The sequence below is a fragment of the Klebsiella sp. RCJ4 genome, from assembly GCF_009025755.1.
In the GTDB taxonomy this organism is placed as follows: Bacteria; Pseudomonadota; Gammaproteobacteria; order Enterobacterales; family Enterobacteriaceae; genus Klebsiella; species Klebsiella michiganensis.
In genome coordinates this window covers 1-115,343 of the sequence record NZ_WCIN01000023.1, presented here as the reverse complement: position 1 = coordinate 115,343, position 115,343 = coordinate 1, and the positions used below count along the sequence as shown (strand labels likewise).

Below are 115,343 nucleotides of genomic sequence, written 5' to 3'. Positions count from 1 at the left end.
GCGCTATGCGCTGCCCGGAATCGGCAACAACTGGCAGGTTATCCTCAAAGCGACCGCGTTGGTCTCACTGCTGGGACTGGAAGATGTGGTCAAGGCAACCCAGCTGGCGGGTAAAAGCACCTGGGAGCCGTTCTACTTTGCCATCGTCTGTGGCCTGATTTATCTGGTATTTACAACGGTTTCCAATGGTGTGCTGCTGATGCTCGAACGCCGTTATTCTGTGGGCGTGAAGAGGGCCGACCTGTGATTGATATTATTCAGGAGTACTGGAAATCCCTGCTGTGGACCGACGGCTATCGTTTTACCGGCGTGGCGATTACGCTCTGGCTGCTGATCTCTTCCGTGGTGATGGGCGGCATCCTGGCGGTTTTCCTCGCCATTGGCCGAGTGTCGAGCAATAAATTTATCCAGTTCCCCATCTGGCTGTTCACCTATATCTTTCGCGGCACGCCGCTGTACGTCCAGCTGCTGGTGTTCTATTCCGGAATGTACACGCTGGAGGTCGTCAAAGGCACAGAACTGCTGAACGCCTTCTTTCGCAGCGGCCTGAACTGTACGGTGCTGGCGCTGACGCTGAATACCTGCGCCTACACCACGGAGATTTTCGCCGGGGCGATTCGTTCAGTGCCGGCAGGCGAGATAGAAGCCGCCCGGGCGTACGGTTTTTCGTCGGTCAAAATGTATCGCTGCATTATTTTGCCTTCCGCGCTGCGTATTGCGCTGCCTGCATACAGCAACGAAGTGATTCTGATGCTGCATTCCACCGCGCTGGCTTTTACCGCCACGGTGCCGGATCTGCTGAAAATTGCCCGCGATATTAACTCGGCAACCTACCAGCCGTTTACCGCCTTCGGTATTGCCGCAGTACTGTATTTAATTATCTCGTATGTGTTGATTAGCCTGTTCCGCAGGGCGGAAAAGCGCTGGCTCCAGCATATCAAACCTTCTTCGACGCACTGAGAACGCCATGTCCGACAATAAATTAAATGTAATCGATCTGCATAAACGTTACGGAGAGCATGAAGTACTGAAGGGCGTCTCACTGCGGGCGAAAGCCGGAGACGTGATCAGTATTATTGGCTCATCCGGTTCCGGGAAAAGTACCTTTTTGCGCTGTATTAACTTTCTTGAGAAGCCCAGCGAAGGGACGATCGTTGTTAACGGGCAAAACATTGGCCTGGTTCGCGATAAAGACGGTCAGTTAAAGGTTTCTGATAAAAATCAGCTACGTTTGCTACGTACTCGCCTGACGATGGTATTCCAGCATTTTAACCTGTGGAGCCATATGACGGTGCTGGAAAACGTGATGGAGGCGCCGATTCAGGTGCTGGGCCTGAGTAAACAGGAAGCGCGCGATCGGGCGGTAAAATACCTGGCGAAAGTTGGTATTGATGAACGCCAGCAGATTAAATATCCGGTTCATCTCTCCGGCGGCCAGCAGCAGCGCGTTTCCATTGCCCGCGCGCTGGCGATGGAGCCTGACGTACTGCTGTTTGATGAACCGACGTCGGCGCTTGACCCTGAACTGGTGGGCGAAGTGCTGCGGATCATGCAGCAGCTGGCGGAAGAGGGGAAAACCATGGTCGTGGTCACCCATGAAATGGGCTTTGCACGCCACGTCTCCTCGCACGTGATCTTCCTGCATCAGGGCAAAATTGAAGAAGAAGGGCATCCTGACGAGGTTTTCGGCAATCCGAAAAGCCAGCGTCTGCAGCAGTTCCTGAAGGGCTCTTTGAAGTAAACACAGTCCAGCCCCCGGCGGAACACTCTCCGTCGGGGCGGCTAACGCTCCAGCCGATACACCCAGTCGTCATAGTCAATGCCGTTCAGATGATACGCTTTTTCGAGCACCTGAATGCGGATAAAGCCGTGTTTTTCCAGCAGACGGGAAGAGCCAGCGTTACTGCCCAGCACCCAGGCATTTATTGCGTGAACGCCGAGCTGCTGAAATCCGTAGTCGCAAATCGCTTTTAGCGCTTCACTGGCGTAACCCTTCCCCTGAGCCTCAGGCAGGAGAGCGTATCCGACATCCGCTTCGTGCGGATTTTTACCGCTGATGCGCAGGCCAATATCGCCAACCGCCGCGCCGCTGGCGTCGCGCAGTACGAATACGCCCGGGTCAGCGCAGCGTGATGCAAACAGCGTCCGCAGCGCCGGCTCCTCAAGAATCTCGCCCATATAGCGCATCACTTCCGGGTCTCGTCGTAAGCGCAGGAAAAAAGGCCAGTCGGATGAGTGAAACGGAGAGAGGCGCAGGCGCGGAGTGGTGAGTATTCTCATAAAGCGGTCCATAGCGGTGGATTATTCCGCCACCTTAACATCATAAAGCGCCGGAAGGGCAATGCGTCTAAGCAACCGTCGGACAAGCCCGGGGCTGATTTCCGAAGCCGTGAAGATAGCGCAGCACGGTGGTGCTCTCCGACGTCGCCCTCAGTTGTAGCGCCAGGTTGAGGTTATCCAGAACTGTCGCGTGGGCGACCAGCGGTGAATCTTCGGCAAGCCGTCCTTCCATCACCAGCCAGCCCACGACGGTTTTCCAGCGCCACAGCGGGGAATTGCCTTTAACCCGCTGTACCGGCCCGGGAAACTGACCTGAGCCTCGTGCGCCATCTTTTAATAAGGCGACGGCCTGTCGCGTCAGGCCGGTAAGTTCGGCAATATCGCTTAAACCGACCAGCGCGGAATCGACGGATTCAACCCGCGCGTTCAGAGCCGATGCGGATTCGATATCGGCAATCGCTGACAGAATAGCCTGCTCAAGAGAGTCTCTTTCGCGATCGAACTCCAGATAGACCGCCGTTCCGTAAAAACAGACCAGGGCGTCAGCGCAGCCTGCGGCATGCAGCGCATCTTCCAGACCCACGGTACGAGCAGTTACGCCGGAGAGGGTGAGCGTAAAATTATACAGCGCCATGGTTTAATCCTTCTTGTGGTTAATCTGACCCGAGGCAGGCGGCTGGCAGCGGTCGACCATTCTGATAATTTGCCTGGCGTGGTTAATGGGTACCGCAGGCGTTGACCAGATGCCCATCATATGTTCCCGGTGCCGGGCTGTCCCACACATCAACCTGCCAAAACAGTGAGCGCTTTTGCCGCCAGTGATAAAAATCCAGTCTCGTGCCAGCGCGTAGTCAATAGCTGCTCTGATATGTTTATCCGGATGTTCCTTCATCAATTCGTCCTGGTAATGCTGAATAAGTTGTTGACGAATGTCAACGGTGTGATGGTGTTAAATTACACACAGGGGTTATGGCAGAGTGATAGGCATATCACTGGAATGAGATTCACAGTTAAGGCGACACAGGACTGGTGATTTTTGCGCGCTGCGAGGCGGGTTCCATAAATTAATTAATCAGGGAGAGCGATACTCTCCCTGATGGACCTGGGCTACCGCAGCACATCGGCGAGGGCTTCTTCCAGATCGTACCAACGAAAGCCAAATCCGGCGGCTTCCAGGCGTTTAGGCAGCGCGCGCTGGCCGCCGAGTACCAGAACGGAAGATTCTCCCATCAGCAGGCGAATAGCCGCCGCCGGGACGCGGAAAATGGCAGGGCGATTTAGCGCATGCCCCAGCGCGTGGGCGAACTGCTCGTTGCGCACAGGGTAAGGGGAAACCATATTAAACGGCCCCCGCAGGTCGTTATCCAGCAGCCAGAGAATACCGTTGACCATGTCGTCGATGTGGATCCACGCCAGATATTGCCTTCCGCTACCGATAGGGCCGCCGAGGCCAAGCTTAAAGGCCGGCGTCATTTTGGCCAGAATGCCGCCTCGCGGCGCCAGCACCACGCCGGTACGCAGCAGGCAGACGCGGGTGCGATCGCTCTGCGCTTCGCAGGCGATTTGCTCCCAGCGGGCGCAAAGCTTGTGGGTAAACTCGTTGTGCGGTGGCTCCTCTTCGGTTACCACGACTTCACCGAGGTCGCCATAATAACCGGCGGCGGAGCCGCTAATCAGCACCGAGGGCGGCGTATCGCTGGCGTTGAACAGCGTGACCAGCTTTTGCGTGGTATCCCAGCGGCTGTGGCAGAGACGCTGTTTCTGCTCCGCCGTCCAGCGCTTATCGGCGATCGGCTCACCGGCCAGATTAATGACGGCATCAATGCCGTTGAGGTTCGCCTGATGCTCGAAATCGCGCCACAGGGTGACGCGCGAATCGAGGCGGCTTTTGGCCTTTTCAGGGCTGCGCGTTGAAACCGTTACGTGATGTCCAAGCTCCAGTAGCCGGGGGATCAGATGGCGGCCAATCAGGCCGGTACCGCCAGTAAGCAGAACGTTCATAGCGCCTCCCTAAGATGCGTCTAGCGCCGCCAGCTCATCGTCATGGATACCGAATCGGCGTAGCGCAGCGCATGCAGTTTATCGATCTCTACTTCAGCATATGTGACCCAGTGATGTTCGCGTGCGATGTCGAGCACATCCTGAGTTAATTTTTCCAGCAGAGAGAAGCGGTTATTCTCAATATGGCTAATAATGCGCTTGGTGATGGTGCGGTAGTTCAGCGCATCGTTAATATCTTCGCTGTTGCGCGATTTTTCCGCCGGGTAGTGGATCGCGACGTTAACCACCACGTCCTGGCGGTTGGCGATCTCTTCCTCTTTAATTCCGATAAAAGTACGCAGGCGCAGGTTCTTAATTCGAATAATGGCGTCTGGTTGAGACATGGCAGGCTTCCTCCGTGTAGTAATTTCCGCAATCATACATCAAAGCTTCCCGGGCGAGCAGGGGGTTAATGGGCTTCTGTTTTCAGAAGCGCTTCAACGGTGGCCGGGCGCTGGCGAATGCGTTCAAACCAGTTATGCACCGCCGGGTAATTGGCAAGGTCGATACGCTGGCGCTGATGGGCATTCACCCACGGCCAGCAGGCGATATCGGCGATGCTGTAGTGATTGCCGCCAAGCCAGGGACTCTCGCCAAGGCGCCGATTGAGCACGCCATACAGGCGCTGCGTTTCCACCTGATAGCGCTCAATGGCGTAAGGCACCGCCTGCGGAGCAAAGTGGTTGAAGTGATGATTTTGTCCGAGCATCGGCCCCAACCCGCCGACCTGCCAGAATAACCACTGTAGGGTGACGTGGCGCTCGCGGAGCTCGCCGCTCAGTAATTTTCCAGTTTTTTCAGCAAGATAGAGCAGGATGGCGCCGGATTCGAACAGGCTTAATGGGCCACCACCGTCGGCGGGAGCGTGGTCAACGATCGCCGGGATCTTGTTGTTGGGTGAGATCGCGAGAAACTGCGGATGAAACTGTTCCCCCTTGCCGATATCCACCCGGATGAGGCGATACGCCAGCTGCGCTTCTTCGAGGAATAACGTGATTTTGTGGCCATTAGGAGTGGGTGCGTAGTAAAAATCGATCATGAAAATTCCTCGCCGTCACAGGTCGCAAACTTTTCGAGTATAGGTGAACTGGCATCATCCGACAGGTTTGCCTCATCCTGGATGACTTTCGCCGATCGCGTTCACCCCCTGAGAAGTATGTAAGATCCTCAGCGTGGCGGTCAGTGACATCCTCTGAAAGACAGGATATGTTGGCGTATTGCCCCATTACATTAGCCATTGAGGATGCTATGAGCCAGCCCGCGATTACCCTGTGGTCCGACGCCGATTTTTTCTCGCCATATGTGATGTCCGTATACGTTGCCCTGCAGGAAAAGAGCCTGCCTTTTACCCTGAAAACCGTTAACCTCGACAGCGGCGAACATTTGCAAAGCGGCTGGAAAGGCTACAGCGCGACGCGTCGCGTACCGCTGCTGGAGATCGGGGAATTCTTCCTGAGCGAATCCTCCGCGATTACCGAATATCTGGATGAGCGCTTTGCGCCCCCGGAATGGGAGCGGCTTTACCCGCATGACCTGCAAAAGCGCGCGCGGGCGCGTCAGGTGCAGGCCTGGCTGCGTAGCGATTTAATGCCGATTCGCGAAGAGCGCTCCACGGACGTGGTCTTTGCCGCAGCAAAGAAACCTCCGCTCAGCGAAGCCGGGAAAAAAAGCGCCGACAAGCTGTTTGCAACGGCTGGCGTTCTGCTGTCCCATGGCGGGCAGAATCTATTTGGCGAATGGTCCATTGCCGATACCGACCTGGCGCTGATGCTCAATCGCCTGGTCCTGAACGGCGATGAGGTTCCCGCAGCGCTGGTGGATTACGCCACCTTCCAGTGGCAGCGGGCGTCGGTTCAGCGCTACGTCGCACTCTCAGCCAAACGCGCGGGCTGATAAGCGCCAGCGGTTCCGTTATCATAGCGGCATCGTAATGCGTGGAGATGAAATGTATGAAGCTGATGTTTGCCTCGGATATCCACGGCTCTCTGCCTGCCGCTGAACGCGTGCTTGCGCTGTTCGCGCGCAGTGGGGCGCAGTGGCTGGTTATCCTCGGCGATGTGCTCAATCACGGGCCGCGTAACGCCCTTCCCGAAGGCTATGCTCCGGCCCAGGTCGCGGAGGCGCTAAATAGCGTGGCGGAGCGGGTGATTGCCGTACGCGGCAACTGCGACAGCGAAGTCGATCAAATGCTGCTGCGGTTCCCCATTACCGCCCCCTGGCAGCAGGTTTTGAGCGCGCGAACCCGTCTGTTTCTGACCCACGGGCATCTGTATAGCCCCGAAAATTTGCCTCCTCTCGCCGCTGGCGATGTGCTGGCTTATGGCCATACTCATATTCCGGTTGCCGAGAAACGCGGCGAGATTTTTCTCTTCAATCCCGGCTCGGTCAGCATCCCTAAAGGGGGATTTACCGCCAGCTACGGTCTTCTGAACGAGGGGCAATTGCAGGTTTTAGCACTCGATGATAATCAGGTTATTGCAGAGGTCGCAATTTACCCGTAATTTACCCCTCAACCGTATAGACGCGCCGCAAGAGCGCTTTAAAAAGTAAGGTTTCCTGATGGCGGAACAGAATCATTTGGCAAGCACAGAATGGGTCGATATTGTTAATGAAAACAATGAGGTGATAGCACAGTCCAGCCGCGAACAAATGCGTGCGGAGTGCCTGCGTCATCGAGCGACCTACATTGTTGTTCATGATGGGATGGGCAAAATCCTGGTGCAGCGTCGTACCGAAACAAAAGATTTCCAGCCGGGCATGCTGGACGCCACCGCCGGCGGCGTGGTGCAGGCTGACGAGCAAATGCTGGAATCCGCGCGCCGTGAGGCGGAAGAAGAGCTCGGTATTGCCGGCGTGCCTTTTGCTGACCACGGGCAGTTCTACTACGAAGATAAACACTGCCGCGTCTGGGGCGGCCTGTTTAGCTGCGTATCGCACGGCCCGTTCGCGCTGCAGGAAGAAGAAGTGAGCGAAGTGTGCTGGCTGACGCCGGAAGAGATCACCGCCCGCTGCGATGAGTTCACTCCGGACTCATTAAAAGCGCTGGCGCTGTGGATGACCCGCAATGCGAATAATGAGTCAGCAAAAAGCGAAAAGCAGGAAGAGGCTGAGTAGTTTTCTAACAGCTGTCCCTCATGCATAAACTGGACGCGATGGGCTTTCTGTCGCTCCAGTTTCCCTCCGTAAGACGCTCCAGAAGGGCGCGCCCGGCTTCTATACCAATCTTATGGTGCGGTACCGCCATGGTCGTTAACGGCGGCTGGCAGACCCGGCTCACGTCGCTGTCGCCAAAACCGACGACGGCTAAATCATCCGGTACCTTTATGCGCCGACGCTGACATTCATACAGCGCTCCGCATGCCAGCTCATCGGAAACGCAAACCAGCGCATCCAGCTCCGGCCATGCCAGCAAAAACTCCGGCAGCTGTGAAGCGCCGGTGGAAAAGTTGGCGGGCAGCGCGGCGTTAATTACCCGGTTAGGCGACATATGATGGCGCAGCATGGCTTTATACCACCCCTGCAAATGCTGCTGAAAAATCCACTGTTCCTGATTGGCGCACAGCAGACCGATATTCTGATAGCCGCGGTGGATAAGCATCTCCGTCAGCTCGAACATCGCCGCTACGTTATCAATGCCAATATTCATGTCGATCGGATCGGCGCGCATTGCGCCCATCTCCACCACCGGAATCGAGGCGTTCTTCAGCCAGTGGCGTACGGTATCGCTGTGTTCAACGCTAAGCAGAATGGCGGCGGCGATGTTAGAGGCCAGCAGCGTTTCCAGCAGCTTTTCTTCCTGCTCCAGACGGTGCTGCGATTCTGCCAGCATGATTTGATACCCTGCCGGCTGTAATATCTGCTGAAGCCCGGCAAACATCGCCGAACAGCCCGCCTCGGCAAGATTTGGTACCACCATCGCGATGGTTCTTGAGGAGGCAGACGCCAGCGCGCTGGCGGCGAGATTAGGCATGTACCCTAGCTCTTGCACCGCCGCTTCGATTTTTTCACGTAGCTTATCGGAAACCTGTTCCGGCGTGCGAAGGGCGCGGGACACGGTCATCGTTCCCACACCAGCCAGCTGAGCAACATCGGCGATCGTGACTTTACCGGTACTACGCCGTTTTCGGGTTAGAGACATACATATTCCTGCTAAACAGACGTTTTTATTATCATCCATTACTTCACGTGTCAGGGAGTATACGCCTTAAACGGGCCTTTTTGCTGCGTTTTGATGGGATGATTACGAATTGATAGCGCTATCACAAATCTGAATGTTCAGCATTGGTAGCGCTATCTTTGTGATCGTTCTCGCAGATAACTATTGGCTGCTTGCATAAAGTTTGCCCATCTTTTGCTAAAAGAGGCGGGACAAAATGCTCAAGACTTGGCTCTCTGATGCCACCATCGCGCTGCGGCAAAGCGTAGAGACCTGGCCACAGGCGCTGGACATCTGCGCCCGGCCGCTGCTGAAGGCCGACGTTATCGAACCTGCCTACGTGACGGCCATCGTGGAGCAGCACCAGCGGCTCGGGCCGTACTACGTGCTGGCCCCGGGACTGGCGATGCCGCATGCGCGGCCTGAGGAGGGCGCGAAGGGGCTGGGGCTGTCGCTGTTGAAACTGCAACAAGGGGTATCGTTTGGCGCTGAGGAGTTCGACCCGGTTGATATTATCATTATGCTTGCGGCGCCGGATAAACATAGCCATATCGAAATGATTTCTGCCCTGGCGGAATTATTTTCCAGCGAGGAAGATATGAATAAATTACATCAGGCAACCAATATTGAGGAGATAAAAACGATCGTCGCGCGCTACTGATTCAATTTTATTATCCGGCTTATAACCCATTACGCGCCTGCGTGATGTGGACGTACTCTACCCAAAAAAGGTGATAACAATGAAAATTATGGCAATTTGCGGCTCTGGCCTGGGCAGTAGTTTTATGGTTGAGATGAATATAAAAAAAGTGCTTAAAAAACTCGATATCGAGGCCGAGGTAGAGCACTCCGATCTGTCGTCAGCAACGCCGGGCGCGGCGGATTTATTCGTGATGGCAAAAGACATTGCCGCCAGCGCCAGCGTGCCGGAAAGTCAGCTGGTGGTGATTACCAACATCATCGATATTAACGAACTCGAAGCGCAGCTGCGCGCGTGGTTCGCCAGACAATAATTATTGATAGCGAGGTGGATATGTTTATCCTTGAAACGCTGAATTTTGTTGTTGATATTCTAAAAGTACCCTCGGTGCTGGTCGGTTTAATTGCGTTAATTGGTCTGGTAGCGCAAAAGAAATCTTTCTCCGATGTCGTCAAGGGAACCATTAAAACAATTCTGGGTTTTATTGTTCTTGGCGGCGGCGCGACGGTATTAGTCGGTTCGCTGAATCCGCTGGGGGGCATGTTTGAACATGCTTTTAATATCCAGGGCATTATTCCTAATAACGAGGCGATTGTTTCTATTGCCCTGGAAAAATACGGTGCTTCAACCGCGCTGATTATGGCGTTCGGGATGGTAGCGAATATTGTGGTCGCCCGGTTTACGCGTCTGAAGTATATCTTCCTGACCGGTCACCACACTTTCTATATGGCCTGTATGATCGGCGTGATTCTTACCGTGGCGGGTTTCGAAGGCGTCGGGCTGGTCTTTACCGGCTCTCTGATCCTCGGGCTGGTGATGGCGTTCTTCCCGGCGCTGACCCAGCGCTATATGAAGCGTATTACCGGCACGGATGATATCGCTTTCGGCCATTTCGGCACCCTGGGCTATGTGCTGTCGGGTTGGATCGGTAGCGTCTGCGGTAAAGGATCTCGTTCAACTGAAGAGATGAACCTGCCGAAAAACCTGAGCTTCCTGCGCGACAGCTCCATCTCCATTTCGCTGACCATGATGATTATTTATCTGATTATGGCGGTGAGCGCGGGGCGCGAGTACGTGGAAAGCACCTTTAGCGGAGGCCAGAACTACCTGGTTTACGCCATCATTATGGCGATTACCTTCGCCGCCGGGGTGTTCATCATCCTGCAAGGGGTACGTCTGATCCTCGCGGAAATCGTGCCGGCCTTTACCGGATTTTCAGAAAAGCTGGTGCCCAACGCCCGTCCGGCGCTGGACTGCCCGGTCGTTTACCCCTACGCGCCCAACGCGGTGCTGATTGGCTTCCTGTTTAGTTTCCTCGGCGGTCTGGTCGGGCTGTTCCTCTGCGGGCAGTTTAAATGGGTGCTGATCCTGCCCGGCGTGGTGCCGCATTTCTTTACCGGCGCGACCGCGGGGGTCTTTGGCAACGCCACCGGCGGGCGGCGCGGGGCGATGATTGGCGCGTTTGCCAACGGCCTGCTGATCACCTTCCTGCCGGTGCTGCTGCTGCCGGTACTGGGGGCGATTGGCTTTGCCAACACCACTTTCTCGGATGCGGATTTCGGCGCCGTGGGTATCGTGCTGGGTAACCTGGCCCGCTACCTGTCGCCGTTTGCGATTACCGGCCTTGTTGTGGCGTTGTTTGTGCTGCTGGTGGCGTACAACGTTTTTGTGAAAAAGAAACCTGTGGGCGGCGGCGCGCAGGAGAACAGCGGAGCGAAATCATGAATGTGCAAGAAGTGACTAACCTGGCGCGGGACATTCGCGTCGCTACCCTGAAATCGCTGACGGACCTCGGTTTCGGCCACTATGGCGGCAGTATGTCGGTCGTGGAGACGCTGGCGGTACTGTACGGCGCGGTGATGAAAATTGATCCCGCGGACCCGGACTGGCCAGAGCGCGACTACTTTGTGTTATCAAAAGGTCATGCCGGCCCCGCGCTGTACAGTACGTTAGCGATTAAGGGGTATTTCCCGATGGAGGAGCTGAGCACGCTAAACCAGAACGGTACGCGGCTGCCAAGCCATCCGGACCGGCTGAAAACGCGTGGGGTGGACGCCACTACGGGCTCGCTGGGGCAGGGGATTTCCATCGCCGGCGGCATGGCGCTGTCGCATAAGCTGGCGGGGCGGGCGAATCGCGTGTTCTGTATCGTTGGCGACGGCGAGCTGAATGAAGGCCAGTGCTGGGAGGCCTTTCAGTTTATTGCCCATCACCGTCTGAATAATCTGACCGTGTTTGTTGACTGGAACAAGCTACAGCTTGACGGCAGGCTGGATGAAATCATTCGCGCTTTCAACCTGGAGGATAAATTCCGCGCCTTTGGTTTTGATGTTGTCACCGTCAAAGGCGATGACATCCCCGGGCTGCTGGCCGCGGTTCAACCCGTATCTCCCGTCGATGCGCGCCCGCGCGTGGTTATTCTCGATAGCGTGAAAGGCCAGGGCGTGCCGTATCTCGAGAATCTCAGTAATAACCACCATTTACGCCTGACGGCGGAGATGAAAGAGACGCTAAACGAGACGATTCGCCAACTGGAGGCTGAACATGATTAAGGTTGCACCCGCAGGGCAAAAAGATGCCGTAGAGATGCGTAAAGTCTATGCCGGATTCGTCGCGCAGCAAATTGAAGCCAGGAGCCCGATTATCGCGCTGGAAGCGGATCTGATGAGCTCCATGGCGATGGATGGCGTCGCCATGGAGCATCCGCAGCACGTCATCAACTGCGGCATTATGGAAGCCAACGTGATCGGCACCGCCGCCGGGCTATCGTTGACCGGACGCAAGCCGTTTGTCCATACCTTTACCGCTTTCGCCAGCCGCCGCTGCTTCGACCAGCTGTTTATGTCGCTCGATTATCAGCGGAATAACGTCAAGGTGATCGCTTCGGATGCCGGGGTGACCGCCTGCCATAACGGCGGAACCCATATGTCGTTTGAAGATATGGGGATCGTGCGCGGTCTGGCCCATTCGGTGGTGCTGGAAGTGACCGATGCGGTGATGTTTGAGGATATTCTGCGGCAGCTTATCGATCTCGACGGTTTTTACTGGGTACGCACGATCCGCAAACAGGCGCCGAGCGTGTACGCGCCGGGCTCAACGTTTACCATTGGCAAAGGGAATGTGCTGCGCGAAGGCGACGACATCACCCTGATTGCCAACGGGATCATGGTGGCGGAAGCCCTTGAGGCGGCGCGTCAGCTTGAGCAGGAAGGGGTCAGCGCGGCGGTGATTGATATGTTTACCCTGAAGCCCATCGACCGCATGCTGGTGAAAAATTATGCCGAGAAAACCGGGCGTATCGTGACCTGTGAAAACCACAGTATTCATAACGGGCTGGGATCGGCGGTGGCGGAAGTGCTGGTGGAGACCTGCCCGGTTCCGATGCGTCGCGTGGGGGTGAAGGAGCGCTACGGCCAGGTGGGAACGCAGGAGTTCTTGCAGAAGGAGTATGGCCTGACGGCGCATGATATTGTCTCGGCGGCGCGAGAGCTGCTGTAAATAAAAAAGGCGACCATCCGGTCGCCTTTTTGCATGCAGCGGGCAGATTATGCTTGCTGCTGGGAAGACTGAATCGCGGTCAGGGCGATGGTATAGACGATATCGTCAACCAGCGCGCCACGGGACAGGTCGTTCACCGGCTTACGCATCCCTTGCAGCATCGGCCCGATGGAGATCAGGTCGGCAGAACGCTGTACGGCTTTGTAAGTGGTGTTACCGGTGTTCAGATCCGGGAAGATGAACACGGTAGCGCGGCCGGCAACCGGGGAGTTCGGCGCTTTGGATTTCGCTACGTCAGCCATGACCGCCGCATCGTACTGCAGCGGGCCGTCGATCATCAGGTCAGGACGTTTTTCCTGCGCCAGACGGGTCGCTTCGCGTACTTTCTCTACATCGCTGCCGGCGCCGGAGGTGCCGGTGGAGTAGGAGAGCATGGCCACGCGCGGTTCGATGCCGAAGGCAATCGCGGAGTCTGCGGACTGGATGGCGATTTCAGCCAGCTGTTCAGCGGTCGGATCCGGGTTGATCGCGCAGTCGCCGTAAACGTAAACCTGTTCCGGCAGCAGCATGAAGAATACGGAGGAGACCAGAGAGCTGCCCGGCGCAGTTTTGATCAGCTGCAGCGGCGGACGGATGGTGTTGGCGGTGGTGTGAACCGCGCCGGATACCAGGCCGTCGACTTCGTCCTGCTCGAGCATCAGGGTGCCGAGAACCACGTTGTCTTCCAGCTGCTCGCGGGCAACCGCTTCGGTCATCCCCTTGCTCTTACGCAGCTCGACCAGGCGAGCAACGTAGCTTTCGCGAACCACTTCCGGGTCAACGATTTCAATACCGGCGCCCAGCTCTACGCCCTGAGATGCGGCCACGCGGGTGATTTCATCCGGGTTACCCAGCAGTACGCAGGTGGCGATACCGCGCTCGGCGCAGATAGCCGCGGCTTTAACGGTACGCGGCTCGTTGCCTTCCGGCAGCACGACGCGCTTGCCTGCTTTACGCGCCAGCTCGGTAAGCTGATAGCGGAAGGCTGGCGGAGAGAGGCGACGGCTGCGCTCGGAAGTTGCGGTCAGCGATTCAATCCAGTCGGCGTTGATATAGTTAGCCACGTATTCCTGAACTTTCTCGATGCGCTCGTGATCGTCAACCGGAACTTCCAGGTTGAAGCTCTGCAGGCTCAGAGAGGTCTGCCAGGTGTTGGTGTTAACCATGAATACCGGCAGGCCGGTTGCAAACGCGCGTTCGCACAGTTTGCTGATGCGGGCGTCCATTTCGTAGCCGCCGGTCAGCAGGATAGCGCCGATTTCCACGCCGTTCATCGCGGCCAGGCAGGCGGCGACCAGAACGTCAGGACGGTCTGCGGAAGTGACCAGCAGGGAGCCTGCGCGGAAGTGTTCCAGCATGTGCGGAATGCTACGCGCACAGAAGGTGACGGACTTCACGCGACGGGTATTGATGTCGCCTTCATTGATGATGGTGGCGTTCAGGTGATGCGCCATATCAATCGCGCGGGTGGCGATCAGATCGAAGCTCCACGGCACCGCGCCCAGAACCGGTAATGGGCTACCGCTCTGCAGCTGAGCCGGATCGATCTTCACGACTTTTGCTTTGGAAGAGTCGTCGAAGATTTCCGACAGGTCAGGGCGAGTACGGCCCTGTTCGTCAACCGGCGCATTCAGCTTGTTGACGATCACGCCGGTGACGCTGGTGTTTTTCGCGCCGCCGAAGCTGCTGCGAGTCAGCTCAATGCGCTCTTTCAGCTGTTCAGGAGTATCGGTACCCTGGGACATCACAAAAACGATTTCAGCGTTCAGCGTTTTCGCGATTTCGTAGTTCAGAGACTGGGCAAACTGATGTTTGCGGGTCGGGACCAGACCTTCAACCAGCACCACTTCCGCATCCTGAGCGTTGGCGTGGTAGTTGGCGATGATCTCTTCCATCAGCACGTCTTTCTGGTTGCTGGAGAGCAGCGACTCAACGTGGCTCATCTTCAGCGGTTCTGCGGCCGGAAGGTCGGAGTTCGCGCGAATAATAGTGGTAGTCTGGTCTGGCGCATCGCCACCGGCACGCGGTTGAGCGATAGGTTTAAAGACGCTCAGACGAACGCCTTTACGTTCCATAGCACGGATAACACCGAGGCTGACGCTGGTCAGGCCTACGCTGGTTCCGGTAGGGATCAGCATGATTGTACGGGACACGATATATCCTCTTTCGTTACCGCCAGTATCAGGCGGGATACAAAACTGCACCACCAGCTTCCCGTCATACTTCAAGTTGCATGTGCGTTGGCTTTACTCGTTCACCCCAGTTACGTACTACTCGTACGCTCCTGGGGGATTCTCTGCGTCGCCGCCTTCCTGCAACTCGAATTATTTAGGGTTATGGCTGGCGGTGTGGAATCAGGCGGTCAGACGGTTGGCGTCTTGCGCGATGACCAGCTCTTCGTTGGTCGGAATGACGATAGCCGGGCGAGTGCCTTCTTTGTTGATGAAGCCAGACTTGCCGAAACGGGCAGCCAGGTTGCGCTCGTGATCAACTTCAAAGCCCAGTACGCCCAGTTTGCCCAGAGACAGTTCGCGAACCATCGCGGCGTTCTCACCGATACCACCGGTGAATACGACGGCGTCCAGACGACCGTCCATCAGCGCGGTGTAGGAGCCGATATATTTCGCCAGGCGGTGGCAGTAAACGTCCATGGCACGTTTAGCGTCAGCTTTTTCCTGGTAGTTGTCTTCAACGTAGCGGCAGTCGCTGGTCACTTCGGTCAGACCGAGCAGACCGGACTCTTTGGTCAGCATTTTGTTGATGGCGTCTACGCTCATGCCCAGCGCATCGTGCAGATGGAAAATGATTGCCGGGTCGATATCGCCAGAACGCGTACCCATAACCAGACCTTCCAGCGGAGTCAGACCCATGGAAGTGTCAACGCACTTACCGTTGCGGATAGCGGAAACGGAACCACCGTTGCCCAGATGGCAGGTGATGATGTTCAGCTCTTCAACCGGTTTGTTCAGAACTTTCGCGGCTTCCTGAGTCACATAGAAGTGGCTGGTGCCGTGCGCGCCGTAGCGACGTACGCCGTGTTCTTTGTACAGGCTGTACGGCAGGGCATAGAGGTAAGATTCTTCCGGCATGGTCTGATGGAACGCGGTGTCGAACACGGCAACGTTCTTGTCTTTCAGATTAGGGAAAGATTTCAGCGCCTCAGCGATACCGATTAGGTGCGCCGGGTTGTGCAGCGGAGCGAAAGAGGCGGAGTCTTTGATTCCCTGAATCACGGAGTCATCGATAACGACGGAGCTGGTGTATTTTTCACCACCGTGAACGATGCGGTGGCCGATTGCGGTCAGCTGAGCAGACAGTTCTGGTTTTTGTGCCAGAATAGTGTTAACGATAAAGTTCAGCGCTTCACTGTGAGCAGCGCCAGCGCCTAATTCGGCTTCTTGCTTGCTGCCGTCCATTTTCCATTTGATACGGGCTTCAGGAAGATGGAAACATTCTGCTAAACCGGACAGGTATTCGTCGCCGTTGACGGCATCAAGGATAGCGAATTTCAGAGAGGAGCTACCGCAGTTCAGAACCAGTACTAACTTACTCGACATGGAAGTACCTTTTATGATACGTGGCTAAAAAAACGTCAGTGTGTCACAAAGCGTAGCGCAGGATGACATCGACATTTATGATTAACATCATGCCTTGTACTGTTTTCGGGCACGATGAGAGAAGTACATTTGATTTTATGTCATTTTGCATAATTTTCAGCCGGTGGCAGAATATGCGATAATTTGACTAACCTGGTAAAAGGGTCTAACCGCCCCTCAGGTGCGCACAGAATACCTGATTGAGGCCGCCATTGCCAAAATCTTTTGAACGTTGTCATGCACAGTTGGTGTTTTGCACATATTTTTTAAGTTTTATATGTAAAGTTGAGGTAAGCCATGTCCGGTCCCGAGAATCGCCCTGTGAGTTTTTTTGGCTTGTTTCGCCACGGGCAGCACTATGCAAAGACCTGGCCTCTGGATAAGCGCCTTGCCCCGGTGTTTATTGAAAACCGTATTATTCGCGCCACGCGCTATGCGATTCGCATCATGCCGCCGGTGGCGATTTTCACGCTGTGCTGGCAAATCGCCCTCGGCGGCCAGCTGGGCCCTGCCGTGGCTACCGCGCTGTTCGCGCTGAGTCTGCCGATGCAAGGCTTATGGTGGCTGGGTAAGCGTTCGGTAACGCCGCTGCCGCCGTCGATACTGAACTGGTTTTATGAAGTACGGGGTAAACTGCAGGAGGCGGGACAAGCGCTGACGCCGGTTGACGGCAAGCCGGATTATCAGGCTTTAGCTGACACGCTTAAGCGCGCCTTCAAACAACTGGATAAAACTTTCCTTGATGATTTGTAATTGCATCGGGAAAACGCATATAAAAGAAGGCGCATGAATTATGCGCCTTCTTTTTTCACGTCGTAAAAGTGCCACAGGAGTCAAAAATGGAAATGACCAATGCGCAGCGTCTGATTCTGTCGAATCAATACAAAATGATGACGATGCTCGATCCGGACAACGCTGAACGCTACCGCCGCCTGCAGACCATCATTGAGCGTGGATACGGGCTGCAGATGCGCGAGCTGGACCGCGAGTTTGGCCAGCTTACCGAGGAAACGTGTCGTACCATCATTGATATCATGGAGATGTATCATGCGCTGCATGTCTCCTGGACGAACCTGAAGGATGCCAGCGGAATTGACGAGCGTCGGGTCACCTTCCTCGGCTTCGACGTGGCGACCGAAGCCCGCTATCTCGGCTATGTCCGCTTTATGGTTAACGTTGAAGGGCGCTACAGCCACTTTGACGCCGGCACTCACGGTTTTAACTCCCAGACCCCGATGTGGGAAAAATACCAGCGCATGCTGAGCACCTGGCACTCCTGCCCGCGTCAGTACCATTTAAGCAGTAACGAAATTAACCAAATTATCAACGCCTGATGGAGGTTCCCGTGCAGTGTAAAGGTTTCCTGTTTGATCTTGACGGGACATTGGTCGATTCGCTGCCGGTTGTGGAGCGTTCGTGGTGCAAATGGGCGGATCGGTTCAGTATCCCTCATGATGAAGTGCTGAACTTCATTCATGGCAAACAGGCGATAACCTCGTTGCGTCATTTTCTCCCCGGCCGCAGCGAAGAGGAGATTCAGGCAGAGTTCACCCTGCTGGAAACGGTAGAAGCAACGGATACGGATGGCGTAACGGCGCTGCCGGGCGCGGTGGCGTTGCTCAGGACGCTCGATCGCGCGGGGATTCCGTGGGCGATCGTGACGTCGGGGTCGATACCCGTCGCCCACGCTCGTCATCGTGCCGCGGGGCTGCCTGAGGCGAAGGTTTTTGTTACCGCCGAGCGCGTAAAGCACGGGAAACCCGCACCGGACGCCTACCTGCTGGGGGCCGAACTGTTGGGACTGGCGCCGGGGGATTGCGCCGTCGTGGAGGATGCGCCTGCCGGTCTGCTCGCCGGGCTGAATGCCGGCTGTCGCACCATCGCGGTCAATGTGCCCGCCGATGCGCCGCGTCTTGATGAAGCGGATTTAGTATTAACGACGCTGGAGAGCCTGCAGGTTGAACGCCTGCCTGACGGCAACGTGAATATTATCCTTAAAGATTAATCTCATGATTTAGCCCCGCGCCGGCGGGGCTTTTTTATGCCAGACTTCCAACTCCATCTTCTGACAAGGATAAGTTGTGAACGGTGAATTGATTTGGGTGTTATCCCTTCTTGCCGTAGCCGTCGTGCTCTTTGCCACCGGAAAAGTGCGCATGGACGCTATCGCATTGCTGGTGATTGTCGCTTTCGTTCTCAGCGACACTTTAACGCTCAGCGAGGCCTTCTCCGGCTTTAGCGATCCTAACGTTATTCTTATTGCCGCGCTTTTTATTATTGGCGATGGGCTGGTGCGCACCGGGGTCGCCACCAAAATGGGCTCCTGGCTGGTGAAGGTTGCCGGGAACAGCGAAACCAAAATGCTGGTCTATTTGATGTTAACCGTTGCCGGATTAGGGGCGTTTATGAGCTCGACCGGCGTGGTGGCCATTTTTATCCCCGTGGTGCTCAGCGTGTCGATGCGCATGAACACCTCCCCTTCGCGGTTGATGATGCCGCTCAGTTTTGCCGGACTTATCAGCGGGATGATGACCCTGGTGGCCACACCGCCTAACCTGGTCGTTAACAGCGAACTTTTACGCGAAGGGCTGCAAGGCTTCAGCTTTTTTAGCGTTACGCCGATAGGTCTGGTGGTGCTGGTTCTGGGCATTTTCTATATGCTGGTGATGCGTTTTATGCTCAAAGGAGAAGAGGGCGAGCAAGCGCGAGATGGCCGAAAAAGAAGCACCTTCCGCGATCTCATTAAAGATTATCATCTCACGGGGCGCGCGCGCCGCCTGGCCATACGCCCCGGCTCGCCGATGATTGGCCAGCGCCTGGACGACCTGAAGCTACGCGAGCGCTACGGGGCGAACGTTATCGGCGTTGAGCGCTGGCGGCGCTTTCGACGGGTTATCGTTAACGTTAACGGCGTATCGGAATTCCGCGCCCGCGACGTCTTGCTGATCGATATGTCGGCCTCAGACGTGGATTTACGCCAGTTCTGCGGCGAGCAGATGCTCGAACCGATGGTGCTGCGCGGCGAATATTTTTCCGATCAGGCGCTGGACGTGGGGATGGCGGAAGTCTCTCTGATCCCGGATTCAGAACTGATTGGCAAGTCGGTGCGCGAAATCGCCTTTCGTACCCGTTTTGATTTGAACATCGTGGGGCTGAAACGCGATGGCAAAGCCCTTGACGGCGCGGTGACCGATGAAGCCTTGCAGCTTGGCGATATCATGCTGGTGGTGGGCAACTGGCGGCAGATAGCGCTGCTGGCTAAGCGGGGCCGTGACTTTGTGGTGCTGAATATGCCCATCGAGGTCAACGACGCCTCGCCGGCGCACAGCCAGGCGCCGCACGCGATTTTCTGTCTGGTGCTGATGGTCGCGCTGATGCTGACTGACGAAATTCCTAACCCTATAGCGGCCATCATTGCCTGCCTGCTGATGGGTAAATTCCGCTGTATTAACGCCGAGAGCGCCTATAAAGCTATCCACTGGCCGAGCATTATCTTGATTGTCGGAATGATGCCTTTTGCTCTGGCGCTGCAGAAAACCGGCGGCGTGGATCTGGTGGTTCAGGGACTCATGGATGTGGCGGGGAGCAAAGGACCGTACCTGATGCTTGGCTGCCTGTTCGTAATGTGCGCGGCTATCGGCCTGTTTATTTCCAATACCGCCACCGCGGTGCTGATGGCGCCCATTGCGCTGGCCGCGGCAAAGTCGATGGGCGTTTCGCCTTATCCCTTTGCGATGGTGGTCGCCATGGCGGCCTCGGCGGCGTTTATGACCCCGGTATCGTCGCCGGTGAACACCCTGGTGCTGGGGCCGGGGAAATATTCATTCAGCGATTTTGTCAAAATCGGCGTGCCGTTCACCCTCCTGGTGATGGTGGTGTGCGTCCTGCTGATCCCGGTGCTGTTTCCGTTCTGATTCAGCGGCATCCTTCCCCGGTCAGGCTGACGCTGGCCGGGGAAGTGTGGGGTTATAAAGGCGAATCCTGGCTGATTTCATCGAGGGAAAGATGGAAGCTCGGGACAAACACCTGCATAAAGTAGTCCATCTCTGCGCTGCGGCGCGATTCCAGCGTTTTCTCAAGGCGGCCTTTGGCCAGCAGAAATTCATTGTTCCCCGCCGATAGCTCTTCCAGACACTTCAGGTAGGCGCAAAGCGCATCCGCCTGCTTGACAAGGGATTTTTCCTCTTCGCTGTAGTGATGTTCATCGATCAGCGGTTCAAAAATGTCGCGCAGTTCATCAGGAACCATATCGACCAGCTTCTGCTGGGCGATTTTTTCGATGGCTTTGTACTCTTGCGCGATCTGAGAATTGAAATATTTTACCGGCGTCGGCAGGTCGCCGGTCAGGACTTCCGAGGCATCGTGATACATCGCCAGCAGCGCGATGCGTTCGGCGTTAACCCGCCCGCCGAATTTACGATTTTTGATCGCCGCCAGCGCATGGGCCACCATCGCGACCTGTAAGCTGTGTTCGGAGACGTTTTCGGTGCGCACATTACGCATCAGCGGCCAGCGGTTGATCAGTTTCAGGCGGGAGAGGTGGGCAAAGAAATGACTCTGACTCATAGGAACCCTTAATCAGTTACGACGTCGGGTGCCATTGTGCGCAGGGATTGCCGCCGGATGCAAATCCCGGCGGCTGGACAGATAAAATCAGAGCTGGTGGTAGCCGGAAAGGAAACGCCCGAAACGGGTAATTGCCATTTCAAGATCGTCTTCGCGCGGAAGGGTCACAATACGCACGTGGTCCGGCCACGGCCAGTTAAAGGCGGTACCCTGAACCAGCAGGACTTTCTCCTGCAGCAGAAAATCGAGCACCATCTTCTGGTCATCGTGAATATTAAAGCGTTTAGCGTCGATTTTCGGGAACATATACAGCGCGCCTTTCGGCTTAGTGCACGAGACGCCCGGAATGTCGTTAATCAGCTCCCAGGCGCGATTACGCTGTTCATACAAGCGTCCGCCGGGAACAATAAATTCGCTGATGCTCTGATAGCCGCCGAGAGCGGTTTGGATCGCATGCTGGGCCGGGACGTTGGCGCACAGGCGCATAGAGGCCAGCATCTCCAGGCCTTCGATATAGCCTTTTGCGTGTTTCTTCGGCCCGTTCAGTACCATCCAACCCTGGCGGAAGCCGGCAACGCGGTAGGTTTTTGACAGGCCGTTAAAGGTAACGGTGAGCAGATCCGGGGCCAGCGGCGCAATTGAGTGGTGCTGCGCTTCATCGTAGAGGATCTTATCGTAGATCTCATCGGCGAAAATAATCAGGTTATGCTGGCGGGCGATCTCGACGATCTCCATCAGCAGCTCTTTTGAGTACACCGCGCCGGTTGGGTTATTCGGGTTGATAATCACGATGCCGCGGGTACGCGGGGTGATTTTCGCGCGGATATCGTCGAGGTCCGGGAACCAGTCGGAAGACTCATCGCAAAGATAGTGCACCGCTTTACCGCTGGAAAGCGCGACCGCGGCGGTCCACAGCGGATAATCCGGCGCCGGGACCAGCATTTCATCGCCGCTGTTCAGCAGCGCCTGCATGGCCTGGACGATAAGCTCCGAAACGCCGTTACCAATATAGATATCTTCGACCGTCACATCACGCATACCGCGGGCCTGGTAATGCTGCATGATGGCCTTACGGGCGGAATAGAGGCCTTTTGAATCGCTGTAGCCCTGCGAGGTAGGGAGGTTGCGGATAACGTCAACGAGGATCTCGTCAGGCGCGTCAAAGCCAAACGGCGCTGGGTTGCCGATGTTCAGCTTCAGGACTTTATTGCCTTCTTCTTCAAGGCGTTTCGCCTCTTTCAGAACCGGGCCGCGGATGTCGTAACAGACGTTATCTAACTTGCTGGATTTTTCGATGGGGGACATGAACCTTGACCTTTTAGCTGTTATCGCCACTCCCTGCCGTGGAAGTCAGCACGGAATAATGTACTCCGCCTCCCCGCTGTTTTGAAGGGTTAACAGGAGAAGATTTTGCTATTCATCGCTTTTTGGTGTAATCAATTTATCTGGTGAACTGCGCTTTTGTTTATACATTACACCTTTAATAATTTTATTGATGGTCTTATATTGTGCCTGGTGGTGTTTTGGTGAACGTTTATCTGGTTTGTTGATTTAAAGAGGACCGGCGCTTGTTTTTTACGCGTAAAACGAATCATCGTCTGGTGAACGTTTAATTCACAATACGCTGAAGGTTGTAACAACTTTGCTAGATATTTTTAATGAAAGTATTTAATAGCTAAATGAGTTTTATTTTATGCAAGGAATATTCTTAGATCTGTTAATTTAATTAAAGCGCCAACCAGCATTTAAAGTGGCCTGAGATAATACTGATTAACGCTTATAAATATTGTGGTTTTCGGTTAGAATATCGCCGTTAATACCGACATATGGCTATGCCAGGTAGCTTATTTCTTTATTAATACATTGTTATTGCAGGTTTTTGTTCTGCCTGAGCCCGATGGCAAGGTTTGTCGCTGGTGAGGATGCAGACAATGGTCATTGACGGCTATTTTTTGCGTCACATCACAAAAACAAATGCGTCGTAATTAAAAGCGCTTAGGCGTACGAGCAAAATATTACTCTGAAATTCCGCGCATTTGCTGCGGATGAGTGCTTTCTAATGCAATAACGTTCGTCCAGTTGTTCATCCGTCCGTCTCTGGCGGGTAACGCGAAGCTTAAGGATTAGCCGGAAGCCTGGAGCACAGCATCAACAAGGCAGGTAAGCATTAGCCGCCTGAATGTGAAGCAAATATGATAAATGAAAATCGTTCGATACTAAATTTAGACCTCGATCTCTTGAGAACCTTTGTTGCCGTCGCCGATCTCAGTACCTTTGCCGCTGCCGCCGTCGCGGTGCGCCGGACCCAGTCAGCGGTGAGCCAGCAGATGCAGCGGCTGGAGCAGCTGGTTGGCAAAGAACTTTTTGCTCGCCACGGGCGCAATAAGCTTCTGACCGAGCAGGGCATTCAGCTGCTGGGCTATGCGCGGAAAATTCTGCGCTTTAATGATGAAGCCTGTATGTCGCTCATGTTTGGCAGCCTGCAGGGAACGCTGACCGTGGGAGCCTCTGATGAGACGGCGGATACCATTTTACCGTGCCTGTTAAACCGGATTGGTAGTTTTTATCCCAGGCTGACGCTGGAAATCAAAGTCCTCAAACACCTTGATATCGTCGATATGCTGAAGAGCGGGGCAATCGATCTTGCGCTGACGACCCGACAAACCAAGGGTTCCGACATGCTGACGCTGCGCACGTCGCCAACGCTGTGGTACTGCGCAGCGGATTATGTCCTCCCTCAGGGCGAGTCTGTCCCGCTTGTTTTGCTGGATGCCCCGGATCCGTTTCGGGAAGAGATCGTTGAGGTACTCAACGCCGCCGGCGTTGCGTGGCATCTTTCCCATGCGGCAAGCTCAATGGCGGGGGTGAAGGCGGCGGTGAAAGCCGGGCTTGGCGTGACCGCGCAGCCGGTAGAGATGATGAGCCCCGAATTTCGCGTACCGGGCCGGAGTGACGGTTTACCCGTGCTGCCTGATACCCGCTACATGCTGAACTGCAATCCGCAGAAGGCAAGCGAGCTGACGCAGGCCATTTTTCAGTCGCTGAGCGCAGAGTACCAGCCGTGGTCCACGCAACGCGTTTATACTCCTGAAGGGGGAGATAATTCCCTTATTTCCTGAGCGGGAAAAGCTAACAAACATCACAAAAACTGGTAACAAAATGTAAGTGTAAAAACGAACCCCAGACGTGTGAAATTGCCGCTGCGGTTCGTTTTTTTCAAATTTTATTGATTAATAGAAACTTTTGTTGATTTCTTTTGAGCTAAATCAGTAGGTTAGATCCGCTCCTCCTCTCATTTCTCGACTTTTCTCTGCACTTTCAATACTTCCTGCTAATGTTAAAAAACCATCTGGTTTGTTGCTGTTTTCTTGGTTGAATTAACAAAAGCGTGTCGCAGATCAAGAAAATACCCCTCCTTAGGGGGAGGAATCGTGTCTGAATCCTGTCAAAATAGGCGGGCCATTTTGATTTACGGCGGAAACGGACACGATTCAACAACACTAAAGCCGAGCAGTATGCAAGGTTATTCCGCATGAAAGGGCATTTAATGTTAATGAAAAAAATCCAATGTAAATTAATGTTGTGAAAACTTTTGTTAAAGTTGACAAAAGGTTAATGAAAGGAGTAAAAAGCCACCGCAACTGGCCTTCCACATCACCCAGGGACGCTTTTTTGCACGGCTATTTTTTTATTCCTCCCCGTGAAACGCTGTGGCGTTCATCTGCCAGTAAGAGCAGAGGGTTTTAGCGCTACACTTTTTTGGTTAAGCAATGCGTATGTCAACATCCACTGAAGTCATCGCTCATCATTGGGCATTCGCTATATTTCTCATCATCGCTATCGGCCTGTGCTGCCTGATGCTCGTCGGCGGCTGGTACCTTGGCGGACGCGCGCGCGCGCGAAGCAAGAACACGCCGTTTGAATCCGGGATCGACTCCGTCGGTTCGGCTCGCTTACGTCTTTCTGCGAAGTTTTATCTGGTTGCCATGTTCTTCGTTATCTTCGACGTGGAAGCCCTGTATCTCTACGCATGGTCGACTTCTATCCGTGAAAGCGGCTGGGTCGGCTTTGTGGAAGCCGCAATTTTCATTTTAGTGCTACTGGCTGGTCTGGTTTACCTCGTTCGTATCGGCGCACTGGACTGGACGCCTGCGCGCTCCCGTCGCACGCTGGTTAACCCGGAAACAGACAGTCCCACTAACCGTCATACGCAGTAAAAGCGAGGCAATAAGATGGATTATACGCTCACCCGCATCGATCCTAACGGTGAGAACGACCGTTACCCCCTGCAAAAACAGGAGATCGTAACCGACCCCCTGGAGCAAGAAGTCAATAAAAGCGTGTATATGGGGAAACTCGAACACGCCTTGCATGACATGGTGAACTGGGGCCGTAAGAACTCAATCTGGCCTTACAACTTCGGCCTTTCTTGCTGCTACGTGGAAATGGTGACGTCATTCACCGCGGTGCATGACGTTGCGCGCTTTGGTGCAGAAGTATTACGTGCCTCCCCGCGTCAGGCTGACCTGATGGTGGTCGCCGGCACCTGCTTTACTAAAATGGCGCCGGTCATTCAGCGTCTTTATGACCAGATGCTGGAGCCGAAGTGGGTTATCTCGATGGGCGCATGCGCCAACTCCGGCGGAATGTACGATATTTACTCTGTCGTCCAGGGCGTGGATAAGTTTATTCCGGTCGATGTTTACATCCCGGGCTGCCCGCCGCGTCCGGAAGCTTATATGCAGGCGCTGATGCTGCTGCAGGAATCCATTGGTAAAGAACGCCGTCCGCTCTCGTGGGTGGTTGGCGATCAGGGCGTGTACCGCGCCAATATGCAGTCGGAACGCGAGCGTAAACGCGGCGAACGTATTGCAGTGACCAATCTGCGGACTCCGGACGAGATTTAACTTGCGCCTGCGGGCGGGATAAAAACTTCGCAAATCAATCTACTACAGCGCGAAGCCTCGCCGGCAGTCACCACGGACCTTTTGCAATGGTGAACAATATGACCGATTTAACCGCGCATGACGCCGCACCAGCCTGGCAAACCCGCGATCACCTTGATGACCCGGTGATCGGCGAACTGCGCAACCGTTTTGGGCCGGATGCCTTTACCGTTCAGCCAACCCGCACCGGCGTTCCGGTGGTTTGGGTGAAGCGTGAACAGCTGCTTGAGGTGGGTGATTTCCTGAAGAAATTGCCGAAGCCTTACGTGATGCTGTTTGACCTGCACGGCATGGACGAACGTCTGCGCACGCACCGCGACGGTTTACCCGCCGCGGATTTTTCCGTTTTCTATCATCTGATTTCAATAGACCGCAACCGCGACATCATGCTCAAGGTTGCCTTGTCTGAAAACGATCTGCATCTGCCGACCTTCACCAAACTGTTCCCTAACGCCAACTGGTATGAGCGTGAAACCTGGGAGATGTTTGGCGTGACCTTCGATGGTCACCCGAATCTGCGCCGCATCATGATGCCGCCGACCTGGGAAGGTCACCCGCTGCGTAAAGACTACCCGGCGCGCGCCACCGAATTTGACCCGTTTGAGCTGACCAAAGCCAAACAGGATCTGGAAATGGAAGCGCTGACCTTTAAACCGGAAGAGTGGGGCATGAAGCGCGGGACCGAAAACGAGGACTTCATGTTCCTTAACCTCGGCCCGAACCACCCCTCCGCTCACGGTGCGTTCCGTATTATTCTGCAGCTTGATGGCGAAGAGATCGTCGACTGCGTGCCAGATATCGGCTACCACCACCGCGGCGCCGAGAAAATGGGCGAGCGCCAGTCCTGGCACAGCTACATTCCGTATACCGACCGTATTGAATATCTCGGCGGCTGCGTTAACGAAATGCCTTACGTGCTGGCGGTTGAGAAACTGGCGGGGATAACCGTGCCGGATCGCGTCAACGTGATCCGCGTGATGCTCTCCGAGCTGTTCCGTATCAACAGCCATCTGCTGTACATCTCCACCTTTATTCAGGACGTCGGGGCGATGACGCCGGTGTTCTTTGCCTTTACCGACCGTCAAAAGATCTACGATCTGGTGGAAGCGATTACCGGTTTCCGTATGCACCCGGCCTGGTTCCGTATCGGCGGCGTCGCGCACGACCTGCCCCGCGGCTGGGATCGCCTGCTGCGCGAATTCCTCGAGTGGATGCCGAAGCGTCTGGATTCCTATGAGAAAGCCGCGCTGCGCAACACCATCCTCATCGGTCGTTCGAAAGGGGTTGCCGCCTACAACGCGAAAGAGGCGCTGGAGTGGGGCACCACCGGCGCGGGCCTGCGCGCGACCGGCATCGGCTTCGACGTACGTAAATGGCGTCCCTATTCTGGCTATGAAAACTTCGACTTTGAGATCCCGACCGGCGGTGGCGTCTCCGACTGCTACACCCGCGTGATGCTGAAAGTGGAAGAGCTGCGCCAGAGCCTGCGCATTCTTCAGCAGTGCCTCGATAACATGCCGGAAGGCCCGTTCAAGGCGGATCATCCGCTGACGACGCCACCGCCAAAAGAGCGCACGCTGCAGCATATCGAAACCCTGATTACGCACTTCCTGCAGGTTTCCTGGGGCCCGGTCATGCCGGCGCAAGAATCCTTCCAGATGATTGAAGCGACCAAGGGTATTAACAGTTACTACCTGACCAGCGACGGCAGCACCATGAGCTACCGTACCCGCGTGCGCACGCCAAGCTTCGCGCACCTGCAGCAGATCCCGGCCGCTATTCGCGGCAGTCTGGTCTCCGACCTGATTGTCTATCTGGGTAGTATCGATTTTGTTATGTCAGACGTGGACCGCTAATTATGCACGAGAATCAACAACCACAAACCGAGGCTTTTGAGCTGAGTGCGGCAGAGCGTGAGGCGATTGAGCACGAGAAGCACCACTACGAAGACCCGCGTGCGGCGTCCATTGAAGCGCTGAAGATCGTTCAGAAGCAGCGCGGCTGGGTGCCGGACGGCGCAATCTACGCTATCGCCGATGTGCTGGGGATCCCGGCCAGCGACGTAGAAGGCGTTGCGACCTTCTACAGCCAGATTTTCCGCCAGCCGGTGGGTCGTCACGTGATTCGCTACTGCGACAGCGTGGTGTGCCACATCACCGGGTTCCAGGGCATTCAGTCGGCGATTGAGAAGAAGCTGGATATCAAACCGGGTCAAACCACCTTTGATGGCCGCTTCACTCTGCTGCCGACCTGCTGCCTGGGCAACTGCGACAAGGGGCCGACCATGATGATTGATGAGGACACTCACAGTTATCTGACGCCGGAAGCGATTCCTGACCTCCTGGAGCGGTATAAATGAAAACCATTATTCGTACTGCCGAAACCCATCCGTTAACCTGGCGTCTGCGCGACGACAAACAGCCGGTATGGCTGGATGAATACCAGAGTAAAAACGGCTACGCCGGGGCGCGTAAAGCGCTCTCCGGCATGGCACCGGATGAAATCGTCACTGCGGTAAAAGACGCCGGCCTGAAGGGGCGCGGCGGCGCGGGCTTTTCCACCGGTCTGAAGTGGAGCCTGATGCCGAAAGACGAGTCCATGAACATCCGTTACCTGCTGTGTAACGCCGATGAAATGGAGCCGGGCACCTATAAAGACCGCCTGCTGATGGAACAGCTGCCGCACCTGCTGGTGGAAGGCATGCTGATCTCCGCTTTTGCGCTGAAAGCTTACCGCGGCTACATCTTCCTGCGCGGAGAATATGTTGAAGCGGCTCAGCATCTGCGCCGGGCCATTGCCGAAGCGACCGAAGCGGGCCTGCTCGGCAAAAACATACTCGGCACCGGTTTTGACTTCGAGCTGTTCGTCCATACCGGGGCAGGGCGCTATATCTGCGGCGAAGAAACCGCGCTGATTAACTCCCTCGAAGGCCGCCGCGCCAACCCACGTTCGAAGCCGCCGTTCCCGGCCAGCTCCGGCGTCTGGGGCAAACCGACCTGCGTAAACAACGTTGAAACCCTGTGCAACGTCCCGGCGATTCTGGCCAATGGCGTCGAGTGGTATCAGAACATTTCGACCAGTAAAGACGCCGGCACCAAGCTGATGGGTTTCTCCGGCCGCGTGAAGAATCCGGGCGTCTGGGAGCTGCCGTTCGGCACCACCGCGCGCGAGATCCTCGAAGAGTACGCGGGCGGCATGCGCGATGGCCTGAAGTTCAAAGCCTGGCAGCCGGGCGGCGCGGGCACCGACTTCCTGACCGAAGCGCATCTCGACCTGCCGATGGAGTTCGAAAGCATTGGTAAAGCGGGCAGCCGTCTGGGCACCGCGCTGGCGATGGCGGTTGACCATGAGATTGGCATGGTGCCGCTGGTACGCAACCTGGAAGAGTTCTTTGCCCGTGAGTCCTGCGGCTGGTGTACGCCTTGCCGTGACGGTCTGCCGTGGAGCGTGAAAATTCTGCGCGCTCTCGAGCGCGGCGAAGGCCAGCCGGGGGATATCGAGACGCTTGAGCAACTGTGTCGATTCCTCGGTCCGGGTAAAACCTTCTGCGCGCACGCGCCGGGTGCGGTTGAGCCGCTACAGAGCGCGATTAAATATTTCCGCGAAGAATTCGAAGCTGGCATTAAACAGCAGTTCAGCAATACCCATGCAATCAACGGGATTCAGCCGAACCTGCTTAAGACGCGCTGGTAATCTAAAGGTTTTTTTATTTTGGAAGCACGCTAATGGCTACGATTCATGTAGACGGCAAAGAGTACGAGGTCAACGGAGCGGACAACCTGTTAGAAGCTTGTCTCTCTCTGGGCCTTGATATTCCTTACTTTTGCTGGCATCCGGCGCTGGGAAGCGTTGGTGCTTGCCGCCAGTGTGCGGTGAAGCAATATCAGAACGCGGAAGACACGCGTGGCCGCCTGGTGATGTCCTGTATGACACCGGCATCCGACGGCACTTTTATTTCCATCGACGACGCAGAAGCGAAGCAGTTCCGCGAAAGCGTAGTTGAGTGGCTGATGACCAACCACCCGCACGACTGTCCGGTGTGCGAAGAGGGCGGCAACTGCCACTTACAGGATATGACCGTAATGACCGGTCATAGCTTCCGTCGCTACCGCTTTACCAAGCGTACCCACCGCAACCAGGATCTGGGGCCGTTCATCTCTCACGAAATGAACCGCTGCATCGCCTGCTACCGCTGCGTTCGCTACTACAAAGACTATGCCGACGGTACCGACCTGGGCGTCTACGGCGCTCACGACAACGTCTACTTTGGCCGTCCGGAAGACGGTACGCTGGAAAGCGAGTTCTCCGGTAACCTGGTGGAAGTCTGTCCGACCGGCGTCTTTACCGATAAAACGCACTCCGAGCGCTATAACCGTAAGTGGGACATGCAGTTTGCGCCAAGCATCTGCCAGCAGTGTTCCATCGGCTGTAACATCAGCCCCGGCGAGCGCTACGGCGAACTGCGTCGTATCGAAAACCGTTATAACGGTACCGTTAACCGCTACTTCCTCTGCGACCGCGGTCGTTTCGGCTATGGCTATGTCAATCTGAAAGATCGTCCGCGTCAGCCGGTTCAGCGCCGCGGCGACGATCTGATCGCCCTCAACGCCGAACAGGCGATGCAGGGGGCGGCAGATATTCTGCGCCAGTCGAAGAAGGTGATTGGTATCGGCTCCCCGCGCGCCAGCATTGAAAGCAACTTTGCGCTGCGCGAGCTGGTCGGCGCCGAAAACTTCTATACCGGTATCGCCAAGGGCGAACAGGCGCGCCTGCAGATGATGCTGAAAGTGCTGCGCGAAGGCGGTATTCATACCCCGGCGCTGCGCGAGATCGAATCCTACGATGCGGTGCTGATCCTCGGTGAGGACATCACCCAGACCGGCGCGCGTATCGCGCTGGCGGTGCGTCAGGCGGTGAAAGGCAAAGCGCGTGAAATGGCGGCGGCGCAGAAAGTCGCCGACTGGCAGATCGCCGCGATCCTTAACATCGGCCAGCGCGCGAAGCATCCGCTGTTCGTGACCAATATCGACGACACGCGTCTTGATGATATCGCCGCATGGACCTACCGCGCGCCGGTGGAAGATCAGGCGCGTCTTGGCTTCGCCATCGCCCACGCGCTGGACGATAGCGCGCCGGCGGTCGAAGGGCTGAGCAGCGAGCTGAAAGGCAAAATCGACGTGATCGTTCAGGCGTTAGCCGGAGCGAAAAAACCGCTGATTGTTTCCGGAACCAACGCCGGCAGCATCGAGGTAATTCAGGCCGCCGCCAACGTGGCGAAAGCCCTGAAAGGCCGCGGCGCTGACGTTGGCGTGACCATGGTCGCCCGGGCAGTGAACAGCGTAGGCCTCGGGATGATCGGCGGCGGCTCGCTTGAAGAGGCGCTGAGCGAACTGGAGACCGGTAACGCCGATGCGGTTATCGTGCTGGAAAACGACCTGCACCGCCACGCTTCAGCCGCCCGCGTTGACGCGGCGCTGGCGAAAGCGCCGCTGGTCATGGTGGTTGACCATCAGCGTACGGCGATTATGGAAAAAGCGCATCTGGTGCTCTCCGCGGCAAGCTTCGCGGAAAGCGACGGTACCGTGGTCAACAACGAAGGTCGCGCCCAGCGCTTCTTCCAGGTTTACGACCCGGCCTACTACGACGCGAAAACCGTGATGCTGGAAAGCTGGCGCTGGCTGCACTCATTGCACAGTACCGTTAACAACCGCCAGGTTGACTGGACGCAGCTGGACCACGTGATTGACGCCGCCATTGCCGCGCTACCGCAGCTGGCCGGTATCAAAGACGCCGCGCCGGATGCGACCTTCCGCATTCGCGGTCAGAAGCTGGCCCGTGAACCGCACCGCTATAGCGGTCGTACGGCGATGCGCGCCAACATCAGCGTGCATGAACCCCGTCAGCCGCAGGATAAAGACACCATGTTTGCCTTTTCCATGGAAGGGAACAACCAGCCGTCCGCGCCGCGTTCGCAAATTCCCTTTGCGTGGGCGCCGGGCTGGAACTCCCCGCAGGCGTGGAACAAGTTCCAGGATGAAGTGGGCGGTAAACTGCGCCACGGCGATCCGGGCGTGCGTCTGATTGAAGCCTCCGCCAGCGGTCTTGAGTACTTTACCGCGGTACCGGCAAGCTTCCAGGCTGAAGAAGGGAAATGGCGTATCGCGCCTTACTACCATCTGTTCGGCAGCGACGAGCTGTCGCAGCGTGCTCCGGTATTCCAGAGCCGCATGCCGCAGCCGTACGTTAAGCTGAACCCGGCAGATGCCGCGAAGCTTGGCGTGAACGAAGGGGCGATGGTTTCCTTCAGCGTTGATGGCCAGGCGCTTAGCCTGCCGCTGGTAATCTCGGCGGGGCTGACGGCAGGGCAGGTTGGCTTACCGATGGGCATGCCAGGGATTGCGCCGGTGCTGACCGGAGCGCGTATTGATACTCTGCAGGAGGCGAAAGCATGAGTTGGTTAACTCCCGATCTCATCGACATTCTGTTAGGCATCCTTAAGGCGGTAGTGATTCTGCTGGTGGTGGTGACCTGCGGCGCGTTTATGAGCTTTGGCGAACGTCGTCTGCTGGGCCTGTTCCAGAACCGTTACGGGCCTAACCGCGTGGGCTGGGGCGGTTCGCTGCAGCTCGTCGCCGACATGATCAAAATGTTCTTTAAAGAGGACTGGGTTCCGCGCTTCTCGGATCGCGTGATCTTTACTCTGGCGCCGGTGATCGCTTTTACTTCGCTGCTGCTGGCCTTCGCCATTGTGCCGGTCAGCCCGACGTGGGTGGTGGCCGATCTGAACATCGGGATCCTGTTCTTCCTGATGATGGCAGGTCTGGCGGTCTATGCGGTGCTGTTCGCCGGCTGGTCGAGCAACAACAAATACTCGCTGCTTGGCGCGATGCGTGCTTCTGCCCAGACCCTGAGCTACGAAGTGTTCCTCGGGCTTTCCCTGATGGGCGTGGTGGCGCAGGCCGGTTCATTCAACATGACCGATATCGTCAACAACCAGGCGCATCTGTGGAACGTCATCCCTCAGTTCTTCGGCTTCGTGACCTTTGCGATCGCGGGCGTAGCGGTATGTCACCGTCACCCGTTTGACCAACCGGAAGCGGAACAGGAGCTGGCTGACGGTTATCACATCGAATACTCCGGCATGAAGTTCGGTCTGTTCTTCGTCGGTGAATATATCGGGATTGTTACCGTATCGGCGCTGATTGTGACGCTGTTCTTCGGCGGCTGGAATGGCCCATGGTTACCTCCTTTCATCTGGTTCGCGCTGAAAACCGCGTTCTTTATGATGATGTTCATTTTGATCCGCGCATCATTACCGCGTCCGCGCTATGACCAGGTAATGTCCTTTGGCTGGAAGGTATGCCTGCCGTTAACGCTGATCAACTTGTTGGTAACGGCGGCTGTCATTCTCTGGCAGGCGCAATAAGGGGTGAATTGACCATGACCTTAAAAGAATTATTGGTAGGGTTTGGCACCCAGGTCCGCAGTATCTGCATGATCGGGATGCACGCCTTTGCCAAACGTGAAACTCGGATGTACCCGGAAGAGCCGGTATATCTGCCGCCGCGCTACCGTGGCCGCATCGTGCTGACGCGCGATCCGGACGGCGAAGAGCGCTGCGTTGCCTGTAACCTGTGTGCGGTAGCCTGTCCGGTAGGCTGTATCTCTCTGCAAAAAGCGGAGACCAAAGACGGCCGCTGGTACCCGGAGTTTTTCCGCATCAACTTCTCGCGCTGCATTTTCTGCGGCCTGTGCGAAGAAGCGTGCCCGACCACGGCGATTCAGTTGACCCCGGACTTTGAGCTGGGCGAATACAAACGTCAGGATCTGGTGTACGAAAAAGAGGATCTGCTGATTTCCGGTCCGGGTAAATACCCGGAATATAACTTCTACCGGATGGCGGGTATGGCAATCGACGGCAAAGATAAGGGCGAAGCAGAGAACGAAGCTAAGCCTATCGACGTCAAGAGCCTGTTACCGTAAGGAGAGGGCAATGGAATTCGCTTTTTATATCTGTGGCCTGATAGCCATCCTCGCAACCCTGCGGGTGATCACCCACACCAATCCGGTGCACGCGCTGCTGTACCTGATCATTTCGCTGTTGGCGATCGCCGGGGTGTTCTTCTCCTTAGGGGCTTATTTCGCCGGTGCGCTGGAAATTATCGTCTACGCCGGGGCCATCATGGTGCTGTTCGTGTTCGTGGTGATGATGCTCAACCTGGGTGGCAGCGAAATCGAGCAGGAGCGCCAGTGGCTGAAACCTGGGATCTGGATCGGTCCGGCCATTCTCGCAGCGGTACTGCTGGTGGTTATCGTTTACGCCATCCTTGGTATTAACGATCAGGGTATCGACGGCGCGGCGATTAACGCCAAAGAGGTCGGTATTGCGCTGTTTGGTCCGTACGTTCTGGCGGTGGAGCTGGCCTCCATGCTGCTGCTCGCGGGCCTGGTTGTTGCCTTCCATATCGGCCGTGAAGAGCGCGTCGGGGAAGTGCTGAGCAACCGTCCGAACGACAGCGATAAAAGAAAAACGGAGGAACACGCATGATCCCCTTAACACATGGACTGATCCTCGCCTCTGTCCTGTTTGTCCTCGGCCTGACGGGGCTGGTCATCCGCCGCAATCTGCTGTTTATGCTGATTAGCCTGGAGATCATGATCAATGCCGCGGCGCTGGCTTTCGTGGTTGCAGGGAGCTACTGGGGCCAGACCGATGGCCAGATAATGTATATCCTCGCCATCACCCTCGCCGCCGCGGAAGCGAGTATCGGCCTGGCGCTGCTGCTGCAGCTCCATCGTCGTCGCCAGAACCTGAACATCGATTCAGTAAGTGAGTTGCGCGGATGAATATGCTTGCCTTAACCATTCTTTTGCCATTGATTGGCTTTGTTTTGCTGGCCTTCTCTCGCGGCCGCTGGTCGGAAAACTTATCCGCCACCGTGGGGGTAGGCTCGGTAGGCCTGGCGGCGCTGGTCACGGCGTTTGTCGGCGTTGACTTCTTCGCCAACGGCAAACAGGCGGTCAGCGTGCCGCTGTGGACCTGGATGTCGGTGGGCGACTTCAACGTCGGCTTCAACCTGGTGCTGGACGGCCTCTCTCTGACCATGCTGTCCGTGGTGACCGGCGTCGGCTTCCTGATCCATATGTTCGCCTCCTGGTACATGCGCGGCGAAGAGGGCTACTCTCGCTTCTTCGCCTATACCAACCTGTTTATCGCCAGCATGGTGGTTCTGGTGCTCGCTGATAACCTGCTGCTGATGTATCTCGGCTGGGAAGGCGTGGGCCTGTGCTCCTATCTGCTGATCGGCTTCTATTACACCGATCCGAAGAACGGCGCGGCGGCGATGAAAGCCTTTGTGGTGACCCGCGTCGGCGACGTGTTCCTGGCGTTCGCGCTGTTCATTCTCTACAACGAGCTGGGCACCCTGAACTTCCGCGAAATGGTCGAACTGGCGCCTGCGCACTTCGAGGCCGGTAATAACATGCTGTGGTGGGCAACCCTGATGCTGCTGGGCGGCGCGGTGGGTAAATCTGCGCAGCTGCCGTTGCAGACCTGGCTTGCGGACGCGATGGCCGGTCCAACCCCGGTCTCCGCGCTGATCCACGCCGCCACCATGGTGACCGCCGGCGTCTACCTGATTGCGCGTACCCATGGCCTGTTCCTGATGACCCCGGAAATTCTGCATCTGGTGGGTATCGTCGGAGCGGTAACGCTGGTGCTGGCAGGCTTCGCCGCGCTGGTGCAGACCGATATCAAACGCGTGCTCGCGTATTCCACTATGAGCCAGATTGGCTACATGTTCCTCGCGCTCGGCGTGCAGGCGTGGGATGCGGCGATTTTCCATCTGATGACCCATGCGTTCTTTAAAGCGCTGCTGTTCCTGTCGTCCGGTTCGGTGATTCTGGCCTGCCACCACGAACAGAATATCTTCAAGATGGGCGGCCTGCGTAAGTCTATTCCGCTGGTATACGTCTGCTTCCTGGTGGGGGGCGCGGCGCTGTCCGCGCTGCCGCTGGTGACGGCAGGCTTCTTCAGTAAGGATGAGATTCTGGCGGGCGCGATGGCGAACGGTCATCTGAATCTGATGGTTGCCGGCCTGGTGGGGGCGTTTATGACCTCCCTGTACACCTTCCGTATGATTTTCATCGTGTTCCACGGCAAAGAACAAATTCACGCTCACGCAGGGAAGGGGATTACCCATCATCTGCCGCTGATTGTGCTGCTGGTGCTCTCGACCTTCGTTGGCGCGCTGATTGTGCCGCCGCTGGAAGGCGTACTGCCGCAGACCACCGAGCTTGAACACGGACGCGTTATGACGCTGGAAATTGCCTCCGGGGTGATTGCTATCGCCGGTATTCTGATTGCCGCCTGGCTGTGGCTGGGTAAACGCACGCTGGTGACGTCGATTGCCAACAGCGCGCCGGGTCGTCTGCTCGGTACCTGGTGGTACAACGCCTGGGGCTTTGACTGGCTGTATGACAAGGTGTTCGTTAAGCCGTTCCTCGGCGTGGCGTGGCTGCTGAAGAGCGATCCGCTGAATGCCCTGATGAACATTCCGGCGATCCTTTCCCGCTTCGCAGGCAAAGGCCTGGTGGTGAGCGAGAATGGCTATCTGCGCTGGTATGTGGCTTCTATGGGCATCGGCGCTGTCGTGGTGCTGGCGCTGCTGATGGTATTGCGTTGAGTTTGTTGGCTGGATGAACGATTGCCGGATGGCGCTGTGTTTATCCGGCCTGCAAACCCAAAATTATTTTTAGAATTCGTTTAAAATCTGTTCCTGAAGTACAGGCGTCATCGGCGAAGTCAGACCGGAAACCGCCAGCGCAGAGCAACCGGAGCGTACGTGAGTACGTGAGGATGATTCGCGAAGCTCACCCCTACGGGGCCGTCCTTACGGACGTTCAAAACGCGCTGCGTTTTGTGTGAGCACTGGCAGGATTCGGGCTGGCGAGCGAGATAGCCTGAGCAGGAGTAAAATATAAGGGACATACTTAGCTATGTTATTACCCTGGTTAATACTAATTCCCTTCATCGGCGGCTTCCTGTGCTGGCAGACTGAACGCTTTGGCGTGAAGATGCCGCGCTGGATCGCGCTGATCACTATGGGATTGACGTTTCTGCTTGGCCTGCAGTTGTGGATGCAGGGCGGCTATTCTCTCACGCAATCTACCGGTATTCCGCAGTGGCAGTCGGAATTCGTGATGCCGTGGATCCCGCGATTCGGGATTAGCATTCATCTGGCTATCGACGGTCTGTCGCTGCTGATGGTGGTGCTGACCGGGCTGCTGGGCGTGCTGGCGGTGCTCTGTTCATGGCGCGAAATCGAGAAATATCAGGGGTTTTTCCATCTTAACCTGATGTGGATCCTGGGCGGCGTGATCGGCGTATTCCTGGCTATCGACCTGTTCCTGTTCTTCTTCTTCTGGGAAATGATGCTGGTGCCGATGTACTTCCTGATCGCGCTGTGGGGCCATAAGGCTTCCGACGGTAAAACGCGTATCACGGCGGCAACCAAGTTCTTCATTTATACCCAGGCGAGCGGTCTGGTGATGCTGATATCCATCCTGGCGCTGGCGTTTGTGCACTTCAACGCTACCGGCGTATGGACCTTCAACTATGAAGAGCTGCTGAAGACGCCGATGTCCCACGGCGTGGAATACCTGCTGATGCTGGGCTTCTTTATCGCTTTCGCGGTAAAAATGCCGGTGGTTCCGCTGCACGGCTGGCTGCCGGATGCGCACTCTCAGGCGCCGACTGCGGGTTCCGTTGACCTCGCGGGGATCCTGTTGAAAACCGCGGCCTACGGCCTGCTGCGTTTTGCGCTGCCGCTGTTTCCGAACGCTTCCGCCGAATTTGCCCCCATCGCGATGTGGCTGGGCGTCATCGGTATCTTCTACGGCGCGTGGATGGCCTTTAGCCAGTACGATATCAAGCGTCTGATTGCATACACCTCCGTTTCCCACATGGGCTTCGTGCTGATTGCTATCTACACCGGCAGCCAGCTGGCTTATCAGGGCGCGGTGATTCAGATGATTGCTCACGGTCTGTCCGCTGCCGGCCTGTTTATTCTTTGCGGTCAGCTTTACGAGAGACTGCATACGCGCGATATGCGTCAGATGGGCGGTCTGTGGAGCAAGATCAAGTGGCTGCCCGCGCTGTCGATGTTTTTTGCGGTCGCGACCCTCGGGATGCCGGGTACCGGTAACTTCGTCGGTGAATTTATGATTCTGTTCGGCAGCTATAAAACCGTGCCGGTGATTACCGTTATTTCGACCTTTGGTCTGGTGTTCGCTTCCGTGTACTCGCTGTCGATGCTGCATCGCGCGTACTTTGGTAAAGCAAAAAGCGAAATCGCCGCGAAAGCGTTGCCGGGAATGTCCCTGCGTGAACTGTCGATCATCCTGCTGCTGGTCGTTCTGCTGGTGCTGCTGGGCTTCTTCCCGCAGCCGATTCTGGACACCTCGCACTCTGCGATGAGCAACATTCAGCAGTGGTTTGTTAATTCTGTTTCTACTACAAGGCCGTAATTCGCCATGACAATAACTCCACAACAACTGATCGCACTGCTACCGCTGCTGATCGTCGGCTTGACGGTGGTGGTTGTGATGCTCTCCATTGCGTGGCGACGCAATCATTTCCTCAATGCCACGCTGTCGGTTCTCGGCCTGAACGCCGCGCTGATATCACTCTGGTTCGTGGGTCAGAACGGAGCGATGGACGTCACGCCGCTGATTCGCGTTGACGGTTACGCGATGCTCTATACCGGGCTGGTGCTGCTGGCGAGCCTCGCCACCTGTACTTTCGCCTACCCGTGGCTTGAGGGTTACAAGGACAACAAAGAAGAGTTCTATCTTCTGGTGCTGATCGCCGCGCTGGGCGGCATTCTGCTGGCGGGCGCTAACCATCTGGCGGCGCTGTTCCTCGGCATCGAACTGATTTCGCTGCCGCTGTTCGGCCTGGTGGGCTACGCCTTCCGCCAGAAACGTTCGCTGGAGGCCAGTATCAAATACACGATTCTGTCCGCCGTTGCCTCTTCGTTTCTGCTGTTCGGTATGGCGCTGGTGTATGCCAACTCCGGTAACCTCTCCTTCCTGGCGCTCGGTAAGAGCCTGACGGATGGCATGCTGCACGAGCCGCTGCTGCTGGCTGGTCTCGGTCTGATGATTGTCGGTCTCGGCTTTAAGCTGTCGCTGGTGCCGTTCCATCTGTGGACGCCGGACGTATACCAGGGCGCGCCTGCTCCGGTTTCCACCTTCCTGGCGACCGCCAGTAAAATCGCCATCTTTGGCGTGGTCATGCGCCTGTTCCTCTATATGCCGGTGGGCGACAGCGAGGCGGTACGCGTGGTGCTGGGCCTGATCGCCTTTGCTTCGATTATCTTCGGGAACCTGATGGCCCTGAGCCAGACCAATATTAAACGTCTGCTCGGCTACTCTTCCATTTCTCATCTTGGCTATCTGCTGGTGGCGCTGATTGCTCTGCAGAGCGGTGAGATGTCGATGGAAGCGGTGGGCGTTTATCTGGCAGGGTACCTGTTCAGCAGCCTCGGCGCGTTCGGCGTGGTGAGCCTGATGTCCAGCCCGTACCGCGGCCCGGATGCCGATTCGCTCTACTCCTACCGCGGCCTGTTCTGGCATCGTCCGATTCTGTCGGCGGTAATGACGGTGATGATGCTGTCTCTTGCCGGTATTCCGATGACGCTGGGCTTTATCGGTAAGTTCTACGTGCTGGCGGTGGGCGTGCATGCGCACCTGTGGTGGCTGGTCGGCGCGGTAGTGGTGGGTTCAGCGATTGGCCTCTACTACTACCTGCGCGTGGCGGTGAGCCTCTATCTGAGCGCGCCGGAGAAACTGAATCGCGATGCGCCGTCTAACTGGCAGTACAGCGCCGGAGGCATCGTGGTGCTCATCTCCGCGCTGCTGGTGCTGGTGCTGGGCGTTTGGCCGCAGCCGCTCATCAGCATCGTACAATTGGCTACGCCGCTGATGTAATGCTATCTTTAGCCAGAGAAAAGGATCGCTTCGGCGGTCCTTTTTTTATCTACGCAAAGGCGCCAGGCGCTTTCTTTACTCTTTTTCGTATTATTCATGCTTTTTATCATATTAATCTCACTTTACGTTTCCACTCATCCTCTTATTTTCCGTACTATTATTACTACGCACGCTATTGTGTTTTGTAGATGGAGAAAGTGAATGAAAACAAGACGTAAGCATTTGACTGTCGGGGAGGTTCAGCGTTTGGTTGAAGCGGCCAGGCGGGGAGCAAACCCGGAGCGCGATGTCTGTTTACTGTGGATGTGTTTTAATCATGGTTGTCGAGTGAGCGAAATTCGTCACTGGAAGCTCTCTGATATCGATATTCAAAGCGGGGTCATTTATATTCGTCGACTGAAGAACGGCTTTTCAACCACTCATCCTATTTATAAACAAGAGGTAAAAGTACTCAACGAATGGCTGCGCGTGCGTAATAATTATCCCGGAAATAATTCTGGCTGGCTCTTTCTGTCACGAAATGGCCAGCCTTTATCCCGGCAGAGAATATACCAGATGATGAAGAACCTGAGCCTCGTCGCCCAGCTGGAAATTAACGCGCATCCGCATATGCTGCGCCACGCATGCGGTTTCGCGCTGGCTAATAAGGGGGTGGATACGCGATTAATTCAGGACTTTCTGGGACATCGGAATATTCAGCACACGGTTATCTATACAGCCAGTAATGATGCGAGGTTTAGAGAAGTTTGGTAAACGGAATAGTCATTTTGTATCAAACTGACTCCTATGCTATCCACAGGTAGTAACAATGTCAATTTATGATTAACAATATTTTTTACTATTATTTTCATATAGTTATATTAAGTATAGGTGTCATTTATTTTTTAATTTTTTTAATTGGCTTTATGTATGGTTTGTTCCGCCTCTCATTCTTTAGCTTTTTATCGTGTTTATTGGGATTTTTCCTGATAAATATGAAATCAAAAACGCCTTCCCTGGCAATTTATATTCTAATTAATTGAAGTGGTCATATTGATACATAATGACCACTTCAAAATATTATATCCATTTCATGAGTCAATGTTTTGTTGCGTTATTAATATCAAACGTAAATAAAAGGATGCGCAGGGTATTGCGCTTATAAGTTAATGCATTGACTGCATTGAAAAGGATAAATCATGAAAAAAACATTACTTGCTGCTGTTGTCGCCGGTTGCGCGGCGTTCTCTGGTGCTGCGCTGGCGGATGACGGTCAGGTGAAGTTTATCGGCGATATCATCGATGCGGGCTGCGACGTGGTGAACGACCTGTCCAACCCGCTGGAAGTTCAGATGGGGCAGATTGCCAAGACCGCGTTTAGCGGTACGGGGTCTACTGCGGCTGAACAGAATTTCGCGATTAAACTGGAAAACTGCCCGACTACCGTCACCAAAGCATCGGTACTGTTCTCCGGCGCTAACGTCAACGGTGATAATGATAAACTGCAGCTGACCGGAGCGGGTACAGATCCTGACGTTGCCGAAGGCGTGGCCCTGCAGCTGGTTGACGCCAGCAGCAACGCGACGCTGCCGCTCTATTCGCGTTCTGCCAGCCTGACCATCCCCGCTACCGGCAATATCGATCTGCCGTTCCGCGTCCGTTATATCCAGACTGAAAGCACTATCGTTGCGGGTAAAGCTGACGGTACAGCCAACTTTACCATCAGCTATAACTAATTTTCCGTCTATATGACAGTGTTAGCGAGCCCTGTGTGGCTCGCTTTTCCAGGGAGCTGGAGATGCAAAAATACCTGAAAGTGCTAATAGCTGGATGGCTGTTGGTTGGCGCTGCGGCGCATGCGGGCGTGGTGACCGGCGGAACTCGTCTGATTTATCCCGGCGGTAAAAAAGAGTCCTCACTGAGCGTAACCAATAATGATGCTACGCCTTATCTCATTCAAAGCTGGGTTGAAAGTAATAAGGGCGCAGCCCCTTTTCTGTTAACGCCGCCTTTATTTCGCCTTGAGGGCGAGCAGCAAACCCGACTGCGGGTAATTTACAGCGGCGGCTTACCGGAAAATAAAGAAAGTATGTTCTGGATGAACATTAAAGCGATTCCCTCCTCGCAGGCTAAAGCCGGCGCCAATACTCTACAGATCGCTATCAAAACGCGCATCAAATTAATTTATCGACCTAAATCCGTTGAGGGAACGCCGGAGATGGTGACGGAGCAGCTTCGCTGGACGCGCAGCGGCAATACGCTACAGGTCATGAATCCCACCGCCTTTTATATGAATTTTGCCGAGGTCAAAGTGGGGGGCGCCGAAGTTAAAGAGGCCAATTGGGTGGGGCCGGGGGAAACGGCGCGCTTTCAACTGCCGGGCGTCAGCGCGGGCGCTTTGCAGTGGAAACTGATTAACGATTATGGCGGTACCGGCGCGCTGCACCACGCGAATTTGTAAAGGCTTTCAGGCCAGGGAGTTCCAGGGAAAATGAAAAATAATCATAATAAATGGCGGCTTAACCGGATAGCCGGCGCTCTGGCCGTTGCGCTGCTACCGCTGTGTGAAGATGTCCTGGCGCGGGAGGTTTTTAACCCGGCCCTGTTGGAAATGGACGGCCCTCATACGGGCGTCAGGGATTTATCCGCTTACGAGCAGGCTGGCGGACAGCTGCCGGGGACCTACCGGGTAGATATTTATCTTAATAACGTTTTTATGGACACCCGCGATGTGGTTTTTCAGCAGAGCAAAGGACCAGGAATAACGGAATTACAGCCTTGCCTGACGGTAGACGATCTGGCCGAATGGGGCGTGCGCGTCTCCCAATTTCCAGAGCTGGGCCGCAGAACGCCCGGCTGCGCGGATATCAGCGTGATACCGCAGGCAAAATCCGATTTTCGCTTCAGCCAGCAGCGCCTGCTATTGAGCTTCCCGCAGGCGGCGGTAGCCAGCGCCGCCCGCGGCTGGGTGGATCCGAAACAGTGGGATGAGGGGGTGCCGGCGATCCTGCTGAATTACTCCTTTAGCGGGGCAAATAACTGGTCACGTCAGAACGATGCGCCGGACAGCGATAACCAATACGTTAACCTGCGCCCCGGTATCAACGTCGGGCCGTGGCGTTTACGTAACTACACGACCTGGTCGCGCAGCAGCAGCGGGGGAGAGTCCAGTAATAGTTGGGACACGGTTTATACCTATGCGCAGCGCAACATCAAATCGATACAGGGGGTGATGACGCTGGGCGATAGCAGCACGGACGCCGACGTTTTTGAGGGCGTTCCCTTCCGTGGGGCGATGCTGGCTTCCGATGACGATATGCTGCCGGAAAGCCTGCGCGGCTACGCGCCCGTCGTTCGCGGGATTGCGCGCACTAATGCTCAGGTCATTATTCGCCAGAACGGCTATGAGATTTACCAGACCTACGTCGCGCCTGGCGCTTTTGAAATTACCGATATGTACCCGACCGGCGGCTCGGGTGATTTAGCCGTCACCATCAAAGAGGCGGACGGCAGCGAGCAGAACCTGATCGTACCTTACGCTTCTCTCCCTGTCCTGCAGCGCGAAGGGCGTCTGAAATATAGCGTGACCTCCGGCGTGTATCGCGCCTATGACAACAGCATTGACGAAACGCCCCTCACGCAGGCGACGGCAATTTACGGCTTGCCCTGGGGGTTAACCCTGTACGGCGGCGGCCAGTTTAGCAGTAAATATCAGTCGGTGGCGCTGGGAATGGGGAAAAACCTCGGTGAACTGGGCGCCGTATCGACCGATATCATCCAGGCCTGGTCGACCCGACAGGATAAAGATAAAGAGAGCGGGCAGTCGGTACGTCTCCGTTACAGCAAAGATCTCCCGGGTCTGGGAACTAACGTAAGCCTGGCAGGCTATCGCTATGCGACCAGCGGTTACTGGGATATGCAGGAAGTGCTGGATACCTATCGGGATGACAACTACACGCCTTCTATTGAACGGCGGCGCAACCGCGGGGAGGTAACGATCAGCCAAAGCCTTGGCGAAGAAATGGGATCGCTGTCGCTGAGCTATATCCGCGAGGACTACTGGAATACCAGCCGCACCATGGAGTCAGTGGGCGTCGGATACAACAACAGCTGGCGCGGCATCAGCTATAGCATGAACTACAGCTATAACCGCAATACTACCGACCAGAACACCGGTAAGCGTAATGACGAAGATCACCTCTTTGCACTGAGCATCAGCGTGCCTTTGGGGGAATGGCTACCGAAGCCGGTTTATGCCAACTACTCCCTGAACAGCAGCAAAAATGGCTCCACCAGCAACAATCTGGGCCTCTCCGGCACCTTGCTGGAGCGTAATAACCTGAGCTGGAGCGTGCAGGAAGGCTACACCAGCCAGGGAAGAGGGGAGAGCGGCAGCGTCAATGCGGACTGGCGTGCAACCTATGCTGAACTTACCGGCGGCTACAGCCATGATAAATACAGCCATCGGCTGAACTACGCCCTGCGCGGCGGAGCGCTGGTACATGAAAACGGCCTGACGCTGGGCCAGCCTTTCGGCGAAACCGTCGCTCTCATCAAGGCGCCCGGCGCCGCCGGCGTCGGCGTGAATAGCCAGACAGGGGTCAGAACCGACTGGCGAGGCTATACCGTAGTGCCTTACGCCTCGCCGTATCGTAAGAATATCCTGACGCTCGATACCACGACGATGCCGGACGATGTCGACCTTGAGTTGGCGACGCAGACGGTCGTACCAACCCGTGGGGCGGTGGTTCGCGCAAATTATGCCACCAGCGTGGGTAACCGGGTACTGATGACGGTACGCCAGGAGAACGGGCAACCCCTGCCTTTCGGAGCCATGGTCAGCGTCCCCGGGGCGGCATCCTCTGAGCAGGCGTTTATCGTTGGCGATGGCGGGCAGGTCTACCTGACCGGACTGGAATCTAACGGCGTACTCAACGTGAAGTGGGGCTCCGGGGCGCAAGAACGCTGCCAGATCCACTATGCGCTGCCGTCAGCAAAAGAACTTACCGGCATTATTGTGGCCCAGGCGCAATGCCGATAATCGAAAGGATGCAGAGACAATGAAACGATTTTCATGGGGAATATTAGCGGGCCTGGCGATCGCGCCGCAGGCGATGGCGGCAACCGGGTGGTGTCAGAATACCGGTAATGGCGGGGCGCCTTTTCAGGATAGCTTTTCATTTATTGAAAGCTTTACTAATCCCTCACAAAATCAGGCCGGAATGGAGTTTCCCCGTTTGTACCGCTGGAGTACCGGGGGAACCTACAAGGCAAAGTGTGATTGTGATAGCGCCAGCGGGGTGACGTATTTTAAAGCCACGGTGCCAGGCCTTACCGCGACGCAAAGCCGCAATGGATTAAATTATTACCAGCTAAATAAATACCTGGAAATTGCCACCGAGTTATTTATTGCCGGGGGTGTTAATAAATATATTCCTACGCCGATTGAGGATAAGAGTAATCAGAATAATCAAGGTTTTGCCTGTAATCCCGGCGGCGCCATTTTTGATACAGGGTCACTGGGATATATTTCGCTTTATTTTACCCGGCCTTTTGTAGGCCAGGTGACGATCCCTCCGACAGTTATCCTGAGTGTCTACGGGACGCGAAAAACCGGCAGCTACAGCGGTATCCCCCTGACGCAAATTTCAATGAGCGGGTCGGTAACGGTTCCACAGTCCTGTGAGATTAATACCGGTAAAGCGATTAATATTGATTTTGAGGATATTGCCGCCAACCATTTTAAAACCGCGGGCCAGATGCCGAAGGACTTCGTTCCGCATGTTGTTAATATGACGGTGGCCTGTACCAATATTTCCGCCGGGGTAAAAATCGCGCTGTCGTTCCAGGGGATGGCGGATACTAACGATAGCACTGCGCTGGCGACCACCAATCGCGACATTGCGGTGCGTATTGAAAATATTACCGGCGTCAAAATACCGGTCATTTCAGGTCTGCTGCCGGTCAATTTTAATTACCCGAGTCAGACCGGGGACACCACTATGAAAATTTATCCGATTAATACCACCGGGAATTTACCCAGCGGCGGAGGCTTTACCGCTACGGCAACCATTCAGGCAGAAATTGAATAGCAGGAGTAGATAATGAAAAAGGCGCTATGGCTGGCATTATTGCTGCCTGTTTTTTCATCCTCGGGTGGGATCCCTTTGAATATTAAAGGTAATATTTATTATCTCCCCTGTGACGTCAGTACCGACACGAAGTATCAAGAGGTAAATTTTGGCCCACTCCTGAATATTGACTTTCAAACGCCCGGCAACGCTTCAGAGTGGAAATCCTTTTACCTGAATGTCGAAAATTGCCCGGCGGGGACAACAAAAGCAACGGTGAAATTTGACGGCGTTATCGACGTTGATGATGCCAGACATTTCGCCAATATGGCCGCCAGCGATGCGGCGCAGAATATCGCACTGCAAATCACCAGTAGCGATCACTCTACTCTCTATAAAAATCAGGACCAGATGAGTATTGCTATCGACGGCAGTACCGGGAAAGGCGTATTCCCGCTGGCTGCCCGTTTATATTCAACCCGGGGTGGAGCAACGGTGGGTAAATTTGAGTCTATTGTACAGCTGACATTTACCTATCAGTAATTTTATTGTCAAATGGATGAAAAGGAATAACGTATGCTGGTAGATACGGAATATCTTAGCGTCAAGGACGTTGAGCGTCTGGTACTTGCTGCACATTATTGTGCGCACCCGGAAAGAAATAGCTGCATGATCCAGATGTGTTTTTTGCACGGTTGTCGGATTAACGAAATTACCGCCTTGACCTTGCGGGATGTCGACCTGTCGCGAAAACGGGTTTATATTCGCCGGGCGCGTCACGGTATCTCTGGGTATCATCCCTTACAACCCAAAGAGATTATCTCATTACAGCGCTGGCTGCTGGCCAGAGAGTGTTACCCGGCTCATAATGATTTGCTGTTTATCTCTTCCCGGGGCAATCAGATGACGCGCCAGCGTTTTTATCAAATTATTCGCGAGTGCTGCGAGCTGGCGAAGCTGAAGCAGAATATTCATCCCAGGATGCTGCGCCACGCGTGCGGCTATGAGCTGGGAAAAAAAGGAATTGATGACGACTCGATCCAGGATTATCTGGGCTATCGCAATTTAAAATCTATTCTGCGTTATAACAGCTATGCTGAAGAGTAATGGCTGGCGTATTCGCGGCGTCTCTCTGCCGCGGTACGCCGCTTTTTTATTCTACTCTATACGCCATGAAATCTTCCGCCAGCACGGTAGACGGAAATATCTCTCTGCACTCTGCCAGCAGACGCTGGCAGCCTTCTGCGTCATAGCGAGAGCTAAAGTGGGTGGCGATAAGCGTGCCGACGCCCGCGTCGTGCGCCAGCGACGCCGTTTGCTGGCTGGTTGAATGCCCGCGGCTGTTCGCTTTTTCCGCCATCGCCTGTTCGAGCGTCACCTCGTGAACCATGACATCCACGCCGCAGGCCAGTTCCCGCGCCGTCTCGCAGGGGGCGGTATCGCCGAAAATAGCCAGCTTCTTACCCGGCGTTGCCGGGCCGAGGTAGCGGCTGCCGTCAATCCGCCGTCCATCTTCCAGCTCAACCGTTAATCCCTGTTTTAAGCGCTGAAATAACGGACCGGGAGGCACGCCTTCGGCGATAAGCTGCGCGGCGTCAAGGGTGCCCGGCTTATCATGCTGTTCGATACGATAGCCGTAGCATTCGACCGGGTGGTTGAGCGGCCAGGCGGTGACCCGGAAGCCGGCTTCATCGAGCACCAGCCCCGGCCCGACTTCGATAATCGTCAGCGGGTAATCGGTCCAGGAACCGCTGAGGCGCAGCGCGGTTTCCACGAACGCTTTAAGCCCTTTCGGTCCGTACAGCGTCAGCGGCAGAGAATTACCCTGCATCGAGCGGCTGCACAGCAGGCCGGGGAGACCGAAGAGATGATCGCCATGTAAATGCGTAATAAAAATCTTATTCAACTTGCCGGGATGATAAGGGGTGCGCAGAAACTGATGCTGAGTTCCCTCCCCGCAGTCGAACAGCCACATCTCAGCCATTGTTGGCTGTTGCAAATTCAGCACTATCGACGTCATATTACGCGTACGGGTAGGCACGCCAGCGGATGTCCCCAAAAAGAGTAATTCCATCGTCCAGTGTCCTTAGGGCGTGAGTCAAAAAACAAAGTATACCCGTCATACTTCAAGTTGCATGTGTGTTGGCTGCACTCGTTCACCCCAGTCACTTACTCATGTAAGCTCCAGGGGATTCGCTCGCTGGCCGCCTTCATGCCACTTGAATTATTTAGGGTTAAAATCAATTAAGGAAGCGCAGATGATTACATGGCAGGATCTTCACCACGGTGAACTGACCGTCCCACAGCTCTACGCCGTGCTGAAATTACGCTGTGCGGTGTTCGTTGTCGAACAAACCTGCGCCTATCAGGACGTCGACGGCGACGATCTGGTGGGGGAGAATCGCCATCTTCTCGGCTGGCGCGGCGATGAGCTGGTAGCCTACGCGCGCATTCTCAAGAGCGATGATGAGTTTGAACCGGTGGTGATTGGCCGGGTGATTGTCAGCCAGGCGGTGCGCGGCGAGAAGCTGGGCTATCAGCTGATGGAACAGGCGCTGGCCAGCTGCCGGCAACACTGGCCGCAAAAGGCTATCTATCTTGGCGCCCAGGCGCACCTGCAAAAATTCTACGCCAGCTTCGGTTTTGTTCCGGTGACCGAGGTTTACGACGAGGACGGCATCGACCATATCGGCATGGCCTTCGAAATCGCCACCCACTAACCGCCGCGCTCATTAAAAGCCGCTCCCTCATCGTGGGTACTGCTATTCCTCAGTAGTACCTCGTATAATGTGGGGTTTTTACTCCGTGGAGGTTTGCGTGCTGTCTGTATCCACCGCGCTGGAAAGCCTGTATCGCTGCCTGGATGAAGCGTTCCCGCCATCGCCCGGCACGCGAATTTTCGATATCCCCTTCGCGCTGAATGGCGCATTTGATCCCCTTCTGTGGTGCACGCATCAGCCGCAGTGGCCGCAGTTCTACTGGCAGCAGCGCAGCGGCGATGAAGAGCTGGCCGCGCTGGGGGCGGTGCAAATCTTTGCTTCCCTTGAGCAGGCGCACGCTTTTTTGCGCCAGCAGGGGCGTGACGATCTGCGAATTTGCGGCCTTAACGCCTTTCATCCTCAGCAGGGTCTGTTGATCTTACCGAGGCTGGAGTGGCGTCGGCTGGGCGGCAGCGCCACGCTACGCCTGGTGTTATATAGCGAGACCTCGCTACGCGACGATGCCCGTGCGGCACGTGAATTTCTCGATTCGCTGGTGGCGAAACAGGCGCAGGCTACCGCGATGCCCTCTCTGCTGAGCGAACAGCATTTCCCGGCTTATCCGCAGTGGCGAGAGCTGATTGCGCAGGCGACGCAGGCGATAGCGGCGGGGGAGATGGATAAAGTGGTGCTGGCTCGCGCCACCGATTTGCACTTCGCCGCCCCGTTAAACGCCGGAGCGATTATGGCGGCCAGCCGCCGCAGCAACCTTAACTGCTTCCACTTCCTGATGGTCTTTAACGCGCAAGAGGCCTTTCTGGGGTCTACGCCGGAACGGCTGTGGCGGCGTCGCGGGGCGCTGCTGCGTACCGAAGCGCTGGCGGGAACCGTTGCCAGCCATGCGGACGATCGCCAGGCGCAGCGTTTGGGTAGCTGGCTGATGGCCGACGATAAGAACCAGCGCGAAAATATGCTGGTGGTGGAGGATATCTGTCAGCGGATGCAAGGGGAGACCCGCGCGCTGGAAGTCCTGCCGCCGCAGATTGTCCGTTTGCGGAAAGTACAGCATCTCCGGCGCTGTATTTGGGCCGAGCTGGAGAAGCCTGACGATGCCCGCTGCCTTCATCAGCTCCAGCCCACGGCGGCGGTTGCTGGTTTACCGCGCCGGGTCGCGCTGGATTTTATCACCCGTAATGAGCTTTTTACCCGCGGCTGGTATGCAGGCTCCGCCGGCTATCTGTCGCTGGCGCAAAGCGAATTTTGCGTTTCTCTGCGTTCGGCGAAAATCGAACAGCGTATGCTCAGACTCTACGCCGGTGCGGGGATCGTCAGCGGTTCCGACCCGGAGCAGGAGTGGCAGGAAATTGAAAATAAAGCCGCGGGATTGCGTTCGTTACTGCTGTCAGAAGTATAGAGAAAACGATGCATATCAAAACGGCAACAGTTTGCTTTATCTATACTTAGCCTCAATATTTGATACTGGACAAATTCATGTCTGTAAGCGCATTTAACCGACGCTGGGCGGCGGTGATCCTTGAAGCATTGACGCGCCACGGCGTGCAGCATATCTGCATTGCGCCCGGATCGCGCTCGACACCTTTGACCCTGGCGGCGGCGGAAAACCGCGCATTGATTCACCATACCCACTTTGACGAACGCGGCCTCGGCCATCTGGCGTTAGGGCTGGCGAAAGCCAGCGGTCAGCCGGTGGCGGTGATTGTGACCTCCGGTACCGCGACGGCTAACCTCTATCCGGCTCTGATTGAAGCCGGGCTGACCGGTGAAAAACTCATTTTACTGACCGCCGACCGGCCGCCGGAGCTGATTGACTGCGGCGCGAATCAGGCGATTCGCCAGCCGGGCATGTTTGCTTCGCACCCGTCGCAGACGCTATCCCTGCCGCGTCCGTCGCAGGATATCTCCGCCCGCTGGCTGGTCTCGACCCTCGACCAGGCGCTCGGCGCGCTACACTGCGGCGGCGTTCATATTAACTGCCCGTTTGCCGAACCGCTGTATGGCGATATGGACGACACCGGCGCCGAGTGGCAGCAGCAGCTCGGCGACTGGTGGCAGAGCGACAAGCCCTGGCTGCGTCACTCTCTGCATCTGGAAAGTGAAAAGCAGCGCGACTGGTTTTTCTGGCGGCAGAAACGCGGCGTGGTGGTCGCCGGGCGGATGAGCGCGGAAGAGGGCGTCAAGGTGGCCGAGTGGGCGAAAACCCTCGGCTGGCCGCTGATTGGCGATGTGCTCTCGCAAACCGGGCAGCCGCTCCCCTGCGCCGACCTGTGGCTGGGTAACGGCAAGGCGGTCAGTGAACTGGCGCAGGCGCAAATCGTTGTTCAACTGGGCAGTAGCCTGACCAGCAAACGCGTTTTGCAGTGGCAGGCCACCTGCGAACCCGAAGAGTACTGGCTGGTGGATAATCTGCCGGGGCGCCTGGATCCCGCCCAGCATCGCGGTCGCCGACTGGTGTGCGCCATCGACCGCTGGCTTGAACAGCATCCGGCGGAAAAACGACAGCCGTGGCCCACCGTCATTCCCGAGCTTTCGCGCCAGGCATGGCAGGCGGCGATCGCCAGCAGCGAGGATTTCGGCGAGGCCCAGCTGGCTCAGCGAATCCGGCGCTATCTGCCGGATCAGGGCCAGCTGTTTGTCGGCAACAGCCTGGTGGTGCGCTTAATTGACGCGCTGTCGCAGCTACCGGCAGGTTACCCGGTCTACAGCAATCGCGGGGCCAGCGGAATAGACGGCCTGCTGGCGACGGCTGCCGGGGTGCAGCGCGCCAGCGCGCGTCCGACGCTGGCTATCGTCGGCGATCTTTCGGCGCTTTACGATCTCAACTCGCTGGCCCTGCTGCGTCAGGCCTCCGCGCCGCTGGTGCTGATTGTCGTCAACAATAACGGCGGGCAGATTTTTTCCCTGCTGCCCACGCCGCAGGAGCAGCGCAGCCAGTTCTATCTGATGCCGCAGAATATCCATTTCGCGCACGCGGCGGCGATGTTCAATCTGACTTACCATCGCCCTGCGGACTGGAATGAGCTGGAGCAGGCGCTGGACGTTGCCTGGCGAGGACCCGGCGCGACGTTGGTTGAGCTGGCGGTTAATGAAACCGACGGTACGCAAACGCTTCAGCAGCTGCTGGCGCAGGTGAGTCAGCTATGACGCTGCACGCGGTGGCTGAAGGCGGCCTGCCGGGCTATCCCTGGCTGGTCTTTTTGCACGGTTTTGCCGGGGATAGTCATGAGTGGCGCACGGTGGGGCAGGCGCTTGGCGCGCATCCGCGTCTCTATATTGACCTGCCGGGCCACGGCGGTTCGGCGCATATTGCCGTCAACCATTTTGCCGATGTCAGCGAGTTGATTAAGAATACGCTTAATAGTTACAACATACTTAAGTACTGGCTGGTGGGATACTCCCTCGGCGGACGGGTGGCGATGTTCTATGTCAGCCAGCCGCGCGAAGGGCTCTGCGGGCTGGTCGTCGAGGGGGGGCATCCGGGCCTGGGGGATGATAACCAGCGTAGGCTGCGCCGGCGCAGCGATGCCGCCTGGGCTGAACGCTTTCGCCGCGAGCCGCTGACCCAGGTCTTTGCCGACTGGTATCAGCAGCCGGTTTTCGCTTCCCTGGACGCAGCGCAGCGTGCGTCGCTGGTTGCGCTACGCAGCCGCAATAACGGCGGAGCGTTGGCGGCGATGCTGCAGGCCAGCTCGCTGGCGGAACAACCCGATCTCCGCACGTCGTTACGGGCGCGCGATTTCCCTTTTCATTACCTTTGCGGCGAACGCGACGGCAAGTTTCGCGCCATCGCGAATGAACTCTCCGCCACCGCGCACGTGATTAATCATGCCGGACACAACGCGCATCGGGAAAACCCCGATGCTGTCGTGGCTTGTCTGGCGCAGTTTTTAGCGAGTTAACCGAAGGACACTTTATGATCTCTCTTGATGAAGCCATGCTTTACGCCCCGATTGAATGGCAGGACTGCTCCGAAGGCTACACCGATATTCGTTACCAAAAATCGGCGGACGGGATTGCCAAAATTACCATCAACCGCCCGCAGGTACGCAACGCTTTCCGCCCGCTGACCGTCAAAGAGATGATTCAGGCGCTGGCGGATGCCCGCTATGACGACAATATCGGCGTCATCGTTCTGACCGGTGAAGGCGATAAAGCGTTTTGCGCCGGCGGCGATCAGAAAGTCCGCGGCGACTACGGCGGCTACCAGGATGATTCCGGCGTTCATCACCTCAACGTTCTCGATTTCCAGCGCCAGATCCGCACCTGCCCGAAACCGGTGGTGGCGATGGTGGCGGGATACTCCATCGGCGGCGGCCACGTCCTGCATATGATGTGCGATCTGACTATCGCAGCGGAAAACGCCATCTTTGGCCAGACCGGCCCGAAAGTCGGCTCTTTCGACGGCGGCTGGGGCGCCTCCTATATGGCGCGCATCGTCGGGCAGAAAAAAGCCCGTGAGATCTGGTTCCTGTGCCGCCAGTACGACGCGCAGCAGGCGCTGGATATGGGGCTGGTGAATACCGTGGTGCCGCTGGCGGATCTGGAAAAAGAGACCGTGCGCTGGTGCCGGGAAATGCTGCAAAACAGCCCGATGGCGCTGCGCTGCCTGAAGGCGGCGCTGAACGCCGACTGCGACGGCCAGGCGGGACTGCAGGAGCTGGCGGGTAACGCCACCATGCTGTTTTACATGACCGAAGAGGGTCAGGAAGGTCGCAACGCTTTCAATCAGAAGCGCCAGCCGGACTTCAGCAAATTTAAACGGAATCCGTAATGCGGCAGGCGCAGGTCTACCGCTGGCAGCTACCGATGGACGCGGGAGTGGTGCTGCGTGAACGGCGGTTAAAAACCCGCGATGGTTTGCTTCTGCGCCTGCGCGACGGCGAGCGCGAAGGCTGGGGGGAAATATCTCCCCTGCCCGGATTCAGCCTGGAAACGCTGGATGAGGCGCAGGCTGCGCTGCTGGCGTGGGCGAACGCCTGGCGCGATGGAGAAGAGGGCGCGTTGCCAACGCCGCCGTCGGCGGCTTTCGGGGCGAGCTGCGCACTGGCGGAACTGTGCGGCGAGCTGCCGCAGGCGGCGGACTATCGCGCGGCGCCGCTCTGCGCCGGCGATCCGGACGAGCTGTTCGCCAGGCTTTCGCTGATGCCCGGCGAAAAAGTCGCCAAGGTCAAAGTCGGCCTGTATGAGGCGGTGCGCGACGGCATGGTGGTCAACCTGCTGCTGGAGGCGATTCCCGATCTGACGCTACGCCTCGACGCTAACCGCGCCTGGACGCCGCTGAAAGCGCAGCAGTTTGCCAAATACGTGGATCCGCACTATCGCAGCCGCATCGCCTTTCTCGAAGAACCCTGTAAAAACCGCGATGATTCGCGCGCTTTCGCCCAACAAACGGGTATCGCTATCGCCTGGGATGAGAGCCTGCGCGAGGCGGACTTTACCTTTGCCGCCGAGCCGGGGCTGCGGACGGTGGTGATTAAACCGACGTTGACCGGCAGTCTGCAAAAAGTGCGGCAGCAGGTGGCGCAGGCGCATGCCCTGGGGCTGACGGCGGTCATCAGTTCAGCCATTGAGTCGAGCCTTGGCCTGACGCAGCTGGCGCGAATCGCCGCCTGGCTGACCCCGGACACGATCCCCGGTCTGGACACGCTGAGCCTGATGCGTGCCCAGCTGGTGCGCCGTTGGCCGGAAAGCGAGCTGCCGTGTCTGAACGTTGATGAGCTGGAGCCGCTGCTGTGACCTTTAGCGACTGGCCATGGCGCCACTGGCGGCGGCTGCGGGAAGAGGCTCAGGCGCTGCGCCTGAACGAGCGGCGGCTAAGCTGGCGGGAACTGTGCGCGCAAATTGATGCGCTGGCGGTGGGATTCCACGCCCAGGGCGTTCGCGACGGCGATGGCGTGCTGCTTCGCGCTTACAACCAGCCCGATGCTCTGCTGGCGTGGCTGGCCCTCCTGCAGTGCGGCGCGCGCGTCCTGCCGCTGAATCCGCAGCTGCCTGCTCCTCTGTTAGCGGAACTGCTGCCGTCTCTGGGCCTGCGCCACGCGCTGGTGCTAAACGGCGGCGACCTTCCGGTGGCGCTTAATCCATTAGCATTGCGCACCGGCGACGGCGTGCACGCGGTCGCCTGGCGAGAAGATCGTATCGCGTCCATGACGCTAACCTCGGGGTCGACGGGGCTACCGAAAGCGGCGGTGCACGCTTTTCGCGCCCATCTTGCCAGCGCAGAGGGCGTGCTGGCGATAATACCCTTTGCGCCGCAGGACGACTGGCTGCTGTCGCTGCCGCTGTTTCACGTTTCCGGCCAGGGGATTCTCTGGCGCTGGCTGTTAGCTGGCGCAGGCCTGACGGTACGCGACAAGCAGCCGCTGGAACAGGCGTTACGCGGCTGTACCCATGCCTCTCTGGTGCCGACCCAGCTTTGGCGCCTGCTCAGCGGCGACGCCGAGGTGTCGTTGAAAGCGGTTCTGCTCGGCGGCGCGGCGATCCCGGTGGCGCTAACCGAGCAGGCCGGTAAGCGCGGTATCCGCTGCTGGTGCGGCTACGGCCTCACCGAGTTTGCCTCCACGGTATGCGCCAAGGAGGCGGACGGCCTGGCGGATGTCGGGCAGCCGCTGCCGGGGCGCGAAGTGCGGATTGTCGATGGTGAAGTGTGGCTGCGGTCGGACAGCATCGCCGCAGGCTACTGGCGCGATGGGCAAATGGTCCCCCTCGCTAATGCCGACGGCTGGTTCGCCACTCGCGATCGGGGCCGGCTGGAGCACGGCAGGCTGACTATCCTCGGACGAGTGGACAACCTCTTTTTTAGCGGCGGAGAAGGTATTCAGCCGGAAGAAGTGGAGCGGGTGATTGGCGCTCATCCGTGGATTACGCAAGTTTTCATCGTGCCGCAGGATGATGCGGAGTTTGGCCAGCGGCCGGTGGCGGTGGTGGAGTGCGGCGAGCATGACGACCCGTCCGCGCTGGCGGGCTGGTGCGCCGATAAGCTGGCGCGGTTTCAGCAGCCGGTGCGTTGGCTGCGGCTGCCTGAATCGCTGAAAACCGGCGGAATTAAAATTTCCCGCCGGGCGCTACGTGACTGGGTCAACCAGCAGGCGATGCCCGACTCAGACGCGCTGGACGTTCAGTAGCTGCTTCGTATGCCAGCGGCCCAGCGCTAAAACGGTGGTCAGCGCGCCGAGCAGGGCGCAAAACATATCCGACTGGGTATCCCAGGGATCGCCCTGGGTGCCGAGAAACTCATCCGCGCCCTGTCCCAGCGCCAGCGCCGCCCACCATTCGATCAGTTCATAGACGGCGCTAATCGCCAGCGCAATACAGCAGACCACGAAACCGAGCATTTTACGCCCGTGAACGTAGCCGCCGCGCAGCAGAATCTCCCGCGCCGCCAGCGCCGGCACCAGCCCCTGGAAAAAGTGCCCCAGCTTGTCATAGGGGTTACGGCTCAGTCCCAGCCACGCCTGTACGTCAAAGCCGATGGGCACTTTCGCGTAGGTGTACATACCGCCGACCATCAAAATGATGGCATGGAAGAAAATCAGCGTGTAAAGCAGCGGCGTCAGCGGATAGCGCGAGCGCGTGGCCAGCAAAAGCGGAACGATGATAATCACCGGCGTCACTTCCATCAGCCAGGTGAGCTTATCCCCTGCGCTGATACCGGTGTAAACAAGCATCAGGGCCAGCGCCAGCGCGGCGAATGTTAACCCCGAACGGGATGCGGCGACGGTCATAACGGATCACCAGAAAGTTAAAACGATAACTATCAGGCAGATGTGGTGGAAATTCAACGTATACCGTCATTGGCGGCGCTGAGCGACCGCCAATGACGTTGAGCATCAGGAAGAGGGCAGGTCGCCCTGCGTATTAAGCTGGCGCTTCCGCCAGTACCGCAGCAGCGGAGGGACAACAATCACCGCGATGGCCAGAAACAGAAGCGTTTTCGTTACGCCGCTTTGCCACAGAATCGCCACGTTGCCGTTGCTGATGGACAGCGCGCGGCGCAGGTTCTGCTCCAGCATCTCTCCCAGCACAAACCCTAAGATCAGCGGCGACATCGGGAAGTGCATCTTACGCATAATGTAGCCCAGCACGCCCAGCCCAACCATCAACAGCAGGTCGAAGGTGGTGCTGTGCACCGCGTAGACGCCGACCGCGGACACGGCGGCGATGGCCGGGGCCAGAAACCATAGCGGAATCGTCAGCATGCGGGTGAACAGGCCGATCAGCGGAATGTTCATAATCAGCAGCATCACGTTGGCGATGAGCAGCGCGGCAATTAACCCCCAGACGATATCCGGCTGTTCGGTAAACATTGCCGGTCCCGGCGTGATGTTGTAGAGGGTCAGGGCGCCCATCATCACCGCGGTAGTCCCGGAGCCGGGAACGCCGAGCGTGAGCATCGGAATAAACGAGCCGCAGGCGGAGGCGTTATTCGCCGCTTCCGGCGCCGCGACGCCGCGAATATCGCCCTTCCCGAAGGTAGCGCTATTGCCGCTGAGCTTTTTCTCGGTCATATAGGTGATGGCGCTGGCAATGGTCGCCCCTGCGCCCGGCAGAATGCCGACAAAGAAACCCACCACCGATGAGCGCAGGGTCGCGCCCACGCACTGGCCCGCCTCTTTGGCGTTAAACAGCATGCGTCCGGTTTTCCGTACCAGCTTCTGTCCGCCGCTGGTGCTCTCCAGCATCAGCAAAATCTCCGAAACCGAAAAGAGACCAATCACCACCACGATAAACTGCACGCCGTCGGAAAGATGAACGCTGTCGAACGTGAAGCGGTACACGCCGGTATTGGCATCAACGCCCACCGTCGCCAGCCCCAAACCGATTAGCGCGGCGAGAAACGACTTCAGCGGATTTTCCGCCATCATGCTGCCAAGGCAGGCGATGGCAAAAATCATCAGGGCGAAATATTCCGCCGGGCCGAATGCCAGCGACCACTGCGCCAGCACCGGGGCGAACAGGATGATCCCGCCGATAGCGATCGTTGAACCAACAAAGGAGCTCACGGCAGAGATCGACAGCGCTACGCCGCCGCGCCCCTGCTGCGCCATCGGATAACCGTCGAGAGCGGTCATAATGGCGGCGGCATCGCCGGGTACGTTAAGCAGGATAGATGAAATGCGCCCGCCGTATTCACAACCAATATAGACCGTAGCCAGCAGGATTAACGCTGATTCCGCGGGCAGGTGCAGAGCAAAGGCCAGCGGCAGTAAGATCGCGACACCGTTAATCGGGCCCAGACCCGGCAGGAGACCGACGATAGTGCCAACAAAGCAGCCAATTAACGCGATGGTCAGGTTGCCCGGCGTCATGGCAACGGCGAAGCCCTGCGATAAATAAATCCAGATATCCATAATCTTCTCCGTTAACTCAGCCAGACGCCGAGCGGCAGGGTGACATCAAGCAGGGCGTCAAAGACGTACCACAGCGCGATACCCATCGCGACGCCGGCTACCCCGGCGGCGGGCAGGGTGGCGCCAAACAGCAGGCCAAACACGGCGGTCAGCAGCGCGGTGGCCAGAGGAAAACCCAGCCATTCAAAACCCCACGCATAGATCCCCAGCGCAACCACCATGGTTAATAGACGTTGTAAAACCCGGCGCCCGGGCCACGTGATGGCGTCGGGCCGACGCAGAAGCAGCAAGACAGAGCACGCCAGCATCAGGCCGATAATGCCGACCGGGAAAGGGCGTGGGCCGACGGGTTCATAGGCGTATTCGCTGTGAATTTGCCAGGCGATAAACATTCCACCCGCGCAGAGCAGCAGCCACACTCCGGCAAAAATACGATCGCTCATCGCAACCTCCGTAAATTATTTGGCCAGGCCAAAGGATTTCGCCTGCAGGCGATACGCTTCCACCTGTTGTTTAACGTAGGCGTCCAGTTCCTTACCGTTCATATTGAATTCGAACAGGCCGCGCAGCTCGCGCTGCTTTTTGAACGCGTCGGTCTGCTGCAATTTCGTGAACTCATCCACCCACCACTGATAGTCGGCGTCGCTGACTTTCGGACCCACGAAGAAGCCGCGAATAATCGGCCAGACCAGGTCATAGCCCTGCTCTTTGGCGGTGGGGACATCGGCGAGGGCACCCGGCAGCCTTTCGTTAGCGAACACCGCCAGCACGCGGATTTTATTGCCCTGGAGATAAGGCACCATTTCGCTGAGATCGCCGGAGACCGCCTGTACGTGATTGCCCAGCAGCGCGGTGACCGGTTCGCCGCCGCCCTCAAACGCCACGTAGCGCATTTTGTGCGGATCGACGTTGGCTTTTTGCGCCAGCAGCGCTGCTTTCATCCAGTCCTGGCTACCAATGGAGGCGCCGGCGCCGATGACGATACTGGCGGGATTTTTTTCCATCGCCGCCATAAACGACGGCAGGTCTTTCCACGGCGAGTCGGCGCGGACTGCGATCATGCCGTAATCGGTGCCGACGCTGGCCAGCCAGCGCACATCATCCACGCCGTAGCGGCCAAACTTGCCCTGCGCCAGGTTGAGCAGCGAGCCGCCGGAGAAGGCAACTACGGTACCGGGTTCGCCGGGGCGCTGGGCGACGATCGCGTTGTAGGCCACAGCGCCTACGCCGCCGGGCATGTAGGTGACGCGCATCGGTTTTTCGATGGCGCCGGTTTCCATCAGGCTGACCTGGATCAGCTTGCAGGTGAGGTCGAAGCCGCCGCCGGGCTTGGCGGGCGCGATACATTCGGTACGGGAAGGCGCCTCGGCGGCCAGGGCAGAGGCGGTTAAAAGGCATAATGCAATGGCGCCAGCACGGCGCAGGAATGGCATATTCATAAGCTTCCTCAGTCAGATACAGGAGACGTTTTTTTAATTATGTGAACCGGCATGTGGCTATTCGGTTGCGTGATTGTTAAAACAATTACCTTTCATTTCCCTTTCAATGCGGCAGCAACTTTTCAGGATGTGATATGCGTCTCTTACTGGCAGAAGATAACCGTGAGCTGGCTCACTGGCTGGAGAAAGCGCTGGTGCAGGGCGGGTTTGCCGTGGACTGCGTATTGGATGGTCGCGCGGCCGATCATCTGCTGCAAAGCGAAAAATATGCGCTGGCGGTGCTGGATATTGGCATGCCGGGACTGGACGGTCTGGAGGTGGTGCAGCGCCTGCGAAAGCGCGGGCAGACCCTTCCCGTCTTGCTACTCACCGCCCGCAGCGCGGTGGCGGATCGGGTTAAAGGGCTGAACGTCGGCGCCGATGACTATTTGCCGAAGCCTTTTGAGCTTGAAGAGCTGGATGCGAGGCTGCGCGCGCTGCTGCGGCGTAGCGAAGGCCAGGTGCATGAGGTTCAGCAGATCGGCGCGCTGGAATATCGCGATGAAGGCTATTTTTTACTCTGCGGACAAACGCTGTCGTTGACGCCGCGCGAGCAGGCGCTGCTGACGGTGCTGATGTTTCGCCGTACGCGGCCGGTGTCGCGCCAGCAGCTGTTTGAACAGGTTTTCAGCCTGAACGATGACGTCAGCCCGGAAAGCATTGAGCTGTATATCCATCGTCTGCGTAAGAAACTTCAGGAGAGCAACGTGCGTATCGTGACCCTGCGTGGCCTGGGCTACGTGCTGGAGCTCGCTCATGAGGTGGGGTAAACCGCAGTCGTTATTCGCTCAACTGTTGCTGTTTCTCGGCCTGCCGCTGGTTTTGCTATGGGGGCTGTCGGCGTTCAATAGCTACGTCAGCGCTCTGCAGGCGGCAACCCAGGCTTACGATCGCACGCTGCTTTCATCCGCCCGCACGGTGGCGGAACGCCTGGTGGTTCGCCGCGGTAGGCTGGAGGTGAATGTCCCCTGGGTGGTTCTGGACAGCTTCGAGCTGAATATGAACGATCGGCTGTACTATAAGGTGCTCGATCCCGAGAAGCGGGTGATTTCCGGTTTTGACGACCTGCCATCGATGCCGCCATCGACCTCTCGAACCGAGCTCTATCCGGCGCTGGCGTGGTTTTATCATACTGAATATCGCGGTCAGGCCATTCGCGTGGCGCGCCTGCTGCAGCCGGTTAACGAAGGCGGCGTTGTCGGCATGGCGGAAATCTACATCGCCGAAACGCTGCAGTCGCGGCGCTGGCTGGCGGGACAGCTGCTGTTTTCATCATGGATCTCGCAGGGGCTATTAGTGCTGTTGACGCTGGTGCTCACCGGCTGGCTGCTGCGCCGCGTGCTGCGGCCGATGCGCCGGCTTTCGGCGCTCATGGTGCGGCGCGAACCCGGCCTGCTGACGCCGCTGCCGGAGCTGCTGCCGTGGTCGGAAACCCGTCTGCTGATCGTGGCCTTTAACCGCTATATCGACCGGTTACGGGTGATGATCTCCCGCCAGGAGCGCTTTAGCGCCGACGCGTCGCATCAGCTCAAAACGCCTTTAGCGGTGTTGAAAACGCAGGCCTCAGTGGCGCTGGCGAGCGGCGATCCCCGGCTGTGGCGAGAGAGCCTGGAGGCGATGAGCGGCACGCTTGACAGTACGATTCTGCTTACCGAACGCCTGCTGCAGCTGGCTACCATTAAACGGAAAGAGCAGGGCGAGCACGCGTTCCCGCCGGTGGACCTGCATGAGATCGTCCACAACAGCTGTTTTTCGCGTCTTCAGCAGGCGCGGAGCAAGGCTATCGATCTCGGCTATGAGGGGGAACCCTCAACGGTGACCATTGCCGGCGATGGCGTGCTGTTGAGCGAGCTGTGCGCGAATCTGCTGGATAACGCGATTCGCTATACGCCGCAGGGCGGTATCGTCACGGTCAGCCTGCATCGTGACGGAGAGGCGGTGCTGCTGGAGGTCGAAGACAGCGGGCCGGGGATCGATGATGCGCAGATTCAGCAGGCGCTCATGCCGTTCCATCGTCTGGAAAACGTGGGTGACAACCCCGGCGCCGGGCTCGGACTGGCGCTGGTCAGCGATATTGCGCGCCTGCACCGCAGCCATCCGCAGCTGCTGCGTAGCGAAACGCTGGGCGGGCTGAAGGTCAGGCTGCGCTTTTTGCGCGCTTGTTCAGAGTAGGCCTTTCAGGGTGAGCGTCCTGCGGGTCGCCGCGTTCAAATCATAGTGGGGAAGATCTTCTGCCTTCACCCAGGCGTAGTCCTGAAACTCCTCGTTGATCGTCACTTCGCGATTGGCGCTGATGCAGTCGAAGATCAGGTAAATCATATAAATCTCTTCCCGGCGGCCATCGGCGTAGGTTTTAACCCGGTTATCGTCGCTAAAGGTCCACGGCGTAATCTGGGTCAGCTGCAGTTTTTCGCCCAGCTCCTCGCGAATTTCTCGCCGCAGCGCCTCTTCAATGCGCTCGCCTGGCTCGACGCCGCCGCCGGAGAGCGCCCACTGGCCGGGAAATACGCCGCGATCGTCGGCCATTTTGCACAGCAGATAGTGGCCTTCATGTTGAATGAGCGGGCAGACGATAGTCCTTTGACGCATGATTTCTCCTTACTGATGACAGGGATAAATAACGGGAAGGCCCAGTTTGCGAGCCGCCTCGGCAAACCGCAAGCGAAAACGCGCGGCGAACGCGTGCGGTGGTAGGGTGAGCGTAGGTTAACGGGTCAGGGGCCATCATGGAACAGATAGCAAGCCACTCACCGCACGATGCGGTGTTTAAACACCTTTTGTCCCAACGGGCAACGGCGCGCGATTTTTTGTCTATTCATTTGCCGAAGCATTTGCGGGAACAGTGCGATCTGCGAACGCTGCAGCTGGAATCCGGCAGTTTTATTGAAGAGGACCTACGCGCAAGCCATTCGGATATTCTTTATTCGTTAAAAACCCAGCACGGAGAGGGGTACATCTACATTCTTATAGAGCATCAAAGCTCTCCCGACAGGCATATGGCGTTTCGCCTGATGCGATACGCCATCGCGGCCATGCAGCGCCACCTTGATAAAGGGCATCATCAGCTGCCGCTGGTTATTCCTCTACTATTTTATCACGGCAGGATCGCTCCTTACCCGTACTCGACGCGCTGGCTGGATGATTTCCCTCAGCCAGAGGTGGCCGAGCGGCTGTATAGCCAGCGTTTTCCACTGATAGACGTCACGGTGATTCCTGACGATCGGCTTGTGCAGCACCGCCGTGTCGCTATGCTGGAACTGCTGCAAAAACATATCCGCCAGCGGGATTTGATGGACATTTCTGAGCAACTGGTCAGGATATTATCCTTGGGATACACTACGCGTCGGCAGTTTAAAACTTTGCTGAATTATATGCTTCAGGCGGGCAACGCCGCCGATCCGGTCGCCTTTTTACGCAAGCTCGCGCAAAAGACGCCACTCAAGCCGCATAAGGAGACGCTGATGAATATTGCTCATTTTCTGGAAGAGCGTGGCCGTAAAGAGGGGGTCCTTCAGGGAATGAAGGCGGGGATAGAAAAAGGTTTACGAAAGGGTCGACAGGAAGGCCGGAATGAAGGCCGGCATCAAGGACAGCAGGAGGCGACGCAACGCATTGCTCAGGCGATGCTGGATGATGGGCTTGAGCCCTCTCAGGTCGCAAAGCTAACCGGTTTGTCGCTGCGGCAGCTCGCTAAGCTTCGGCACTAGGCGCGTTTAAAAACCGTAAAATGGCAGCCGCAAGGGCTGCCATCAGCATTACTCTCCGTGCTTTAAGGCTTTCAGCGCCGCAGCCACGCCCGCGCCGTAGTCGGGGTGGACTTCACTGAACAGGCCAATTTGTCGCTGCTGAATAAACTCAGGGATATCCCGCATATCATTGGCGATACGCTGGAACATACGCTGATGTTCATCTTCGCTTAATAGCTCAAACAGTCTGCGCGGCTGGCTGAAGTAGTCGTTATCTTCCCGATGATTCCAGTGGGCCGCCGCGCCTTCAAGGCTTAAAGGTGGCTCGCTAAAGTCCGGCTGTTCCTGAAACGCGCCAAAGCTGTTGGGTTCATAGGTGACGCCGTTGCCGCTATTGCCGTCAACGCGCATCGCGCCGTCGCGGTGGTAGTTATGGAACGGGCAGCGCGGCGCATTGACCGGAATTTGATGATGGTTGACGCCCAGACGATAGCGCTGGGTATCGCCGTAGGAGAACAGCCGTCCCTGCAGCATGCGATCCGGAGAGAAGCCGATCCCGGGCACCACGTTGGCCGGATTCATCGCGACCTGCTCAACTTCTGCGAAGTAGTTGTCCGGGTTGCGGTTGAGCTCCAGCACGCCGACTTCCATCAGCGGATAATCAGCGTGCGGCCAGATTTTGGTCAGATCGAAGGGGTTATAAGGGACCCGGCTGGCGTCCGCTTCCGGCATGATCTGCACGTAGAAGGTCCAGCGCGGGAAATCGCCTTTTTCAATCGACTCATAGAGATCGCGCTGCGAACTCTCGCGGTCCTCTGCCACCAGTCGTTTCGCTTCATCATCCATCAGGTTGGCGATCCCCTGCTGGGATTTGAAGTGGAATTTCACCCAAAAACGTTCGTTATCGGCATTAATAAAGCTGAACGCGTGGCTGCCGAAACCGTGCATATGGCGATAGGAGCGCGGAAGGCCGCGGTCGCTGAAATCAATCGTTAACTGATGCAGCGTTTCCGGCAGCAGGGAGAAAAAGTCCCATTTCCAGGTGGGGTTACGCAGGTTGGTGCGCGGGTCGCGCTTCACGACGTGGTTAAGGTCGGGAAACTTCAGCGGGTCGCGAAGGTAGAAAATGGGCGTATTGTTGCCCACCAGATCCCAGTTGCCTTCTTCGGTATAAAACTTGATCGAGAAACCGCGAATATCGCGCTCGGCGTCAGCGGCGCCGCGTTCTCCGGCGACGGTTGAGAAGCGCAGGAACAGATCGGTGGTTTTACCGATTTCGGCAAACAGTTTTGCGCGGGTATAGCGGGTGATATCGCGGGTAATGGTCAGTTTACCGTAAGCACCGGAGCCTTTAGCGTGCATTCGGCGTTCCGGGATAACCTCACGGTCGAAGTGGGCCAGTTTTTCCAGAAACCAGACATCCTGCAGCAGCATCGGGCCGCGCGGGCCTGCGGTGACGACATTATTATTATCGACAACCGGGGCGCCGGCGGCGGTGGTTAATCCTTTTTTGCTCATCTTTATCTCCTGACAAAGTTTTATGTAACTTATTCATCTCTTTGCGACGACGAAATAAGCTGGAGCCTATTTGTATAATAAAGGCTGAGTCCCAGCAATTTGACCCTGACTATTGAATTGATATCTGAGACCGTTAACAAGGCTCCCGAAGCAACTGGTTACAATCACGCGGTAAAAGCGCGCTATAACGCATTGATTCCTTAAAACGGAGCAGTACAATTTCGCGGTTTTTTGGGATTTTCTTATTATTATTTTCTGGATAGATAAAAATGAAAAAAAGCATATTTATGGCCCTGGCCGGCATGATGTTCGTCTCGACGGCGGCAAATGCGATCAGCGTCAGCGGGCAGGCCGGCGAGCACTACACTAACCTTGGCGTCGGATTCGGTACGGAATCGACCGGCCTGGCGGTAACCGGCAACTGGCTGCACAATGATGACGACGGCGATGCGGCGGGGCTGGGATTGGGCCTGAACATTCCCCTGGGGCCATTCCTGGCCACCGTGGGCGGAAAAGGCGTTTACACCAACCCGAACAATGGCGATGAGGGCTACGCGGCGGCGGTTGGCGGCGGTCTGCAGTGGAAAATCGGCGACAGCTTCCGTCTGTTCGGCGAATACTATTACTCTCCCGATTCACTCTCCAGCGGTATCGACAGCTATCAGGAAGCCAATGCCGGCGCGCGCTTTACCATTATGCGCCCTCTGAGCATCGAAGCCGGTTACCGCTACCTTAACCTGGCGGGTAAAGACGGCAACCGCGATAACGCGGTCGCGGACGGTCCGTACGTCGGCGTCAACGCCAGCTTCTAATCTCTCCGGCGCGGTATTCCGCCGCGCCTGATTTTCAGGCTTTTTCACCAGCCGCTTTGCGATATAGTATTTCTACTTATCAGGCTGGAGTTCACAATGTTAAACGTGGAAATGCTGTCCACCGGCGATGAAGTGCTGCATGGGCAAATCATCGACACCAATGCCGCGTGGCTGGCGGATTTCTTTTTTAATCAAGGATTACCCTTAACGCGTCGCCATACCGTGGGTGACGACCTCGACTCCCTGGTGGCGATTTTACGCGAGCGCAGCGAACACGCTGACGTGCTGATCGTTAACGGCGGCCTGGGGCCGACCAGCGACGATTTGAGCGCGCTGGCCGCGGCGACGGCCAAAGGCGAAGGGTTAATTCTGCACGAAGATTGGCTGGAAACCATGACCCGTTTCTTTGCCGAGCGCGGAAGACCCATGGCCGCCAGCAATCGTAAACAGGCGGAAATTCCGCAAAGCGCCGAGATGATCAACAACCCGGTCGGGACCGCCTGCGGTTTTGCCGTGCAGCTAAACCGCTGCCTGATGTTTTTCACTCCCGGCGTGCCTTCCGAATTTAAGGTGATGGTTGAACAGGAAATCTTACCGCGCCTGCGCGAACGTTTCCCGCTATCCGCTGCGCCGCTGTGTTTGCGCCTGACCACCTTCGGCCGTTCCGAAAGCGAACTGGCGCAGAGCCTCGACCATCTGCAGCTGCCGCCGGGCGTCGTGATGGGCTATCGCTCCTCGATGCCGATTATCGAACTGAAGCTGACCGGGCCTGCCGAACAGCGCGAGGCGATGCTGGCGCTGTGGCCGGAAGTGCAGAAGGTGGCCGGAGAGAGCATGATTTTCGAAGGTACCGAAGGCCTGCCTGCGCAGATCGCCCGTCGCCTGCAGCAGCGTCAGCTAAGCCTGACGCTGAGCGAGCAGTTCACCGGTGGTCTGCTGGCGCTTCAGCTTTCTCGCGTCAACGCTCCGCTGTTGGCCAGCGAAGTCATTCCGGCGCAGGAGGAGACCCTGGCGCAGTCTGCGCGCTGGGCGGCGGAACGGCGCGAAAAACACTTTGCCGGCCTGGCGCTGGCGGTGAGTGGTCAGGAGAGCGATCACCTGAACTTTGCGCTTTCCACGCCGGACGGCACCCACGCGCTGCGGGTGAAATTCACCACCAACCGCCACAGCCTCCAGGTGCGTCAGGAAGTGTGCGCGATGATGGCCCTCAACATGCTGCGCCGCTGGCTGAACGGCCAGCCGGTGGCCGGTGAACACGGCTGGATTAACGTCGTCGAATCTCTCTCAGCGTAAACCCACCTCCGCGTCGGGAGCCCCTCCCGGCGCGCGATGAGTCCAGCCTGTTGTACTTGCTTTAAAAATTCTGTGCACTATCTCGCATTTTTCTCCCTCTGAACGTCCACCCGGCTGGAATAGCGTCGTCATTTGAAGTCGCTCACAATTTACACGCCCGACAACCGCAACACTGATTCCAGTATTCAGGATTGGAGTCCAGTATGTTGGAATCAAGCAAAGTCCCGGCGCTGACCCGCGCCATTGATATTCTCAATCTGATCGCCCGCATCGGCCCCTGCAGCGCGGCGACCATTATTGACGAACTGGGTATTCCGAAAAGCACCGCCTATCTGCTGCTGGGAGAGCTGAAAAAACAGCGCTTCCTCAGCATGGATAATCAGGATAACTACTGCCTGTGGACCAAGCTGGTTGAGCTGGCCGGGCAGGCGCTGAGCAAAATGGACCTGCGCGAACTGGCGCGCCCGCGCCTGACGCAGCTGATGGATCAGTGCGGGCTGCTCTGCCACCTGGGCATCATCGACAGCGGCAACGCCTACTACATTCTGAAGATTGAATCCCCGGCCACCATCAGCGTGCGTTCGCATGAAGGTAAGAGCCTGTCGTTATATCGTTCCGGCATTGGTAAATGCCTGCTGGCCTGGCAGCCCGAGCGGGTTCAGGAGTCGATTATCAGCGAGCTGCAGTGGGAGCGGGCGACGCCAACCACCATCACCAGCGCCCAACAGCTTCGCGATGAACTGGGCCGTATTCGCGCCCGCGGCTGGAGCTTCGATAACGGCGAAGACTATCCCGACGTTCGCTGCGTGGCGGCGCCGGTTTTTAATGCCAATAACGAGCTGACCGCCGCCATTTCCGTGGTGGGTACCCGTCTGCAAATCAATGAAGACAATCGCGATTACCTCGCCGGTAGGGCGATTGCCTGCGCCAAAGATATTTCCCGTCTGCTGGGGTGGAAAAGCCCCTTCGAACAACAAGCCTCATAATAAGGAGAAGATCATGACCCTACCGAAAATTAAACACGTCCGCGCCTGGTTTATTGGCGGTGCTACCGCAGAGAAAGGCGCTGGCGGCGGCGATTATCATGACCAGGGGGCAAATCACTGGATTGACGATCATATCGCCACGCCGATGAGCAAATATAAACAGTATGAACAGTCCCGCCAGTCGTTTGGCATCAACGTTCTTGGCACGCTGATCGTTGAGGTCGAAGCCGAAAACGGGCAGACCGGCTTTGCGGTATCGACCGCCGGCGAGATGGGCTGCTTTATCGTGGAAAAACACCTCAACCGCTTTATCGAAGGCAAATGCGTCAGCGATATCAAACTGATCCATGACCAGATGCTCAACGCCACCCTGTACTACTCCGGATCCGGCGGCCTGGTGATGAATACGATTTCCTGCGTCGACCTGGCGCTGTGGGATCTGTTCGGCAAAGTGGTTGGGCTGCCGGTTTACAAACTGCTGGGCGGCGCGGTGCGCGATGAAATTCAGTTCTACGCCACCGGGGCGCGTCCGGACCTGGCGAAAGAGATGGGCTTTATTGGCGGCAAAATGCCGACCCACTGGGGGCCGCACGATGGCGACGCGGGGATCCGCAAAGATGCTGCGATGGTGGCCGATATGCGCGAAAAGTGCGGCCCGGACTTCTGGCTGATGCTGGACTGCTGGATGAGCCAGGACGTTAACTACGCCACTAAACTGGCCCACGCCTGCGCGCCCTCTAACCTTAAGTGGATCGAGGAGTGCCTGCCGCCGCAGCAGTATGAAGGCTATCGCGAGCTTAAACGCAATGCGCCAGCCGGCATGATGGTCACCAGCGGCGAGCACCACGGTACGCTGCAATCCTTCCGCACGCTGTCGGAAACCGGCATCGATATTATGCAGCCTGACGTGGGCTGGTGCGGCGGCCTGACCACGCTGGTGGAGATTGCGGCGATCGCCAAATCGCGCGGCCAGCTGGTGGTGCCGCACGGCTCGTCGGTCTATTCGCACCATGCGGTCATTACCTTTACCAACACGCCTTTCAGTGAGTTCCTGATGACCAGCCCCGACTGCTCAACGATGCGTCCGCAGTTTGACCCGATTCTGGTTGATGAGCCGGTACCGGTGAACGGGCGCATTCATAAAACCGTGCTGGACAAACCGGGCTTCGGCGTGGAGCTGAACCGCGACTGTAATCTGAAACGTCCTTATAGCCACTGATCCCGTCGTGCCGCACAGCGCAGATGTGCGGCCTATTGTTGAGGATATTACGATGAGCAACGCCTTGCTTGAGAGCGTGGTGAAGAAAAACCGCGCCCGTTTGATCCCCTTTATGCTGGCGCTGTACGTGCTGGCGTTTCTTGACCGTTCGAATATCGGCTTTGCCAAAGAGACCTATCAGCTGGATACCGGCCTTAGCAACGAAGCCTATGCGCTGGGGGCGGGGATTTTCTTTGTGGTCTACGCCTTTCTCGGGGTGCCCGCTAACCTGCTGATGCGCAAATTCGGCGCAAGAAAGTGGATCGGCTGCACCACCTTGCTGTGGGGGCTTCTCTCCGCGGCGATGGCGTGGGCGGATACCGAAGCGAAGTTTCTGCTGGTGCGCACCCTGCTGGGCGCCGCGGAAGCGGGTTTTTTCCCGGGCATGATCTACCTGACGTCCCAGTGGTTTCCGCAGCAGAACCGCGCCAGTATTATGGGGCTGTTTTATATGGGCGCGCCGCTGGCGCTGACCCTCGGGTCGCCGCTCTCTGGCGCGCTGCTGGAAATGCATGGTTTTATGGGGCATCCCGGCTGGTTCTGGATGTTTATCATTGAGGGGCTGCTGGCGGTCGGCGCGGGGTTCTTCACCTTCTTCTGGCTCGACGATACGCCGCAAAAGGCGCGCTTCCTGAGCGCTGCCGAAAAACAGGCGTTAATCAGCGAGCTGGCCAGCGAAGAGCAGAAAAAGGTGACCTCGCGTTTGTCCGATGCGCTGCGTAACGGCCGCGTCTGGCAGCTGGCGATTATCTATCTCACCATTCAGGTGGCGGTTTACGGCCTGATCTTCTTCCTGCCAACCCAGGTTGCCGCGCTGCTCGGCACCAAGGTGGGGTTCGTGGCGTCGGTGGTGACCGCGATCCCGTGGGTGGCGGCGCTGTTCGGTACCTGGCTGATTCCGCGCTACTCCGACCGCACCGGCGAGCGGCGTAATGTGGCGGCATTCACCCTGCTGGCGGCGGCAATTGGCATTGCGGTCTCCGGGCTGGTGTCGCCGGTGCTGGCGATTATCGCGCTGTGCGTTGCCGCCGTCGGCGTCATTGCCGTGCAGCCGGTCTTCTGGACCATGCCGACGCAGCTGTTGTCCGGTACGGCGCTGGCCGCTGGCATCGGCTTTGTGAACCTGTTCGGCGCTATCGGCGGGTTTCTGGCGCCCATTATCCGCGTCCAGGCTGAAACCATGTTCGCCAGTGATTCTGCCGGATTAGTGACGCTCGCCTGCGTGGCGATTGTCGGGGTGGTTATTATCTTTTCACTGCGCGTGAACCGCGCCGTGCCGCAGGCTGGCAGCGTACAGCATTAATGTAAGGGAGAACTATGAACGCAATTTTATCGAACCCATTTAAAGCGGGATTATTACAAGGGGAAGCGCAAATTGGCCTGTGGCTGAGCTCGACCTCTTCTTATATGGCTGAGATTGCCGCCACCTCGGGTTACGACTGGCTGCTGATTGACGGCGAACATGCGCCCAATACCATCCAGGATCTTTATCATCAGCTGCAGGCCATTGCGCCCTACGCCAGCCAGCCGGTCATTCGCCCAGTGGAGGGCAATCGTAGCCTGATTAAACAGGTGCTGGATATCGGCGCCAGAACGCTGCTGATCCCCATGGTCGATACCGCCGAACAGGCGCGGGAGATTGTCTCGGCTACCCGCTACCCGCCGCTGGGTACCCGCGGGGTGGGGGCCGGAGTGGCCCGCGCCGCGCGCTGGGGACGGGTCGAAAACTATATGGCGCAGGCCAACGATGAGCTGTGCCTGTTGATTCAGGTAGAGAGTAAAACGGCCCTCGATAATCTGGATGCGATCCTTGAAGTGGAGGGCATTGATGGCGTGTTTATCGGCCCGGCGGACCTGTCGGCCTCGCTGGGCTACCCGGATAACGCCGGTCATCCTGAAGTGCAGCGGGTTATTGAACAGAGCATCCGCCGCATTCGCGCGGCGGGTAAGGCGGCCGGATTCCTTGCCGTCGATCCGGAGATGGCGCACAAAGCGCTGGCGTGGGGGGCGAATTTTGTTGCCGTTGGCGTCGATACCAACCTTTACACCAGCGCGCTGGATAAACGGCTGGCGATGTTCAAGCCGGTAGCCGAACAGGCGGAGGGAAAGGGGAGCTACTAGCCCCCCGGTGCTGGCGCTGGCGTCAGGCCAGCGCCTGTGCCAGCAGGGTGATGGGGTGTTCGCAGCGTTTGCTGGTGGACATCTCTATCTGCCATTTGCAGGTTTCACAGTCGGTCACCACCAGATCCGCGCCGCTCTCCTCAATTTGCCGGAACAACGGCGCGCCCATCGCCTGCGATGAGTCGTAGTTCTCTGCCTTGAAGCCGTATGTGCCGGCAATACCGCAGCATTGCGAGTCGAGTACCTCCAGCTGCAAGCCGGGGATCAGCCGCAATAGCTCAAGGGTATACAGCGACCAGCCCATTTTTTCCATATGGCAGGGCGTGTGATAGACCACCTTCAGCGGCAGCGTTTTTAGCTTCAGAGGCCGCCCATTATCCAGCTGACGCCAGAGCCAGCGAGTCGCCAGCTCAATCCGGTCGCCGATATCGTGATTATCGATATCAAGGAGATGCGGATATTCATCGCGCAGCGTAAAGGTGCAGGTCGATGAAGTCGCAATAATGGGCAGACTATTTTCCCGCATCGCGATGACGTTGCTCAGCGCCTGCTTGCGCGCTTTCGCAAAAAAACCGTTGGCAATCAGCGGTACGCCGCAGCATTTCTCTTTGCTCAATAACTGCACCCCGATGCCCATGGCGTTGAACACGCGGATAAGATCTTTGCCCAGCTGCGGATTGTTGTAGTTCACATAGCAGCCGTGAAAAAACGCCACCTGCTCGGCGTACTGCCCCTGCCGGGCGGCCAGCTGACGATACGCGCGGCGAAAGGTACCAAAGCCATATTTCGGCAGCGTGCGGCGGTGATCGATTTTAAGCGCGGCATCAAGGATTTGGCGTACCGGCCTCAGCCCGGTGGCGGCGTTGACCAGCGGGGCAAACGGCGTGGAGAGGGTGCCCATCAGGTCGGTATGGCTGAGGATCGCATCGCGCAGCGTGGGCTTTTGCCGACCGTGCTCCACGCGCGCTCGCTGGATAATATCGCCAATTTTGACGTCCGAAGGGCAGGCAACTTCGCAGCGTTTACAGTTGATGCAGTATTTCAATGCTTCGTCGTAGAGCGCGCCGTCTTTCAGGCGCAGGCGCTCGCCGTCCGGCCCGGCCTGTTTTGGCCCCGGATAGCGCGGATTAACCCGGCTGACCGGGCAGGCGGTGGTGCAAACGGTGCATTTTATACAGTGTTCAAAGCGCGTGTCGTTCATGATTCACCTCCGGCAAGCTCGCCGATTAACCCAGCAGCATGCAGCGCGGTCACCGCGCAAACGCCGCCGCCGCATCCCAGCGCTATGGCGTCAAAACCGCCGAGGATCGCGCCTACGGCGAACAGATTCTCTAGCGTCTGCCCCTGGAGCTGCGGGCGCAGATCCGCATCGGTTTTCAGGCCGAAACGCTGCCAGGGCTGAGAGGCAAAAAAGTCCTGCTGATACCAGCGCTCGCGCGGCAGCGTCTGCTGCAGGTCAAGGCCGAGGATCGGCTCGCGCACGCCGCTGCGCTCGGCGACCAGCCCGTTGCTGAAAAAGCTGCCGCTGGCCAGCACCGCGAAGCGCGGGCGCAGCGGGATATCGCCGTGATTGCGCGTCCAGATCGCGTTAACGCTACCGTTGCGGTGGCTGATATCGATGACTTCATCCCCGGTCAGCCAGGTCCCGCCGCTGCGGATAAATTGCCGCTGCAGCTGGGCGTGCAGGCGCATCCCCGGCACCGACGGCGGCAGCGTAGGCAGCAGGCGCAGCGGGCAGGGCAGGCGCTGCTGCAGCCACTGGTACAGGCGATCGTTGGCGAGGCCAAAGCAGGCGGGCATAATCAGTAAATTATGCCGCTGCGCCAGCGGGCGCAGCGCCGCCAGCAGGGCCGGCCAGTGCGCTTCATCGTCCAGCCGGCGGGCAATATTGGCGGCACGAAATTCGGATGGGCTATCGCGCAGCACATCGAGGAGAGGTAAATCTATCTCATGGGCTTCGGCGGTCACGCCGTGCTGGTTCAGAGAGGCGGCGGCAAGATGCGGCTGGAAGTCGCCGAATCCGCTGATGCCGACCACGCCGACGCCGCTGGCGGGCAGCGGCGCGGTGGCGATTTCCTGCGGAGATAGCCAGGCCGCGCGTAAGGTTCCCAGCGGCGTCACGCGCAGATGCGGCTGGCTGGCGTTGCCCTGCATGGCGATACCGCAGTCGGCAAACAGCGCCTGACTCTGGCGGGCGTAATCCATCACCCGTTCGGCGCCGAGCCTGGCATAGGGATGTTCGGGAAGCTGGCGGGCCAGCTGGCCGATGCCGTGAGCGACATCGGTGACGGTGTCGCCATTCGGCAGCGTGGTAAGCAAATCCAGCGAGGCGGAAGAGAAGTGCAGGGCGCTTTGGCCGCGGCTGATAATCACGCTGCGCAGGCCGCGCTGGTTGAGCGCCAGCCCGCAGAGCAGTCCGGCGAGGCCGCCGCCGATGATGGCGCAATCAAACTTCATCCTGATGCTCCTTTTGTAATCCGCACAGGCCGAGATAGACCCAGCGGGTGAACTCGCTTTCGCGCAGCGCGTCCCCCCAGGCCACCGGCTGGACGCCTTTCCAGCGTTCGTTCAAAAATTGAGACAGCTGGGTAAGGGATCGCGCGGAAGTGGTGACGTTAAAACGCGCGAGCAGCCCGGCGGCGCGGCAGGCGCACAGTTCGCCCTGACAGGTTCCCATGCCGACGCGGGTGCGGCGGCGCAGGTCGAGCAGGTTTTTCACCGCCAGGTTTTCGACCGCGTACTGAACCTCGCCGGCGGTCACCGCCTCGCATTCGCAGACCAGGCTGCGGTGCTGGCGGCTATCGCCAAGCCAGGCCGGGGTGCGATCGCCGTGGCGATAGATGGCCGACCCGCGCAGCGACGCAGGTAAAGAGATGATTTTGCGTAGCGTGGCTTCCGCCGGCTCCTGCGAGCCCGGCAGCGGCGTATCGGCGGTCGTACAGGGGACGGTATTTCCGAGCTTGCGGCAGAGCGCATCCGTGGCCCACTCCGCCATCAGACGATAGGTCATCAGCTTACCGCCGGTGATGGTGATAAAGCCCTCCAGTCCGTCGCGCCGGGCGTGGTCGAGCAGCACAATACCGCGACTGACGCTGCGCCCGCTGGGATCGTCATCGCTGGCGACCAGCGGACGTATGCCGGAGTAGGCGCGCAGTACCCGCGTCCGCCCCATGATCGGCGCCAGCTTTTCCCCTTCGCGCAGCAGCGTTTCGACCTCCTCGGCCGTTACCCGGTTGTCGTCAATTTCGTCATAGGGAATATGCATCGAAGTAGTGCCAATCAGCGAAATAGTATCGCCGGGCACCAGGATATCGGCGTCAGCCGGTTTGCGGCAGCGGTTGATAACCTGACGGTTAATGCGGTGATCGAGGATTAACAGCGATCCTTTTGCCGGAAACATCGCGATGCGCAGGTCGGCATACTCTGCGATGCGCTGCCCCCAGATCCCGGCGGCGTTGACCACCACCTGCGCGCGCAGCGTGCGCGATTCACGGAGCTGATGGTTGTAGATCGTGACGCCATGGACGCGATCGCCCTGACGCAGCAGGCCGGTGACTTCGCAGCCGGTGAGGATAGCGGCGCCATGTTCGCGGGCATCGAGCATATTTGCGGCGGTGAGGCGGAAAGGATCGACGGTGCCGTCGGGGACCTGCACCGCGCCGAGCAGCGCCGGGTTAACCGCGGGCTCAATGCGCAGCGCCTCGGCGGGCGTCAGAGGCTGGGCCTCAATACCCGCCTGCTGGCAGGCGGTGATAAAGGTGTGCTGATACGCCGGATCGTCTTCCGGCAAGGTAATAAACAGGCCGCTGGTGGGCTCAATGCAGTGCCGGGCGATGCGGCGTAAGATGCGGTTTTCGCTGATACACTCCCGCGCCGATTCGCTATCGGTTACCGCATAGCGCGCGCCGCTGTGCAGCAGGCCGTGGTTGCGGCCGGTCGCCCCGGTGGCGATATCGTAGCGCTCAACCAGCGCCGCCTTCAGCCCGCGCAGCGCGCAGTCGCGCGCGATCCCGGCGCCGGTGGCGCCGCCGCCAATAATAATGACGTCATATTCACGACTATCGGCCATCTCCCTGTCCTCTGTGTTCGTTTTACATCATTTAGCCATATCGACCGCGTTTAATGTTTGATTTCGAGCATATTTGCGCGTAATTCGAGCGTTTGTTGTGACTTTATGCGCATATTGGAAAGTTCTGTCATATTTCTGTAACAAAGTGTGCGACATTTCACAGTATTAGATTTACGCTTTGCCTACTATCGCGACCAAATCAGAAGTCAGTGAATAAATTACGTTTTTTTGCGACGACGTCAGAAGAACAGCAATGGCCACGGAGGCTGATATGTTAAGTATATTTAAACCCGCAGCGCATAAAGCGCGTTTGCCAACGGCGGAAATCGATCCGCTATATCGTCGATTACGCTGGCAGATCTTTATCGGTATCTTCTTCGGATATGCCGCTTACTATCTGGTTCGTAAGAACTTTGCTTTGGCAATGCCCTATCTTATCGAGCAGGGGTTCTCCCGCGGCGATCTCGGCTTTGCGCTTTCCGGTATCTCTATCGCCTACGGATTTTCGAAATTCATCATGGGCTCGGTTTCTGACCGTTCGAATCCGCGCATTTTTTTACCGGCAGGCCTGATCCTTGCCGCGCTGGTGATGCTGGTGATGGGCTTCGTCCCCTGGGCGACCTCCAGCATTATGGTGATGTTCGTCCTGCTGTTCCTGTGCGGCTGGTTCCAGGGGATGGGCTGGCCGCCGTGCGGACGTACGATGGTGCACTGGTGGTCGCAGAAAGAGCGCGGCGGTATTGTTTCGGTATGGAACTGCGCGCACAACGTCGGCGGCGGGATCCCGCCGCTGCTGTTTCTGCTGGGGATGGCGTGGTTTAACGACTGGCACGCGGCGCTGTATATGCCGGCTTTCGGCGCGATCCTGCTGGCGATTTTCGCCTTCGCGATGATGCGCGATACTCCGCAGTCCTGCGGCCTGCCGCCGATCGAAGAGTACAAAAACGATTATCCTGACGACTACAGCGAGAAGCACGAAGAAGAGCTGACCGCAAAGCAGATCTTTATGCAGTACATCCTGCCGAACAAGCTGCTGTGGTACATCGCCATCGCCAACGTGTTTGTTTATCTGCTGCGCTACGGCATTCTTGACTGGTCGCCGACCTACCTGAAAGAGGTTAAGCACTTCGCGCTGGATAAATCGTCCTGGGCCTACTTTCTTTATGAATACGCGGGGATCCCGGGCACCCTGCTGTGCGGCTGGATGTCGGATAAAGTGTTTAAAGGCAACCGCGGCGCGACCGGCGTCTTCTTTATGACCCTGGTCACCATCGCCACCGTCGTCTACTGGCTGAACCCGCCGGGTAACCCGGGCGTGGATATGGCCTGCATGATCATCATCGGCTTCCTGATTTACGGTCCGGTGATGCTGATTGGCCTGCATGCGCTGGAGCTGGCGCCGAAAAAAGCCGCCGGCACCGCCGCGGGCTTCACCGGCCTGTTTGGCTATCTCGGCGGCTCCGTGGCCGCGAGCGCCATCGTTGGCTATACCGTCGATTTCTTCGGCTGGGACGGCGGCTTTATGGTAATGATCGGCGGCAGCGTGCTGGCGGTCCTGCTGCTGATTATCGTGATGCTGGGCGAACGACGCCATCACCAACAGATGAAACAAGCTTAAGGAGCGGCGATGAAAAGCACATTAACCACCCTGATGAGCGGAATGCTGCTGGCTGCGACGGCGCTCTCTTTCAGCGCCGTCGCGGGGGAGAAAATCGTTATCGCCCACCGCGGCGCCAGCGGCTATCTGCCGGAACATACCCTGCCGGCGAAAGCGATGGCCTACGCGCAGGGGGCGGACTACCTCGAGCAAGACCTGGTGATGACTAAAGACGACCGGCTGGTGGTGCTGCATGACCACTATCTGGATCGGGTGACCGACGTGGCCCAGCGTTTCCCGCAGCGGGCGCGTCAAGATGGCCGCTTCTACGCCATCGACTTTACCCTCGCCGAGATAAAGTCGCTGAAGTTTACCGAAGGGTTTGAGCCGAAAGATGGCAAGAACGTGCAAACTTATCCGGGCCGTTTCCCGATGGGTAAATCTGATTTCCGTATTCATACCTTTGAAGAGGAGATTGAGTTTGTGCAGGGGCTGAACCATTCGACCGGCAAAAACATCGGCATCTACCCGGAGATCAAAGCGCCGTGGTTCCACCATCAGGAAGGCAAGGATATTGCCGCCAGCACGCTGAACGTGCTGAAGAAATATGGCTACACCGGCAAGCAGGATAAGGTTTATCTGCAGTGCTTTGACGCCAACGAGCTCAAGCGCATCAAGCAGGAGCTGGAGCCGAAAATGGGGATGGATCTCAATCTGGTGCAGCTTATCGCCTATACCGACTGGAATGAGACCCAGCAGCGGCAGGCCGACGGCAAGTGGGTGAACTACAGCTATGACTGGATGTTCAAACCGGGGGCGATGGCGCAGATCGCGCAGTACGCTGACGGCATTGGCCCGGACTACCATATGCTGGTGGCGGAAGGCTCGACGCCGGGTCACGTGAAGCTGACGGCGATGGTGAAAGAAGCCCATGCCAGCAAGCTGCAGGTGCATCCGTATACGGTCCGCGCGGATCAGCTGCCAGCGTATGCAGCGGACGTGGAGCAGCTTTACGACGTCCTGTATAACCAGGCGGACGTGGACGGGTTGTTTACGGATTTCCCGGATAAGGCGGTGAAGTTCCTCAATAAAAAGTAAGCCATTAATCAGGGGCGCTTGCGCCCCTGTTGCAGAGGGGCAGCAGCCCGGCCAGTCGTAGCTGTTTTTCCCACTCTGGCTCTGGCCCCAGCTTTTCCGCAACCTCGTTGACCAGCGCCTGAATCACTGGCGAGGCGCGACGCGTCTGGCGATACAGCGCCACAATGTTGCCACCCTCCGGCTGCCAGTCGGGTAAAATAATTTTTAGCTCTCCCCGCACGATCGCTTCAGCGCCTAAAAATAGCGGCATGACCACAATCCCAAGCCCCATTCTGGCGGCCTCCAGCAGGCTGAAGGCGTTATCCGAACGCAGACGATTTTTGACCCGCCAGGTCTGGCGCTGCCCGTTATGCAGCAACTGCCAGCAGCCCCCCGGCGCGCGATGGGTATATAGCAGCCCGTCATGCTGCTCCAGTTCAACAGGATGCAAAGGCGTGCCCCGTTGCGACAGATAGTCCGGGCTGGCGCAGAGCCAGGTCAGGTTGCGCGCCAGCGTTCGGGCGATGAGCGTTGAGTCCGGGACGAGGCCGAGGCGGATGGCGATATCAAAGTCGGGCTGGTGCATATTGATCTGCCGGTCCTCCGTCGCGATATCGAGAGACAACCCCGGATGGTCGCGGATAAAACCGGCCAGAATTGTCGATAGATGAGTGGTCATAAACGTATGCGAGGTGGCAATCCGCAGCCCGCCCCGAAGCTCGCTGCGTGACGGGGCCACCGCCTCTTCTGCCAGCGTGACTTCGTCAAGCAGCCGTACGCACTCCTGATAAAATAGCAGGCCCGCCTCCGTGAGGCTAAGCCGTGGCCCGCGCTCCAGTAAGCTGGCGCCAAGCCGTTTCTCCAGCATCTTGACGCGCTGGCTGACTACCGATTTTGATGTCCCCAATTTTGCCGCCGCGCCGACAAAGCTCAGAGACTCAACAACCGAAATAAACGTGCTCATTTCCACGAACTTGTTCACACAGGCGCTCCTTTTTCGGGTCTTGCGGTTGACTATGCCTCGTTCTATGCGCCAGAAAAACGGCTGGCGAGATATTCTGCCGCCATGATCGCATCCGGATTGGTCGCCTGAGAGGGAACGTCCGGGAACAGCGAGGCATCGACGACAAACAGCCCGGCAATACCGAAAACTTTCCCGCAGGCGTCCACGACGGCGATGGGATCGCTTTCGTTCCCCATTGGCGCAGTCGCGCTGAGGTGCAGGTTACTTTTCACCGTCTTACGCTGTTCTTCTGCTATCTGCTGGTCTGTTTCTGCCAGTGTACCGCCTTTTACCATCGGGACTTCGCCAATCACCAGCGCCTGTAGCGGACCTTCCTGCACCAGCGCCCGGGATAATTTCACCGCTTCGACCATTCGCGTGACGTCGCGCTCGTCACCCAGTAAATTGAGATCGATACGGGGGCCGAGCAGCGGGTTGCGGCTCGCCAAAGTCAGACGCCCGCGGGCAAAGGGGCGCGCCACGGTGAAAAAGAGCTGGAAACCCGCACCATGTGGAAATAGTTCAGGATCGACGAAGTGGTTATTGCTGATATAGAGATCCAGTTCGTTGGCTGCCGCCAGCGAAGATTGCGTCCAGAGCGTTGTGCCTATAGGGGGATAACTGGCATGCTTAGCGGACGTTGCCAGCATGATCCCGTTCACGGGTTGTTCCTGCAAGTTGCGCCCAACGGGGAGATCCTGTTTCACCGTGATCTCCAGATGGCGTAAATCGTCCGCAGGGCCAATGCCGGAGCGCAACAGAATCGCTGGCGTACCGGCCGCGCCGGCGCACAGGAATACGTTGTCGGTAGCGATCTGTGTTCCGTCCGCCAGCTGTATGCCGTTCACGCGCGAACCTTCAATCAACGCTTTATCCACGACCGTCATGCCGACAATCGACAGATTCTTGCGCGCGCGAACGTCTGCCGTCAGGTAGACCATGGCGGTATTTTGCCGGATGCCGTTGACAACATTGACCGGGTAGACCGCGACGCCGTGCTGCTGCGCGCCGTTGATATCGTCAACGGCGGCGAAGCCGTGAGCGCGGCAAGCATGATAAAACGCCTGGCTTGCCGGGCTGAGCGTTTCCAGCGCCGGTAACCGCACCGGAACCGGGCCGTGGCGACCATGCCAGCGATCGTCGCCATAGTCGGCGTTTTCAAGCCGTTTGAACCAGGGTAAAACCTTATCGAACGACCAGTCGCTCAGGCCGCGCTTGACCCAACGGTCAAAATCAGATTTGGGGGCGCGAACAAACGCGCCGGCATTGATCGTTGACCCGCCGCCAAGTACTTTTGCCCGCAGATGACCGGCCGTGTGATCGGTTCCCGTTGCTACCCCGCGCTCCCAGACGTAATCGCCGCCACCAACAGAGTGGCTGTGCGCCAGCTCGTCCGGCCAGGCATCAGGGGCGAAAACGGGGCCACCTTCCAGCAGCGCTACCTGGCAATCGGGGTTCTCACTCAGACGTGCGGCGAGTACCGCACCCGCCGAACCTCCACCGACCACGATGACGTCGTATGCTTTTTTCAGTCCGTTGGCGCAGTTTTCCTCTTTGACGGAAGCCATTTTTTATCTCCTCATGAATGTCGTGACGCAGAGCATCAGCCAGCGTTGCTGCGATCATTGCTGATGGCTTTATCCGGTGGCTTATACAGGTAGAGTAGGCGGAGTGGGGGGAGGTGAACAGGGATAGGAAGACGAACCCAGGGTTCGTAAAAAACGAACCCTATAAAGAATGGGAATGCGTTTCAGGCTGGCTTACATTTCGATTTCGATATCGCCTTTTGCCCGGCAGCAGCAGGGCAAAATCTCTCCCGGCTGGACAAACGCCAGCGGCTCGGTGAGCCAGTCAACCTGACCGGAAACCAGACGCAGACGACACGATCCGCAGTATCCTTCGCGGCACTGATACTCCACGTCGATATTGTGCGATTCCAGGGCCGCCAGCAGGGAGGGATGTTCATCCTGACACTCAAGGCGAGTGTCAGAAATCTTCAAGAAAATGCGTTTCATCAGAGCTGGAAGTTGCTCAGATCGTCAGCGTCGACTTCGGAATCGATCTGCCCGACCAGATAAGAGCTGACTTCCACTTCCTGCGGCGCGACCTGCACGTTATCGGACACCAGCCAGGTGTTGATCCACGGGATCGGGTTGGAGCGGGTCTGGAACGGCAGATCGAGACCTACCGCCTGCATGCGGATGTTGGTAATGTACTCAACGTACTGGCAGAGAATATCTTTGTTCAGGCCGATCATCGAACCGTCGCGGAACAGATAATCCGCCCACTCTTTTTCCTGCTGCGCCGCCTGCACGAACAGGTCGTAGCACGCCTGTTTGCACTCTTCGGCGATTGAAGCCATCTCCGGATCGTCGACGCCGGAACGCAGCAGATTCAGCATGTGCTGAGTGCCGGTCAGGTGCAGCGCTTCGTCGCGAGCGATCAGGCGGATAATCTTGGCGTTACCTTCCATCAGCTTGCGCTCGGCAAAGGCGAAAGAGCAGGCGAAGCTGACGTAAAAACGGATGGCTTCCAGCGCATTCACGCTCATCAGGCACAGGTAGAGTTTCTTTTTCAGCTCGCGCAGGTTCACGGTAATGGTTTTACCGTTCACGCTGTGGGTGCCTTCGCCCAGCAGATGCCAGTAGCTGGTCAGCTCAATCAATTCATCGTAATAGCTGGAAATGCCTTCCGCGCGTTTCTGAATCTGCTCGTTGGTGACGATATCGTCAAATACCATCGCCGGATCGTTAACGATATTGCGGATGATATGGGTGTAGGAGCGCGAATGGATGGTCTCCGAGAACGCCCAGGTTTCCACCCAGGTTTCCAGCTCCGGAATTGAAATCAGCGGCAGCAGGGCGACGTTCGGGCTGCGGCCCTGGATGGAGTCCAGCAGCGTCTGATATTTCAGGTTGCTGATAAAAATGTGTTTTTCGTGTTCCGGCAGCGCCTGATAGTCGATACGGTCGCGGGAAACGTCAACTTCTTCCGGACGCCAGAAGAAGGAGAGCTGTTTTTCAATCAGCTTTTCGAAGATGTCATATTTTTGCTGATCGTAGCGGGCGACGTTCACCGGCTGACCGAAGAACATCGGCTCTTTGAGCTGGTCATTTTTCGTCTGTGAAAAGGTGGTGTATGCCATGAGTGGGGATCCTGTCCTGGAATTATACGCCGGGCGGCGCTTCGCTAGCCCGACCTACATTAGACCGTAGGCCCGGCAGGCAACGCGCCGCCGGGCAATATTATCAAATCTTACATGCGCCGCTTTCGCAGCCGTCGTCCTGGATGGACGGCGCCAGGTCATCCTGGGCATCTTCCGCGCCATCGCGCGTGTTGTGATAGTACAGCGTTTTGACGCCGAACTTATAGGCATTGAGCAAGTCTTTCAGCAGCTGCTGCATCGGCACTTTGCCAGACGGGAAGCGCGTCGGATCGTAGTTGGTGTTAGCAGAAATCGACTGGTCGATAAACTTCTGCATAATACCGACCAGCTGCAAGTAACCGTCGTTGTTCGGCATTTCCCACAGCAGCTCGTAGCCGTTCTGCAGTTTTTCGTAATCCGGCACCACCTGGCGCAGGATACCGTCTTTCGACGCTTTGATGCTGACGTGACCGCGCGGCGGCTCAATGCCGTTGGTGGCGTTGGAGATCTGCGAAGAGGTCTCGGACGGCATCAGCGCGGAGAGCGTGGAGTTACGCAGGCCGTGCGTTTTAATCGACTCGCGAAGCTGCTCCCAGTCGTAATGCAGGGATTCGCTGACGATAGCGTCCAGGTCTTTTTTGTAGGTATCGATCGGCAGAATGCCTTTCGCATAGGTGGTTTCGTTAAACCACGGGCACGCGCCTTGCTCGATCGCCAGCTCGTTAGAGGCTTTCAGCAGGTAGTACTGAATCGCTTCGAACGTTTTATGCGTCAGGTTGTTAGCGCTGCCGTCAGAGTAGCGTTTACCGTGCTTCGCCAGATAGTAGGCAAAGTTAATCACCCCAATACCCAGCGTACGACGGCCCATCGCGCCGCGTTTGGCCGCCGGGATTGGGTAGTCCTGGTAATCCAGCAGGGCATCCAGCGCGCGAACGGCCAGCACCGCCAGCTCTTCCAGCTCATCAAGGCTATCGATAACGCCGAGGTTGAAAGCGGACAGGGTACACAGCGCAATTTCACCGTTTTCGTCGTTTACATCTTCCAGAGGCTTGGTCGGCAGGGCGATTTCCAGGCACAGGTTGGACTGGCGCACCGGCGCGACAACCGGGTCAAACGGGCTGTGGGTGTTGCAGTGGTCCACGTTCTGGATGTAGATACGGCCGGTGGAGGCGCGTTCCTGCATCATCAGCGAGAACAGTTCTACCGCTTTAATGCGCTGCTTGCGGATGCTGTCGTCCTGCTCGTATTGGGTGTACAGGCGCTCGAACTCGTCCTGGTCGGCGAAGAACGCATCGTACAGGCCCGGGACGTCGGACGGGCTGAACAGGGTGATATCGCCGCCTTTCAGCAGACGGGTGTACATCAGCTTGTTGATCTGTACGCCGTAGTCCATGTGACGAACGCGGTTGGCGTCGGTACCGCGGTTGTTTTTCAGCACCAGCAGGCTTTCGACTTCCAGATGCCACATCGGGTAGAAGAGGGTCGCCGCACCGCCGCGGACGCCGCCCTGGGAGCAGGATTTCACCGCCGTCTGGAAGTGCTTATAGAACGGGATACAGCCGGTATGGAAAGCTTCACCGCCGCGAATCGGGCTACCCAGCGCGCGGATGCGGCCGGCGTTGATGCCGATACCGGCGCGCTGAGAGACGTATTTCACAATGGCGCTGGAGGTGGCGTTAATAGAATCCAGGCTGTCGCCGCACTCGATCAGCACGCAGGAGCTGAACTGACGGGTCGGGGTACGCACGCCGGACATAATCGGCGTCGGCAGCGAGATTTTGAACGTCGACACCGCGTCATAGAAACGCTTGATGTAGTTCAGACGCGTCTCGCGCGGGTAGTTGGAGAACAGGCAGGCGGCAACCAGAATGTACAGGAACTGGGCGCTTTCATAGATCTCACCGGTGACGCGGTTCTGCACCAGATATTTGCCTTCGAGCTGCTTAACCGCAGCGTAGGAGAAGGTCATATCGCGATCGTGCTCGATGAACGAGTCCATCTGCTTGAACTCTTCTTCCGTGTAGTCTTCCAGCAGATGAGTATCGTATTTGCCGTTTTTCACCATTTTCGACACGTGGTCGAACAGCGCTGGCGGCTCAAACTGGCCGTAGGCTTTTTTACGCAGGTGGAAAATCGCCAGACGGGCGGCGAGATACTGGTAATCCGGCGCCTCGCGGGAGATAAGGTCCGCGGCGGCTTTGATAATGGTTTCGTGAATGTCGGCGGTTTTGATGCCGTCATAGAACTGAATGTGGGAACGCAGTTCTACCTGGGAGATGGATACGTTATTCAGCCCTTCTGCCGCCCAATCCAGCACGCGGTGGATTTTATCGAGATTGATGCGCTCGGTGCTACCGTCACGCTTTGTCACCAGCAGACTCTGATTCATGTGGATTATACCTGTCCGTGAAAGAAAATATCCCCCACTTATCCACAGAACGCCGTTGTGACTAACTCTGTGGATAAATACTATATGTAGGGGGTGGTCGATAAAAGAAACGCTATATGGTGAGTATTCTAGTAAGGATTCTTTTGAGTACAAGAGTTGATTTTGACGTTAAATTGAGGTTGCGGAAGGGTAATAATCGCCAAGTCCACGCCACATAAGGCCTGGAGAAGATGTCAATAAATCAGAAAAAAAAATGAAAATTTGATCGAGTGCTGATTTCTTCATCGGAAGAAAAAATCACGCGGCTTGATGCCGCGCAATCATCATAGGAAATACAGCTGACGTTATGCTTTTTTCGCCGTTGTATGCAACATATAGTTAACATCCACCCCTGGTGCCAGCTTGAAGGTATTGGTCAACGGATTGTAATGAAGACCGGTAATATGCTGCTCTTTCAGAATTGTCTCATCTACCCAGCCGATCAGCTCCGCGGGCTTGATGAATTTCTTCACGTCGTGGGTTCCCTTCGGCACCATTTTCATGATGTATTCGGCGCCGACGACCGCCATCAGCCACGCTTTACCGTTGCGGTTAATGGTTGAGAAGAACACCTGACCGCCAGGTTTGACCAGCCGCGCGCACGCGTGGACGACCGACTGCGGATCCGGGACGTGCTCCAGCATCTCCATGCAGGTAACGACGTCGTACTCTCCGGCGTGCTTCGCCGCGTGCTCTTCAACGGTTTCCTGGACATATTCGACCTGAATGCCGCTCTCCAGGGCGTGCAGTTTCGCCACCTGTAGCGGTTCGAAGCCCATATCCAGACCGGTCACCGCTGCGCCTTCCCGGGCCATGCTTTCCGCCAGGATGCCGCCGCCGCAGCCGACATCAAGTACTTTTTTGCCAAACAGGCCGCCGGAGCGCTCCGCGATATAGCCGAGGCGTAGAGGATTGATGCGATGTAACGGCTTGAATTCGCCCTCTAAATCCCACCAGCGCGAGGCGACGGCTTCAAATTTAGCGATTTCATTATGATCAACATTGTGGGCCACCGACGGTTTTTCGGCATTCATGGGCGCTTTTACTCCTGTTCAGTTCAGACCCGCGAGTATATCAGGCCTCAGGGATGAATAAACCGTCTATCCCTGTCGCCTTTCGCCGCGCGAAAATCATTGGGTATAGGTTTACCCGTATCACCGCGGCTGTGTTATAATTTGCGACCTTTGAATCCGGGATACAGTAGAGGGATAGCGGTTAGATGAGCGACCTTGCGAGAGAAATTACACCGGTCAACATTGAGGAAGAGCTGAAGAGCTCCTATCTGGATTATGCGATGTCGGTCATTGTTGGCCGTGCGCTGCCGGATGTCCGAGATGGCCTGAAGCCGGTACACCGTCGCGTACTATACGCCATGAACGTATTGGGCAATGACTGGAACAAAGCCTATAAAAAATCTGCCCGTGTCGTTGGTGACGTAATCGGTAAATACCACCCTCATGGTGATACTGCCGTGTATGACACCATTGTACGTATGGCGCAGCCATTCTCCCTGCGCTATATGCTGGTAGATGGCCAGGGTAACTTTGGTTCGGTCGACGGCGACTCCGCCGCAGCGATGCGTTATACGGAAATCCGTATGTCGAAGATCGCCCATGAGCTGATGGCCGACCTCGAAAAAGAGACGGTGGATTTCGTCGATAACTATGACGGCACGGAAAAGATCCCTGACGTTATGCCGACCAAAATCCCGAACCTGTTAGTCAACGGTTCGTCAGGTATCGCGGTAGGTATGGCGACCAATATTCCGCCGCACAACCTCACCGAAGTGATCAACGGCTGTCTGGCCTACGTTGAAAATGAAGACATCAGCATTGAAGGGCTGATGGAACACATCCCAGGTCCGGACTTCCCGACCGCCGCGATCATCAACGGTCGCCGCGGCATTGAAGAGGCCTATCGTACCGGTCGCGGTAAAGTGTACATTCGCGCGCGCGCGGAAGTGGAAGCTGACGCGAAAACCGGCCGCGAAACCATCATCGTGCATGAAATTCCGTATCAGGTGAACAAAGCGCGCCTGATTGAGAAAATCGCCGAGCTGGTCAAAGACAAACGCGTCGAAGGCATCAGCGCGCTGCGCGACGAGTCCGATAAAGACGGTATGCGCATCGTGATTGAAGTGAAGCGCGATGCGGTGGGTGAGGTGGTGCTGAACAACCTCTATTCGCAGACCCAGCTCCAGGTCTCCTTCGGTATTAACATGGTTGCTCTGCACCATGGTCAGCCGAAGATCATGAACCTGAAAGAAATTATTGCCGCGTTCGTGCGCCATCGCCGCGAAGTGGTGACCCGTCGTACGATTTTTGAACTGCGTAAAGCCCGCGATCGCGCGCACATCCTCGAAGCGCTGGCGATTGCCCTGGCCAACATCGATCCGATTATCGAACTGATTCGCCGCGCGCCGACCCCGGCGGAAGCGAAGGCTGCCTTAATCGCCCGTTCATGGGATCTGGGCAACGTTTCCGCGATGCTGGAACGCGCCGGCGATGACGCCGCCCGTCCGGAATGGCTGGAGCCCGAGTTCGGCGTACGCGACGGCCAGTACTACCTGACTGAACAGCAGGCGCAGGCGATTCTGGATCTGCGTTTGCAGAAGCTGACCGGCCTTGAGCATGAAAAACTGCTCGATGAATACAAAGAGCTGCTGGAACAGATCGCGGAACTGCTGCACATTCTGGGCAGCGCCGATCGCCTGATGGAAGTTATCCGCGAAGAGCTGGAGCTGGTCCGTGAACAGTTCGGCGACGCGCGTCGTACCGAGATCACCGCGAACAGCGCGGATATCAACATTGAAGACCTGATCAACCAGGAAGATGTTGTCGTGACCCTTTCGCATCAGGGCTACGTGAAGTATCAGCCGCTGACCGACTACGAAGCCCAGCGTCGTGGCGGTAAAGGTAAATCTGCGGCGCGTATCAAAGAAGAAGACTTCATCGACCGCCTGCTGGTGGCCAACACCCACGATACGATCCTCTGCTTCTCCAGCCGCGGTCGTCTCTACTGGATGAAGGTTTATCAGCTGCCGGAAGCCAGCCGCGGCGCGCGCGGCCGTCCGATCGTCAACCTGCTGCCGCTGGAAGCCAACGAGCGTATTACCGCGATCCTGCCGGTCCGCGAATACGAAGAGGGCGTGAACGTCTTTATGGCGACCGCCAGCGGTACCGTGAAGAAAACGGCGCTGACTGAATTCAGCCGTCCGCGTTCCGCCGGTATTATCGCGGTTAACCTCAACGAAGGCGACGAGCTGATTGGCGTCGATCTGACCTCCGGTCAGGACGAAGTCATGCTGTTCTCCGCCGCCGGTAAAGTGGTGCGCTTTAAAGAGGACGCCGTCCGCGCGATGGGCCGTACCGCCACAGGCGTGCGCGGCATCAAGCTGGCCGGCGAGGACAAAGTGGTTTCTCTGATCGTTCCGCGCGGTGAAGGTGCGATCCTGACCGTTACGCAGAATGGCTACGGTAAACGTACCGCAGCTGAAGAGTATCCTACTAAGTCGCGTGCGACCCAGGGCGTTATCTCAATCAAAGTGACCGAACGCAACGGTTCCGTTGTGGGCGCGGTGCAGGTTGATGACTGCGACCAGATTATGATGATCACCGACGCGGGCACGCTGGTACGAACCCGCGTATCTGAAGTGAGCATTGTCGGTCGTAACACTCAGGGCGTGATCCTGATTCGTACTGCGGAAGATGAAAACGTGGTCGGCCTGCAGCGCGTGGCTGAGCCGGTTGATGACGAAGAGCTGGATGCCATCGACGGCAGCGCGGCGGAAGGCGACGAAGATATCGCGCCGGAAGCGGATACTGACGATGACATCGCCGAAGACGAAGAGTAATTCTCTGCGGTAATTGTCTGAAAGGGTCGGGGCTCTCCCCGGCCCTTTTTGTTTTCCCGTTGCGGGACCGTTGTTTTATCGTTACCTTAACGCCATTCTGTTGAGCCCCTGACGGCCGAGCATCGCCACATTGAAATATCTAGCTTCTTTCCATAACACGTTAAAGGTTTCACGCTATCTGTTCAGAGCGCTGGCGATACTGCTGTGGGTGCTGGTCGCTTTTGTTTCGGTGTTTTACATCGTCAATGCGTTGCACGATCGCGAATCGGAAATTCGCCAGGAATTTAACCTCAATGCCGATCAGGCGCAGCGCTACATACAGCGTACGGCCGATGTGATCAAAGAGCTGAAATACGTTGCCGGCAACCGGCCGATGGACGGTAGCGAAGGCGGCGATACGCCGGTGCAGCGCGGTGATATTACGATCCCTGATTTTGAACCGCTCTACCCGGATTCCGACTGCGCGCTGATGAGTACGACCTGGCGTAACTCGCTGCAGTCACTGGCGTGGTTTATGCGCTACTGGCGCGACAATTTCTCAACGGCCTACGACCTCAATCGTATTTTTATGATTGGTAGCGACAATCTGTGTATGGCCAACTTCGGCCTGCGCGATATTCCGCTGGAGCGGGACCAGGCGTTAAAAGTGCTGCATCAGCGCATTGAGCAGTATCGCGACGCGCCGCAAAACGAGCGCGGTAACAATCTGTTCTGGATAAGCCAGGGCGTGCGTCCGGGCGTTGGCTATTTCTATGCGCTGACCCCAATCTATGTGGCGAATCGCCTGCAGGCCATGCTTGGCGTAGAGCAAACCATCCGCATGGAAAGCTTCTTTACCCCAGGCAGTTTGCCGATGAACGTGACGATTCTCGACGATAGCGGACAGACGCTGATCTCGCTTGCCGGGTCGGATAGCAATATTAAACCGGATGCGAAGTGGATGCAGGAGCGTCTGTGGTTCGGCTATACCGCCGGTTTTCGCGAGCTGGCGATGAAAAAAAGCCTGCCGCCGTCATCGTTGAGCATTGTCTATTCGGTGCCGGTGGATCAGGTACTGGAACGCATCCGGATGCTGATACTGAACGCCGTGGTGCTCAATCTGCTTACCGGCGGGCTCCTTTTTGCGCTTGCCCGCATGTATGAACGGCGGATTTTTATTCCGGCTGAAAACGACGCCCAGCGCCTCGAAGAGCACGAGCAGTTCAACCGAAAAATCGTTGCCTCCGCGCCGGTGGGGATCTGTATTTTACGTACGATCGACGGCACCAATATCCTGAGTAACGAGCTGGCGCATAACTATCTCAATATGCTAACCCATGAGGATCGGCAGCGGCTGACGCAAATTATCTGCGGCCAGCAGGTGAACTTCGTCGATGTGCTGACCAGCAACAATACCAATCTGCAAATCAGCTTTGTCCACTCGCGCTACCGTAACGAGAACGTGGCGATTTGCGTGCTGGTGGATGTCTCTGCGCGCGTCAAAATGGAAGAGTCGCTGCAGGAGATGGCCCAGGCCGCCGAGCAGGCCAGCCAGTCGAAATCGATGTTCCTTGCCACCGTCAGCCACGAACTGCGAACGCCGCTGTACGGGATTATCGGTAACCTCGATTTATTGCAGACCAAAGAGCTACCGAAGGGCGTCGATCGTCTGGTGACGGCGATGAACAACTCTTCCAGCCTGCTGCTGAAAATTATTAGCGACATCCTCGATTTCTCGAAAATTGAGTCCGAACAGCTCAAAATTGAGCCGCGGGAGTTTTCGCCGCGCGAGGTCATGAACCATATTTCCGCCAACTATCTGCCGCTGGTGGTGCGGAAACATCTCGGGCTGTACTGCTTTATTGAACCTGACGTACCGCAGCTGATGTCCGGCGATCCGATGCGCCTGCAGCAGGTTATTTCAAACCTGCTGAGTAACGCGATTAAGTTTACCGATACCGGCTGCATTATCCTGCACGTAGAGCGGGCGGAGGATTATCTGCGCATCAGCGTACGCGATACCGGGGAAGGGATCCCGGCGAAAGAGGTCGTACGCCTGTTTGACCCGTTCTTCCAGGTGGGGACCGGCGTGCAGCGCAATTTCCAGGGGACCGGACTCGGTCTGGCGATTTGTGAAAAGCTTATCAGCATGATGGATGGCGATATTGCCGTTGAAACCGAGCCTGGTATGGGCAGCCGCTTCACTATTCGTATCCCGCTTTATGGCGTACAAAATACGCCGTCGCCGAATATTGATGGCCTGGCGGAAAAATGCTGCTGGCTGGCGATTGATAACAGCTCGCTGGCGCTGTTCGTCGAGCAGTTGCTGAAATACCACGGTATTCCGGTCCGTCATTTTGCCGGGCAAGCGCCGGGCGCGGAGGATATTCTGTTGACCGATAGCGAGACGCGTAACGCCTGGGACGGCTGCGCGATGGTGATCTTCTCTCGTCGGCATATCGGTATTCCGCAGGAGCGGGCGCCCGGCGAGTGGCTGCATAGCGTGGCCACGCCGCAGGAGCTGCTGCCGCTGCTGGCCCGCATCTTCCATATTGCCATGGCCAGTACGGAAAACGGCCCTGCGCTATCCGCGGCGGATGCGCAAACCGCCAGCAATGATGACATGATGATTCTGGTGGTGGACGATCATCCGATTAACCGACGTCTGCTGGCCGATCAGCTGGGATCGCTGGGCTATCAGTGCGTGACGGCAAATGACGGGGTCGATGCGCTGAATGTCCTGAGCAAGCAGCATATTGATATCGTGCTCAGCGACGTCAACATGCCGAATATGGATGGTTATCGCCTGACCCAGCGCATTCGCCAGCTAGGGCTTACGCTGCCGGTTATTGGGGTGACCGCCAACGCGCTGGCGGAGGAGAAGCAGCGCTGCCTGGAGTCCGGTATGGACAGCTGCCTTTCAAAACCGGTCACTCTGGATATTATCAAGCAGACGCTGACGGTCTACGCCGCGCGGGTACGTAAGGGCAGGGAATAAAAGATGTTTCCCGGATAGCGCCGCGCTATCCGGGAAGAGAGACGTTAGTCTTTGTCCGTTGAGCTCAGGGAAACGGAAGAGAGGTAGTTGAGCAGGGCGATATCGTTTTCCACGCCGAGCTTCATCATCGCCGATTTTTTCTGGCTACTGATGGTTTTGATACTGCGGTTGAGCTTTTTGGCTATCTCGGTGACCAGGAAGCCTTCGGCGAACAGACGCAGTACTTCACTCTCTTTGGGCGACAAACGTTTGTCGCCGTAACCGCCGGCGCTGATTTTTTCCAGCAGGCGCGAAACGCTTTCCGGGGTGAATTTTTTGCCTTTTTGCAGCGCGGCGAGCGCCTTAGGCAGATCGGTCGGCGCACCCTGTTTCAGGACGATCCCTTCGATGTCCAGATCGAGAACCGCGCTCAGGATCGCCGGGTTGTTGTTCATTGTCAGTACAATGATTGACAGGTCCGGGAAATGACGCTTGATGTATTTAATAAGCGTAATGCCATCGCCGTATTTATCACCGGGCATCGATAAATCGGTAATCAGGACGTGTGCGTCCAGTTTAGGCAGATTGTTAATTAATGCGGTGGAGTCTTCAAACTCGCCAACAACGTTCACCCACTCAATTTGTTCAAGTGACTTACGAATACCGAACAGTACGATCGGATGGTCATCGGCAATAATTACGTTCATATTGTTCATGTATTAGGCTACCTTGCTACAGCAAGCTCTTGACGTAAACGTCAATGTCGCTGATATATTTTTCTATGCCTTGCGCATCTTTTTCACGAATCAGATGCTCAAGCGTTTCACATAACTGCTTGCCGGGTACCAGATTTAGCATAGCAAATGCCCCTTTGAGGCGGTGGGCGGTTTGCGCCAGCGCGGCGAAATCGCCCGTCGCCAGTTCATTATACAGCCTCTTAACATCATCTGGTACCGTGTCAGCAAACAGCGTGTAATAGCCGCTGGCATGCAGTTCGGCGTTACTTTCATTCCCGGGAGAGGATGGCTGCTCCTCTTCCTCAGCAAGCTGCTGCTCAATCAATTGTAGGATAGCTTCCTGCAGCGCAGCGCTGATATTAAAGTTTACGCGGAGCTGACCAGGACCAATCTTATGAACCCGGGCTTCATCATCGCTTAAAAGCAAGCCCGAAGCAGTAAGATTAGACGGATTATCCGTTAAAAAGAGATCATATTGTTGACTTGTGATTCTGTCATCCGGAGTGATGCAGGTAGCTCCCCAGCTCTCCAGCTGACGGGTCACGATACGGCGGACTTCATTGGCGGTCACATCAAGCATGATCACCACTTCATCCAGCAGATGTTCACCCGAATCACTCTCCTCCGCGCTGGCGGCCATTTTTAGATGCAGGGAGTAGCGGGTACCCAGCGATTCGCGCGCTTTGATATTGAGCTGTCCGCCGAGCTTGCGCGTCAGGCGATCGCAGAGCCAGAAGGTGAGGGCGTTGGCTTTGCCGTAAAGGTCTGCCTGCGTATCGTTGAGGAATGGAAAGTGCATATTGTCGATTTCGTTCGCCGAAACCCCGTTGCCGGTATCCAGAATACGGAAGGTCAGACGATCGTCCGCGGATTCATCTTTACTGACTTCCAGGGTTATTTTGCCAATAGGCGTGGTGGTCACCGAGTACTGAATCAGCAGTAAAAGGGTGCGGCGCAGGGCGTCGCGATCGCCGTAGCGCTGCTCATTGGCCGGTAGCGAGTTGTTAATCAGCAGCTGCAGACCTTTACGTTTGATGATGGGCAGGACTTCAGGTACCACTTCATCGATCAATTCCTGAATTGAGAACAGGTCCTGAACGCTCTTCCAGCTATCGCTCTCCAGCAGGTTTGCCAGCTCTATTTCATCAACCAGCTGTACCAGTTCATCGGCATGCTGGGCCAGCCTGCGGCTTTCGGCCATGCCGAGCACAGCAGCTTCTTCCGCCAGCGTTTGCGCCGGCTGTTTCAGCGCCGTGCCGATATGCTGCATAAACGCCGTACGGCCCTGCTGGTTTTTCTCATACAGGCGCTGGGCCTGCTTGAGTTTCTTATTCACCAGCACCTCGCGGTCCTGATCGCGAATAATAAAGATTTGCGTGCGCGGCGACACCTGGCTGCGGAACTGACGGATTTCATACAGTTCATTGTTCACCGTCGCCTGAATCACGCCCTGGTGCTGATCGGCCATGTTGATGATGTTTTGCAGATTCAGATGCGGCAGCAGATGATCGGCAATCGGATTGCTGATCACCGTCCGGTTAGCTTCCTGATCGTGCACCAGCAGCCCCAGCGGCAGCAGAGAAACTATCTCTTCGTGAATGGCGCGCTGGGCGCGTAATTCACTATTGGCGGCCGAGGAAACGGCCGTCCCCACGATGCTTTTGCGGCCGCTGTAGTGACGGAAGGTGGTAAATCCGAACAGCGCCAGCGCCAGCAGGCCAATGTTCAGCAGCAGCGGCAGTAAAATACTCTGCAAGGACTCCAGAATCAGCTCGCTAAAGGGCACCATCCAGACCAGGCGCATACCGGTGGTATTAATCGTGGTGATAATTTCAATCTGCGGGCCGTTAAAGTTAATGCTGACGATGTCGGCGGTTTCTTTATCCGGATTGGCGCTGACGTTCTGCGACGGATCGGGCTCCAGGCGGAAACTCTCCAGCGACATACTGGGAGGGATGAGATCGTTAATGGGCAGATCGAAGGCCACAACGGTCGCCAGGTGGCCGGGCTGGTTAAAGGTGGTGCGTAACGTAAAGTAGTAGCCGTTTTGCCAGGCGAGGTGGCGCAGCGACGAAAACGTCTCGCGTTCATCTAACGTGTTGGCCTGCAGCAGCATTTCTGCCCGTCGTGATTCAACGACGCTGCTGATGGTCGACTCTTTGAAGCTGGAGGAGAGATCTTTTAACGGCAGCGTTGAAACCAGAATCAGGCTGTTATCCAGGCCGTTAAGGTAATACATCGACCAGGGAATAGTCTCGGCGCCCCACAGGATATCGAGATAGTTGGAGATTTTTTGCGTCATTTCCAGCGTTGAGCTGTCATGGGAGCCAAAAATCAGCGCTTCAGTTTTGCGCCGGGGTTTCTCAAGGTAGTAAACGTCCTGCTTTAAACGCGTCTCTTGTAACCCTGTTTCTGCGGCTGAACTGGACGAGGTCGCGGCAATGTTGTCATAGATTTGCCAGGTGGCGTAGCGCCAGGTATCAATGCGTTTATGTAAGTCGTAGCTGACATCGACAACCTGGTAGCTTTTATCTTTTAGCCAGGTGTTAACGGCGCTTTGGATCATGACCCCCATCGTCGCCAGCAGGACGATGACCATGAGAATAAAGAAGCGGGTAATGTTGCCGGGTATCAGGGAAAATTTTTTCGGGGTCATCGTGTGAGAGTACGACTCATCAGTATGTGTAAACGGACTGTTGCACCAAGTTAACCGGGGGCAGCGCAGATGCTATGAACAGTATAAAGGTTAACGTCCAAAATCCATACATCTGAATACTATACAACGACTTTTTTGCCTTGAGATTTATCCCAAACCCGCGCGGCGAGCAAAGATGTACGGCCCGAGTGATTTTGTACAATTATTTACGGATTGACTAACGGAAATAGCACTAAATAACAAGAAATTATATAAACAGCCTTGAGTTTATTCGCAAGCTGTTTGATTAATAACCGTTATTTTTTTCGCCGGTAGCATAGAATAATTAAAGATGTGTAAAGAAGGGTAAAAAAAACCGGATGCGAGGCATCCGGTTGAAATAGGGGTAAACAGACATTCAGAACTGAATGACGGTAATAAATAAAGTTAATGATGATAGCGAGGGTAATTTTAGTCGCAGACGAGAATTTTGTTTTACCATTCAGTGCTATAGATATGTAACCGTGTAACTCATTGACAGGGATTAAAAATTTTTATTTTTTGATTATTAGTGCTTATTTCACTACCCATTTAGGACCGAAAAAAAGTTCCCTCATATTTACAAATTGAAACATCTTGTGGGTATTTTGAAACATCTTAGAAGTTTTAGTATCATATTCTTGTTGGATTATTCCTCGTTTTGCAGCACAATGAAATAGCCGACTGATTAGAAGGGTAATCAGTAAGCAGTGGCAATAATAAAAGGCATATAACAAACAGAGGGTTAATAACATGAAAGTTAAAGTACTGTCCCTCCTGGTACCGGCACTGCTGGTAGCAGGCGCAGCGAATGCGGCTGAAGTCTATAACAAAGATGGCAACAAATTAGATCTGTACGGTAAAATCGACGGTCTGCACTATTTCTCTGACGACAAATCTTCCGATGGCGACCAGACCTACATGCGTCTGGGCATCAAAGGCGAAACTCAGATCAACGACCAGCTGACCGGTTACGGCCAGTGGGAATACAACGTTCAGGCTAACAACACCGAGAGCTCCAGCGATCAGGCGTGGACTCGTCTGGCATTTGCTGGTCTGAAATTCGGCGACGCGGGTTCTTTCGACTACGGTCGTAACTACGGCGTTGTCTACGACGTAACTTCCTGGACTGACGTTCTGCCGGAATTCGGCGGCGACACCTACGGTTCTGACAACTTCCTGCAGTCTCGCGCTAACGGCGTGGCAACCTACCGTAACTCTGACTTCTTCGGTCTGGTTGACGGCCTGAACTTTGCTCTGCAGTATCAGGGTAAAAACGGCAGCGTAAGCGGCGAAGGTACTTCCCCGACCAACAACGGTCGTGGCGCTCTGAAACAGAACGGCGACGGTTACGGCACCTCTCTGACCTATGATATCTACGACGGTATCAGCGCTGGTTTCGCGTACTCTCACTCCAAACGTAATGGCGATCAGAATAACCTGTCCAAAGGTCGTGGTGACAACGCTGAAACCTACACCGGTGGCCTGAAATATGACGCCAACAACATCTACCTGGCGACTCAGTACACCCAGACCTATAATGCTACTCGTTTCAGCGGTAGCGGTGATTCTGACTCCATCAGCGGTTTTGCTAACAAAGCGCAGAACTTCGAAGTGGTTGCTCAGTACCAGTTCGACTTCGGTCTGCGTCCGTCCGTGGCTTACCTGCAGTCCAAAGGTAAAGACATCGAAGGTTTCGGCGATCAGGATCTGCTGAAATATGTTGATGTAGGCGCGACCTACTACTTCAACAAAAACATGTCCACCTACGTTGACTACAAAATCAACCTGCTGGACGACAACGAGTTTACCCGTCGTGCCGGTATCTCTACCGACGACATCGTTGCACTGGGCCTGGTTTACCAGTTCTAAGCACGCTGAAGTTTGAAAAAAGGCGCCGATGGCGCCTTTTTTTATGCCCGGTTTAACCTTGCTGGTGTACTCTTTGCGCCTTAGCCAGAGGAAGCCAATTTTATGGATATCACTTTTTTCCGCGCCGCCCTGTTCGGCGCCTGCGTATTACTTTCAGGCTGTGATTCAGCCACCACTCCCCAGACGCCAAAATCCGCCGCCACCGTGCTGGAGGGTAAAACCATGGGCACATTCTGGCGGGTTAGCGTCATCAACGTTGATGAGTCGAAGGCCGAGGCGCTGCGCCAGAAAGTTCAGGCTCAGCTGGATGCCGACGATCGTCTGCTTTCCACCTGGAAGAACGATTCAGCGTTGATGCGCTTTAACCATTCGCCGGGCACCTCGCCGTGGCCGGTCAGCGAGGCGATGGCGGATATCGTGACGATGTCGCTGCGCATTGGCGCAAAAACCCATGGCGCCATGGATATCACCGTCGGGCCGCTGGTCAATTTATGGGGCTTTGGCCCGGATAAACAGCCGGTCAAAACGCCGGATGCGCAGCAGATTGCCGCGGCGAAAGCGCGCAGCGGATTACAGCATCTGACGGTGATCAACCAGGCCGGCAAGCAGTTTCTGCAAAAAGATATTCCGGATCTGTTTGTCGATCTCTCTACCGTGGGTGAAGGCTACGCCGCGGATCATCTGGCGCGCCTGATGGAGCAGGAGGGGATCTCGCGCTACCTGGTCTCGGTGGGCGGCGCGCTGGCGAGCCGGGGAATGAATGCGGAAGGGCAGCCGTGGCGGGTGGCGATCCAGAAGCCAACCGATCGCGAAAACGCGGTACAGGCGATCGTTGATATCAACGGCCACGGCATCAGCACCTCCGGCAGCTATCGCAACTACTATGAGCTGGACGGTAAGCGCATCTCGCACGTTATCGATCCGCAAACCGGGCGGCCTATCGATCATAAACTGGTTTCGGTGACCGTTATCGCCCCAACGGCGCTGGAGGCCGACGGCTGGGATACCGGGCTGATGGTGCTGGGGCCGGAAAATGCGCGTGACGTAGTACGCGAACAGGGGCTGGCGGTCTATATGATTATCAAAGAGGGGGACGGGTTTAAAACCTGGATGTCGCCGCAGTTCCGCACTTTCCTCGTTGGCGAGAAAAATTAAAGCGCAAGATTTCGGGTTTTTGATGACGGACTTCGGCCCACACTGAAGATACACTTACAGCAGGAGTCCGTGATGAAAACGATAATGATTGATACCGATGAGCGCCGCTGGCAGGCGGTATGCGAACGCGATGCCAGCGCTGATGGTCAGTTTGTCTTTGCCGTGCTGACCACCGGCGTCTGCTGCCGCCCCTCCTGCCGCTCGCGCCGCGCGCTGCGGGAAAATGTTCGCTTTTATCCTGATGTGGCAACCGCGCAGGCGGAAGGCTTTCGTCCGTGCAAACGCTGCCAGCCGGAAAAAACCGATCCGCAGCAGCAGAAGGTAGAGAAAGTGGCTGCCGCGTGCCGTCTGCTGGAGCAGGAGACGCCGTTAACGCTGGAAGCGCTGGCACGCCAGCTTGCGGTCAGCCCCTTTCATTTTCACCGCCTCTTTAAATCCGTCACCGGAATGACCCCTAAAGCCTGGCAACAGGCGTGGCGAGCTCGCCGTTTACGCGAAGCGCTGGGGCAGGGGGAGAAAATTACCGATGCGGCGCTCTCTGCCGGTTTTCCGGATAGTAGCAGCTACTACCAGCAGGCTGACGCCGCGCTGGGAATGACCGGCCGCCAGTTTCGCCGCGGCGGGGGGGATATTGATATTACCTGGGTATGCGGTGACGGTCCGCTGGGGCGCTGTCTGGTGGCTGAGAGTGAGCGGGGCGTGTGCGCCGTGCTGCCCGGAGAGGACGACGCCTTGCTCTATGCGGAATTAGCCAGCCTGTTCCCCAATGCGCGGCTGCATCCGGGCGACGAGATTTTTCGTCAGCGGGTGGCGCAGGTATTTTCCCATCTTGATGACCACCGGCAGCCGTTTTCCCTGCCGTTGGATCTGCGCGGCACGGCGTTTCAGCTTCAGGTCTGGCAGGCGCTGCGTCAGATCCCGGCGGGGGAGACCCGCAGCTATCGCCAGGTCGCGCAAAGTATTGGCCGCCCCCGCGCGGTGAGGGCGGTGGCAAGCGCCTGCGCTGCGAATAAACTGGCGCTGGTTATTCCCTGTCATCGGGTCGTTCGCGAGGATGGGGCGCTATCCGGCTATCGTTGGGGTACGGCGCGCAAGGCGCTGCTGCTGGCGCGAGAAGCGTCATCCGAGGAGAAATAATGCTCGATCTTTTTGCCGATACGCCGCCCTGGCAGGAGCCGCTGGCTCCGGGGGCGATAATTTTGCGCCGCTACGCCCGAGAGCGCGCGCCGGCGCTTTTGCAGGCAATCAGCGAGATTGCCTGCCGTTCGCCTTTTCGCCAGATGGTCACCCCCGGCGGCTATACCATGTCGGTGGCGATGACCAACTGCGGCGAGCTGGGCTGGACCACCAACCAGCACGGCTATCTTTATGCTGCCGACGATCCGCTGACGGGCAAGCGCTGGCCGCAGATGCCGTCGCTTTTCCGCGAACTGGCCGCAGAAGCGGCGGCGGCGAGCGGCTATGCGCGCTTTACCCCGGATGCGTGTCTTATCAACCGCTATCAGCCGGGAACGAAGCTGTCGCTGCATCAGGATAAAGACGAGCAAAACCTGCGAGCGCCGATTGTTTCCGTCTCTCTGGGGCTTCCGGCGATATTTCAGTTTGGCGGCCTGCGGCGTAACGATCCGCTGCGGCGGGTGCTGCTGGAGCACGGCGACGTGGTGGTCTGGGGCGGCGAATCGCGGCTGTTTTACCACGGTATTCAACCGCTGAAAGAGGGCATCCATCCGGCTACCGGCGGCTGTCGTTACAATCTCACTTTCCGCCTGGCGGGTAATAAAGAATAAAAATAAGAATTATTCTTGCTGTCATCGTCGAGCAGTTTAAACTGCTGGCTGTTTTTGCTTGCCCGGATTACGCGTTATGGAACTTCTTCTTCTTGTCTGGCGCCAGTATCGCTGGCCGTTTATCTCCGTCATTGCCCTGAGCCTGCTGAGCGCGGCGCTGGGTATTGGGCTTATCGCCTTCATTAACCTGCGCCTGATAACCCTTGTCGATACCTCCCTGACGGTCCTGCCGGAGTTTCTCGGGCTGTTATTGCTGTTGATGGCGGTCACCCTCGGCTCGCAGCTGGCGCTGACCACGCTCGGCCACCATTTCGTTTACCGCCTGCGCGGCGAATTTATAAAGCGCATCCTTGATACGCAAATCGAGAAGATCGAGAAAATCGGCAGCGCGTCGCTGCTGGCCGGGCTAACCAGCGATATCCGCAATATCACCATTGCCTTCGTGCGCCTGCCGGAGCTGGTACAGGGGATTATTCTGACCTTTGGCTCCGCCGCTTATCTGGCCTGGCTGTCAGGAAAAATGATGCTGGTTACCGCCCTGTGGCTGGCGTTGACCATCTGGGGCGGATTTATGCTGGTATCGCGGGTTTATAAGCATATGGCGTCGCTGCGCGAAAGCGAAGATAAGCTGTATCACGACTACCAGACGGTGCTCGAAGGTCGCAAAGAGCTCACTCTCAACCGCGAGCGCGCCGAATATGTGTTTACTCAGCTCTATCTGCCGGACGCGCGCGAATACCGGCACCATATTGTTCGCGCCGATACCTTTCATCTGAGCGCGGTCAACTGGTCGAATATTATGATGCTGGGCGCGATTGGCCTGGTCTTCTGGATGGCCAACAGCCTGGGCTGGGCCGATACGGCGGTGGCGGCGACCTACTCGTTGACCCTATTATTCCTGCGCACGCCGCTGCTCTCGGCGGTAGGCGCGCTGCCCACTCTGCTCAGCGCGCAGGTGGCATTCAACAAGCTGAATAAGTTTTCGCTCGCGCCGTACCGCGCTGAGTTCCCGCAGCCGCAGGCGCATCCCCACTGGCAGACGCTCGAGCTGCGCGACATCACCTTCCATTATCCTGACAACAGCTTTGCGGTCGGGCCGATCAACATGACCCTCAAGCGCGGCGAACTGGTCTTTCTCATCGGCGGTAACGGTAGCGGGAAATCGACGCTGGCTATGCTGTTGACCGGTTTGTATCAGCCCCTTTCCGGGCAGATCCTGGTTGACGGGCAGCCGATGGCGGCGGATAAGCCGGAAGATTACCGCAAGCTGTTCTCGGCGGTGTTTACCGACGTCTGGCTGTTTGACAGACTGCTGGGGCCGGAAGGGAAGGCGGCTGACCCGACGCTGGTGGAGAAGTGGCTGGGTTATCTGCAGATGAACCATAAGCTACGGCTCGACGATGGCAAAATCCTCGACCTGAAGCTGTCAAAAGGGCAGAAAAAGCGCGTGGCGCTGCTGCTGGCGTTAGCGGAAGATAGAGATATCATCATGCTGGATGAATGGGCGGCGGATCAGGACCCCCATTTCCGCCGTGAGTTCTATCAGGTGCTGCTGCCGCTGATGAAGGAGATGGGTAAAACCCTCTTTGCTATAAGCCATGACGATCACTACTTTCAGCACGCCGACAGGCTGCTGGAAATGCGCGGCGGTCAGCTTTCTGAGCTGACCGGAAATGAGCGCGAGCTGGCGACCCGCGACGCGGTCGCCCGTACCGCCTGATCGCTTTACGCCGTCCCGGAGGCGCCAGCCGACCTCCGGGCTTCCCGCAGGCTGCTGTTTTTTCCGTCGACTGAATTCATAGCGGTTATTATTTCCGCCTCCTCGCGCTATGCTTAAGGCTTCCGGCCTGCTGGTCTGACAGATATTTTTACAAGGATTGCCTGACCGATGTCCGTTTTGCATAAAAAAAGCGCCAGATTGCGTGACGAAGAGCGCGCCCGCCTCATTTGGCTCCTGAGCACCGATAAAGCCGTCACATCCTCGCTGCTGGGTAAATTAACCCTCGCTGAACGTTACGATGACAGCACGCTTGCCGACGATCTGGCGGAAGTGGAGATGCTGGTTTCCCACCTGCCGCCTCCGGACCTTGCCGATGCGCTCGAAGCGCTGCCTTACGATGCGCGCAACGCGCTCTGGCGGCTGGTCGCTGATGATAAGCGCGGTGAAGTGCTGCTGGAGGCATCGGAAAGCGTCTGGGGCGACCTCATCGAGGAGATGAGCGATCACGACCTGCTGTTCGCGCTGCAAAATCTCGATATTGATGAACAGGTCTACCTGCTGCAGCACCTGCCGCGCGATCTGACCGGACGTTTGCTGGCCACGCTGCCCGCGGATAAGCGCGCGCGTATTCGCCAGATGATGCGCTACGCCGACAATACCGTCGGCGCGATCATGGAGTTTGAAGTCATTACCGTTCGTCCGGAAGCCACTCTCGCGGCGGTACAGCGCTATCTGCGGCGACTAGGGAAAATGCCGGAGAACACCGACAAACTGTTTGTGACCACCCGCAATAAGCTGCTGCTCGGCGAACTCGAGCTGCAAACCATTCTGCTTAACGATGCGCAGAAGCGGGTGGGGGAAGTGATGGAAGGCGATCCGGTGACCTTCCAGCCGCACGAGGACGCGGAAAAAGTCGCGCGTACCTTTGAACGTGATGACTTACTCAGCGCGGCGGTGATTGATGCCGACGGCAAGCTGATGGGGCGCTTAACCATCGATGAGATCGTTGACGTGGTCTACGAGGAGACGGATAACGATCTACGCCGGATGGGCGGCCTGAGCAACGATGACGATGTGTTTGCCCCGGTGAGCAAAGCGGTGAAGACCCGCTGGGCCTGGCTGGCGGTCAATCTGTGCACCGCCTTTATCGCCTCCCGCGTTATCGATGGTTTCGAGCACACCATTTCGCAACTGGTGGCGCTGGCCTCGCTGATGCCGATTGTCGCCGGAATCGGCGGTAACACCGGTAACCAGACGATCACCATGATCGTGCGGGCGATGGCGTTACAGCATATTCAGCCGGGAAGCTTTTCGTTCCTGATCCTGCGTGAGATGGGCGTCGCGCTGATCAATGGGATCGTCTGGGGCGGGATTATGGGGGCGATCACCTGGTGGCTGTACGACGATCCGCAGCTGGGCGGCGTAATGACGCTGGCGATGATGCTCAACCTGTTGATGGCGGCGATGATGGGGGTGATTATCCCGATGGTGATGGTCAAGCTGGGACGCGACCCGGCGGTCGGCTCCAGCGTGATGATTACCGCTATTACCGACACCGGGGGATTCTTTATTTTTCTTGGGCTGGCGACGCTTTTTCTGATGTAGCCTGCGCTTGAGTGCGCAGACGGCGAGGGATCAGGGCCATTGAGAGCAGGCCTGCCAGAACGCCGATTGCCAGATTGCTGGTACCGACGGTCGCGCCGACGGTCACCAGCATCACCAGCGTTTCCGGCCACGGATTGCGCGCCAGCTCCGCCGGACGAATGCTGTGCCAGCTAAAGGTTTTTACCGCCACTATCACCATCACGCCGGCGAGCACGGCCATCGGGATTCTCGCCATCACTTCGCTTAACGCGGTTACCAGCAATAGCAGTACCAGGCCTGCGGCAACGGTCGAGACACGGCTGCGCGCTTTGCCCATTTCAACGTTAACGATGGTCTGACCGATCATCGCACACCCGGCGATGCCGCCGTAAAACCCGGCGAGAATGTTGGCGACGCCCAGACCGGCGCTCTCGCGCGCCTTACTGGAAGGGGTGTGGGTCAAATCGTCTACCAGCTTCGCCGTCAGAAGCGACTCCATCAGGCCGACAAAAGCGATGCTCAGCGCGCAGGGCCAGATGATGCGCAGCGTGGTTAAGTCGAGGGGCACCATCAGGCTGGTTAACCCCGGCAGTCCGCCGCTCATGGAGCCTTCGTCGCCGACGGTCGGCAGCAGCTGGCCGCTGAAAACGGTAAACAGCGTCAGCAGAACGATAGCAATCAGCGGAGAAGGGATCGCTTTAATAAAGCGCGGCGCCCACAGGACAATCAGCAGCGTCAATACGAACAGGCCGATAATCAGCGGCTGCTTGCTCCAGAAATGCGGTACCTGAGCAAAAAAGATGAGAATACCCAGCGCGTTAACAAAACCGGTCATCACCGGCTGCGGGATAAAGCGCATCAGGCGCGCCATGCCGCATAGGCCAAACAAAATTTGAATAACGCCTGCCAGCACGACCGCCGGCAGAATGTAGCCGACGCCGTATTGGTGCACCATGGGCCCGATAACCAGCGCCACCGAGCCGGCGGCCGCGGTGACCATCGCCGGCCGGCCGCCGAGGACCGACATCGCCAGGCACAGTACCACGGAGGCAATCAGGCTAACTTTCGGGTCAACGCCAGCGATGACGGAGAAGGAGATGACTTCGGGGATCAGGGCCAGCGCGGTGAGCACGCCTGCCAGCGTTTCACGCGTCAGCAGCGCGGGCGAGCGCAGTATCTGGCCTAATGCGCCAGCGTGACCAGAGGTAGCGGAATCGGAAACTGGGGGCATAAAAAAAGTTCGCAGAATTTAAAAAATTTTGGCCGGGATCGGTCGCTGCTTACGTGCGGTCGGTCACAAAACCGAGGATAATAGCGCGGATACATCGCTGACACCAGTACAAAATGTGATTTGTGATACACATTTATTAAACATTTTTATAACAGATCTCAAAACTCAACTTAAAATTTAAACAATATTTAAATTTTTTTTCTTCAGTGTTACCTTTGAAGCCGAGAATCGTTTCACCTGCGCTAAATAAAAAAGCGAGTAAAGTAAGGCTCAAATCCGATGAAGAAAAAGATGGCCGTACCCAGCTCACAGGCGGTTGGTTCCAATAACACTCGGACCAACACCCGCCATGAGCAAGAGACGGATGTATTGTTGATTGGCGGCGGCATCATGAGCGCCACGTTGGGAACCTGGCTGCAGGAACTGGAGCCGGACTGGTCTATTACCATGGTCGAGCAGATGTCCAGCGTCGCGGAAGAGAGCTCGAACGGATGGAACAACGCGGGCACCGGCCACGCGGCGCTGATGGAATTGAACTATACGCCGCAAACCGCTAACGGTATCAATATCGATAAAGCGGTTGATATCAACGAATCTTTCCAGATTTCTCGTCAGTTTTGGGCCCACCAGGTGACCCGGGGCATTCTGAAAAAGCCTAAATCCTTTATTAACAGCGTGCCGCACATGAGCTTCGTGTGGGGCGAAGACAACGTGAACTTCCTGCGCGCCCGCTATGCGGCGTTACAACAAAGCGAGCTGTTCCGCGGCATCCGCTACTCTGAAGATCATCAACAAATTAAAGAGTGGGCTCCGCTGGTGATGGAAGGGCGCGATCCGCAGCAGAAGGTGGCCGCGACCCGCTCGGAAGTCGGCACCGACGTGAACTACGGTGAAATTACCCGTCAGCTGATCGCCGGACTGCAATCCCATGATAATTTCTCGCTTCAGCTGGGTACCGTGGTCCGTCGCTTTAAGCGCAACGCCGACAAGAGCTGGAGCGTAACGCTGGCGGATGCGAACAATCGCCACCAGAAACGGGTTATCAGGGCTAAATTTATCTTTATTGGCGCCGGCGGCGCCGCGCTGACCCTGCTGCAGGAAACCGGTATTCCGCAGGCGAAGGAGTACGCGGGCTTTCCGGTCGGCGGTCAGTTCCTGGTTTGTGAGAACCCGGAAGTGGTGACTCACCATCTGGCTAAAGTCTACGGTCAGGCGGAAGTGGGCGCGCCGCCGATGTCGGTTCCGCACATCGACACCCGTATTATCGACGGCAAACGCGTGGTGCTGTTTGGGCCGTTCGCGACCTTCTCAACCCGCTTCCTGAAAAACGGTTCGCTTTGGGATCTGCTGGCCTCCACCAACACGTCGAATATCATGCCGATGCTCAACGTCGGGCTGGATAACTTCGATCTGGTAAAATACCTGATTAGCCAGGTGCTGCAAAAGGACAAAGATCGTCACGCGGCGCTGTGCGAGTACTATCCGGAAGCGCGCAAAGAAGACTGGCGCTTATGGCAGGCCGGCCAGCGCGTGCAGATTATCAAGCGCGACGCGAAGAAGGGCGGCGTTCTGCGCCTGGGAACCGAAGTCGTCAGCGATGATGAAGGCACGGTAGCCGCGCTGTTGGGCGCCTCGCCGGGTGCTTCCACCGCGGCGCCAATCATGCTGCAGCTGATGGAGAAAGTGTTCAAAGAGAAGATCAACTCAGCGGAGTGGCAGGCGAAACTGAAAGCGATTATCCCGAGCTACGGTACGCGTCTGGATGGCAACGCAGCGGAAATTGAAAAGGCGCTGGCGTGGACCAGCGAAGTGCTGGAACTGCGCTATGAGCCGCTTACCGAGGCTGATAACGTTCCGCAGGCGACGCTGAAGCCGCTGCCGGAAGGGAAACCTATCGCTGACATCGCGCTGTAAGCGCTTCTCCGGCGGCGCAGGCCGCCGGATTCACTCTTCAGGCATTAACGCTCAACCGCTACGCCGATGGTTTCGTCCGCTCTCCAGATACGATATTTCACGTCGATATTCGCCGGGGTATAAACCACGATGGGCAGCTTGCTGTTATAGCGCAGCATGCCCGCATCGCCCAGGCCTGCCATCACAAACTGCTTCTCTTTTTTACCATCCGGGCAGGCCATCATGGTTGAGACGGGCGACGTCACTTTATCAAATACGTAGTAGTCGTAGCCCCAGCCTTCCAGGGTTTTGCTTTCCAGCTGGCCGCCAAGGCGGTGGCGATTGCAGTCGACTTCCAGCGTCTGGCCAATCATCAGCTCGACTTTTAATGCGGATTCATCCTGCTGCTGCGGCAGCTGAATCACCTGACGCTTCATCCCTTGTTCCGCCTTTGGAAACGGGGCGATCTTCTCCAGCGGCTGCTCAGCTGCAGCGGCGCTGGTGGACATGCAGGCAACGGCCAGCAGGGAGGCAGCAAACGTAGTGATTTTTTTCACGTGGGTAATCCTTTGTTATCAATCATAAACAGCATAATGTTAGCATTTGTTACGTTGATAGGCAGTGGCGTTTACCAAAATTTTCACAAATACCAGTTATAAATGCTGCTTATGGGCGCGGGGGGAGGGGATTTCATCGCGGTTGAGCAAGGGGCATTCCCCCTGACCTCGCTGTCCCCGCGATGTTGTGCAATACCGCCCGCTACTCCTCGTGATTTTTACCCTCTTCTAAGAAATCCTCATCAAGCTCATCGATGTTTCCGGCGTGATCGCGTCCGGACAGCAGGTTCCAGCAGGCGATAAACAGGGCGGCGATCAGCGGGCCGATAACAAAGCCGTTGATGCCGTAGATTTCCATTCCGCCGATCGTGGTGATCAGGATCAGGTAGTCCGGCATTTTGGTATCTTTACCCACCAGTAAAGGTCGCAGAATATTATCAACCAGGCCTACGATGATCACAAAGAAACCGACGATAAACGCGCCCTGCCAGAGCTGACCGGTCGCGAAGAGATAGATCGCCGCAGGAACCCAGATAATCGCCGAGCCCACCGCCGGGATCAGCGACAGAAACGCCATCAGCGCGCCCCACAGGATGCTGCCATCAATGCCCACGATCCAGAACGCCAGTCCCCCAAGCGCGCCCTGGGCGAGCGCGACCGCCACGGTGCCTTTGACCGTCGCCCTGGCGACGGCGGCAAATTTGGCGAAAAGATGCTGCTTCACGTGATTTGATAGCGGCAGGGATTCCAGAATCAGCCTGACCAGGTAAGGACCATCTTTTAGCAGGAAAAACAGCAGATAAAGCATGATGCCGAAGCTGATGGTAAAACCGAACGTGCCTTTACCAATCAGGAATGCGCTACCGGCCAGGTACTGGCCTCCTTTAAGCGCAACGTCCGAAAGCTGCCGCTGAATCTGTTCCGCGCTATCAAGATTATGCTCTGAGAGGAAGCTCCTTGCCCATTCCGGCAGGTGAGCAAACAGGCTGGCTACCACGGTCGGGAACTGGGTATCGTTATGCTGCAGTTTGGTGTAAACCACGTTGAGCTCGAAGGCCAGCGACGAGAGAATGATCGCCAGCGGGGTAAACACGATCAGACAGATAATCACTATCGTCAGAAACGCCGCCAGGCCGTTACGCTCGCCGAGCCGATCGCGCAGCTTGTTCTTCACCGGGTGGAAGATCACCGCCAGAATGGCCGCCCATAAAATGGCTGAATAATAGGGGGAGAGAACGTCGAAAAAAGCAAGGGTGACGATCAGCACGATCAGGATGAAAAATCCTTTCGTAAGTCCATTAACTCTCATGTAAATCCTTCAGAAAAATGACGTGTACAGTCAAATAATAGAAGTTTTTCCGGGATTTACAATCAGAGTCGCGGTAGCGTTTCGCTTAGAACAGGGTGGAAATATGACATTAAAAAACCCGCAAACTCTGTGAGAGTGCGGGTTCTTAAGGGGTTACCGATTTAATCGGTGAATAATGATGGATATTACATTACCTGGCGTCAAAACAAGGAGAACAACAAGCGCGTCGAAGGTTGTGAAACCGGCGGGTGAAGAGGTTAGTAAATCCGACAAGCAGGGTCGGGCTGAGCGTAATGTACTGCGCCGTGAACAACTTAACGCAAAGACAAATGTCCGGTATATATGCTGGATGAAGGCTATCGCCCAGTACCCGCCGTCAAACAGATTATCTCCTTATCTGGAGAGAAAAAACGCCGTGTTGTCATTCATTCGCCGAATGACTTATGCACTTCGTCCAGGCACAAACCCGATATGGCTGGGCAAAAACTGCAGAAGCTTGCCACATTCCAGCCAGGAGATAATTTTTCTGTCGTCATACAGAGTGACCTCGTCAAACGAAGTGAACGGGGTTTTGTAGGTACTACATCTTCCATGCATCCAGTGGATGATTATCTTATATCCGATGCGCCGAAAAGAATAAATGGTATCTCTGGTTATCCCGAATTTTAATGATATGTCCAGTATTGGACAGTTTTAGGGCTTTTCAGTATTAAGCACTATCCTGTAACATTCCCGTGAAATGCTTAATTGGTCGGGGTTTTCATTTTAAATTAAGCGGACAGCCTGGCTCTTTAGCACTCAAAGCCAGTCAGGGTGCGGTAGTTAAGCCTGAATTAAATGTTAGTACATTTCACTGAAGTTAAATTCCCTATATTATCCGCTTTACCTTAACGCAAATCACTGGTTAAAATAAAAGCCCCTGTATTTATATGGTGATACTCAATCCAACAAGGGATTAATTTATTCAGGAGATAAATAACCATGTCTGAATCATTTCAGAACGAGATACCCCGCGCGCGCGTAAATATAAAACTGGATCTGGTCACGGGCGGTGCCAGGAAGAAAGTTGAACTGCCGCTGAAGCTGCTGACTGTCGGCGATTACAGCAATGGCAGGGCGGAGGGGACCCTTTCAGAGCGCGAAAAAATCAACATCAATAAAAATAACTTCAACAGCGTTCTCGCTGATCTCCATCCCGAAGTAAATATCACCGTTAAAAATACCCTGGTAAACGATGGCTCCGAAGAAAACGTGAAGCTGCTTTTTCAGAATATGAAGGATTTTGAGCCAGAGGCGGTGGCACGTCAAATACCTCAGCTCCGTGCGATGCTCGCTATGCGTAATTTACTGCGTGATTTGAAATCCAATCTTCTGGATAATGTCACTTTCAGGAAAGAACTGGAAACTATTTTAAAGGACCCGGCACTTACTGATGAACTTCGCCGCGAACTGAATGCGCTTGCCCCGGTACAGGGATAATTACCGGAACCCGTTAACGGAATAATCACGAGTAAAATGCTTATGTCAGTCAATAATGAATCCCAGAATTATACAGGCGGTGCGACAATTGAAAAGACGCTGCCACAGAATGGTGTTTATGCTTCCCTGTTCAATAAAATTAATTTAACACCGGTTGCTGAAATTGGTGACCTGAATGGTTTTGAAGATAATACCGTGATGGCGGAAACATCTGCTGATGCGCGCGTTACTGCCGCCGTTCAGGTCTTCATGCAGTGCCTACAGAAGTCTGGCCAGAAAGTTGAGAAACTCGATAAAACATTACTGGATCACCACATCGCAGAACTGGATTTCCAGATTAGCCGCCAGCTTGATAAAGTGATGCACAGCGATGAATTCCAGAAGACAGAATCCGTCTGGCGCGGCCTGAAATCGCTGGTTGATAAGACTGATTTTCGTCAGAACGTAAAAATCGAGATTCTTGACCTGTCCAAAGATGAACTGCGTCAGGATTTCGAGGACTCGCCGGAAATTATCCAGAGTGGCCTGTACCGCCAGACATACACGATGGAATACGACACGCCGGGTGGCGAGCCGATTGCTGCGGTGATTTCAGCGTACGAGTTTGATGCGTCCGCGCAGGACGTGGCGCTGATGCGCAATATTTCAAAAGTGTCTGCGGCAGCCCACATGCCGTTCATTGGCTCTGCAGGCCCGGCGTTCTTTTTAAAAGAGAACATGGAGCAGGTTGCCGCTATCAAGGACATCGGTAATTACTTCGACCGCGCCGAGTACATCAAATGGAAATCCTTCCGCGAGACGGACGATTCCCGCTATCTCGGTCTGGTGATGCCGCGCGTGCTGGGACGCCTGCCGTATGGCCCGGATACCGTACCGGTGCGCAGTTTCAACTACGTTGAAGAAGTGAAAGGCCCGGATCACGATAAATACCTGTGGACCAACGCCTCGTTCGCCTTTGCGGCCAACATGGTGAAGAGCTTCATCAACAACGGCTGGTGCGTGCAAATCCGTGGCCCGCAGGCCGGTGGTGCCGTCCAGGACCTGCCAATCCATCTGTATGACCTCGGCACCGGCAAACAGGTGAAGATTCCGTCAGAAGTGATGATCCCGGAAACCCGCGAATTTGAATTTGCCAGCCTCGGCTTCATTCCCCTGTCGTACTACAAGAACCGCGACTATGCGTGCTTCTTCTCGGCGAACTCCACCCAGAAACCGGCGCTGTACGACACCGCCGATGCGACGGCCAACAGCCGCATTAACGCCCGTCTGCCGTATATCTTCCTGCTGTCGCGCATCGCCCACTATCTGAAGCTGATTCAGCGCGAGAACATCGGTTCCACCAAGGACCGCCGCCTGCTGGAGCTGGAACTCAACACCTGGGTGCGCAGTCTGGTGACCGAAATGACCGATCCGGGCGACGAGCTGCAGGCCTCACACCCACTGCGCGACGCAAAAGTGGTGGTGGAAGACATCGAAGACAATCCGGGCTTCTTCCGCGTGAAGCTGTACGCTATCCCGCACTTCCAGGTGGAAGGCATGGACGTCAACCTGTCACTGGTTTCCCAGATGCCGAAAGCCAAATCGTAAGGCGAGGGGAAATCAGGGATGAAAATTTACCGCCCACTTTGGGAGGATGGGGCCGCTCTGGCCCCGCAACAATTCCAGCAGCAGGCCCGCTGGAGTGAATACGTTGCCGACATGGTCGCCCGGATGGGGTTTTCTCATCCCTGGGGCGTGGTTGCGGCAGAATTTGATGATGCTGCACTGGCGCTCGCGCGCCTGAATGCCATCCGTCTGGTCGTACGTTTCCAGGATGGCACGATGGTTGATACGGATCTGGCGGATAATATTCCGCCGGTCTGTGATTTGTATGCCGCAAACGGCTCTGAGGCTGTTGAGGTGGTTGCCGCATTGCCGCTGCTGAGCGCCAGTGGTGGCAACCTTGATAACGGACAAGACAGCGAGCGCCCGCGTCGCTGGAAAGCTGAGCGTGTGGTGGTGCAGGAACTGGCCGGCCATGAAAGCGGGGAACTCGCGATCTTGCGTCATGCGCTGACCCTGCGTCTGTCCAGCCAGGAAAACACGGCATACCTGACCTGTCCGGTCGCTCGTCTGGTGCGTAATGCGCAGGGGCAGTGGAGCCGGGACCCGTCCTTTATCCCGCCAATGCTGTCTGTTGCTGCCAGTCCGTGGCTTGCCACCGAACTGGGTGACCTGCTGGTCCGTCTGCAGGCCCGCCGCCGTCGCCTGATGGCCATGCGTCGTGAGAGCAATGAGCGGATGGCAGACTTTGCGGTCGCGGATGTCTCCCTGTTCTGGCTGCTTAATGCCCTGAACAGCGCCGAGCCGGTGCTGACGGAACTGCTGCAGACACCGGATCGTCATCCGGAACTGTTGTACCGCGAATTGTCCCGTCTGGCCGGCAGCCTGCTCACCTTCTCTCTGGAACACGACGCCGGCGATCTTCCTGCTTACCAGCACGATGCACCGGAACGGGTATTTCCGCCGCTGCTGGCACTGCTCGATAAGCTGCTGGAAGCGAGCCTGCCGTCACGGGTGGTGAGTATCCACCTGGAGCACCAGGACCAGATCTGGAAAGGTGCCCTGCACGATGCGCGCCTGCGCGAAGGGGCGGACTTCTACCTTTCCGTACGCTCCTCCATGCCGAATTATGAACTTCAGACGAAATTCCCGCAGCTGTGTAAAGCGGGCAGCTTTGATGATGTTTCGGATGTGGTGAATGTGGCCCTGAGCGGGATGGTTATCAAGCCGCTGACCCATGTGCCGGCCGCTATCCCGTTACGTCTTGAGAACCAGTATTTCTCGCTGGATCTGAGTAGTGAGGCGGCGCGGGCGATGCTGGAAGCGGGAAGTTGCACCTTCTATACCCCGCGCTCACTGGGGGATGTGAAACTTGAACTCTTTGCGGTGCTGCGCACATGAATACATCAGAAATGAGTCAAATTGAGCGTATTTTCTACCCGGGCTGGCTGATGGCCAGCCAGCTGCGGGGCGGACAGGAGGTCCGTGACGGGGAAGGGCTCTATCGTCGGGCCTGCCGTCTGGTGCAGGAGGCGAAGGCTGCGCTCACAGAAGCCGGTTACAGCGACATCAGCCGTGACCATATGGTGTATGCCCTGTGTGCACTGCTTGATGAGAGCGTGATGAACCGGGGTACAACCGATGATGGCTATCTGACCTGGCACCGTGACCCGCTACAGGCACACTTCTTTGGTACCCTCAATGCCGGTGAGGAGCTGTGGGAAAGGATCCGAGATCTGCTGAAAGATACTACCCCTGACGCCGCCGTCCTGACCTGTATGTACCGGACCCTGCAGCTGGGGTTTGTGGGTCAGTATCGCGCCCAGGATGATGAGCGTCGGGAAGATACTGTTCGCGCGCTTGCAGAACGGGTGCCGGCCTTCACGCTGGCACAGGACGCCCCGATTGTGGCCCGGGCATCACGCCTGCGCAGCGGTCGTCGCGGGTACTGGCTGACCTGGGTTGTGGCCGTTGTCGCCCTGGCCGCGCTCTGGTTCTTCCTCTCGTCTTCGCTTACCGGGCTGGTAAGCCAGACCGTCAGGCCGGGGTAAGCGATGCGGGATGCGTACCGAAGTCTGTTAACTGTCCTGGGTGCCGTACTGGCGCTGTGGCTCATTCTGGGATTCTGGCCACTGTCCACGGGCAGCCGTGTGGCACTCAGCCTGCTGGTCGTTCTGGTCTCCGGGGTGATGTTCTGGCGTCAGCGCCGGGCTTCGCAGGCACGTGCGACCGCTATCCGGGAAATAGTGGATGAAAACCTGCCGCCGGAAGATTTTCAGGGGGCGGTGATCCTCGTCTGCGGCGACAACAGCCCGCTGTTTGTGTCCGGCTCCTGTCACCGGGAAACCCGGCAGGGCTGGTATCTGTGGGTAAAGGATGCGGAACAGCTGCCACTCCTGGCACAGCATCTGAGCCTGGTGCGTCCGGCTCTGGTGTCGCAAATCTCCGTCATGCTGGCGGTGGTACCTGAGCAGCATACCTTCGGGGATGATTTTACCCAGTCCCTGAGGGGCTGGCAGCGTGCTGTTGTCCGGTGCCGTGCGGCATTTGGCACTATCCCCCCGCTGTGGACCGTGACCTGGGTATCTCCTCCTGTGGTCTGTGCGGAGGCTGAGCCCGTCTGGTTTACCACGGTAAGCCCGCGAAGCGGTATTCAGGTGTATCAGTCCGGTCAGGGCAATGTGTCACTGACGGATTGGACCCAGGAAATCGGAACGGACGGGCGTCTTTCGCGTCTGAGCCATGGCCTGTGGCTGGACAGTCTGCTTGCCTGGCAAAACAGCGCGGTGAATGACCTGCTGTCGGTACGGCGAGGGGAGTTACCGGTGATGACGCCCTGCGTGCAGGGTATGTGCATGGTGCCGGTGAGTGGTATCGCAGGCAATCTCTGGCAACAGCACATCACTTCGATGACGGCGCTGCCACCGGATGCCGTTGTGAGCACAGAGCCACTGCCGCTGCCTGAACTGCTGCTGCCGGCGTTGCCGCGCCGACGTGGCGTGAGCCGCAGGATGGTGTTCTGGCGTTATGCCGGATTACTGGGCGGGATTTTTCTCGCGCTGGCTATGCTGGCGTCCTGGATGAACAACCAGCGCCTCATTCGTAATGTTAGCGATCACCTTGCGTTATATCACCAGCTGAAGGGGCAGCCTGTTGCCCCGAAACTTCGTGCGCAGCAGCGCCTGCGGGCCGATGGCGCATTGCTGGACGACTGGCAACGTCGCGGGGAGCCACTGCGTTATCGCCTGGGTCTGTATCAGGGACTGCGACTGATTCCGCCCGTTGAGGCCGCAGTCAGTGACTGGGCACCTCCGCCACCGCCGCCTCCGGTCATTAAGAAAATCATTCAGGGTCCGAAAACCCTTCGTCTCGACAGCATGTCGCTGTTCGACACCGGAAAATGGGCGCTGAAACCTGGCTCGACAAAGCTGCTGGTGAACTCTCTGGTGGGGATTAAGGCGAAGCCCGGCTGGCTGATTGTGGTGGCGGGCCATACCGACAGCACGGGGGATGACCAGTCTAACCAGGTGCTCTCCCTGAAACGTGCGGAGTCCGTGCGCGACTGGATGCGCGACACCGGCGACGTGCCGGAAAGCTGTTTTGCAGTGCAGTGCAGGGCTATGGCGAAAGCCGTCCTGTCGCAACCAACGACACTCCGGAAGGGCGTACGCTCAACCGCCGTGTCGAAATCAGTCTGGTACCGCAGGCCAATGCCTGTCAGATACCCGGCAAATACCCAGCGTCATCGCAGGATGATGGCGCATCACAACACAATGGAGAGTAATTCCATGGCAATTCCTGTTTATCTTTGGCTGAAAGACGACGGCGGTGCGGACATTAAAGGATCTGTGGACGTTCAGGATCGCGAGGGCAGCATCGAAGTTGTCGCTCAGGAGCATAACCTGTACATCCCGACCGATAACAACACCGGCAAACTGACCGGCACCCGTATCCACACGCCGTTCCTGTTCACCAAGGAAATCGACTCGTCCAGCCCGTATCTGTACAAGGCGGTGACCACCGGTCAGACCCTCAAGTCTGCGGAATTCAAGTGGTACAAGATCAACGACGCGGGCCAGGAAGTGGAGTACTTCAACACCAAACTCGAAAACGTGAAGGTGGTGAAAGTGAGCCCTGAAATGTACGACATCAAGGATCCTTCTAAAGAGAAGCACAACCATCTTGAGCGCGTAGAACTGCGTTACGAAAAAATCACCTGGACCTACAAAGACGGCAACATCATTCATTCCGATAGCTGGAACGAACGCGCCACCGCGTAATTGCCCGTCATACTTCGCGCCGCAGGTGCGTTGGCTACGTCCGCTCACCCCGGTTGCATAGTTATCTATGCTCCCGGGGATTCACGAACTTGCCGCCTGCCTGCAACACGAATTATTTAGGGCAATCGCCTGATGCGGGCGGGGTTTCCTGTCCACAGTTTTTTGCTGAGAGCCTGATATGCGGGCACTCAGCAAAGAAAAATACAATCTGTCTGCCTGACCTTATGCGCTTTGGTGAACAGCGAGGGGCGGTAGCGTGTCCAGGAACTGACAAAGAGAGAGATTCATGGAAAATCCAGCCAGCCTGTTGCGA

Annotated in this window: 101 protein-coding genes and 1 pseudogene (1 of these 102 running past the window's edge); 70 read left to right on the top strand and 32 right to left on the bottom strand. The window is 56.8% G+C overall.

What is annotated here, in order from left to right:
• The 3 genes in view from F8562_RS06955 to hisP are tightly spaced (at most 7 nt apart) and all read left to right on the top strand, a layout consistent with a single transcriptional unit that may run on beyond the window.
• Positions 1-247, top strand: the end of a protein-coding gene (locus F8562_RS06955) for a histidine ABC transporter permease HisQ (protein ID WP_014230269.1). Its footprint begins 440 nt before the window's first position; 247 of the gene's 687 nt are visible here — the last part of the coding sequence; its start codon lies off the left edge, out of view; it ends in the stop codon at positions 245-247.
• Positions 244-960: a histidine ABC transporter permease HisM gene (gene hisM, locus F8562_RS06950; RefSeq protein WP_004852883.1), complete on the top strand. Its 717-nt coding sequence runs from the start codon at positions 244-246 to the stop codon at positions 958-960. The genes F8562_RS06955 and hisM overlap by 4 nt, the downstream gene beginning before the upstream one ends.
• 7 nt (positions 961-967) lie before the next feature.
• The gene (hisP, locus tag F8562_RS06945) at positions 968-1,741 is read left to right on the top strand and encodes a histidine ABC transporter ATP-binding protein HisP (RefSeq protein ID WP_004852881.1); all 774 of its coding nucleotides are present in this window, start codon (positions 968-970) and stop codon (positions 1,739-1,741) included.
• Positions 1,742-1,782: 41 nt separating this feature from the next.
• Here hisP and F8562_RS06940 read toward each other — a convergent pair whose 3' ends face one another.
• The 6 genes from F8562_RS06940 to yfcG form a co-directional block, all read right to left on the bottom strand.
• Positions 1,783-2,280, bottom strand: coding sequence for a GNAT family N-acetyltransferase (locus F8562_RS06940; protein ID WP_046877205.1), 498 nt, complete (start codon positions 2,278-2,280; stop codon positions 1,783-1,785).
• Positions 2,281-2,347: 67 nt separating this feature from the next.
• Entirely contained in the window at positions 2,348-2,914 is a 567-nt protein-coding gene (locus F8562_RS06935; RefSeq protein ID WP_014230267.1) for a hypothetical protein, read from the bottom strand.
• 3 nt (positions 2,915-2,917) lie between these two features.
• Positions 2,918-3,172, bottom strand: a complete 255-nt coding sequence (locus tag F8562_RS06930) for a hypothetical protein (protein WP_042934138.1) — start codon at positions 3,170-3,172, stop codon at positions 2,918-2,920.
• Positions 3,173-3,387: 215 nt separating this feature from the next.
• Positions 3,388-4,281, bottom strand: coding sequence for a TIGR01777 family oxidoreductase (locus F8562_RS06925; protein WP_014230265.1), 894 nt, complete (start codon positions 4,279-4,281; stop codon positions 3,388-3,390).
• 20 nt (positions 4,282-4,301) lie between these two features.
• Entirely contained in the window at positions 4,302-4,664 is a 363-nt protein-coding gene (gene folX, locus F8562_RS06920) for a dihydroneopterin triphosphate 2'-epimerase (protein ID WP_004104107.1), read from the bottom strand.
• A 65-nt stretch (positions 4,665-4,729) separates the two neighbouring features.
• Positions 4,730-5,359 carry a GSH-dependent disulfide bond oxidoreductase gene (yfcG, locus tag F8562_RS06915; protein ID WP_014230264.1) on the bottom strand — a complete coding sequence of 210 codons (630 nt, stop codon included), beginning with the start codon at positions 5,357-5,359 and terminating at the stop codon, positions 4,730-4,732.
• A gap of 209 nt (positions 5,360-5,568) precedes the next feature.
• Between yfcG and yfcF the strand changes: the two genes are divergently transcribed.
• From yfcF to yfcD, 3 genes are read left to right on the top strand one after another with little or no spacing between them, the layout of a single operon-like run.
• The gene (yfcF, locus tag F8562_RS06910) at positions 5,569-6,213 is read left to right on the top strand and encodes a glutathione transferase (RefSeq protein WP_014839128.1); all 645 of its coding nucleotides are present in this window, start codon (positions 5,569-5,571) and stop codon (positions 6,211-6,213) included.
• 56 nt (positions 6,214-6,269) lie between these two features.
• A complete protein-coding gene (gene yfcE / locus F8562_RS06905; protein WP_014230262.1) occupies positions 6,270-6,821 on the top strand; it encodes a phosphodiesterase in 552 nt (183 codons plus the stop codon).
• A gap of 58 nt (positions 6,822-6,879) precedes the next feature.
• A complete protein-coding gene (gene yfcD, locus F8562_RS06900; protein ID WP_004852867.1) occupies positions 6,880-7,434 on the top strand; it encodes an NUDIX hydrolase YfcD in 555 nt (184 codons plus the stop codon).
• A gap of 4 nt (positions 7,435-7,438) precedes the next feature.
• On the opposite strand, the gene F8562_RS06895 is transcribed toward yfcD, so the two are convergent.
• Positions 7,439-8,458, bottom strand: a complete 1,020-nt coding sequence (locus tag F8562_RS06895; protein ID WP_014230261.1) for a LacI family DNA-binding transcriptional regulator — start codon at positions 8,456-8,458, stop codon at positions 7,439-7,441.
• A 235-nt stretch (positions 8,459-8,693) separates the two neighbouring features.
• Here F8562_RS06895 and F8562_RS06890 point away from each other — a divergent pair, with 235 nt between their 5' ends.
• The 5 genes from F8562_RS06890 to F8562_RS06870 all read left to right on the top strand — a co-directional run bounded on the left by F8562_RS06890 (position 8,694) and on the right by F8562_RS06870 (position 12,674).
• Positions 8,694-9,137: a PTS sugar transporter subunit IIA gene (locus F8562_RS06890; protein WP_014839126.1), complete on the top strand. Its 444-nt coding sequence runs from the start codon at positions 8,694-8,696 to the stop codon at positions 9,135-9,137.
• A 79-nt stretch (positions 9,138-9,216) separates the two neighbouring features.
• The gene (locus F8562_RS06885; protein ID WP_004870916.1) at positions 9,217-9,489 is read left to right on the top strand and encodes a PTS sugar transporter subunit IIB; all 273 of its coding nucleotides are present in this window, start codon (positions 9,217-9,219) and stop codon (positions 9,487-9,489) included.
• Between the two features lie 20 nt (positions 9,490-9,509).
• Positions 9,510-10,901, top strand: a complete 1,392-nt coding sequence (locus tag F8562_RS06880; protein ID WP_094909351.1) for a PTS ascorbate transporter subunit IIC — start codon at positions 9,510-9,512, stop codon at positions 10,899-10,901.
• Positions 10,898-11,728 (top strand): transketolase, encoded by an 831-nt coding sequence (locus F8562_RS06875; protein WP_014839125.1) that lies wholly within the window; start codon positions 10,898-10,900, stop codon positions 11,726-11,728. Before F8562_RS06880 ends, F8562_RS06875 begins: the two co-directional genes overlap by 4 nt.
• Positions 11,721-12,674 (top strand): transketolase family protein, encoded by a 954-nt coding sequence (locus F8562_RS06870; protein ID WP_014839124.1) that lies wholly within the window; start codon positions 11,721-11,723, stop codon positions 12,672-12,674. The genes F8562_RS06875 and F8562_RS06870 overlap by 8 nt, the downstream gene beginning before the upstream one ends.
• A gap of 47 nt (positions 12,675-12,721) precedes the next feature.
• Here the strand turns inward: F8562_RS06870 and pta are convergent, their stop codons facing one another.
• Both pta and ackA read right to left on the bottom strand, forming a co-directional pair.
• Positions 12,722-14,866: a phosphate acetyltransferase gene (pta, locus tag F8562_RS06865; protein WP_014230257.1), complete on the bottom strand. Its 2,145-nt coding sequence runs from the start codon at positions 14,864-14,866 to the stop codon at positions 12,722-12,724.
• A gap of 201 nt (positions 14,867-15,067) precedes the next feature.
• A complete protein-coding gene (gene ackA, locus F8562_RS06860; protein WP_004123156.1) occupies positions 15,068-16,270 on the bottom strand; it encodes an acetate kinase in 1,203 nt (400 codons plus the stop codon).
• 336 nt (positions 16,271-16,606) lie between these two features.
• Here ackA and yfbV point away from each other — a divergent pair, with 336 nt between their 5' ends.
• From yfbV to F8562_RS06840, 4 genes are all read left to right on the top strand, one after another.
• Positions 16,607-17,062 carry a terminus macrodomain insulation protein YfbV gene (gene yfbV / locus F8562_RS06855; protein WP_004104090.1) on the top strand — a complete coding sequence of 152 codons (456 nt, stop codon included), beginning with the start codon at positions 16,607-16,609 and terminating at the stop codon, positions 17,060-17,062.
• Between the two features lie 86 nt (positions 17,063-17,148).
• Complete coding sequence (locus F8562_RS06850) at positions 17,149-17,643, top strand: YfbU family protein (protein WP_004123152.1); 495 nt, start codon at positions 17,149-17,151, stop codon at positions 17,641-17,643.
• An 11-nt stretch (positions 17,644-17,654) separates the two neighbouring features.
• Positions 17,655-18,314: a sugar phosphatase gene (locus tag F8562_RS06845; RefSeq protein WP_009654668.1), complete on the top strand. Its 660-nt coding sequence runs from the start codon at positions 17,655-17,657 to the stop codon at positions 18,312-18,314.
• Positions 18,315-18,390: 76 nt separating this feature from the next.
• Complete coding sequence (locus tag F8562_RS06840) at positions 18,391-20,223, top strand: SLC13 family permease (protein WP_014839122.1); 1,833 nt, start codon at positions 18,391-18,393, stop codon at positions 20,221-20,223.
• 52 nt (positions 20,224-20,275) lie between these two features.
• Here F8562_RS06840 and yfbR read toward each other — a convergent pair whose 3' ends face one another.
• Complete coding sequence (gene yfbR / locus F8562_RS06835) at positions 20,276-20,875, bottom strand: 5'-deoxynucleotidase (RefSeq protein WP_004852850.1); 600 nt, start codon at positions 20,873-20,875, stop codon at positions 20,276-20,278.
• 87 nt (positions 20,876-20,962) lie between these two features.
• Complete coding sequence (gene alaA, locus F8562_RS06830; protein ID WP_004852849.1) at positions 20,963-22,180, bottom strand: alanine transaminase AlaA; 1,218 nt, start codon at positions 22,178-22,180, stop codon at positions 20,963-20,965.
• A gap of 887 nt (positions 22,181-23,067) precedes the next feature.
• Between alaA and F8562_RS06825 the strand changes: the two genes are divergently transcribed.
• The 21 genes from F8562_RS06825 to F8562_RS06720 all read left to right on the top strand — a co-directional run bounded on the left by F8562_RS06825 (position 23,068) and on the right by F8562_RS06720 (position 46,970).
• A complete protein-coding gene (locus tag F8562_RS06825; protein WP_014839121.1) occupies positions 23,068-23,994 on the top strand; it encodes a LysR family transcriptional regulator in 927 nt (308 codons plus the stop codon).
• Between the two features lie 651 nt (positions 23,995-24,645).
• Positions 24,646-25,092 (top strand): NADH-quinone oxidoreductase subunit NuoA, encoded by a 447-nt coding sequence (gene nuoA, locus F8562_RS06815; protein ID WP_004123140.1) that lies wholly within the window; start codon positions 24,646-24,648, stop codon positions 25,090-25,092.
• 15 nt (positions 25,093-25,107) lie between these two features.
• Positions 25,108-25,782 (top strand): NADH-quinone oxidoreductase subunit NuoB, encoded by a 675-nt coding sequence (gene nuoB, locus F8562_RS06810; RefSeq protein ID WP_002913178.1) that lies wholly within the window; start codon positions 25,108-25,110, stop codon positions 25,780-25,782.
• Between the two features lie 86 nt (positions 25,783-25,868).
• Positions 25,869-27,677: an NADH-quinone oxidoreductase subunit C/D gene (gene nuoC / locus F8562_RS06805; RefSeq protein WP_014230254.1), complete on the top strand. Its 1,809-nt coding sequence runs from the start codon at positions 25,869-25,871 to the stop codon at positions 27,675-27,677.
• A gap of 2 nt (positions 27,678-27,679) precedes the next feature.
• Positions 27,680-28,180, top strand: coding sequence for an NADH-quinone oxidoreductase subunit NuoE (gene nuoE / locus F8562_RS06800; protein ID WP_004104075.1), 501 nt, complete (start codon positions 27,680-27,682; stop codon positions 28,178-28,180).
• Complete coding sequence (nuoF, locus tag F8562_RS06795; RefSeq protein ID WP_014839120.1) at positions 28,177-29,514, top strand: NADH-quinone oxidoreductase subunit NuoF; 1,338 nt, start codon at positions 28,177-28,179, stop codon at positions 29,512-29,514. Before nuoE ends, nuoF begins: the two co-directional genes overlap by 4 nt.
• Before the next feature lie 32 nt (positions 29,515-29,546).
• Positions 29,547-32,273 carry an NADH-quinone oxidoreductase subunit NuoG gene (nuoG, locus tag F8562_RS06790; protein WP_014839119.1) on the top strand — a complete coding sequence of 909 codons (2,727 nt, stop codon included), beginning with the start codon at positions 29,547-29,549 and terminating at the stop codon, positions 32,271-32,273.
• Positions 32,270-33,247 (top strand): NADH-quinone oxidoreductase subunit NuoH, encoded by a 978-nt coding sequence (nuoH, locus tag F8562_RS06785; protein ID WP_004104068.1) that lies wholly within the window; start codon positions 32,270-32,272, stop codon positions 33,245-33,247. Before nuoG ends, nuoH begins: the two co-directional genes overlap by 4 nt.
• A gap of 14 nt (positions 33,248-33,261) precedes the next feature.
• A complete protein-coding gene (gene nuoI, locus F8562_RS06780) occupies positions 33,262-33,804 on the top strand; it encodes an NADH-quinone oxidoreductase subunit NuoI (RefSeq protein ID WP_004104066.1) in 543 nt (180 codons plus the stop codon).
• 10 nt (positions 33,805-33,814) lie between these two features.
• Complete coding sequence (nuoJ, locus tag F8562_RS06775) at positions 33,815-34,369, top strand: NADH-quinone oxidoreductase subunit J (RefSeq protein ID WP_014230252.1); 555 nt, start codon at positions 33,815-33,817, stop codon at positions 34,367-34,369.
• On the top strand, positions 34,366-34,668 hold the full coding sequence (nuoK, locus tag F8562_RS06770; protein WP_004104062.1) for an NADH-quinone oxidoreductase subunit NuoK: 303 nt from the start codon (positions 34,366-34,368) through the stop codon (positions 34,666-34,668). Before nuoJ ends, nuoK begins: the two co-directional genes overlap by 4 nt.
• Complete coding sequence (gene nuoL / locus F8562_RS06765; protein WP_025106678.1) at positions 34,665-36,506, top strand: NADH-quinone oxidoreductase subunit L; 1,842 nt, start codon at positions 34,665-34,667, stop codon at positions 36,504-36,506. Before nuoK ends, nuoL begins: the two co-directional genes overlap by 4 nt.
• Before the next feature lie 313 nt (positions 36,507-36,819).
• Positions 36,820-38,349, top strand: a complete 1,530-nt coding sequence (nuoM, locus tag F8562_RS06760; RefSeq protein ID WP_004104059.1) for an NADH-quinone oxidoreductase subunit M — start codon at positions 36,820-36,822, stop codon at positions 38,347-38,349.
• A gap of 6 nt (positions 38,350-38,355) precedes the next feature.
• Positions 38,356-39,813, top strand: coding sequence for an NADH-quinone oxidoreductase subunit NuoN (nuoN, locus tag F8562_RS06755; protein ID WP_004852828.1), 1,458 nt, complete (start codon positions 38,356-38,358; stop codon positions 39,811-39,813).
• Between the two features lie 201 nt (positions 39,814-40,014).
• Entirely contained in the window at positions 40,015-40,566 is a 552-nt protein-coding gene (locus tag F8562_RS06750; RefSeq protein ID WP_014839116.1) for a tyrosine-type DNA invertase, read from the top strand.
• 425 nt (positions 40,567-40,991) lie between these two features.
• Complete coding sequence (locus F8562_RS06745) at positions 40,992-41,528, top strand: fimbrial protein (protein WP_014839114.1); 537 nt, start codon at positions 40,992-40,994, stop codon at positions 41,526-41,528.
• Between the two features lie 62 nt (positions 41,529-41,590).
• Positions 41,591-42,253 (top strand): molecular chaperone, encoded by a 663-nt coding sequence (locus F8562_RS06740; protein WP_014230248.1) that lies wholly within the window; start codon positions 41,591-41,593, stop codon positions 42,251-42,253.
• Between the two features lie 30 nt (positions 42,254-42,283).
• Entirely contained in the window at positions 42,284-44,833 is a 2,550-nt protein-coding gene (locus F8562_RS06735) for a fimbria/pilus outer membrane usher protein (protein ID WP_014230247.1), read from the top strand.
• A gap of 19 nt (positions 44,834-44,852) precedes the next feature.
• Complete coding sequence (locus F8562_RS06730; RefSeq protein ID WP_014839113.1) at positions 44,853-45,884, top strand: fimbrial protein; 1,032 nt, start codon at positions 44,853-44,855, stop codon at positions 45,882-45,884.
• Positions 45,885-45,896: 12 nt separating this feature from the next.
• On the top strand, positions 45,897-46,406 hold the full coding sequence (locus F8562_RS06725) for a fimbrial protein (protein ID WP_014839112.1): 510 nt from the start codon (positions 45,897-45,899) through the stop codon (positions 46,404-46,406).
• 33 nt (positions 46,407-46,439) lie between these two features.
• Positions 46,440-46,970, top strand: coding sequence for a tyrosine-type recombinase/integrase (locus F8562_RS06720; RefSeq protein ID WP_014839111.1), 531 nt, complete (start codon positions 46,440-46,442; stop codon positions 46,968-46,970).
• Positions 46,971-47,016: 46 nt separating this feature from the next.
• Here the strand turns inward: F8562_RS06720 and rnz are convergent, their stop codons facing one another.
• Entirely contained in the window at positions 47,017-47,937 is a 921-nt protein-coding gene (gene rnz, locus F8562_RS06715; protein WP_014839110.1) for a ribonuclease Z, read from the bottom strand.
• Between the two features lie 184 nt (positions 47,938-48,121).
• Between rnz and F8562_RS06710 the strand changes: the two genes are divergently transcribed.
• The 7 genes from F8562_RS06710 to menE all read left to right on the top strand — a co-directional run bounded on the left by F8562_RS06710 (position 48,122) and on the right by menE (position 55,704).
• Positions 48,122-48,583, top strand: a complete 462-nt coding sequence (locus F8562_RS06710; protein WP_004852808.1) for a GNAT family N-acetyltransferase — start codon at positions 48,122-48,124, stop codon at positions 48,581-48,583.
• 97 nt (positions 48,584-48,680) lie between these two features.
• Positions 48,681-49,976 carry an isochorismate synthase MenF gene (gene menF, locus F8562_RS06705; protein WP_014839109.1) on the top strand — a complete coding sequence of 432 codons (1,296 nt, stop codon included), beginning with the start codon at positions 48,681-48,683 and terminating at the stop codon, positions 49,974-49,976.
• Positions 49,977-50,053: 77 nt separating this feature from the next.
• The gene (gene menD, locus F8562_RS06700; protein ID WP_014839108.1) at positions 50,054-51,724 is read left to right on the top strand and encodes a 2-succinyl-5-enolpyruvyl-6-hydroxy-3-cyclohexene-1-carboxylic-acid synthase; all 1,671 of its coding nucleotides are present in this window, start codon (positions 50,054-50,056) and stop codon (positions 51,722-51,724) included.
• Positions 51,721-52,479, top strand: a complete 759-nt coding sequence (menH, locus tag F8562_RS06695; RefSeq protein ID WP_014839107.1) for a 2-succinyl-6-hydroxy-2,4-cyclohexadiene-1-carboxylate synthase — start codon at positions 51,721-51,723, stop codon at positions 52,477-52,479. Before menD ends, menH begins: the two co-directional genes overlap by 4 nt.
• A gap of 14 nt (positions 52,480-52,493) precedes the next feature.
• Positions 52,494-53,351: a 1,4-dihydroxy-2-naphthoyl-CoA synthase gene (gene menB, locus F8562_RS06690; protein ID WP_004123101.1), complete on the top strand. Its 858-nt coding sequence runs from the start codon at positions 52,494-52,496 to the stop codon at positions 53,349-53,351.
• Positions 53,351-54,316 (top strand): o-succinylbenzoate synthase, encoded by a 966-nt coding sequence (gene menC, locus F8562_RS06685; protein ID WP_014839106.1) that lies wholly within the window; start codon positions 53,351-53,353, stop codon positions 54,314-54,316. The genes menB and menC overlap by 1 nt, the downstream gene beginning before the upstream one ends.
• The gene (gene menE, locus F8562_RS06680; RefSeq protein WP_014839105.1) at positions 54,313-55,704 is read left to right on the top strand and encodes an o-succinylbenzoate--CoA ligase; all 1,392 of its coding nucleotides are present in this window, start codon (positions 54,313-54,315) and stop codon (positions 55,702-55,704) included. The genes menC and menE overlap by 4 nt, the downstream gene beginning before the upstream one ends.
• On the opposite strand, the gene F8562_RS06675 is transcribed toward menE, so the two are convergent.
• The 4 genes from F8562_RS06675 to F8562_RS06660 all read right to left on the bottom strand — a co-directional run bounded on the left by F8562_RS06675 (position 55,681) and on the right by F8562_RS06660 (position 59,363).
• Positions 55,681-56,304, bottom strand: coding sequence for a DUF2238 domain-containing protein (locus F8562_RS06675; RefSeq protein ID WP_014839104.1), 624 nt, complete (start codon positions 56,302-56,304; stop codon positions 55,681-55,683). The two genes, menE and F8562_RS06675, sit on opposite strands and share 24 nt — an antisense overlap.
• A 105-nt stretch (positions 56,305-56,409) precedes the next feature.
• Positions 56,410-57,930 carry a tripartite tricarboxylate transporter permease gene (locus tag F8562_RS06670; protein ID WP_014230236.1) on the bottom strand — a complete coding sequence of 507 codons (1,521 nt, stop codon included), beginning with the start codon at positions 57,928-57,930 and terminating at the stop codon, positions 56,410-56,412.
• Between the two features lie 11 nt (positions 57,931-57,941).
• Positions 57,942-58,373: a tripartite tricarboxylate transporter TctB family protein gene (locus tag F8562_RS06665; protein ID WP_014839103.1), complete on the bottom strand. Its 432-nt coding sequence runs from the start codon at positions 58,371-58,373 to the stop codon at positions 57,942-57,944.
• Between the two features lie 15 nt (positions 58,374-58,388).
• Entirely contained in the window at positions 58,389-59,363 is a 975-nt protein-coding gene (locus F8562_RS06660) for a Bug family tripartite tricarboxylate transporter substrate binding protein (RefSeq protein ID WP_171820362.1), read from the bottom strand.
• 140 nt (positions 59,364-59,503) lie between these two features.
• Between F8562_RS06660 and tctD the strand changes: the two genes are divergently transcribed.
• Together tctD and F8562_RS06650 are read left to right on the top strand one after the other, a co-directional pair.
• On the top strand, positions 59,504-60,178 hold the full coding sequence (gene tctD / locus F8562_RS06655; protein ID WP_014230233.1) for a transcriptional regulator TctD: 675 nt from the start codon (positions 59,504-59,506) through the stop codon (positions 60,176-60,178).
• Positions 60,165-61,580 carry a sensor histidine kinase gene (locus tag F8562_RS06650; RefSeq protein ID WP_014230232.1) on the top strand — a complete coding sequence of 472 codons (1,416 nt, stop codon included), beginning with the start codon at positions 60,165-60,167 and terminating at the stop codon, positions 61,578-61,580. The genes tctD and F8562_RS06650 overlap by 14 nt, the downstream gene beginning before the upstream one ends.
• Here F8562_RS06650 and nudI read toward each other — a convergent pair.
• Positions 61,572-61,997, bottom strand: coding sequence for a nucleoside triphosphatase NudI (nudI, locus tag F8562_RS06645; RefSeq protein WP_014839102.1), 426 nt, complete (start codon positions 61,995-61,997; stop codon positions 61,572-61,574). The two genes, F8562_RS06650 and nudI, sit on opposite strands and share 9 nt — an antisense overlap.
• Before the next feature lie 137 nt (positions 61,998-62,134).
• On the opposite strand from nudI, the gene F8562_RS06640 reads away from it, so the two are divergent.
• Positions 62,135-63,115 carry an Rpn family recombination-promoting nuclease/putative transposase gene (locus tag F8562_RS06640; protein WP_014839101.1) on the top strand — a complete coding sequence of 327 codons (981 nt, stop codon included), beginning with the start codon at positions 62,135-62,137 and terminating at the stop codon, positions 63,113-63,115.
• Positions 63,116-63,163: 48 nt separating this feature from the next.
• Here the strand turns inward: F8562_RS06640 and F8562_RS06635 are convergent, their stop codons facing one another.
• Entirely contained in the window at positions 63,164-64,612 is a 1,449-nt protein-coding gene (locus F8562_RS06635; RefSeq protein WP_014230229.1) for a catalase, read from the bottom strand.
• 269 nt (positions 64,613-64,881) lie between these two features.
• Between F8562_RS06635 and F8562_RS06630 the strand changes: the two genes are divergently transcribed.
• From F8562_RS06630 to yfaU, 6 genes are all read left to right on the top strand, one after another.
• A complete protein-coding gene (locus tag F8562_RS06630) occupies positions 64,882-65,424 on the top strand; it encodes a YfaZ family outer membrane protein (protein WP_004123076.1) in 543 nt (180 codons plus the stop codon).
• 96 nt (positions 65,425-65,520) lie between these two features.
• Complete coding sequence (locus F8562_RS06625; RefSeq protein WP_014230228.1) at positions 65,521-66,717, top strand: nicotinamide mononucleotide deamidase-related protein YfaY; 1,197 nt, start codon at positions 65,521-65,523, stop codon at positions 66,715-66,717.
• Positions 66,718-66,920: 203 nt separating this feature from the next.
• Positions 66,921-67,703, top strand: coding sequence for an IclR family transcriptional regulator (locus F8562_RS06620; RefSeq protein WP_004852774.1), 783 nt, complete (start codon positions 66,921-66,923; stop codon positions 67,701-67,703).
• A gap of 13 nt (positions 67,704-67,716) precedes the next feature.
• Entirely contained in the window at positions 67,717-68,922 is a 1,206-nt protein-coding gene (rhmD, locus tag F8562_RS06615) for an L-rhamnonate dehydratase (protein ID WP_014839100.1), read from the top strand.
• 52 nt (positions 68,923-68,974) lie between these two features.
• Entirely contained in the window at positions 68,975-70,264 is a 1,290-nt protein-coding gene (locus tag F8562_RS06610) for an MFS transporter (RefSeq protein WP_004852770.1), read from the top strand.
• Between the two features lie 14 nt (positions 70,265-70,278).
• Positions 70,279-71,082: a 2-keto-3-deoxy-L-rhamnonate aldolase gene (gene yfaU, locus F8562_RS06605; RefSeq protein WP_014839099.1), complete on the top strand. Its 804-nt coding sequence runs from the start codon at positions 70,279-70,281 to the stop codon at positions 71,080-71,082.
• Between the two features lie 22 nt (positions 71,083-71,104).
• On the opposite strand, the gene glpC is transcribed toward yfaU, so the two are convergent.
• From glpC to glpA, 3 genes are read right to left on the bottom strand one after another with little or no spacing between them, the layout of a single operon-like run.
• Entirely contained in the window at positions 71,105-72,283 is a 1,179-nt protein-coding gene (gene glpC / locus F8562_RS06600; protein WP_014839098.1) for an anaerobic glycerol-3-phosphate dehydrogenase subunit GlpC, read from the bottom strand.
• Positions 72,280-73,539 carry a glycerol-3-phosphate dehydrogenase subunit GlpB gene (gene glpB / locus F8562_RS06595; protein WP_014839097.1) on the bottom strand — a complete coding sequence of 420 codons (1,260 nt, stop codon included), beginning with the start codon at positions 73,537-73,539 and terminating at the stop codon, positions 72,280-72,282. The genes glpC and glpB overlap by 4 nt, the downstream gene beginning before the upstream one ends.
• A complete protein-coding gene (glpA, locus tag F8562_RS06590; RefSeq protein ID WP_014230223.1) occupies positions 73,529-75,151 on the bottom strand; it encodes an anaerobic glycerol-3-phosphate dehydrogenase subunit A in 1,623 nt (540 codons plus the stop codon). Before glpA ends, glpB begins: the two co-directional genes overlap by 11 nt.
• A 271-nt stretch (positions 75,152-75,422) precedes the next feature.
• Here glpA and glpT point away from each other — a divergent pair, with 271 nt between their 5' ends.
• Positions 75,423-76,769 carry a glycerol-3-phosphate transporter gene (glpT, locus tag F8562_RS06585; RefSeq protein WP_014230222.1) on the top strand — a complete coding sequence of 449 codons (1,347 nt, stop codon included), beginning with the start codon at positions 75,423-75,425 and terminating at the stop codon, positions 76,767-76,769.
• 9 nt (positions 76,770-76,778) lie between these two features.
• Positions 76,779-77,846 (top strand): glycerophosphodiester phosphodiesterase, encoded by a 1,068-nt coding sequence (gene glpQ / locus F8562_RS06580; protein ID WP_014230221.1) that lies wholly within the window; start codon positions 76,779-76,781, stop codon positions 77,844-77,846.
• 4 nt (positions 77,847-77,850) lie between these two features.
• Here the strand turns inward: glpQ and F8562_RS06575 are convergent, their stop codons facing one another.
• From F8562_RS06575 to ubiG, 6 genes are all read right to left on the bottom strand, one after another.
• Positions 77,851-78,807 (bottom strand): LysR family transcriptional regulator, encoded by a 957-nt coding sequence (locus F8562_RS06575; RefSeq protein WP_014230220.1) that lies wholly within the window; start codon positions 78,805-78,807, stop codon positions 77,851-77,853.
• A gap of 44 nt (positions 78,808-78,851) precedes the next feature.
• Entirely contained in the window at positions 78,852-80,396 is a 1,545-nt protein-coding gene (locus tag F8562_RS06570; RefSeq protein ID WP_014230219.1) for a GMC family oxidoreductase, read from the bottom strand.
• Positions 80,397-80,588: 192 nt separating this feature from the next.
• Positions 80,589-80,843 (bottom strand): class I ribonucleotide reductase maintenance protein YfaE, encoded by a 255-nt coding sequence (gene yfaE, locus F8562_RS06565; RefSeq protein ID WP_004104002.1) that lies wholly within the window; start codon positions 80,841-80,843, stop codon positions 80,589-80,591.
• On the bottom strand, positions 80,843-81,973 hold the full coding sequence (nrdB, locus tag F8562_RS06560) for a class Ia ribonucleoside-diphosphate reductase subunit beta (protein WP_004852757.1): 1,131 nt from the start codon (positions 81,971-81,973) through the stop codon (positions 80,843-80,845). Before nrdB ends, yfaE begins: the two co-directional genes overlap by 1 nt.
• Positions 81,974-82,076: 103 nt before the next feature.
• The gene (gene nrdA, locus F8562_RS06555; RefSeq protein WP_014839096.1) at positions 82,077-84,362 is read right to left on the bottom strand and encodes a class 1a ribonucleoside-diphosphate reductase subunit alpha; all 2,286 of its coding nucleotides are present in this window, start codon (positions 84,360-84,362) and stop codon (positions 82,077-82,079) included.
• Between the two features lie 344 nt (positions 84,363-84,706).
• Positions 84,707-85,435 (bottom strand): bifunctional 2-polyprenyl-6-hydroxyphenol methylase/3-demethylubiquinol 3-O-methyltransferase UbiG, encoded by a 729-nt coding sequence (ubiG, locus tag F8562_RS06550; protein WP_014230217.1) that lies wholly within the window; start codon positions 85,433-85,435, stop codon positions 84,707-84,709.
• A 185-nt stretch (positions 85,436-85,620) separates the two neighbouring features.
• Here ubiG and gyrA point away from each other — a divergent pair, with 185 nt between their 5' ends.
• Together gyrA and rcsC are read left to right on the top strand one after the other, a co-directional pair.
• Entirely contained in the window at positions 85,621-88,254 is a 2,634-nt protein-coding gene (gene gyrA / locus F8562_RS06545; protein ID WP_004852752.1) for a DNA topoisomerase (ATP-hydrolyzing) subunit A, read from the top strand.
• A gap of 130 nt (positions 88,255-88,384) precedes the next feature.
• Positions 88,385-91,231 (top strand): two-component system sensor histidine kinase RcsC, encoded by a 2,847-nt coding sequence (gene rcsC / locus F8562_RS06540; RefSeq protein ID WP_094909349.1) that lies wholly within the window; start codon positions 88,385-88,387, stop codon positions 91,229-91,231.
• A 44-nt stretch (positions 91,232-91,275) separates the two neighbouring features.
• Here rcsC and rcsB read toward each other — a convergent pair whose 3' ends face one another.
• Entirely contained in the window at positions 91,276-91,926 is a 651-nt protein-coding gene (rcsB, locus tag F8562_RS06535) for a response regulator transcription factor RcsB (RefSeq protein ID WP_004103995.1), read from the bottom strand.
• 16 nt (positions 91,927-91,942) lie between these two features.
• A complete protein-coding gene (gene rcsD / locus F8562_RS06530) occupies positions 91,943-94,603 on the bottom strand; it encodes a phosphotransferase RcsD (protein WP_014230215.1) in 2,661 nt (886 codons plus the stop codon).
• 771 nt (positions 94,604-95,374) lie between these two features.
• Between rcsD and F8562_RS06520 the strand changes: the two genes are divergently transcribed.
• The 6 genes from F8562_RS06520 (at position 95,375) to mgtE (ending at position 102,760) form a co-directional block, all read left to right on the top strand.
• Positions 95,375-96,493 (top strand): porin OmpC, encoded by a 1,119-nt coding sequence (locus tag F8562_RS06520; protein ID WP_014230214.1) that lies wholly within the window; start codon positions 95,375-95,377, stop codon positions 96,491-96,493.
• A 102-nt stretch (positions 96,494-96,595) separates the two neighbouring features.
• Positions 96,596-97,648 (top strand): FAD:protein FMN transferase ApbE, encoded by a 1,053-nt coding sequence (apbE, locus tag F8562_RS06515; protein ID WP_014230213.1) that lies wholly within the window; start codon positions 96,596-96,598, stop codon positions 97,646-97,648.
• Positions 97,649-97,720: 72 nt separating this feature from the next.
• On the top strand, positions 97,721-98,785 hold the full coding sequence (gene ada / locus F8562_RS06510; RefSeq protein WP_014230212.1) for a bifunctional DNA-binding transcriptional regulator/O6-methylguanine-DNA methyltransferase Ada: 1,065 nt from the start codon (positions 97,721-97,723) through the stop codon (positions 98,783-98,785).
• Positions 98,785-99,435: a DNA oxidative demethylase AlkB gene (gene alkB / locus F8562_RS06505; RefSeq protein WP_014230211.1), complete on the top strand. Its 651-nt coding sequence runs from the start codon at positions 98,785-98,787 to the stop codon at positions 99,433-99,435. The genes ada and alkB overlap by 1 nt, the downstream gene beginning before the upstream one ends.
• A 76-nt stretch (positions 99,436-99,511) precedes the next feature.
• The gene (locus tag F8562_RS06500) at positions 99,512-101,155 is read left to right on the top strand and encodes a multidrug ABC transporter permease/ATP-binding protein (RefSeq protein ID WP_014230210.1); all 1,644 of its coding nucleotides are present in this window, start codon (positions 99,512-99,514) and stop codon (positions 101,153-101,155) included.
• A gap of 168 nt (positions 101,156-101,323) precedes the next feature.
• On the top strand, positions 101,324-102,760 hold the full coding sequence (gene mgtE, locus F8562_RS06495; RefSeq protein ID WP_014230209.1) for a magnesium transporter: 1,437 nt from the start codon (positions 101,324-101,326) through the stop codon (positions 102,758-102,760).
• Here mgtE and F8562_RS06490 read toward each other — a convergent pair.
• The gene (locus F8562_RS06490) at positions 102,723-103,970 is read right to left on the bottom strand and encodes a SulP family inorganic anion transporter (RefSeq protein ID WP_014230208.1); all 1,248 of its coding nucleotides are present in this window, start codon (positions 103,968-103,970) and stop codon (positions 102,723-102,725) included. The two genes, mgtE and F8562_RS06490, sit on opposite strands and share 38 nt — an antisense overlap.
• A 279-nt stretch (positions 103,971-104,249) precedes the next feature.
• On the opposite strand from F8562_RS06490, the gene mqo reads away from it, so the two are divergent.
• The gene (gene mqo / locus F8562_RS06485) at positions 104,250-105,884 is read left to right on the top strand and encodes a malate dehydrogenase (quinone) (protein WP_014230207.1); all 1,635 of its coding nucleotides are present in this window, start codon (positions 104,250-104,252) and stop codon (positions 105,882-105,884) included.
• A 44-nt stretch (positions 105,885-105,928) separates the two neighbouring features.
• Here the strand turns inward: mqo and eco are convergent, their stop codons facing one another.
• A complete protein-coding gene (gene eco, locus F8562_RS06480) occupies positions 105,929-106,420 on the bottom strand; it encodes a serine protease inhibitor ecotin (protein ID WP_014230206.1) in 492 nt (163 codons plus the stop codon).
• A 202-nt stretch (positions 106,421-106,622) separates the two neighbouring features.
• Positions 106,623-107,729, bottom strand: coding sequence for an AI-2E family transporter (locus F8562_RS06475; RefSeq protein ID WP_009653963.1), 1,107 nt, complete (start codon positions 107,727-107,729; stop codon positions 106,623-106,625).
• Positions 107,730-108,071: 342 nt separating this feature from the next.
• Between F8562_RS06475 and F8562_RS29215 the strand changes: the two genes are divergently transcribed.
• From F8562_RS29215 to hcp, 7 genes and pseudogenes are all read left to right on the top strand, one after another.
• A complete protein-coding gene (locus tag F8562_RS29215; RefSeq protein ID WP_075208269.1) occupies positions 108,072-108,398 on the top strand; it encodes a hypothetical protein in 327 nt (108 codons plus the stop codon).
• Between the two features lie 312 nt (positions 108,399-108,710).
• Positions 108,711-109,208, top strand: coding sequence for a type VI secretion system contractile sheath small subunit (tssB, locus tag F8562_RS06470; RefSeq protein ID WP_094909348.1), 498 nt, complete (start codon positions 108,711-108,713; stop codon positions 109,206-109,208).
• A 36-nt stretch (positions 109,209-109,244) separates the two neighbouring features.
• The gene (gene tssC, locus F8562_RS06465) at positions 109,245-110,795 is read left to right on the top strand and encodes a type VI secretion system contractile sheath large subunit (protein WP_014230204.1); all 1,551 of its coding nucleotides are present in this window, start codon (positions 109,245-109,247) and stop codon (positions 110,793-110,795) included.
• Positions 110,796-110,813: 18 nt separating this feature from the next.
• A complete protein-coding gene (gene tssK / locus F8562_RS06460; protein WP_014839089.1) occupies positions 110,814-112,151 on the top strand; it encodes a type VI secretion system baseplate subunit TssK in 1,338 nt (445 codons plus the stop codon).
• A complete protein-coding gene (gene tssL, locus F8562_RS06455; protein ID WP_014839088.1) occupies positions 112,148-112,801 on the top strand; it encodes a type VI secretion system protein TssL, short form in 654 nt (217 codons plus the stop codon). Before tssK ends, tssL begins: the two co-directional genes overlap by 4 nt.
• 3 nt (positions 112,802-112,804) lie before the next feature.
• Positions 112,805-114,534: pseudogene (locus F8562_RS06450) on the top strand (OmpA family protein).
• Positions 114,535-114,538: 4 nt separating this feature from the next.
• Entirely contained in the window at positions 114,539-115,030 is a 492-nt protein-coding gene (gene hcp / locus F8562_RS06445) for a type VI secretion system effector Hcp (protein ID WP_014839086.1), read from the top strand.
• The last annotated feature ends 313 nt before the right edge of the window (positions 115,031-115,343 follow it).

Excerpts from the sequence above, each read along its gene's own strand:
- hisP (WP_004852881.1), top strand. The coding sequence starts at position 968 with ATGTCCGACAATAAATTAAATGTAATCGATCTGCATAAACGTTACGGA.
- F8562_RS06940 (WP_046877205.1), bottom strand. The coding sequence starts at position 2,280 with ATGAGAATACTCACCACTCCGCGCCTGCGCCTCTCTCCGTTTCACTCA.
- F8562_RS06935 (WP_014230267.1), bottom strand. The coding sequence starts at position 2,914 with ATGGCGCTGTATAATTTTACGCTCACCCTCTCCGGCGTAACTGCTCGT.
- F8562_RS06930 (WP_042934138.1), bottom strand. The coding sequence starts at position 3,172 with ATGAAGGAACATCCGGATAAACATATCAGAGCAGCTATTGACTACGCG.
- F8562_RS06925 (WP_014230265.1), bottom strand. The coding sequence starts at position 4,281 with ATGAACGTTCTGCTTACTGGCGGTACCGGCCTGATTGGCCGCCATCTG.
- folX (WP_004104107.1), bottom strand. The coding sequence starts at position 4,664 with ATGTCTCAACCAGACGCCATTATTCGAATTAAGAACCTGCGCCTGCGT.
- yfcG (WP_014230264.1), bottom strand. The coding sequence starts at position 5,359 with ATGATCGATTTTTACTACGCACCCACTCCTAATGGCCACAAAATCACG.
- yfcF (WP_014839128.1), top strand. The coding sequence starts at position 5,569 with ATGAGCCAGCCCGCGATTACCCTGTGGTCCGACGCCGATTTTTTCTCG.
- yfcE (WP_014230262.1), top strand. The coding sequence starts at position 6,270 with ATGAAGCTGATGTTTGCCTCGGATATCCACGGCTCTCTGCCTGCCGCT.
- yfcD (WP_004852867.1), top strand. The coding sequence starts at position 6,880 with ATGGCGGAACAGAATCATTTGGCAAGCACAGAATGGGTCGATATTGTT.
- F8562_RS06895 (WP_014230261.1), bottom strand. The coding sequence starts at position 8,458 with ATGTCTCTAACCCGAAAACGGCGTAGTACCGGTAAAGTCACGATCGCC.
- F8562_RS06890 (WP_014839126.1), top strand. The coding sequence starts at position 8,694 with ATGCTCAAGACTTGGCTCTCTGATGCCACCATCGCGCTGCGGCAAAGC.
- F8562_RS06885 (WP_004870916.1), top strand. The coding sequence starts at position 9,217 with ATGAAAATTATGGCAATTTGCGGCTCTGGCCTGGGCAGTAGTTTTATG.
- F8562_RS06880 (WP_094909351.1), top strand. The coding sequence starts at position 9,510 with ATGTTTATCCTTGAAACGCTGAATTTTGTTGTTGATATTCTAAAAGTA.
- F8562_RS06875 (WP_014839125.1), top strand. The coding sequence starts at position 10,898 with ATGAATGTGCAAGAAGTGACTAACCTGGCGCGGGACATTCGCGTCGCT.
- F8562_RS06870 (WP_014839124.1), top strand. The coding sequence starts at position 11,721 with ATGATTAAGGTTGCACCCGCAGGGCAAAAAGATGCCGTAGAGATGCGT.
- ackA (WP_004123156.1), bottom strand. The coding sequence starts at position 16,270 with ATGTCGAGTAAGTTAGTACTGGTTCTGAACTGCGGTAGCTCCTCTCTG.
- yfbV (WP_004104090.1), top strand. The coding sequence starts at position 16,607 with ATGTCCGGTCCCGAGAATCGCCCTGTGAGTTTTTTTGGCTTGTTTCGC.
- F8562_RS06850 (WP_004123152.1), top strand. The coding sequence starts at position 17,149 with ATGGAAATGACCAATGCGCAGCGTCTGATTCTGTCGAATCAATACAAA.
- yfbR (WP_004852850.1), bottom strand. The coding sequence starts at position 20,875 with ATGAGTCAGAGTCATTTCTTTGCCCACCTCTCCCGCCTGAAACTGATC.
- alaA (WP_004852849.1), bottom strand. The coding sequence starts at position 22,180 with ATGTCCCCCATCGAAAAATCCAGCAAGTTAGATAACGTCTGTTACGAC.
- F8562_RS06825 (WP_014839121.1), top strand. The coding sequence starts at position 23,068 with ATGATAAATGAAAATCGTTCGATACTAAATTTAGACCTCGATCTCTTG.
- nuoA (WP_004123140.1), top strand. The coding sequence starts at position 24,646 with ATGCGTATGTCAACATCCACTGAAGTCATCGCTCATCATTGGGCATTC.
- nuoB (WP_002913178.1), top strand. The coding sequence starts at position 25,108 with ATGGATTATACGCTCACCCGCATCGATCCTAACGGTGAGAACGACCGT.
- nuoC (WP_014230254.1), top strand. The coding sequence starts at position 25,869 with ATGGTGAACAATATGACCGATTTAACCGCGCATGACGCCGCACCAGCC.
- nuoE (WP_004104075.1), top strand. The coding sequence starts at position 27,680 with ATGCACGAGAATCAACAACCACAAACCGAGGCTTTTGAGCTGAGTGCG.
- nuoF (WP_014839120.1), top strand. The coding sequence starts at position 28,177 with ATGAAAACCATTATTCGTACTGCCGAAACCCATCCGTTAACCTGGCGT.
- nuoG (WP_014839119.1), top strand. The coding sequence starts at position 29,547 with ATGGCTACGATTCATGTAGACGGCAAAGAGTACGAGGTCAACGGAGCG.
- nuoH (WP_004104068.1), top strand. The coding sequence starts at position 32,270 with ATGAGTTGGTTAACTCCCGATCTCATCGACATTCTGTTAGGCATCCTT.
- nuoI (WP_004104066.1), top strand. The coding sequence starts at position 33,262 with ATGACCTTAAAAGAATTATTGGTAGGGTTTGGCACCCAGGTCCGCAGT.
- nuoJ (WP_014230252.1), top strand. The coding sequence starts at position 33,815 with ATGGAATTCGCTTTTTATATCTGTGGCCTGATAGCCATCCTCGCAACC.
- nuoK (WP_004104062.1), top strand. The coding sequence starts at position 34,366 with ATGATCCCCTTAACACATGGACTGATCCTCGCCTCTGTCCTGTTTGTC.
- nuoL (WP_025106678.1), top strand. The coding sequence starts at position 34,665 with ATGAATATGCTTGCCTTAACCATTCTTTTGCCATTGATTGGCTTTGTT.
- nuoM (WP_004104059.1), top strand. The coding sequence starts at position 36,820 with ATGTTATTACCCTGGTTAATACTAATTCCCTTCATCGGCGGCTTCCTG.
- nuoN (WP_004852828.1), top strand. The coding sequence starts at position 38,356 with ATGACAATAACTCCACAACAACTGATCGCACTGCTACCGCTGCTGATC.
- F8562_RS06750 (WP_014839116.1), top strand. The coding sequence starts at position 40,015 with ATGAAAACAAGACGTAAGCATTTGACTGTCGGGGAGGTTCAGCGTTTG.
- F8562_RS06745 (WP_014839114.1), top strand. The coding sequence starts at position 40,992 with ATGAAAAAAACATTACTTGCTGCTGTTGTCGCCGGTTGCGCGGCGTTC.
- F8562_RS06740 (WP_014230248.1), top strand. The coding sequence starts at position 41,591 with ATGCAAAAATACCTGAAAGTGCTAATAGCTGGATGGCTGTTGGTTGGC.
- F8562_RS06735 (WP_014230247.1), top strand. The coding sequence starts at position 42,284 with ATGAAAAATAATCATAATAAATGGCGGCTTAACCGGATAGCCGGCGCT.
- F8562_RS06730 (WP_014839113.1), top strand. The coding sequence starts at position 44,853 with ATGAAACGATTTTCATGGGGAATATTAGCGGGCCTGGCGATCGCGCCG.
- F8562_RS06725 (WP_014839112.1), top strand. The coding sequence starts at position 45,897 with ATGAAAAAGGCGCTATGGCTGGCATTATTGCTGCCTGTTTTTTCATCC.
- F8562_RS06720 (WP_014839111.1), top strand. The coding sequence starts at position 46,440 with ATGCTGGTAGATACGGAATATCTTAGCGTCAAGGACGTTGAGCGTCTG.
- rnz (WP_014839110.1), bottom strand. The coding sequence starts at position 47,937 with ATGGAATTACTCTTTTTGGGGACATCCGCTGGCGTGCCTACCCGTACG.
- F8562_RS06710 (WP_004852808.1), top strand. The coding sequence starts at position 48,122 with ATGATTACATGGCAGGATCTTCACCACGGTGAACTGACCGTCCCACAG.
- menD (WP_014839108.1), top strand. The coding sequence starts at position 50,054 with ATGTCTGTAAGCGCATTTAACCGACGCTGGGCGGCGGTGATCCTTGAA.
- menH (WP_014839107.1), top strand. The coding sequence starts at position 51,721 with ATGACGCTGCACGCGGTGGCTGAAGGCGGCCTGCCGGGCTATCCCTGG.
- menB (WP_004123101.1), top strand. The coding sequence starts at position 52,494 with ATGATCTCTCTTGATGAAGCCATGCTTTACGCCCCGATTGAATGGCAG.
- menC (WP_014839106.1), top strand. The coding sequence starts at position 53,351 with ATGCGGCAGGCGCAGGTCTACCGCTGGCAGCTACCGATGGACGCGGGA.
- F8562_RS06675 (WP_014839104.1), bottom strand. The coding sequence starts at position 56,304 with ATGACCGTCGCCGCATCCCGTTCGGGGTTAACATTCGCCGCGCTGGCG.
- F8562_RS06670 (WP_014230236.1), bottom strand. The coding sequence starts at position 57,930 with ATGGATATCTGGATTTATTTATCGCAGGGCTTCGCCGTTGCCATGACG.
- F8562_RS06665 (WP_014839103.1), bottom strand. The coding sequence starts at position 58,373 with ATGAGCGATCGTATTTTTGCCGGAGTGTGGCTGCTGCTCTGCGCGGGT.
- F8562_RS06660 (WP_171820362.1), bottom strand. The coding sequence starts at position 59,363 with ATGCCATTCCTGCGCCGTGCTGGCGCCATTGCATTATGCCTTTTAACC.
- tctD (WP_014230233.1), top strand. The coding sequence starts at position 59,504 with ATGCGTCTCTTACTGGCAGAAGATAACCGTGAGCTGGCTCACTGGCTG.
- F8562_RS06650 (WP_014230232.1), top strand. The coding sequence starts at position 60,165 with ATGAGGTGGGGTAAACCGCAGTCGTTATTCGCTCAACTGTTGCTGTTT.
- nudI (WP_014839102.1), bottom strand. The coding sequence starts at position 61,997 with ATGCGTCAAAGGACTATCGTCTGCCCGCTCATTCAACATGAAGGCCAC.
- F8562_RS06640 (WP_014839101.1), top strand. The coding sequence starts at position 62,135 with ATGGAACAGATAGCAAGCCACTCACCGCACGATGCGGTGTTTAAACAC.
- F8562_RS06635 (WP_014230229.1), bottom strand. The coding sequence starts at position 64,612 with ATGAGCAAAAAAGGATTAACCACCGCCGCCGGCGCCCCGGTTGTCGAT.
- F8562_RS06630 (WP_004123076.1), top strand. The coding sequence starts at position 64,882 with ATGAAAAAAAGCATATTTATGGCCCTGGCCGGCATGATGTTCGTCTCG.
- F8562_RS06625 (WP_014230228.1), top strand. The coding sequence starts at position 65,521 with ATGTTAAACGTGGAAATGCTGTCCACCGGCGATGAAGTGCTGCATGGG.
- F8562_RS06620 (WP_004852774.1), top strand. The coding sequence starts at position 66,921 with ATGTTGGAATCAAGCAAAGTCCCGGCGCTGACCCGCGCCATTGATATT.
- rhmD (WP_014839100.1), top strand. The coding sequence starts at position 67,717 with ATGACCCTACCGAAAATTAAACACGTCCGCGCCTGGTTTATTGGCGGT.
- F8562_RS06610 (WP_004852770.1), top strand. The coding sequence starts at position 68,975 with ATGAGCAACGCCTTGCTTGAGAGCGTGGTGAAGAAAAACCGCGCCCGT.
- yfaU (WP_014839099.1), top strand. The coding sequence starts at position 70,279 with ATGAACGCAATTTTATCGAACCCATTTAAAGCGGGATTATTACAAGGG.
- glpC (WP_014839098.1), bottom strand. The coding sequence starts at position 72,283 with ATGAACGACACGCGCTTTGAACACTGTATAAAATGCACCGTTTGCACC.
- glpB (WP_014839097.1), bottom strand. The coding sequence starts at position 73,539 with ATGAAGTTTGATTGCGCCATCATCGGCGGCGGCCTCGCCGGACTGCTC.
- glpA (WP_014230223.1), bottom strand. The coding sequence starts at position 75,151 with ATGGCCGATAGTCGTGAATATGACGTCATTATTATTGGCGGCGGCGCC.
- glpT (WP_014230222.1), top strand. The coding sequence starts at position 75,423 with ATGTTAAGTATATTTAAACCCGCAGCGCATAAAGCGCGTTTGCCAACG.
- glpQ (WP_014230221.1), top strand. The coding sequence starts at position 76,779 with ATGAAAAGCACATTAACCACCCTGATGAGCGGAATGCTGCTGGCTGCG.
- F8562_RS06570 (WP_014230219.1), bottom strand. The coding sequence starts at position 80,396 with ATGGCTTCCGTCAAAGAGGAAAACTGCGCCAACGGACTGAAAAAAGCA.
- yfaE (WP_004104002.1), bottom strand. The coding sequence starts at position 80,843 with ATGAAACGCATTTTCTTGAAGATTTCTGACACTCGCCTTGAGTGTCAG.
- nrdB (WP_004852757.1), bottom strand. The coding sequence starts at position 81,973 with ATGGCATACACCACCTTTTCACAGACGAAAAATGACCAGCTCAAAGAG.
- nrdA (WP_014839096.1), bottom strand. The coding sequence starts at position 84,362 with ATGAATCAGAGTCTGCTGGTGACAAAGCGTGACGGTAGCACCGAGCGC.
- ubiG (WP_014230217.1), bottom strand. The coding sequence starts at position 85,435 with ATGAATGCCGAAAAACCGTCGGTGGCCCACAATGTTGATCATAATGAA.
- gyrA (WP_004852752.1), top strand. The coding sequence starts at position 85,621 with ATGAGCGACCTTGCGAGAGAAATTACACCGGTCAACATTGAGGAAGAG.
- rcsB (WP_004103995.1), bottom strand. The coding sequence starts at position 91,926 with ATGAACAATATGAACGTAATTATTGCCGATGACCATCCGATCGTACTG.
- rcsD (WP_014230215.1), bottom strand. The coding sequence starts at position 94,603 with ATGACCCCGAAAAAATTTTCCCTGATACCCGGCAACATTACCCGCTTC.
- F8562_RS06520 (WP_014230214.1), top strand. The coding sequence starts at position 95,375 with ATGAAAGTTAAAGTACTGTCCCTCCTGGTACCGGCACTGCTGGTAGCA.
- apbE (WP_014230213.1), top strand. The coding sequence starts at position 96,596 with ATGGATATCACTTTTTTCCGCGCCGCCCTGTTCGGCGCCTGCGTATTA.
- ada (WP_014230212.1), top strand. The coding sequence starts at position 97,721 with ATGAAAACGATAATGATTGATACCGATGAGCGCCGCTGGCAGGCGGTA.
- alkB (WP_014230211.1), top strand. The coding sequence starts at position 98,785 with ATGCTCGATCTTTTTGCCGATACGCCGCCCTGGCAGGAGCCGCTGGCT.
- F8562_RS06500 (WP_014230210.1), top strand. The coding sequence starts at position 99,512 with ATGGAACTTCTTCTTCTTGTCTGGCGCCAGTATCGCTGGCCGTTTATC.
- mgtE (WP_014230209.1), top strand. The coding sequence starts at position 101,324 with ATGTCCGTTTTGCATAAAAAAAGCGCCAGATTGCGTGACGAAGAGCGC.
- F8562_RS06490 (WP_014230208.1), bottom strand. The coding sequence starts at position 103,970 with ATGCCCCCAGTTTCCGATTCCGCTACCTCTGGTCACGCTGGCGCATTA.
- mqo (WP_014230207.1), top strand. The coding sequence starts at position 104,250 with ATGAAGAAAAAGATGGCCGTACCCAGCTCACAGGCGGTTGGTTCCAAT.
- F8562_RS06475 (WP_009653963.1), bottom strand. The coding sequence starts at position 107,729 with ATGAGAGTTAATGGACTTACGAAAGGATTTTTCATCCTGATCGTGCTG.
- F8562_RS29215 (WP_075208269.1), top strand. The coding sequence starts at position 108,072 with ATGCTGGATGAAGGCTATCGCCCAGTACCCGCCGTCAAACAGATTATC.
- tssB (WP_094909348.1), top strand. The coding sequence starts at position 108,711 with ATGTCTGAATCATTTCAGAACGAGATACCCCGCGCGCGCGTAAATATA.
- tssC (WP_014230204.1), top strand. The coding sequence starts at position 109,245 with ATGCTTATGTCAGTCAATAATGAATCCCAGAATTATACAGGCGGTGCG.
- tssK (WP_014839089.1), top strand. The coding sequence starts at position 110,814 with ATGAAAATTTACCGCCCACTTTGGGAGGATGGGGCCGCTCTGGCCCCG.
- tssL (WP_014839088.1), top strand. The coding sequence starts at position 112,148 with ATGAATACATCAGAAATGAGTCAAATTGAGCGTATTTTCTACCCGGGC.
- hcp (WP_014839086.1), top strand. The coding sequence starts at position 114,539 with ATGGCAATTCCTGTTTATCTTTGGCTGAAAGACGACGGCGGTGCGGAC.